Raw genomic sequence first — 112,945 nt, 5'->3', positions numbered from 1 at the left:
AACTACGCCGCCGCCAAGGCCGGCATCGCGGCGATGGCCCGCACCTGGTCCATGGAGCTGGGCCGCGCGAACATCACCGTCAACGCGATCGTGCCGGTCGCCGCGACCGCGATGACCGAGACGATCCCGGCCTTCGCCCCGTACATCGAGGCCATGAGGAACGGCGAGCCGCTGCCGGACTTCCTGCGCAAGGGCGAGGGCTTCGGCACCCCCGAGGACTGCGCCGCCCTGGTCCCGTTCCTGGCCTCCGAGGCCGCACGCGGCGTGACCGGCCAGTGCATCGGCATCGGCGGCGACAAGGTGGCACTCTGGTCGCATCCGCAGGAGATCAGGGCGGCCTACGCCGACGGCGGCTGGACCCCCGGCACCCTCGCGGACGCCTGGCCCACCTCGGTCGGTGCCGAACTCCAGTCGGTCGGCATCCCGGCACCGAAGTTCCCGGAGGCGTGATGGACCCCTCGATGAACGTCGACGACCTCGTCGCGATCGACGTCCACACGCACGCGGAGGTCTCCTCCAAGGGCCACTCCTCCCTGGACGACGACCTGCACGACGCCTCCTCCGCCTACTTCAAGGTCGAGGGCAAGCGGAAGCCGACCCTGGAGGAGACCGCCGCCTACTACCGTGAGCGGAAGATGGCCGCCGTGATCTTCACGGTGGACGCCGAGTCCGCCACCGGCACGGCGCCCGTCCCCAACGAGGAGGTCGCCGAGGCCGCCGCCGCCAACGGCGACGTCCTCATCCCCTTCGCCTCCATCGACCCCTTCCGCGGGAAGGCGGGAGTGAAGCAGGCCCGGCGCCTGGTCGAGGAGTACGGGGTGAAGGGCTTCAAGTTCCACCCCAGCATCCAGGGCTTCTTCCCCAACGACCGGTCGGTGGCGTACGACCTGTACGAGGTGATCGAGGAGACCGGCACGATCGCCCTGTTCCACACCGGCCAGACCGGCATCGGCGCCGGCGTGCCCGGCGGGGGCGGCATCAGGCTCAAGTACTCCAACCCGCTGCACGTGGACGACGTCGCCGCCGACTTCCCGCACCTGAAGATCATCCTGGCGCACCCTTCGTTCCCCTGGCAGGACGAGGCCCTGGCCGTCGCCACGCACAAGCCGGGCGTGCACATCGACCTGTCCGGCTGGTCGCCGAAGTACTTCCCGCCGCAGCTCGTGCAGTACGCGAACACGCTGCTGAAGGACAAGGTGCTCTTCGGCTCCGACTTCCCCGTCCTCACCCCCGACCGCTGGCTCGCCGACTTCGACAAGCTGACGATCAAGGAAGAGGTCCGGCCGAAGATCCTCAAGGAGAACGCCGCCCGTCTGCTCGGGCTGACGACACCGTAAGGGGCGTGACATGCGCAACGAGGGACTGGGGTCATGGCCCGCACGCCGGGCCCGCAAGACCCCGCACCGCACCGCCCTGATCCACAGCGACACCATCCACACCTACGCCGGCCTGTACGACCGCACCACCCGCCTCGCCCACGCCCTGCGCGAGAGGGGCGTGCGCCGCGGCGACCGCATCGCCTACCTCGGCCCGAACCACCCCTCCTACCTGGAGACCCTGTTCGCGGCCGGCACGCTCGGCGCGGTCTTCGTCCCCCTCAACACCCGCCTGGCCGGCCCCGAGATCGCCTACCAGCTCGCCGACTCCGGCGCCAAGGCCCTCGTCTACGGCCCCTCGCACGCCGGTCTCGTCGCGGGACTGCCGGGCAGCACGGACGTCCGTACGTACGTCGAAGTGGGCGCCGAGTACGAGGAGGCGCTGGCCACCGCCTCCCAGGAGCCCATCGACACGCCGGTCACCCCGGACGACACCTGCATCATCATGTACACCTCGGGCACGACCGGCCGCCCCAAGGGCGCGATGCTCACCCACGGCAACCTCACCTGGAACGCGATCAACGTCCTCATCGACCACGACCTGGTCGCCGACGAACGCGCCCTGGTCTCCGCCCCGCTGTTCCACACCGCCGGGCTGAACATGCTGACCCTCCCGGTCCTGCTCAAGGGCGGCACCTGCGTCCTGGTCGAGGCCTTCGCCCCGGACGCCACCTTCGACCTGATCGAACAGCACCGGATCACCTTCATGTTCGGCGTGCCCACCATGTTCGACCAGGTGGCCCGGCACCCGCGCTGGCCGGACGCCGACCTGTCGTCGCTGCGCATCCTGACCTGCGGCGGCTCCCCGGTCCCGACCCCGCTGATCGCGGCGTACCAGCGGCGCGGCCTGACCTTCCTCCAGGGCTACGGCATGACCGAGGCCGCCCCCGGCACGCTGTTCCTGGACGCCGAGCACGCCGTCGCCAAGGCGGGGTCGGCGGGCGTGCCGCACTTCTTCAGCGACGTACGCGTCGTACGGCCCGACCTCGCGCCGGTCGAGGTCGGCGAGGTCGGCGAGGTCGTGGTGCGTGGGCCGCACGTCATGCCCGGCTACTGGGGGCTGCCCGAGGAGACGGCCGCGTCCTTCGCGGACGGCTGGTTCCGCAGCGGGGACGCGGCCCAGATCGACGAGGACGGCTACGTCTACATCGTCGACCGCATCAAGGACATGATCATCTCCGGTGGCGAGAACATCTACCCCGCCGAGATCGAGGACCAGCTCCTCGCCCACCCGGACATCGTCGAGTGCGCGGTGATCGGGGTGCCGGACGACAAGTGGGGCGAGGTGCCCCGCGCGGTCGTCGTACCCCGCGAAGGCTCCGCACTCGACCCCGACGAGGTGCTCGCGTCGCTCGCCGGCCGCCTCGCCAAGTACAAGATCCCGAAGTCGGTCGTGGTGGCGGACGAACTGCCCCGCACCGCCTCCGGGAAGCTCCTCAAATCCCGTGTGCGCAAGCGCTACGGCACCGACTCCCAGTGAAGGACGGCTCCATGAGCATCACCGTCAACGGCCTCGACGAACTGAAGAAGCTCGCGGGCAGCGACCTCGGCACCAGCGAGTGGATCGAGGTCACGCAGGAGCGGATCGACACCTTCGCCGACGCGACCGGGGACCACCAGTGGATCCACGTGGACCCCGAGAAGGCCAAGGAGGGTCCCTTCGGCGCCCCCATCGCGCACGGCTATCTCACGCTCTCCCTGTTCATCCCGCTGTTCACCGAGTTGCTGGACGTCCAGGGCGTGACGACGAAGGTCAACTACGGCCTCAACAAGGTGCGTTTCCCCTCCCCGGTGAAGGTCGGCTCCCGCATCCGGCTCGTGGCGAAGCTCGCCGAGGTCGAGGAGGTGCCGGGCGGCGTGCAGATCACCGTCGACGGAGCCATCGAGATCGAGGGCGGCGCCAAGCCGGCCGCGGTGCTCCAGAGCCTGTCGCGGTTCTACGCCTGACGACACTGAGACGGCGTGCTACGCCTGAGGCCGCGCGGGCACCAGGTCGAGCAGGCGTTCCGAGGCGTCGCGCGCGAGCGGTGAGAGCCGGTCGTGCACCGTCCGGAACGTCTTCTCGGCCTGTTCCGCCGGCCAGTCGTCCGGCAGGTGCTTGACGGGCAGGCGCGGATCGCGCCGGACGATCCGCAGCCACTCGGTCGCCAGCCGCAGCCGCAGCACGAGAGCGTCGTCGGCCTCCGGGAGGTCGTCCTCCCAGGACTGCCAGCGCCGTACGAACGCCTCGTAGCGGCCGGCCAGGTCGGACAGCTCCCACGTCTCCTCGATCATCTGCCCGATGTCCATCCCGGCGTCGGCGTGCGCCCGGAAGACCTTCACATGGGCGGACAGGCCGAGCTCTGCGACCAGAGCCGACACGTCGACCTCGCCCGGCGCGATCCACAGGCCGTTGAACAGCGGGCCGAAGCCGCTCCAGGTCAGCTGGGAGCGCAGGTCGTGGCGCTGGCGCTGCCAGGACTCGGGCAGGGAGAAGCCGAGTAGGGTCCAGGTGCCGTCCCAGTGCCGGTTGACGGCACCGGTCTGCCAGATGCGCCGCTCGCCGTCGCGCAGCACGGCCTCCGAGCGCCCGGTCAGCCCGAAGTACATCCGGCGGCCCTCGCGCTGGCGGCGCAGCAGGTCGCGGTTGACCATGCGGGTCAGCGTCGAGCGAGTCGCCTGCTCGCCGATCCCGGCGCGGGCGAACACGTCGATGACGCTGCCCGAGTACACGCACACGTCGCGCCCGAGTACCTGGTCGCCCAGGAACGTCAGCATGAGGGACTGGGGCCGCAGCGACTCTTCACCGGTCACGCGGCCCACCGTACCTCCGCTCGATCAGTCGGTGACCTGCCGGTACGCGTGCACGGCCGTCGTCACCGCGCACACGCCCGGCGGGATCATCTGCGCCCTCAGGGTGCCGCTGTTCGTGTCGTAGTCGACGCCCTCCGTCTCGAAGGCGCCCGTGCACACGCTGCGCTGCGGCAGCGCGAAGAGACTCGTCACCGCGCCCGTGACCGGCTGTCCCTCCAGCTCGCGGGGCAGGTCGACCTGGAGTAGCGGCCGGATCTCCGGGAAGGAGGTGCCCGAGGCGTCGTTCGAGGCGCACAGCAGGCGGGTGCCGGTGACGAAGTCGCAGCCCTGGATGTCGCGCACGGGCTTGTCCAGGGTGATCTGCCCGGCCTCCTTCAGCTCACCGCCGGTGGGCGGCGTGGAGGGGTTCAGCAGGGGCGCCGGGAAGACCTGGAGCCGGTTCTGCGTGCCCCACTCGCCCGAGACCAGCCACTGACCGTCGGGCGAGACGGCGGCGAAGGAGTTGTTCAGCTTCTCGCCCGGGTTCAGCGGGTGGACGTACTGATAGCGCTTCCCGGCCGGGGTGGTGACCGCGAACATCTTGGACGTGGCCGTGTCCGATCCCTGGTAGGCGTCGAAGACATGGCCGCGCGCTATGTCCGGGTCGCCTATGTGGTTCCAGCCCTTGACCCGCAGGTCCAGCGGGATGGAGGCCAGCCCGCGGTACAGCAGGGAGCCGTCCGCGCGGCTGGCCAGGCCCTGCCCGCCGCCGAGGGTGTCGGTGTACGCCGTGCCGATCTCGGCCCACTGCGGGGCACCGGCGGCCGAGGCCGTGCCGGCACCCAGCGTGAAGGCACCTAATAACGCTGTAGCGGCGAGCAGTTGACGTCTCATCAGGTCAGGCACCTTCCACGTCGACGAATACCGGGTTCGCATAGAACCACGTATCCGCCCACGGGTCACCGTCCCCGGGCGCGTGCGGAACCGGCCCGTGCGGGTCGACCGACGCGCCGAGGTAGCCGGTGCCGTTCCGGTTGCCGTCGCTGCCGCGCAGCCGGACGTAGAAGGACTCCTCGCCCGCGGTCAGCGCGATGCGCAGCGTGTAGGTGCCCGTGCGGCCGGAAACGTCCTGCGAGCGGACGACGCGGGTGTCGGGGGCCTTCCAGGTGTCGCGGTCGGCGACCGGGCCGCGCACCGCGCCGCGGATGACGTCCACGTGCGCCAACTCCGGCAGGATGCCCTGGGGGTTGGGCCGCGAGGCGGTCGTCACGGTGACGTTCAGGGTGAGCTTCTCGCCCTTGCGGACCCGCAGCCGGCCGCCCAGGGTCACGCCCCTGCCCCGGTCGCCGTCCCGCTTCAGCCGGACGTCGAGCCCGTCGAGCAGATGCCCGTGGTCGAGCCAGACCCGGCCCGCGCGCAGGCCCGCCATGACCGCGCGGTAGCCGTAGCGGGTCACGCCCACGTGCGTACGGCTGAACTGGCCCGGCCAGAAGTCGCTGCCCGGCTGCGGGGCGTCCGTGTTCACCGGGTCGGGCAGCTTCCCGGTGCTGTCGAAGGTCTGGCCGGGCTGCCAGTCGCCGTTCTTCCAGGTGTCGAAGACGATCCGGTGGGCGTCGGAGTTGGTGGTGACCGAGAACAGCCGCCCCTCGGCGAGCATGGAGTCCCACAGGCCGCCGACGGTGGCGGTCGCCCAGTCGAAACCGCCGTACGTCAGGTAGGCGTCCGCCGGGTAGTCGGGCCAGGACTGCGCGGACGGCTTGTTCTCGTACTCGCCGCGGATCGACGTGGCGCCGCGCCAGCCGGGGATGGCCGCGCCCTGGGCACCCGGCGCGCCCTCCATGCCGATCATGATCCCGGGCGCCGCGTCCCGCCAGGCGCGCATCTCGTGCGGGGAGTCGATGCCCAGGCGCATGGGGTGGTTGGCGAGGACCAGCACGTCGTCGACATAGCCCGAACGGCGCTGCTCGCCCAGCCACTTGAGCGCCTTGACGGCGTGTGCCTCGTTGCGGGCGGTGTCCGCGTCGGCGGGGCCGCCCTTGTCGTAGCCGAGGAGTTTGCCGTCGTAGGCGCGCTCGAACCGGGTCAGCAGGTCGACCTCGTGCGGTCCGGGGGCGGTGAACACCGTACAGTGCTCGGCCGCCGGGATGTACCACTCCAGGCCCTGGAAGATCAGCTGACGCGGGTTCTTGGCCCGCGCCTGAAGGATCTCCCGGTGCTCCATGGCCGCCCCGAAGTCGGCGTGCCCGAAGTTGGAGTGCTCGGTGAACACCATCCAGTCCAGGCCGTACTTCGCGCCTGCGGCGGCCAGTTGGGAGAACGTGTACTTGGCGTCGTGGCTGTAGACGGAGTGGACGTGGTGGTCGCCGACGAGGTAGGCGAGGCGGGGGTCCTCGCCGCCCAGTTGTCTGTCGCCGCCGTCGGCGGCCAGGGCCGGGGTCGCCGCCGAGCCCAGGGCGAACGCGGCGCCGAACAGGCCCGCGCGGCGCAGGAGCCCGCGGCGGGAGACGCCCTGGGGGTCGAGGGCGGAGGGGGAGACGGACGGGTCGGCCCAGGCGGGCAGTTGCTGCTCGGTCATGAAGGTTCCCGGGGAGGTCAGTGGTTCATGAAGGAGGTGACGGGCAGCGCCCGCGCGACGATCCGGACGTCGCCGAGCCGGCCGTGGAAGATCTGGTCGATCGTGCCGCCGTACTCGTAGCCGCCGAGCAGCCACGGCAGGCCGACGGAGGTGATGCCGACGGAGGGAGCCTTGGGATTGCGGACGACCGGGCAGCCCTCGACGTACAGCGTGGTGTGCCGGCCGTCGTTGACGACCGCGAGGTGCCACCAGGTCTCCAGCGGGGTCTCCTGGCCCCAGTTGGTGGCGATGCCCTGCTGGTTGAGCGGCCGCATCGCCCACTGCGGTTCGCGGTCGTTGGACAGCGACAGCGTGGCCAGCGGCTCGTCGGGGTCGTCGGCGGTCTTGCCGGCGGCGCCGCCCGTGCCCGTGCGGCCGACCAGGCCCGACCAGGCGTGGTGGTCCGGGTCCCAGTCGGCGGGCAGCCGGTAGAACGCCTCGATGGTGTAGCCGTCCCGGAACGTGGCCGAGTTGAGCGGGGCCCCGTCGACCGTGCGCAGATAGGCGCCCTTCAGCGGTGACTTGAACCCCTGGAACTCCAGGCTGCCGTGGCCCGGCTGGTCGGGGTGGTGGTCCGCCGACCAGCCCAGCGCGCCGCCGCCCACCGTGACGAGCGAGAGGTCGTTGCCCCGCCCGGACAGGTCCCGGACCGTGCCGTCGGCGGGCTTGTCGAAACGCCAGTACGCCGCGGTGCCCGGGATCAGCATCTTCGAGGCGGGCCGCGCCGGACGGGCGGGCACGGGCGCGAAGCCGGAGAAGCGTTCCTCGAAGTCGATCTCGACGGAGAACCGGTCGGCGTCGCCGCTCAGCTCCATCTCCTGCCGCTCCAGCTCGTTGAGCCCCTTCCCGGCCCGGCCCAGGATCCACGGGGAGACCGTCTCCACGTCGATGACGTTCCGGTCCAGGTCGAACCGGTAGAGGCGGATCATCGCCGCGCCGCCGAAATAGCGGTTCTGGTAGTTCGTCAGATGCAGATGGACGTCGTGCCCGGCCGCGTTCTTGCGCGTCGCGCGGGCGGCGGGCCAGTAGTGCCCGTTGAGGGTGAGGAAGATCTGGTCGTGGTCCTCGACCAGCTGGTCCCACAGCTGCTGCCCGTAGTCCGACAACGAGTCGTCCTCGACGACCAGTTCGTGCGTCGTGAGGATCACGGGCGTCTTGGGGTGCCGCGCCATGACCTCCTTCGCCCACGCGTACCCCTGCGGCGACAGCCGCCAGTCCAGCGCGAGCACCATCCACTGCCGGGCGCCCGCGGTGAACAGGTGGAAGGTGTTGTAGCCGTCCGGGGAGGCACCGCCGAACGTCCGCTGCCCCTTGAACCGCTCCGGCCCGAAGGCGTCCAGATACGGCGTCGCACCGCGCTGGTCGGTCGTCGACGACTTCACGTCGTGGTTGCCGGCCAGGACGCTGTAGCCGACGCCCCGCCGGTCCAGCAGCCCGAACGCCTCGCCGATCGCCGCGAACTCCTCCTTCGCGCCGTTCTGCGTGAGGTCCCCGAGGTGGGACAGGAAGACGAGGTTCTCCTCCTTGCCGTGCTCCAGCAGATAGCGCAGCGACGCCTCGACCGGTGCCCTGTCGATGCTCGGCCCGTCGAAGAGGTACTGCGTGTCCGGCACCACGGCGAGCGTGAAGCGGCGGCTGCGCGGGTCGGGGCGCGGGCTCGCCGGAGCCGCCCGGGCGGTGACGGCCGGCAGCGCGGCCACGGCCGTGGCGGTCGCGCCGAGCAGGGCGGTGGCGCGCAGGAAACCGCGTCTTCCGGCGCCGGCCTGGGGGGCTTCGCCCAGGTCGTGATCACGCGAAGTGCACACAGGTGCTCCAGAGGTGACTCGAGAGGGGGAGAACTCAGAGAACGCGCAGCGTCCAGCTCCAGCGGTGGACGCCGACCGGGACGAGATAGGTGGCGAAGGTGTCGGGCCCGCAGGAGGCCGTGCCGAGACCGCGGTGCGCCGCGTCGATGTGCACCACGCACCCCGCCCGCGGCACCAGTTCGTCGTGATGCGCGGCCGAGGCGAGGTCGGCCGCGCGATGGCGGGTCACGCAGACCTGGCGGGGCCGGTCCAGCCGCACCGCGAGCCCGGTCGCGTCGGGCGCGGACAGCGTGAACCGCCGCACGCCGTGCCGCCCGCCGCTCTCCTGGGGCCGCAGGTACGGCGTGAACAGCTCGTCCACCGGCAGCGCGTGGTGGCCGACGGGCGCCCCCGCGCCCCGGTCCGGGTACGACTCCCAGGGGCCCTTCCCGAACCACTCCAGCAGGTTCAGCCCGGCGGCCGTCTCGAAGACCGAACCCAGCCGGGCCACGTCGTCCAGCGCCTCGGGCAGCTCGGCGCACTCCTCCACGAGCAGCCCGCCCTCGACCGCCGTGAACACCTGCTCGTGCCGGACCGTCCCACCCGGGCCGACGTGGTCGGTGACCACGGACACCCGCCCCGGGTCACGCCGTACGGCGACGACCTTGCGGGTGAGCGCGTCCAGACCCCAGTCACGCCAGCGCGCCGCCATGCCGCCCAGTTCGTCGTTGTCGGTGGGCGCCCGCCACAGCGACAGCGTGGGCCCGGCCGTGAGCAGCGGATGGACGAGCAGCCCGTCCTCGTCGACCTCGACTTGGCGGTTCCTGACCGGCGTGTGCCGCACCGGCTCCGCGGCCCGCAGCCGCACCTGCGGCAGGCAGACGACCGTGCCGCGCGGCGCCCACGGCTCGTCCCGGGCCGTCGTCACCCGCAGCGTCAGCCATGCCTCGCCGCCGTCCTCCGGCAGCTCGAACGGCAGCGGTACGGCGGCCGTCTGGCCCGGCCGCAGCTCGGGCAGCTCGGCGGGGGCGGTCCGGGTGCCGCCGTCGGCGAGGGACAGCTCCCACTCGCCGGACAGCCAGTCCAGGCCCCGGAAGTGCTGATGGTTGCCCAGGACGACGCCCTCGTGCCGGAAGCACTCGATGCGCAGCGGCGCGGCGATCTCCCGGTGCTCGGACATCACGGGCTTGGGGGTGCGGTCGGGGAAGACGACCCCGTCGGCGATGAAAGCGCCGTCGTGGTCGGTCTCCCCGAAGTCGCCGCCGTACGCCCAACGATGGCCGGGCGCGGCGACACCGTTGTCATAGAGCCCGGCGCCCCCGCGCCCGGCCGGTCTGCCGTCGTTCACACGCTGGAGGATGCCGTGGTCCCAGAACTCCCAGATGAACCCGCCCTGAAGACCCGGGGTGGCCTCGATGGCCTCCCAATGGTCGGCGAGCGTGCCGTTGCTGTTGCCCATGGCGTGCGAGTACTCGCACTGGATGAGCGGCTTGGTCTGCGTCCCGGACATGGCGTGCGCCAGACACTCCTGGAGCGGGGCGTACATCGGGCAGGCGATGTCGGAGACCAGGTCCGCGTCGGCCCAGCCGCGCTTGGCCGCGCCCTCGTACTGCACCGGCCGGGTCGGATCGTGCCGGCGTACCCAGCCCGCCGCCGCGTCGTGGTTCGCGCCGTAGTCGGACTCGTTGCCCAGCGACCAGATGATGACGGACGGATGGTTCTTGTCCCGCAGCACCATCCGCGCGACCCGGTCCACGAAGGCCCCCAGATAGCGCGGGTCGTCGGCGATCTCGTGCGCGTGGTCGTGGGACTCGATGTCGGCCTCGTCGACGATGTAGAAGCCGAGCTCGTCGGCCAGGTCGTACAGGGCCGGGTCGTTCGGGTAGTGCGCGGTGCGGATCGCGTTGAAGCCGAACCGCTTCAGCAGGACGAGGTCGGCGCGCATGTCGTCGTACGAGACGGTCCGGCCGGTCAGCGGATGGAAGTCGTGCCGGTTGACGCCCCGGATGAACACGCGCTCGCCGTTGACCAGCAGGTCCCTGCCGGTGATCTCGACGTCACGGAAGCCGATCCGGTGGTGCGAGCTGTCGGCGACCGTGCCGTCGGCGCGGTGCAGCCGGACGGTCAGGCCGTACAGCTCGGGCGTCTCGGCGGTCCAGGCGCGCACGTCCGGCACGGCGGCCCGCAGCCGGGCCTCGCCGAGGAAGGCGGAGACGCGCTCGTCCTCGACGCCCGCCCGGTCGAACTCCGCGTCCTGCGTGAGCAGCAACCCGTCCAGCTCCCCGCTGACGTACCAGCCGTCGGGCATGGCCCCGCCGGAGTCCCGCACGAGGCAGTCCACGCGCAGGTCACCGTCCCACCGTGCCCGCACGGTCACGTCCGCGAGATGCAGCGGGTCGGTGGCGAACAGCAGTACCGAGCGCGTGATGCCGCCGTGCCACCACTGGTCCTGGTCCTCGATGTGCGAAGCGTCGGACCACTTCACGACGGTCAGCCGTACGGTGGCCCGCTCGCCGGGGCGCACCACCGGCGTCAGGTCGAACTCGGCGGCGAGGTGGGAGTCCTTGGAGATCCCGACGGGCCGCCCGTCCACGTGCACCAGCAGCACGCTCTCCGCCGCCCCGACCTGGAGCACGATCCGCCGCCCGGCCCACTCGGCCGGCACGTCGACCGCACGCTCGTACACCCCCGTCGGGTTGGCGGCGGGCACGTCCGGCGGGAACTCGGCGAACGGCATACGGACGTTGAGGTACCGCGGCAGATCGTCCGTCCCCTGCATGGTCCAGACACCGGGGACGTACGACGACGACCAGTCCTCGCCCACCGGGGCGTCCGGCGCGGGCAGCAGCTGGAAACGCCAGTCGCCGTCCAGGGAGACGGCCCCGGGCCGCCGGTCGACGGCGTTCATGGGGAGCCGCCGCCAGGAGGTCATCTCGGGGGCTTGCCAGGGGCGCAGGGCGATCAGGGGATCGGGGAGTGCGTCGGTCATGGCCATTCCGAAGTCGGTGGGGTGGGCGGGGCAAGGGCACGGCCCGGCAGGCCCCAGGCGGGGTCGACGGGGATGCCGAGACGGTCCAGGACGGTGGGGGCGATGTCGACGAGGCGGGGCGTGTCGAGCCTGGTGCCTCCGGGCATGCCGGGCTCGGCGAGGATGACGAAGACCTCCCGTTCGGCATGCGTGTCGCCGCCGTGGCCGCCGGTGTCGAGGTGACCGTGGTCCGTGGTGACCAGCACGGTCCAGTGCTCGTGGGCGCGCCGCGCGTCGATCGCCTCCAGGAGCCGTCCGAGGTGGGCGTCCTGGGCGAGGAGGGCCCGGTCGTAGGCGGGGGAGAGGGGGCCCGTGGCGTGGCCGGCCTCGTCGGTGGCGCCGAAGTACACGAACACGGCGTCCGGGTCGTCCTCGGTGAGCCACCGTGCGGCGGTGTCGGCGACGAGGCGGTCGGTGGGTTCGTAGCCGTCGGACTCGCCGTCGTAGCGCACCCGTCGACCGATGGCGGGGCCGAGGACGCCGCGGTCGACCAGTTCCGGCCAGGACACCACGGCCGCGGTGCGCAGACCGGGCCGGGCGGTGGCGGCGCGGCTGAGGAAGTCGGGGTACCGGGTGTAGTCGGCACCGAGGAAGTCGTTGCCGGTCACTCCGTGCCGGTCGGGCCACACGCCGGTCAGCACGCTCGACCAGCCGGGGCCGGAGTCGGTGTAGGCCGGGCCGGCCGACGGCCCGTCCTCGGCCCGGCCGTAGGGCAGCAGGCTGGTGCCGTGGGCGCCGGTGGCCATCAGGCCGTGCAGCACGGGTGCGGTGGCGAGGGACCGGATCAGCCGGTCGTGGCGGAGCCCGTCCATGCCGACGACGAGCACCTTGGCGCGTGCGCTGCTGTCCGTCACTGGTTGCCTCCCTCGTCGCTCGTGTGTGCTGCACTGGCCCGATCGACCACGAGCTCGGGGCGGCTTGTTCGTTGTCGGCTGCCCGGACGCTGTGGCTTGTCGCGCAGTTCCCCGCGCCCCTTGGGGGCGCCCCTGAGGGGCGTGTCAGCTGCCCTGCACCGCTCCCTCGGTCGCGCCCGCGATGAAGCCGCGCGCGAAGATCGCGAAGACCACGACCAGCGGCAGGGCCGCCATGAGGACACCGGCCATGACCATGCTGTAGTCGGTGGTGTGGCCGACATGGAGCTGGGCGAGCTCCACCTGGAGCGTGACGTGGCTGGGGTCGGTGAGCACGATGAGCGGCCAGACGTAGTCGTTCCAGGCGTTGACGAAGGCGTAGATGGCGAGGAAGGACAGCGCGGGCTTGATCATCGGCAGTGCGATGTTCCAGTACTGGCGGAAGAACCCGGCGCCGTCGATGCGCGCGGCGTCGAGCAGTTCGTCGGGCACGCCGTTCTGGATGTACTGGTGCAGCCAGAAGATGCCGAAGGCGTTGGCGAGGGCGGGCAGGGCCAGCGCCTTGAGCATGCCGACCCAGCCGATCTCCGACATGAGGATGAACTGCGGCAGGACGGCCAGCTGGAGCGGCAGCATCATGAACACGAGCAGCGTGCCGAAGAGCACCTTGCGCCCGGGGAAGTCGAACTTGGCGAAGGCGAAGGCCGCCAGTGAGTCGATGAACAGCACCAGGGCGGTGGTGACGCTCGCGACGAGGATCGTGTTGAGCATCGACCCGAAGAAGTCGATGGTGTTGAGCACATGCCGGATGTTCTCCAGCAGGTGGGAGCCGAAGGTCAGCTTCGGCGGGCTCTTGTAGATGTCCTCGGTGGTGTTGGTCGCCATCACGATCGTCCACACGAACGGGAAGACCGAGATGAGGACGGCCAGAACGAGGAGGATGTGCGCGGTCAGGCCCTTGGGGCGGCGCAGCCGCCGCGTGCCCGTGGCCGGCCGTGTCGTGTCCGCTGTCGTCATGCCTTCCTCCCGCGCTGCACGAGACGCCAGTTGATGACGACGAGCACCATGATCAGGACGAAGAAGGCCCACACGATGGCCGCGCCGTAGCCGTAGTCGTTGTTGAGGAAGGCCGACTGGTAGAAGTACAGCAGCGTGGTCAGGCCCGCCTGGCCCGGGCCGCCGAGGTTCTGGTTGGCGGCGTTGCTGGCGAAGAGGACCTGGGGTTCGCTGAAGCTCTGCAGGCCGTTGATGGTCGAGATGATGACGGTGAACAGGATGATCGGCCGCATGATCGGAATGGTGATCTGGAAGAACGTGCGGACGGGGCCGGCACCGTCCATCTTCGCCGCCTCGTAGATCGAGGTCGGGATGGCCTGGAGACCGGCCAGATAGATGATCATGTTGTAGCCGGTCCACATCCAGGTCATCAGCAGCGCGATGACCAGCTTGATCAGCCACGGGTTGCTCAGCCACGGGACGGGCGAGATGCCGACCGTGCCCAGGATCGCGTTGACCAGGCCGAAGTTGTTGCTGAACACCGCGCCGAAGAAGATCGCCACGGCGACGATCGAGGTGACGTTCGGCACGTAGAGGGCGATGCGGTAGAAGCCCTTGAAGCGGCGCACCGAATGCAGCAGCGTCGCCAGGACCAGGGCGCCGAACAGCGTGGGAACGGTGGACAGCACCCAGATCACCAGGGTGTTGCGGATCGACAGCCAGAAGACCGGGTCGTTCCAGAGGAACTCGAACTGCTGGAGGCCCACGAACTGCTTGGTGCCGAGGCCGTCGTAGCGCTGGAAGGCCAGATACAGCGAGTAGAAGACGGGGAAGAAGGAGAAGGCGATGAAGATCAGGTAGAACGGCGAGATCGCCAGGTACTGCCGCCAGTGCGACAGCACCCCGCGCCGGCTCGGCCGGACGGCGCCCGCGGGCGGGGTGCGCCGGGGGCGGAACCGGGCCGGGCCCGGCCCGCCGCGGTGCTCGGGCACCGTGGCGGGACCGGTGACCGGAGGTGATGACACCTCAGTTCACCCCCTGTCGCCGGGCGATCTGCTTGGCCTGGCTGACGGCGTCCTTCCAGGCGGCGTCGGGCTTCTTGCCCTTGGCCTCGATGTTGGTCAGCTCGGTGAAGTAGGGGGCCATGACCGCGGCGTCGGCGGGTGCCTCGTAGCTGACCGGGATGGCCTTGGCGGCCGGGCCGAAGACCTCGATGATCTTCTGCCCGCCGAAGAAGGCATCGGCGCCCGTCATGGCGGGCATGGCGTAAGAGGCGGGCGAGGCGGGGAAGATGGCGGCGTCGGTGAAGCCGCGGGCGTTGTTGGCCGGGCTGAGGATCCAGCTGATGATCTTGAATGCCTCTTCGGGGTTACGGCACTGCTTGGGCAGCGCCAGGTAGGAGCCGCCCTGGTTGGCCGGTCCGCCGGGCGTGGCACAGACCCGCCACTTGCCCTTGGTGCCCGGGGCGGCCTGCTCGATGTCCAGGGCGTGCCAGGCCGCGCCGAGTTCGGTGCCGAGGTTCTTGCCGATGGCGGCGTTCCAGGTCTGGTCGTTGATCCTGGCGTCGATGCCGAGCGTGTAGGGGCGGATCGCCGTGGTCCACGCGGCGCGGATGTGGTCCTGGTCGCCGATGAAGTGGTTGTTCTCGTCGATGAACCGCTTGGTGCCCTGGCCGACCGCGATGTTGAACACCGAGCCCATGTTGTTGATCAGGTAGGTGCCGGGCACGGCCTTCTTCAGCTCGGAGCCGAGCGCGAAGTAGTCGTCCCAGGTCCCGGCCTCGGCGGCGACCTTGTCGGGGTCGGTGGGCAGCCCGGCCTTGCGGAACAGGTCCGCGCGGTAGAAGAGCGCCGTGGGGCCGATGTCGATCGGGAACCCGATCTGCTTGCCGTCCTCGGTACGGGCGAGCTTGGTCTTCCAGTCCAGGTACTGCGACGAGATCTTCTTGAAGCCGAGGTCGTTCAGGTCGAGGAAGCGGTCGGCGTTGGGCAGGAAGGACGCGATGTCCTCGCCCTTGATGCCGGTGATGTCGGGCACGGAGCTGCCCGCCGCGAGCGTGGTGGTGAGCTTCTGCTTGAAGTCGCCGCCGATGGAGGCGGCGGTCAGCTTGATCTGGCTGCCGAAGTGCGCCTTGGCCTCCGCGACCACCTTGTCGCTCAGTGCGCCACCCCAGTACCACATGGTGAGGCTCTTGCCGTTCTTGGTACCGCCCGATCCCGAGCTGCCGCCGCATGCGACGGTCAGGCCGGAGGCGGCCGCGGTGAGCGCGGCGGCCTGGAGGAAGCCTCTACGAGAAAGGTCCACGGGTCACTCCTGTTTTTCCTGTTCGTGGTGCCGAGGTGTGGGTGAAGGTCAGTGCTGCCGTGCGGGAGGGGTGACGGGGGCGTACGCGACCGGCGGCCCGGGGTTTTCCGGGAGCCGGTCCGCCAGGAAGCCGTAGGCCCGTTTCACGTCGGGGTCGGTCAGGGAGCGCCACCAGCGGTCCACGCCGTACCAGCCAGGGGCGGCCAGCGCCCCGCCGTGGTGCCGGACCGACAGCCCGGCGGCGAGCACCGCGAACCGCAGCCGCTCCGCGAGCGGCCAGCCGCCGAGCGAGGCGGTGACGAACGCGGCGCCGAAGACGTCCCCGGCACCGGTCGCGTCCAGCACCTCGACGTCGAGGGCGGGCACGTCGGCGTACTCGCCGGTCGTCTGGTCGACGGCCATCGCGCCGTCCCCGCCCCGGGTGACGACCGCGACCGGCACCAGCTCGGACAGCGTGCCGAGCGCGGCCACCGCGCTGTCCGTGCGGGTGTAGGCCATGGCCTCCGTCTCGTTCGGGAGGAACGCGTGGCAGAGCGCGAGCTGGTCCAGGAGGGCCGTCGACCACTCCTGGCTGGGGTCCCAGCCGACGTCCGCGTAGATCTGCGTGCCGCCCGCGGCGGCCTTGGCGAGCCAGTCGCGCGGCTGCGCCTCGATGTGCACCAGGGCGGTACGCGCCGCCGGCGGGTCGCCCACCAGCACGTCCTGCGAGTACGGGGGCTCCTGGCCGTGGGTGACCAGGGCACGGTCCGTGCCGTGGGCCAGGGCGACGGTGACCGGGGTGGGCCAGCCGTCGGCCGTACGGGAGAGGGAGAGGTCGACGTCCTCCTGGTCGCACAGGATGTCGCGGCAGCACTCGCCGTAGAGGTCGTCGCCGAACACGGTGGCCAGCGAGGTGCGCAGGCCGAAGCGGCTGGCCGCCACCGCCAGGTTGGCGATACCGCCCGGGCCGCAGCCCATGCCCGTCGTCCAGATCTCCTCGCCCGGAGTCGGGGGCTTGCCGAGCCCCGTGAGGACGAGGTCGTAGAAGAGCAGCCCGGTCAGCAGCACATCGGGCCGGTCGTCGTCCACGGAGGGGTCCTCTCGTTCGGAAGCGTTCGAGGAGCCCACCCCGCGAGCTCGTCAAAACTCTTCATTTCGGTGACCGGAATCGTGCGCCGATCGGAGAGATTGGTCAATACCCGAGCAGAAGTGAGCATAGAAATGATTGGAGATGACGAGTACTGTTCACGCCGTGCTGGCAGAACGACGACACCAACTCATCCTGCGGGCCCTGCGCTCCGGCGGGCCCGCCTCCGTGACCGACCTCTCGGAGCAACTCGGCGTGAGTCCCGCCACCATCAGGCGTGACCTGGTCAAACTGGAAGAAGACGGGCTGCTCACGCGTGTCCACGGCGGCGCCGTGGTCGAGGAGGGCGACCAGCCCTTCGCCGAGGTCGCCGAGGTGCGCGTGGCCGAGAAGGACGCCATAGCCGAGCGCGCGGCGGCGATGGTCAGGGACGGCCAGTCGGTGCTGCTGGACATCGGGACGACGGCCTACCGCCTGGCCCGGCAGCTGCACGGCCGCCGGCTCACCGTGATCACCAGCAACCTGGTGGTCTACGAGGAGCTCGCCGACGACGAGGGCATCGAGCTGGTCCTGCTCGGCGGCATGGTCCGCCGCGAGTACCGCTCCCTGGTCGGCTTCCTCACCGAGGACAACCTGCGCCAGCTGCACGCCGACTGGCTCTTCCTCGGCACCAGCGGCGTGCGGCCGGGCGGGCAGGTCATGGACACGACGGTCGTGGAGGTGCCCGTCAAGCGGGCGATGATCAAGGCCGGCGAGAAGGTCGTGCTGCTGGCCGACGCGGCGAAGTTCCCGGGGCACGGCATGGCGAAGGTCTGCGGTCCCGAGGAGCTGGACGTGGTGGTGACGAACGAGCCCGTCGACACGGTGACGCGGGCCTCCTTGCAGGAGGCAGGCGTCGAGGTCGTCGTGGCGGGAAAGGTGCAGGCGTGAAGCTGACGATTCTGGGCGGCGGAGGATTCCGCGTGCCGCTGGTGTACGGGGCGCTCCTCCAGGACCACGCCGAGGGCCGGGTGACGCACGTCGTCCTGCACGATCTGGATCCCGCGAGACTGTCCGCCGTGACGCGCGTCCTCGCCGAGCAGGCGGCCGGAGTCCCCGACGCGCCCGAGGTGAGCGCCACCACCGATCTGGACGAGGCCCTGCGCGGCGCCGACTTCGTGTTCTCCGCGATCCGCGTCGGCGGCCTGGAGGGCAGGGCGAACGACGAGCGCGTGGCCCTGGACCAGGGCGTCCTCGGCCAGGAGACGGTCGGCGCGGGCGGCATCGCCTACGGCCTGCGCACCGTCCCGGTCGCCGTCGACATCGCCCGGCGCGTCGCCCGCCTGGCGCCGGACGCCTGGGTCATCAACTTCACCAACCCGGCCGGCCTGGTCACCGAGGCCATGTCCCGCCACCTCGGCGACCGCGTCATCGGCATCTGCGACTCCCCGGTCGGCCTCGGCCGCCGCATCGCCCGGGTGCTCGGCGCGAACCCGAAGGAGGCCTGGATCGACTACGTGGGCCTCAACCACCTCGGCTGGGTGCGCGGCCTGCGCGTCGCCGGCCGCGACGAGCTCCCGCGCCTGCTCGCCGACCCGGACCTGCTCGGCTCCTTCGAGGAGGGCAAGCTCTTCGGCGTCGACTGGCTGCGGTCCCTGGGCGCGATCCCCAACGAATACCTGCACTACTACTACTTCAACCGGGAAGCCGTCCGCGCCTACCAGCAGGCCGAGAAGACCCGCGGCGCCTTCCTGCACGACCAGCAGGCCCGCTTCTACGCCGAGATGCGCAACCCGGACGCCCCCGCGTGGAAGGTCTGGGACCGCACCCGCGCCGAGCGCGAGGCCACCTACATGGCCGAGAACCGGGAGACCGCCGGCGCCGGCGAACGCGACGAGGACGACCTGTCCGGCGGCTACGAGAAGGTGGCCCTCGCCCTGATGCGGGCGATCGCCCGGGACGAGCGCACGACCCTGATCCTCAACGTCCGCAACCAGCGCACCCTGTCGGTCCTGGACGCGGACGCCGTCATCGAGGTCCCCTGCCTCGTCGACGCCAACGGCGCCCACCCCGTCACCGTCGACCCGCTGCCCGACCACGCCACCGGTCTGGTCTGCGCGGTCAAGGCGGTCGAGCGCGAAGTGCTGGCCGCGGCCGACTCCGGCTCCCGCGCGACGGCCGTGAAGGCCTTCGCGCTGCACCCGCTCGTCGACTCCGTCAATGTGGCCCGCAGGCTGGTCGAGGGCTACACCGAGGTCCACCCCGGGCTGGCGTACCTTAGGTGAACGCCGCTCGGTAAGCGCTTTCCCCCACCGCTTCCCGCCTGCTCGCTCTTCCCGCTTCCTGGAGACATCCCATGCATGACGAAAGCCGCCGGATCGAGGAGCGCGTGCAGCGCCTTCACGACCAGCGCATCAAGTCCGCGATCTACGCGGCCACCGTCCCCTTCGAGGTGGAGGCCTGGCAGGCTCCCGGGGAGCCGGTCCCGTTCGAGGAGGCCGCCGCCGCCTCATACGCGCCCTTCGCGATGGGCACCCCCTGGGGCCCGCCCTGGGGCACCACCTGGTTCCGCATGCGCGGACAGGTGCCCGAGGCGTGGGCGGGCAAGCGCGTCGAGGCCGTCATCGACCTCGGCTTCGTCGGCGACTGGCCCGGCAACCAGGCCGAGGCCCTCGTCCACCTCACGGACGGCACCCCGCTGAAGGCCGTCAACCCGCTCAACCAGTACGTGGCGATCGCCGACCCGGCGACGGGCGGCGAGACGGTCGAGTACCTGGTCGAGGCCGCCTCCAACCCGGACATCCTCGCCGACAACTTCTCGAAGACCACCCCGCTCGGCGACATCCTCACCGCCGGCGACAAGCCGCTCTACACCTTCCGCAGCGCCGACATCGCCATCCTCGACGAGGAGGTCTGGCACCTCGACCTCGACGTCCAGGTGCTGCGCGAGCTGATGCTGGAGCTCGGCGAGCACGACCCCCGCCGACACGAGATCGCGCACGCGCTCGACCGGGCGATGGACCTGCTCGACCTGGACGACGTCTCCGGCTCCGCGCCGGCCGTGCGCGAGGCGCTCAAGCCGGTGCTGTCCAAGCCCGCGCACGCCAGCGCGCACACGATCTCCGGCGTCGGCCACGCCCACATCGACTCGGCCTGGCTCTGGCCGATCCGCGAGACCAAGCGCAAGACGTCCCGCACGTTCTCCAACGTCACGTCCCTGGCCGACGAGTACGACGACTTCATCTTCGCCTGCTCCCAGGCCCAGCAGTACGAGTGGGTGCGCGACAACTACCCCAAGGTCTGGGCCCGCATCCAGGAGTCGGTCAAGAAGGGCCAGTGGGCGCCGGTCGGCGGCATGTGGGTCGAGTCCGACGGCAACCTGCCCGGCGGCGAGGCCGTCGCCCGCCAGTTCATCCACGGCAAGCGGTTCTTCATGGAGCACTTCGGCATCGAGACCAAGGGCGTGTGGCTGCCGGACTCCTTCGGATACAACGCGGCCTATCCGCAGATCGCCAAGCTCGCCGGCAACGAGTGGTTCCTCACCCAGAAGATCTCCTGGAACCAGACCAACAAGTTCCCCCACCACACCTTCTGGTGGGAGGGCATCGACGGCACCCGCATCTTCACGCACTTCCCGCCGGTCGACACCTACAACGCCCGCTTCAGCGGCGAGGAGATGTCCCGCGCGGTCCGCAACTACCAGGAGAAGGGCGGCGCCAGCCGCTCCCTGGCCCCCTTCGGCTGGGGCGACGGCGGCGGCGGCCCCACCCGCGAGATCATGGAGCGCGCCCGCCGGCTGGCGGACCTGGAGGGCTCCGCCAAGGTCGTCGTCGAACACCCCGACGAGTTCTTCGCCAAGGCCCGCGAGGAGTACCCGGACGCCCCCGTCTGGGTCGGCGAGCTCTACCTGGAGCTGCACCGCGCCACCTACACCTCCCAGGCCCGCACCAAGCAGGGCAACCGCCGCTCCGAGCACCTCCTGCGCGAGGCAGAACTGTGGGCGACGACGGCGGCCCTGCACGCGCCGGGCTACACGTACCCGCACGAGAAGCTGGACCGGCTCTGGAAGACGGTGCTGCTGCACCAGTTCCACGACATCCTGCCCGGCTCCTCCATCGCCTGGGTGCATCGGGAGGCCGAAGCCGAGTACGCCCGAGTGGCCCGTGAGCTCCAGGCGCTGACGGCCGATGCCCTCACGGCCCTCGGCGCCGGCGGGACCCGCGTCTTCAACACCAGCCCCTACGACCGGGCCGAGGTGGTCCGCACCGCCGACGGCGCACCGGTGTACGTGGAGGTGCCCGCGAGCGGCTCCGCGCCCCTCGCCGACGCCGAGCCCCCGCAGCCGGTGACGGTGAGCGGCCGGGTGCTCGACAACGGGCTGGTCCGCGTGGAGGTGGCCGAGGACGGCACCCTGTCGTCCGTCCGGGACCTGCGCGCGAACCGCGAGGTCCTGGCCGACCCGGGCAACCTGCTGCGCCTGCACACCGACCTGCCCAACTACTGGGACGCCTGGGACATCGACAAGCACTACAAGAACCGCTACACGGACCTCCTCGACGCCTCCTCCGTCACGGTCGTGGAGCAGGACCCGCTGGTCGGCGCGATCCGCGTCGAGCGGGACTTCGGCAAGGGCTCGAAGATCACCCAGACGATCACCGTCCACGCCGGCAGCCCCCGGATCGACATCGAGACGGACATCGACTGGCACGAGACCGAGAAGATCCTCAAGGCGGCCTTCCCAGTCGACATCCGGGCCCCGCACTCCTCCGCCGAGATCCAGTTCGGCCACATCCAGCGCCCCACCCACACCAACACCAGCTGGGAGGCGGCGTGCTTCGAGGTCTCCGGCCACCGCTGGGTGCACATCGGCGAACCCGGCTACGGCGTCGCGGTCATCAACGACTCGACGTACGGCCACGACGTCTCCCGCACGGTCCGTGAGGACGGCGGCACCACGACCACCGTCCGCCTCAGCCTGGTGCGCGCCCCGCGCATCCCGGACCCCGAGGCCGATCAGGGCCGCCACCGCTTCACCTACGCGCTGCTGCCCGGCGCGACCATCGAGGACGCCGTCGCCGAGGGCTACGCCCTCAACCTCCCGCTCCGGGTGGCCGACGCGGCCGGCGCCCCCGCACCGGTCGTCTCCACCGAGGGCGACGGCGTGACCGTGGAGGCGGTCAAGCTCGCCGACGACGCGTCGGGCGACGTCGTCGTACGGCTCTACGAGTCCCGCGGCGGCCGGGCCCGGGGCGTCCTGCGCATCGGCTTCCCGCTCGCGGGCGCGCAGATCACCGACCTGCTGGAGCGGCCACTGGAGGAGACGAGCGTGGACGACGACGGCGCCGTCCCCGTGGAACTGCGGCCCTTCCAGATCCTGACCCTGCGTCTGCGCAGGAGCTGACGCATGGCCATGCAACCCTGGTTCACCGATGCCAAGCTCGGGATCTTCATCCACTGGGGCATCTACGCCGTCGACGGCGTCCAGGAGTCCTGGTCGTTCTACGACGACATTGTCCCGTACGACCAGTACATGTCCCAGTTCGACCGCTTCACGGCCGCCCGTTACGACCCGCGCGACTGGGCGAGGCTCTTCGCGCGGGCGGGCGCCAAGTACGCCGTGCTGACCAGCCGCCATCACGACGGCGTCGCCCTGTGGGACACGGCGTACGGCGACCTGAACGTGGGCCGCGACCTGATCGGCGGCTACGCCGACGCCCTGCGCGAGCAGGGCCTCAAGGTCGGCCTGTACTACTCGCACTCGGACTGGAGCCACCCCGACTACGCCTCCACCCGCAAGCCGGGCCGGCCGCCGGAGCTGGAGGACAACCGCTACTCGGAGGTCGCCGCCGAGGACGAGGACCTTCAGGCCTGGGAGAGGTTCCTCGCCTACCGGGACGGCCAGATCCGCGAACTGACCTCCCGCTACAAGCCGGACCTGCTGTGGTTCGACGGCGAGTGGGACCGCAGCGAGGAGCAGTGGCGCATTCCCGAACTCGCCGCCCGCATCCGCTCCGAGGTACCGGACGTCGTCTTCAACGCCCGCATGCTCAGCGAGGGCGACTACGCGACGCCGGAACAGGGTGCCCCGGTCGTTCCGCCCGAGGGTCCCTGGGAGCTGTGCCTGACGATCAACGACTCCTGGGGCCACCAGCACCACGACCACAACCACAAGTCGGTCGACCAGCTCATCCGCTACTTCACCGAGACCATCGGCGGCGGAGGCAACCTGCTGCTCAGCGTCGGCCCGCGGGAGGACGGCACGATCCCGGCCGAACAGGCGCAGCGGCTGGAAGGGCTCGGCGACTGGATCGCCCGGCACGCGGAAGCGGTGTACGGCACCGAACGGGGACTCCCGCCGGGCCACCACTACGGCCCGAGCACCCTCTCCCAGGACCGCCGCACCCTCTATCTGACCCTCTTCGACGCCCCGCGCGCCGAGATCAACGTCCGCGGCCTGCTCAGCAAGGTCCGCAGGGTTTCGGTCCTGGGCACCGGCACGGAACTGACCCACAGCGTCACGGGCGGGCTCCACGAAACCCCGGGCGTCTTGTGGATCGAACCTCCCCCGGCGCGGGACCTCGACCCGCACGCCACCGTGCTCGCCGTCGAACTGGACGGCGAACTGGAGCTGTACCGGGGTGGGGGCCGCTTCTGACGCCGCGGAATTGACCCACGACCACGGCACCGGAATGCCCCCTGCCGTGGGTCGCCGGGCTCCGTAGGGTCATTGTCATGACGACGCGGAACGACACGACGCGGAACGAGACGACGACGCAGAACGAGACGGGTCACACCGAGGGGACGGGACACACCGACGAGACGGGACACACGGACGGGACGGGAGCAACCGGCGGCTTCCCGCCGGTTCTCACCCGTGCCGCCGAGGCCGAGACGACGCGCGACCCCAGCAGTGTGATGACCCTCCTCGCCGACTCCGGGGACACCGGCGGGCGGCTGACCAGCTACCGGTCGACGTTCGCCGAGGGCGCGGTCGGTGCGCCCGCCCACCTGCACACCAAGGCGTCCGAGATGTTCTACGTGATCGACGGCGCCCTCCAGGTGCTGGTGGGCGAGGAGATCACCGTGTTGGAGGTCGGCGACTTCCTCCTGGTGCCGCCGAACACCCCGCACGCCTTCGCCGCCGCGCCCGGTGCGACAGCCGATGTGCTGTTCGTCTTCACCCCGGGCGCGGGGCGCTTCGACTATCTCCGGCTACTGGGCCGGGTGATGCGCGGCGAGGCCGACCCGCAGGAGATCAAGGACTCCTCGGAACGCTTCGACAACCACTACGTCGACAGCCCGGTGTGGCGCGCGGCGCTCGCGGCCAGGCCGGGGAGCGGCGCCGCCTGACCCGCCGCCCCGACGGAGTCCACCGGTCCGGCGGCAATCGGCGCGGCTACCGCCGACAGCGGCTCCGTGACCTCCGGCCGCTGCTGCGGCAGCTGCACCGGCCGCAGCGGACGCGGCCCCGACACCACCGTGTAGTCCTGGCCCAGGAACGGCGGGACCACCTCGCCCGGGTCCTCGCCGAGCGCCAGCTGGACCGCGGCCCAGGGGGCGTTGACGCCGCACAGCGACAACTGGTGCAGGCCGCCGGCCGGGCGGGTGTTGACGTCCATCAGGACCGGCCGGTCGCCGAACATCCGGAACTGGATGTTGGACAGGTAGTGCAGCCCGAAGCCCTCCGCGATCCGCCGGGCCGGGTCCAGCCACTGCTCGTGCAGCGTGAAGCCCCGGCGGCGGCCGTTCTTGGTGCGGCCGATGGCCAGCCGGAGCCGGTTGTCCGGACCCGTCAGGCAGTCCACCGACACCTCGGGCTGCTCCAGGCGCGGCATCACCAGCCAGTCGACCGGCTCCTCCGCCCGCTCCAGTGCCTCCAGCACCAGGTCGAGCGGCACGTACGGGCTCGGGAAGCCGCTCAGGTGCACCATCGAGAAGGGCGAGCGCGTGATCACGCGGAAGCCCACACCGCCCGCCCCGGACGCCGGCTTGAAGCAGGCCTTGTGCCCGGCGTCCTCCAACTCCTCGACGGCCACGACGAGTTCGTCACTCGACCGGACCCGCCACCACGGCGGCACCGGCACACCGATCGCCTGGACCGCCTCGTAGGCGATCACCTTGTCGTGGAAGACCGCCACCGCCTCGGGCGGCGGTGCCAGCACCGCCGTACCGGCCGCCTCGAACTCGGCGCGGTGCGCCACGATCGCCGACTGGTGCAGCCGGGGCACGAACACGTCGATACCGCGCCGCCCGCACTGGTCCAGCGCGTACTCGACGTACCCGGCGGGGGAGAGGTTCTCGGGTTCCAGCTCGGCCGTGTCGGCGGCGGCCAGCACGGGGGAGTCCGGATCGCCGTGCGTGGCATGGATCTCGACGGCCCGGTCGCTGGGATTTCTCCGCAGCTGATCCATGAAGAACACGTTCTCCGCGTACGTGCGGTTGAGCCAGACGCGTACGCGAGAGACCATGCAGGCCGCCTTTCACGGTTCGCGGGCAGGGCTCAGCAGCCCGTGCCCGGGCAGGAGGAATGGAGGGACACCAAACCGCCCCTGCGAGAGGGAAGTTTTCAGCGGTGGTGTTGGGGCAGATCATACGGCCTCGGCGGGCCGTGTCGTGCAACGCGCGTGTTACGGATCGCGATTCCCGTCGGGCCGGCCGCCCTTGTCCCCGGGCGTGGTGATGTGATCTCGTGGTGCCGTTCGCGTCGGGTGCGCGGAGGGGGACGAGGGGTGACGTCGACGGCCGGTGGCGCCGGACAACTGCTGGCCATCAGCGATCTGCACATCGGCTATCCGGAGAACCGCGCCCTGGTCGAGCGGATGCGGCCCGGGTCGGACGACGACTGGCTGCTCGTGGCCGGGGACGTGGCCGAGACCGTGGCCGACGTGCGCTGGACTCTCGAGACGCTCGCCGGCCGCTTCCGCAAGGTCGTGTGGGTGCCCGGGAACCACGAGCTGTGGACCCATCCGAGCGACCCCGTCACCCTGCGCGGTGTCGCCCGTTACGACCATCTGGTCGAGCTGTGCCGGAACCTCGGCGTGACGACACCGGAGGATCCCTACCCCGTCTGGGACGGCCCCGACGGCCCCGTCGCCGTCGCGCCGCTCTTCCTTCTGTACGACTACTCGTTCCTGCCGGCCGGCTGTGCGACGAAGGAGCAGGGCCTGGAGTACGCCCGGGGCACGGGCATCGTGTGCACCGACGAGCACCTGCTGCACCCCGACCCGTACCCGAGCCGGGAGGCCTGGTGCCGGACCCGGGTCGCCGAGACCGAACGCCGGCTCGCCGCACTGCCCGGCGACCTGCCCGTGATCCCCGTCAACCACTATCCGCTGCACCGCCACCCGATGGACGTGCTGTGGCACCCCGAGTTCGCCATGTGGTGCGGCACCGGCCTGACCGCCGACTGGCACCGCAGGTTCCACGTCCACACGATGGTCTACGGCCATCTGCACATCCCCCGCACCACCTGGCACGAGGGCGTGCGCTTCGAGGAGGTGTCGGTGGGCTATCCCCGGGAGTGGCGCAAGCGAACCGGGGAGCCGGGGCGGCTGCGGCGCATCCTGCCGGCGGAGGGCGAGGAGCGGTGATCGGGGAACTGCTGCCACAGACCGTCGTCACCGTGGAGGCGTACGGCGACGAGGGCGCGGACGCCCCGCTGTTCCCCGAGGAGGCGGCGCTCGTGACGCGGGCGGTCGCCAAGCGGCGCCGGGAGTTCGCCGCCGTCCGCTCCTGTGCCCGCCGGGCCATGGAGAAGCTCGGCGTGCCGCCGCAGCCGGTCCTGCCCGGGGAACGCGGCGCCCCGCGCTGGCCCGCCGGCCTGGCCGGCAGCATGACCCACTGCGACGGCTACTGCGCCGCCGCCCTGGTCCGTGCGGCCGACCTCGCCTCCCTCGGCATCGACGCCGAGACCCACGGGCCGCTGCCCGAGGGCGTCCTGCCCGCCGTGGCCCTGCCAGCCGAGGCCGAGCGCCTGCGGCACCTGGCGGCGCAGCGCCCCGACGTCCACTGGGACCGGCTGCTGTTCAGCGCGAAGGAGGCCGTCTACAAGGCGTGGTTCCCCCTCACCGGCAAGTGGCTGGACTTCACGGAGGCCGACATCGACCTCTCCGCCGCCCCCGGCGACCGACCACGCGGCACCTTCCGCGCCACGCTCCTCGTCCCCGGCCCACGCCTCGGCGACCGCCGCCTCGGCCATTTCGACGGCCAGTGGACCACTGACCGGGGCCTGGTCGCGACGGCGGTCGCGGTACCGCACGACTGAGACAGCCGTGCGGGTGAGGGCCTGCGGACGTCGACTCAGGGCGCCGCTACCGCCGTCGGCTCAGGGCCCCGGCTCCGGACACCAGCTCTGGAGCAGCCGGAAGAACGCCTCCTCGTTGCCCGTGAGGCCCGCTCGGTCGAGGGCCTCTTCCGCCTCGGCGAGGACGCCGGGCGGGACGACGGAGGGCCGGTGGGAGCCGCACGGGCCCGGCTCCAGGTCGGAGGCGGCCCGGACGGTGTGCAGCAGGCGCAGATAGGCCTGGACGGCGGTGCGTTCGTGGTCGGTCAGTACGGCGGTGGGCATCGGTCGGCTCTCCCCGTGTCGGAGTCATCGGTCACGCCCGCACACAAGGGGCGCACCTCCAGCTTGCCGCCCACCACTGACAATCCGGCCCCACAGTCCGATGGTTCGCCCGCTCGGCGGAGGCGGAACCCCCGGCTCAGCCCTGCGACCCCGGATACCCCAGCGACGCCTCGATCCGCCCCGCCAGATGATCCCGCTGCACCGGCCCCCGCGACGACGAACCCGCCAGCCACGCCCTGCACTTGCTGGCCAGCAGCAGGCCGAAGCTCTCGGCCTCCTTCTCGTCGTCGAGGTCGAAGCGGGTGCGCGCGGCGACCTTCAGCACCGTCTCCTGGAGGTCGGCGCCGTCGTGGAGCAGCCGGGCCGCGACGGCGGCGCCCTCGACATGGTGGGAGCAGTGCCCCGCCTTCATGTGCCACAGCTCGTGCCCCAGGATCACCAACTGGTGGTCGGGAGCCGTGCGTTCCTCGATCACGACGAGGTCCTGCTCGGCCATGTCGAGCCACAGCCCGCTCGCGGTCCCGGGCGGGAAGGCGGCCGTACGGAAGTGGACGGGGCGGCCCCGGCGTCTGCTCATGGCGTCGCACAGCGCGGCGTAGAGCTCCTCGGGCCGCGCCGGCGCGGGGAGAGTCAGCTCCGCGACCAGTTCGCCGCACAGGCGGCGCATTTCCTTACCGATGCCCACAGTTCTCCCCACGGTCACGACTCGGGCCGCTTGACGCTCTCCAGGAGCATGTCCAGCCACTCCGCCACCTTGTCGCGGTGCTGGTCGGTGGGCAGTTGCGCGGCCCGCCACGCGATGCCGCGCACGCCGTGGTCCTGCAGCAGCCGCTCCAGCGGGTCGTCGGCCGCCGCGGCCGCCTGCCGCTCCCGGTCGGCGAGCTTCTGGAGCAGGTCCTGCTCGGTGTGCTGGAGGGCGCTCACCAGCGCCTCGGGGTCCTCGGCCGTGAGGAACCCGGCATGCACCCGGAAGAACCGCTGGAGCGCGTCGCAGTGCTCCATGGTCGGCCGCCGGTCGCCGTTGATCAGGGCACCGGCCTGCTGCCGGGACATGCCCGCGCCGTCGGCGATCTCCTGCTGGGTGTACCTGCGGCCGTTGGGCTTGAGCCGGGTCCGGCGCAGCAGGTCCAGGCGCTGGAGGAACCGGGCCTGCACATCGGGCTCACCCGCCGGCCGGCCGCCGAGCAGGGCCTTGACCACGGGCTCCGGGACGCCGGAGGCGACGGACAGCCGGCCGATGTCGAAGACCTCGGCGTGCGGCACGCCGAGCCGGTCGGCGAGCGCGGTGACACGGGAGACGACGGCCGCCAGCACGGCCGTCGGCGTGGCGCCCGGACCTTCGACGAAGCCACCCGTCACCGACAGATCTCCTACGTCTCTCACAGGCTTCTCACAAGTGGATGCCGTGACCTACCCCGGCGTGAACTTCCCGGAGCGTAGCCGGTGGTTCGAACTCACATCCAGGTCTCGCCACAACTGTGGCCAATTTCAGCCGTCAACCAGCATGAAATGCCACGATAGTTGACACGCCTCAGCTCCGGGCACCAGGATCGGGGCGCCGCGTCAGGGCCGCACAGGCAAGAGGGGTGACCTCCCGATGGCATATCAGGCAGGAGGGCAGCGGCCGGCACCGCGGCCCGTCCCCGAGACTTCCGACGTCCAGGCCTACCTGGAGGATTACGCCGGGCTTGTGGAGGCCGTCTCCTTCCCCTCGCTCGTCGTCGACCACTGCTGGGACGTGCTGCTGGCCAACAGCGCCTTCCGGTCACTTTTCGGCGGCGTCGGCCCGCACCCGACGGCCATGCCGGGCGACAACTTCCTCAGGTTCGTGCTGTTCCACCCCGACGCTCCCACCGTGCTCGGCGAGCACGAGGCGAGCTGGTGCCTGCCGATGCTCGCGCACTTCGCACGGACCGTGGAGAGCCACGGCCCCGACCACGGCTTGCAGGCCATCCGCCGCGACATCGCCCAGGACCCGATCATGGAGGCCGCCTACCGGCACGGCCTGCCGCACTGGATCCGCTCGGTCGGCGAGAGCGCCGTCGAGCAGGACGGCGCCGTACGGCCGCTGCTGCACCCGGACCCCCGCTGGGGCGCCACCGACTGCCGCATCGTCGTCGAGACGTCAAGGACGCTCGAGGAACTGGGCTGCACCCGGCTCACGTTCGTGCTGCGCGAGGCCCGCCGCACCCCGTCCCGGGAGCGCCGGACGCGCCGTACGTCCTCCTCCCATCTGAGGGTCGTCCCGGCGGCAGCGGCCGACTGAGCCCCGCCGGGCCCGTCACCACAGCACCCCGTCACCGCATCGCCGCGTCGTCGGCGTTCGCCCCATTCCCAGGCAGTGTGGTGTGTGACATAGTACTGCCGTGAGCGAGTCGCTGATCTGCGATGTCGTGGTGGTCGGAGCCGGAGTGGTGGGCGCCGCCTGCGCCCTGTACGCGGCCCGCGCGGGCCTGGACACCGTCGTGCTGGACCGCGGCCCGGTGGCCGGGGGTACGACCGGCGCGGGGGAGGGCAACCTCCTCGTCTCCGACAAGGAACCCGGACCCGAGCTCGACCTGGCCCTGCTGTCCGCCCGGCTGTGGGCCGAACTGGCCGAGGAGGGGCTGGGAAAGGCGGTCGAGTACGAGGCCAAGGGCGGGGTCGTCGTCGCCGGCACCGGCGAGGCCCTGGCCGGGCTGGAGAGACTCGCCGCCGGACAGCGCGAGGCCGGGGTCGAGGCGGTCCCGGTGCCGCCCGACAGGCTCCCCGACCTGGAGCCGTACCTGGCCCCCGGCCTCGCGGGCGGCGTGCACTACCCACAGGACGCCCAGGTGATGCCCGCCCTGGCGGCGGCGCACCTCCTGCGCGCCTCGAACGCCCGGCTGCTCACCGGCCGGGAGATGACCGGGGTGCTGCGCGGCCCCGACGGTGCGATACGCGGCGTGCGGACCGACCGGGGCGACATCCACGCCCCGGCGGTCGTCAACGCGGCCGGTACCTGGGGCGGCGAGGTGGCGGTCCGCGCCGGGGTGTCGCTGCCGGTGCTGCCCCGGCGCGGTTTCGTCCTTGTCACCGAGCCGCTGCCGCCCCGCGTCCGGCACAAGGTGTACGCCGCCGACTACGTGGCCGACGTCGCCAGCGACTCGGCGGCCCTCCAGACCTCCCCGGTGGTCGAGGGCACGCCCGCCGGGCCGGTCCTCATCGGCGCCAGCCGCGAACGGGTCGGCTTCGACCGGTCGTTGTCGCTCCCGGCACTGCGGGCGCTGGCGGCGGGTGCGACGCGGCTCTTCCCGTTCCTCGCCGGAGTCCGGGCCATGCGGACGTACGCGGGCTTCCGGCCCTATCTGCCGGACCACCTGCCCGCGATCGGCCCCGACCCCCGGGCGCCCGGACTCCTGCACGCCTGCGGGCACGAGGGCGCGGGCATCGGTCTCGCCACCGGCACCGGGCAGCTGATCGCCCAGGCCCTGACGGGGCGGACGCCCGACCTGGATCCCGGCCCGTTCCGGCCCGACCGCTTTCCCGAGGAGGCCGAGTGAATCCCCTGGAGCTGGCGGGGGCCCGGCCCGGCCCCGCCTTCACGGTCACCTTCGACGGGAGTCCGGTCGAGGCGCTGCCCGGCCAGACGGTCGCCGCCGTGCTGTGGGCGGCGGGCGTCACCTCCTGGCGCAATACCCGGGGTGAGGGCCGTCCGCGCGGGGTGTTCTGCGGGATCGGCGTCTGCTTCGACTGCCTGGTGACCGTCAACGGCCGCCCCAACCAACGCGCTTGCCTGCTCCGGGTGCGGCCGGGAGACGTGATCGGCACGCAGGAGGGGACGGGCCATGCGGAGAGGGGCCACGCGGGGGCGGTCCATGAGAGGCCGGTCTGCGGCGGCGCGGGCGACGAGGGCGGCCGCCCTGGCCGGCCGGGCGATGACCGGGGCGGCCCCGACGAGTCGGGTGGCCTCCGGCCCGGCCATGCGAGCGCGGGCGACGAGGGTGACGGCCATGCACACTGAACTCGCCGTGATCGGCGCCGGACCGGCCGGGCTGGCCGCGTCCCTCGCGGCGGCCACGCGCGGCATCCGGGTCGCCCTCATCGACGCGGCGACGGAAACCGGCGGGCAGTTCTACCGGCAGCCCGCCGCCGGGCTCGCAGCCGGGCGGCCCGAGGCGCTGCACCACCAATGGCGCACCTGGGAGCGGCTGCGGGACGGCCTCGCCGCCAGTTCCGTACGCGTACGGACGGACCATCATGTGTGGTGCGTGGAACGGACGTCCGGCGGCTTTACCGTGCACGCCCTGCTCGGCCCGGAGCAGGAGGAGCCGGCCGAGGTGCACGCCCGGGCCGTGCTCCTGGCCACCGGCGGATACGAGCACGTACTGCCCTTCCCCGGCTGGACCCTCCCGGGCGTCGTCACCGCCGGGGGCGCCCAGGCCATGCTCAAGGGCGGGCTCGTGGTGCCGGGACGGCGGGCCGTCGTGGCCGGGACCGGGCCGCTGCTGCTGCCCGTGGCGACCGGGCTCGCGGCGGCCGGCGTCGACGTCGCCGCGCTCGTCGAGTCCACCGGCCCCGGGCGGCTGGCCCGTCACGGCCGGGCCCTGGCCGGCAAGCTCCCCGAGGGCGCCGGCTACGCCGCCCGGCTGCTGCGCCACCGCGTGCCGGTCCTGGCCCGCCACACCGTCGTCCGCGCCCACGGCGAGGACCGGCTGACCGGGGTCACGGTCGCCGCCCTCGACACCGCCGGTCGCGTCCGGCCCGGCACCGAGCGGCGGTTGCCCTGCGACACCCTGGCCGTCGGCCACGGCATGCTTCCGCACACCGATCTGGCGGAGGGCCTCGGCTGCGGCCTGGACGGGCTCGCCGTGGCGGTCGACGCCGAGCAGCGCACGGACGTACCCGGCGTGTGGGCGGCCGGGGAGTCCACCGGTATCGGCGGCGCGCTCCTCGCCCTCGCCGAGGGGCACATCGCCGGGTGCTCCACCGCCGCCCACCTGCGCGGCACCGCCCCGGACCCGGCCCCTGCCGCCCTCAAGGCCCGTACGACACTCAGGAGTTCGGCGGCCGCCGTCGACGCCGCCTACGCGCCGCCCGCGCACTGGCCCGAGCAGGTCACCGACGACACCGTGGTCTGCCGCTGCGAGGAGGTCACCGCCGGTGCCGTGCGCGAGGCCCTGGATCTCGGCGCGGGCGACGAGCGCACCGTGAAGCTCATGACCCGGGCCGGAATGGGCTGGTGCCAGGGCCGGATGTGCGCCGTCGCGGTCGCGGGTCTCGCCGGCTGCCCGCCCTCCCCGTCCAGAAGGCCGTTCGCCCGTCCCGTACCGCTCGGCGTCCTCGCACGGCAACACACCCAGGAGGAACTGTCATGACCGACCACCGCCCCTGGCGCGGCGTCCTCGTCGCCACCGCGCTCCCGCTGGACGGCGACCTCTCCGTGAACTACGACAAGTACGCCGAGCACTGCTCCTGGCTGGTCGAGAACGGCTGCGACGGCGTCGTGCCGAACGGCTCCCTCGGCGAGTACCAGGTGCTCACCCCCGAGGAGCGCGCCCGGGTCGTCGAGACGGCCGTCGCCGCGATCGGCGGGCAGCGCGTCGTGCCCGGCGTCGCCGCCTACGGGTCGGCCGAGTCCCGGCGCTGGGCCGAGCAGGCGGGCGAGGCGGGCTGCCGGGCGGTGATGCTGCTGCCGCCGAACGCCTACCGCGCCGACGAGCGTTCCGTCCTCGCCCACTACGCCGAGGTCGCGAAGGCGGGCCTTCCGGTCGTCGCGTACAACAACCCCATCGACACCAAGGTCGACCTCGTGCCGGAGCTGCTCGCCCGGCTGCACGGCGAGGGACACATCCGGGCCGTGAAGGAGTTCTCCGGAGACGTCCGCCGGGCCTACCGCATCGCCGAACTCGCCCCCGAACTCGACCTGCTGATCGGCGCGGACGACGTCCTGCTGGAGCTGGCCGTCGCGGGCGCGAAGGGCTGGGTCGCCGGGTATCCGAACGCGCTGCCCCAGGCGTCCGTCGAGCTGTACCACGCGGCCGTCGACGGCGACCTCGACACCGCGCGGTCCCTCTACCGTCAGCTGCATTCGCTGCTGCGGTGGGACTCGCGCGTGGAGTTCGTCCAGGCCATCAAACTCTCCATGGACCTGGTCGGCCGCCACGGCGGGCCCTGCCGGCCGCCGCGCATGCCGCTGCTGCCCGAGCAGGAGGCCGCCGTCCGGGCCGCCACCGAGAAGGCCGTCGCGGCCGGACTGGCGTAAGGGAAGGCGGGATCATGCGCAGCAGACTCGTCCTGCACGCCGTCGACTCGCACACCGAGGGCATGCCGACCCGCGTGATCACCGGCGGCATCGGCACCATCCCCGGCGCCACCATGAACGAACGGCGGCTGTACTTCCGCGAACACCGCGATGACATCAAGCAGTTGCTGATGAACGAGCCGCGCGGCCACTCCGCCATGAGCGGCGCGATCCTCCAGCCGCCGACCCGGCCGGACTGCGACTGGGGCGTCGTCTACATCGAGGTCTCCGGCTATCTGCCGATGTGCGGGCACGGCACGATCGGTGTGGCGACCGTGCTCGTCGAGACCGGCATGGTCGAGGTCACCGAGCCGGTCACCACCATCCGGCTCGACACCCCGGCGGGCCCGGTCGTCGCCGAGGTGGCGGTGGCGGACGGGGCCGCCACGTCGGTCACCCTCCGGAACGTGCCCTCCTTCGCCGCCGGTCTCGACCGCAAGGCGACCCTCGCCGACGGGCGGACGGTGACGTACGACCTCGCCTTCGGCGGCAACTTCTACGCCATCCTGCCGCTGGAGCAGTTCGGCCTGCCCTTCGACCGGTCCCGCAAGGACGACATCCTCCGGGCCGGGCTGTCCCTCATGGCCGCCGTCAACGCCGAGGACCCGCCCGTCCACCCGGACGACCCGTCCATCCACGGCCTCCACCACGTCTACCTGGCCGCCCCCGGCTCGACCGCCCGCCACTCCCGGCACGCCATGGCCATCCACCCCGGCTGGTTCGACCGCTCGCCCTGCGGCACGGGCACCAGCGCCCGCATGGCACAACTGCACGCGCGCGGCGAACTCCCGCTGCACACCGAGTTCGTCAACGAGTCCTTCATCGGCACCCGGTTCACCGGCAGACTGCTCGGCACCACCGAGGTCGCCGGCCACCCGGCCGTGCTGCCCAGCTTCACCGGACGCGCCTGGATCACCGGCACTGCCCAGTACCTGCTGGACCCCGAGGATCCGTTCCCGGCGGGGTTCGTCCTGTGAGCCGCACACCCGCGCTGCCCGTGCTGGGCAGCAGGAAACCCAGCCACCGCGAGCGGGTCGCGGACGCCCTGCGGGCCGCCCTGATCGCCGGAGAACTGCTCCCCGGCGAGGTCTACTCGGCCCCCGGCCTCGCCGCCCGCTTCGGCGTCTCCGCCACCCCCGTGCGCGAGGCCATGCTCGACCTCGCCAAGGAAGGCCTCGTCGACACCGTGCCCAACAAGGGCTTCCGGGTCACGGCCGTCTCCGACAAGCAGCTCGACGAGTACACCCACATCCGCGCGCTGATCGAGATCCCCACCACGGCGAGTCTCGCGGCCTCGGCCGACCCGGTGGCGCTGGAGGCCCTCCGGCCGGTCGCCCAGGAGATCGTCACCTCCGCCGCGGCCGGCGACCTCATCGCCTACGTCGAGGCCGACCTGCGCTTCCACCTCGGCCTGCTGGCCCTCGCCGGCAACGACCACCTCGTCGACGTCGTACGGGACCTCAGACGCCGCTCCCGCCTCTACGGCCTGACCGCGCTCGCCGAGCAGGGCCGGCTGGAGGCGTCGGCGGAGGAACACCTGGAGATCCTCGACGCGCTGCTAGCCCGGAACGAGGAGGCCGTCCGGGCGGTGATGACCCGTCACCTGAGCCACGTCAGGGGCCTGTGGGCAAGCGCCCTTCAGGGGCGCGGGGCTGTGACACCACGCGGCTCCGCCGCGTGGGCGCGACCAGCCCCCACGGCGTCGCGACCAGGAGCCGGGGAGGGCTGACGTCGGTCGCCGCCCCGGTGCGGGACCGGGACGGCGAGGTGGTCGCGGCCGACCTGCGGATCACAAGTCCAGCACCAGCCGCCGCCCCCGGCACCGGGACACGCAGATCATCATCGTCTCCCCGCTCTCCTGCTCCTCCTGGGTGAGCACGGAGTCCCGGTGTTCCGGGGTGCCGTCGAGGACGTCGGTCTCACAGGTGCCGCAGGTGCCCTCGGTGCAGGAGAAGAGCACCTCGACCCCGGCGTCGCGCACGGCGTCCAGCACGGACACGTCCGGCGCCACGGTGAGGGTCCTGCCGCTCCGCGCCAGCTCCACCTCGAACCCGGTGTCGCCGTCCGTCTCCTGCTCCTTGGGCCGGAACCGCTCGACGCGCAGCACCGCGGACGGGCAGCGCTCCTCGACCGCGTCCAGCAGCGGGCCGGGGCCGCAGCAGTAGACGAGCGTGCCCTCGGGTACGTCGTCGAGCACCGAGGGCAGGTCCAGCAGCCCCGTCTCGTCCTCGGGCGCGATCGTCACCCGGTCGCCGTACCGGGCCAGTTCCTCGCCGAACGCCAACGACCGGCGGGTGCGCCCGCCGTACAGCAGCGTCCACTCGGCGCCCGCCGCCTCGGCCGCGGCCAGCATCGGCAGGATCGGGGTGATGCCGATGCCGCCCGCGACGAAGCGGTAGCGGGGGGCGGGCTCCAGGCGGAAGTTGTTCCGGGGACCGCGCACGCGGACCTTGTCGCCCTGCCCCACCTGCTCGTGCACATGGGCCGAGCCGCCCCGGCCGTCCGGCTCGCGCAGCACCGCGATCCGCCAGGCCGACCGGTCGGCCGGATCGCCGCACAGCGAGTACTGCCGTTCCAGCCCGGGGCCGAGCACGACGTCGATGTGGGCGCCCGGCTCCCATGCCGGCAGCGGCTCGCCGAGCGGGTGGCGCAGGGTGAGGGCGAGCACGCCGTCGGCGGCCGACTCCCGCCGCTCGACGACGAGTTCAGCTTCGTACACGCTCATGAACCGTTCCCTCGTAGCTCGTCGACGTCATGCCCCTGGGGGTGGGCGAGCATCCACTCCCACATCTCCACCGGGTCCTGCGCGGTGTGCTCCCGGCCGCAGTGGCAGGTGCCGTGCAGGACGTCGGTGCCGGGCAGCCAGTCGATACGGTAGATCTCTCCGGTCGGGCTCGTCACTGGACCTTCTCCACGGGCTTCTCGCCCTCCTCGACCAGCCGGGCGAGGATGCGGCGGGCGGCCAGACCGCCGGTGTCGATGTTGATGCTCAGCTCCTGGTAGCCGGTGCGCTCGGTGCCGAGGGTCTTCTGCAGCAGGTTGAGGGCGGTGACGTCCTGCATCACGACCGTGTGGTTGTTGCCGCGCAGGAACTCGGTCACCTCGGCGTCGTCGGTCGCCCAGTCGCGGGAGACGGCCCAGAAGTCGTACACCTTGCCGTCGCCGGACGGGGTGATCGCGTACGTGATCTCGGTGTGGAAGCCGTTCGGGTCGCTGCCGTCCGCCTCGGGCAGCACACCGACCGGGGCGATGCGGCTGTGCAGCAGATACAGGCAGGGCGCGTGGTACTCGATGTCCTGCCAGCGGGTGATCCGGCCCTCGATACCGGTGGACTTGGCGTAGAAGGGCGGGCACGCGGCGTCGTCCATGTGCCGGCTGACCCGGACGATGCTGGCGCCCTCGTCGACCTCCGTCGTGATCGGCGTCTCGGCGACCTCGGGGGTGCCGATGTACCCGCCGTGCAGATACGTCTCATGGGACAGGTCCAGGAGGTTGTCGACGAGGAGCCCGTAGTCGCAGTCGATGGGCTCCATGCCGCGCACGGTGACCCAGCCGGGGGAGTCGAGGTGCCTGGCGCGCGGGATGCCCTGCGGATCGGCGAGCGCCGGGTCACCGATCCACACCCAGATCAGCGAGTCCTGCTCGACGACCGGGTAGGAGGCGACCCGGGCCGTGCGCGGCACCCGCTTCTGTCCCGGCACGTACACGCACGTACCGGTCGTGTCGTACGTGAACCCGTGGTACCCGCACACGATCCGGTCGCCGTCGAGGCGCGTCGGGGCCTCGGACAGCGGGTACCGGCGGTGCACACACCGGTCGTGCAGCACCACCGGAGTGCCCTCCTCCTCGGTCCGGTAGAGCACGAGCGTCTCACCGAGGATCGTCCGTCCGAGCAACTCCCGCCCGACCTCGTGACTGTAGGCGGCGACGTACCACTGGTTCCTGGCGAAGGCGGTCATGTGGGGCATGGCGTTCCCGTCCCTGTCGGCGGGGCGCCGTCGCCCCGCGTGCCGTGGTTGGAATCAGGGTCGTGACGGCTGCGGTCGCTGCGCAAGACGGCTTCCGTCAGACGGAAGGGCTTCCGCGAAAGGGCTGGTCAGGGTGTTGCTGTCCCTCAGGCCGGGGTGAACGTGAAGGTGAACTCGGCCGGGGCTGCGTGGAGGTGGTGCTGCGGCAGGACGTCCGGCCCGCAGGACTGGCTGCCGATGCCGTGCTGGGCGTGGTCGAGGTTGACCCACACCGTGTCCCCGGGCCGCAGGTCCGGGAGGTGCCCGGCGCGAGCGCGAACACGTACAAGCAGGTGGATCCCCTCTGGGAGCCGTATCTGATCCGGGTGAACGGCCGGGGACACCCCCGCGGGGCGCGCGTATTCTCCTGTCCTACGAGTGCGAGGAGGCGAGCGCCACCACGGGGGCCGGCCGGACTGCAGTGCGCGACACGTCGTCCGGCGGGCGTGCCCGGCGGGCTGCTCGTAGGTTGGAGTTGCAGCGGTCGCGCCTGTAAAGATCGGCAGGTCACGCGTGACGTCAGCGGAGATGGATTTCGAGGAGCTGTTCGACGCCGCACCGAATCCGTACCTGGTGCTGGACGCCGACCTGGTGGTCTGCCATGCCAACCGGGCCTACCTCCGGGTCACCGGCAGGAACCGCGAAGAGCTGGTCGGGCGGTACATCCTGGAGGCGTTTCCGGACACTCCCGGCGCGCCGGAGGCGGCGCGTGACTTCGGCGCCTCGCTCCAGCGCGTCCTGGACTCCCACGCGCCCGACGTGGTGGCGCCGCGGCGGTTCGACATTCCCGTCGACGGGAAGCCGGGCCAGGTGGAGGAGCGATGGTGGTGCGGGATGTCCAGCCCCGTCCTGGGGACGGACGGCGACGTGAAATGGATCATCGCCCGGGCCGACGACGTCACGGAGTTGATGCGTTCCCCCTTCATCCGGGAGCTCACCCCGCCGCTGAGCAACCAGGTGACGGGGATCGCGGCCCAGGTGTACGCCCGTTCCCATGATCTGGAACAGCTGAACGAGCGGCTGCGCCAGGCACACGCCCGTGAACGTGAGATCGCCGTCACCCTCCAGGAGGTGATGCTCCGCTCGCCCGACCTGGACAGGCACCCGGACATCGCCGTGCGCTACCTGCCGGCCAGCGGATCACTCAATGTGTGCGGTGACTGGTACGACGTGGTCGATCTGCCGCCCGACCGGTACTCGGTCGCCATCGGGGACGTCGTCGGCCACGGCCTGGAGGCCGCCGCTGTCATGGGCATGCTGCGCAGCGCCCTGAGCGCCGCCATCCGGGCCGTGCCCAGCCCCGCACAGGCCTTGGAGGTGCTGGGCCTGTACGCCAGGGCGGTCGACGGCGCGCTGGCCACCACCGTGGCCAAGGTGCTCATCGACCCGCGCAGCCGGCTGATCATCTACAGCAACGCCGGCCACCCACCGCCGATCCTGCTCAGCCCGGGCGGCGGCTGCCGACTGCTGGACCAGGCCACCGACCCGCCCCTGGGCGCCCGTCCGGAACACGTCCCCCGGCCCCAGGCCGGTCTGCCCTACCTCCGCGGGGACACCCTCGTGCTCTACACCGACGGCCTCATCGAACGCCGCGACGAGGACATCGACATCGGCCTGGCCCGGCTGATCGACGCCCTGGGCCGGTCCGGCACGCTCCCGGTGGAGGAACTCGCCGACGGACTGCTGACCGAGATGGGCGTCCCCGGCGGTGGTCAGGACGACGACATCGCCCTGGTCGTCGTCCGCCTGTGAGCGGATTTCCAGGGAAGCTCTTTGGCGTGGACGCATGATTCAGGGGTCAGGACGCTGACGGCACGCCGGGCGGAACATCCTGTGGAACGCGACGTTCCTCGTCCTGCTCGGGGCCGCCGGCCTCGCCGTCCACGGCAGGTTCTTCCCCACAAGTCGCTGAGCATGTGCTTCACGCCCAAGGTCGACCCCGGGGACACGAGCGGGGTCGATGTCGTGTGCCCCACGGCGGAGCATCCCGGTGAGGCGGTGGGCACCCCCGCCAGCAGGCGGGCCCAGCCGAGGGACATCCTCACCGTCGAGATCGCCGGGCTCGCCGGCGCGTGCACCTGGTGACCCGGCCGGTCGACGACCGCGCGCAGATGACGCCGGCGGAGGTGGGCAGGACGGCCGACGCCGTGACCGACCCCGAGAGGGCCCCGTCCGGGAGAGCAACGTGCTGGGAGAGGCGACCGGGGCGTCCGGACCGCCGACCGCCTTCGAGAACGACGCGGGACCGCACGAAGGGCCACCGGAGAGGGCGCGCGAGGGAGCGCAGCGGGACGACGAGGCGGAGAGGGCGCGACCGCGAGCCGGGCCCTGACCGGCCGCAGCCCCGGCGTGCCCGCTCACCGCCGGAGAGGTGCGTGAGCCGTCTCGGGCAGCCGCAGGTACACCAGCGACGACAGCAGGCAGAGCACCGCGACGTACCAGGGGAACAGTCCGGCGTGGCCCACCTCCTTGAACAGCGTGCCCACGTACGGAGCCGTGCCGCCGAAGAGGGCCACCGTCAGCGAGTAGGGGAAGCCGATACCGGCCGCGCGGACCCGGGGCGGGAAGATCTCCGCGTTCACGGCGGCGCTGATCGAGGTGAACCCCGTCAGCAGCACCATTCCGGCGCACTGCACGAGCAGCAGTACCGCGAACGAGTCGCGCAGGGCGTGCAGCAGGGGCACGGTGAGCAGGGCGAAGCCCAGGCCGAAGAAGAGGAGCAGCGGGCGGCGGCCGAAGCGGTCCGACAGGAGGCCGCCGAGCGGTTGCAGCAGGGCGAAGAAGGCCAGTGAGATCGTGCCCGCGAGCAGCGCGTCCGACTTCTCGAGACCCGCGTTGAGTTCGGCGTACGTCGGAAGGTACGACGTCCACGTGTAGTAGGCGATGGTGCCGCCCGCCGTGATGCCGCCGATGAGGAGGGACTCGCGCGGGTGCCGGCGCAGCGCCTCGAACAGACCGGGGCGCGGCGCCTGCTGCTGCTCGGCGCTGCGGGTCTCCTGCGCGCCCTGCCGGATCCAGAAGCCGACCAGGCTCAGCACGGCCCCGAGCACGAACGGCACGCGCCAGCCCCAGCCGTTCATCTGCCCGTCGTTCAGCGTGTCCACGAGCAGCGTGGCGATGCCGGAGGCGACGAGCTGTCCCACGGTCGTCGACACGTACTGGAAGCTGGAGAACAGCCCGCGCCTGCCGGGGCCCGCCGACTCGACCAGGAAGGTCGTCGAGGCCGCGAACTCGCCGCCCACGGACAGGCCTTGCAGCAGCCGTGCCAGGACGAGGATCACCGGCGCCAGTACGCCCATCGCCGCGTATGTCGGGGTCAGCCCGACCAGCAGGCTGCTGCCGCCCATCAGCAGGATGGTGACCGTCAGCGCGGCCCGCCGCCCGTGCCGGTCCGCGACCGCGCCCATCAGCAGCCCGCCGACCGGCCGCATGAAGAAGCCCACCGCGAACACCGCGAACGTGGACAGCAGCGGCACCAGCGAGTTGTCCGCGCTCTTGGGGAAGACCTGGGCGGCGATGTACGTGGCCAGAAACGTGTAAGCGTACCAGTCGTACCACTCCACGGCGTTGCCCACGGAGGCGGCGAGGAGCTGGCGAACGGGCCGTTTCGTCGGCGGGGAGGCCGTCTGCGTCTCTGTCACGTCCATGACCCTCCCCTGACGGTGCCCCGGCACACCTCACGTACCGGCGACTTTCACACCACTGTCACCGGCCCCTTCCTTGACGTTTGGTGTCCCTGAAACACTCCTTCCGCGCAGATTCCGTCACGTTCCGGCCATCCCGTACCTCTGGATGAGAGGTCTGTCCTTCATGTCCGAAGTCAACCGGCGCCGCTTTCTTCAACTCGCGGGTGCCACCACGGCCTTCAGCGCCCTCGCCGCCAGCATCCAGCGCGCCGCCGCGCTCCCGGCCAACCACCGCACCGGGTCGATCGAGGATGTCGAGCACATCGTCGTCCTGATGCAGGAGAACCGTTCCTTCGACCACTACTTCGGCACCCTGAGAGGCGTCCGTGGCTTCGGCGACCCGCGCCCGGTCACCCTCGACAACGGCAAACCGGTCTGGCACCAGGAGAAGGACGGCAAGGAGATCCTGCCGTTCCACCCGGACGCCGACGACCTCGGCATGCAGTTCCTGGAAGGCCTGCCGCACTCCTGGCCCGACGGCCACCAGGCCTACAACGGCGGCAAGTACGACCGGTGGGTGCCCGCCAAGGGCACCACGACCATGGCGTACCTGACCCGCGAGGACATCCCCTTCCACTACGCCCTCGCCGACGCCTTCACCGTCTGCGACGCCTACCACTGCTCGTTCATCGGCTCCACCGACCCGAACCGCTACTACATGTGGTCCGGGTACACGGGCAACGACGGCACCGGCGGCGGCCCGGTCCTCGGCAACGACGAACTCGGCTACGGCTGGACGACCTACCCCGAACGCCTGGAGCAGGCCGGTATCTCCTGGAAGGTCTACCAGGACATCGGCGACGGCCTCGACGCGAAGGGCTCCTGGGGCTGGATCCAGGACGCCTACCGCGGCAACTACGGCGACAACTCGCTGCTGTACTTCAACAAGTACCGCGACGCGAAGCCCGGTGATCCCTGGTACGACAAGGCCCGCACGGGCACCAACGCCAAGGCCGGCGAAGGCTACTTCGACCAGCTGAAGGCCGACGTCAAGGCCGGCAAGCTGCCGCAGATCTCCTGGATCGCCGCCCCCGAGGCCTTCTCCGAGCACTCCAACTGGCCGTCGAACTACGGCGCCTGGTACATCGCCCAGGTCCTGGACGCCCTCACCGCCAACCCGGAGGTCTGGTCGAAGACCGCCCTGTTCATCACCTACGACGAGAACGACGGCTTCTTCGACCACGTCGTACCGCCCCTGCCGCCGAAGGACGCCTCCCGCGGCAAGTCCACCGTCGACGTCTCCCTCGACCTCTTCCCGGGCGACGGCAAGAACACGGCAGGCCCCTACGGCCTCGGACCCCGGGTGCCGATGCTGGTCGTCTCGCCCTGGAGCAAGGGCGGATACGTCTGCTCCGAGACGTTCGACCACACCTCCATCCTGCGGTTCATGGAACGCCGCTTCGGCGTGCGCGAGACCAACATCTCGCCCTGGCGGCGGGCGATCTGCGGTGATCTCACCTCCGCGTTCGACTTCTCCCGCAAGGACACGCGGCCCGCACCGCTGCCCGGCACCGACGCGTACGAGCCACAGGACCGCGAACGCCACCCCGACTACAAGCCCACCCCGCCCGCCGACCCTCGCATGCCCCGGCAGGAGCGCGGCCTGCGCCGCGCCCGGCCGCTGAAGTACGCCCCGCACGTGGACGCCTCGGTCGACGCGGCGGCCGGGAAGCTCACCCTCGCCTTCGCCTCCGGGCCGAAGGCCGGCGCCGCCTTCCACGTCACCTCCGGCAACCGCACCGACGGCCCCTGGATGTACACCACCGAGGCCGGCAAGACGCTCTCCGACACCTGGAACTCGGCTTACCCGACGGGCACGTACGACCTCACCGTGCACGGCCCGAACGGCTTCGTGCGGGTCTTCAAGGGGGCGAACAGGACGGCGGGCTGCGAGGTCACCGCACGCCACACCGGTGACGACATCCAGCTGACCTTCACCAACAAGGGCTCCAGCACGGCACGGCTGAAGCTCTCCGACGCGTACGGCGGTCGGCCCTCGACGGTCACCGTCCGCCCGGGCGCGAGGGTGCGGCGGACCGTGGACCTCGCCGCCGGCCGCCGCTGGTACGACCTGACCGTCACCGCCGAGGGCGACAAGGCGTTCCTGCGGCGGTTCGCGGGACACGTCGAGAACGGGCAGCCGGGCGTGAGCGACCCGGCGTTCATCACCGCGTAGCCGCACTGAGGTGCCCCGGATCGTGCGGCCGGGGCACCAACGCCGGTTCGGCCGTGGCAGAACCGGGTTCCAGGGCCAGGACGGCGGCCACCGGATGGTCGTCGTCCGCCGGGACGGCCGCGGGGGTCGTCCGGCTGAGCAGCACCACGCCCCAGGACGCCAGGCCGGCCCCGGCGAGCGCGAGCAGCATGCCCGCCGGGCCGCCCTGGAGGCGTTCGCCCAGCAGCGCCAGGCCGATCACCGCGGCGGCCAGCGGGTTGGCCAGGGTCACCATCGCGAGCGGACCGCCGAGACCGCCCCGGTAGGCCGTCTGCGACAGCAGCAGCCCGCCGGCCGCGAACGCCGCCACGAGCAGCGCCACCCCGACCACCTGGACACTCAGCAGCGGACCGGACCGGTCCGTCGCGGCCACCGTCATGGTCTGCGTGAGGGCCGAGGCGACCCCGGAGGCCATGCCGGACGCACTCGCGTGCCGCAACCCGGGGCGGGCGCCCGGTCGGGACAGCACCCCGATGAGGGCCGCGGTCGCGCCCGCCACCGTCAGCGCCTCGGGCACGCTCAGCACGTCGTCGGGGGTCGGCCCGGACGCCGTGACCAGAATTGCGGCCAGGCCGAGCAGCGTCAGCGCGGTGCCCCGCCACTCGACGGCACTCACCCGCCGCCCCGCGAGCCGCGCCCCCATCGGCACCGCCGCGACCAGGGTGAGGGCGCCGAGCGGCTGGACCACGGTCAGCGGACCGTACTTCAGCGCCACGACGTGCAGCAGCGCGGCGGCCGCGTTCAGACCGACCGACCACCACCAGGCGCCACTGGAGAGCATCCGCAGCGTGCCCGAGCCGGGCGAGCGGGAGGCGAGCCGCTCCTGGGCGACCGCTGCGGCCGCGTAGGCGACGGCGGAGACGAGGGACAGGACCACGGCGACGAGGACGGCGCTCATCGGCCCGCTCCCGTCAGCACTTGCTCCTCGGTCCGGGCCTGAGCCGGTACGAGCCTTTCCTGCGCGCGGCCCGCCGTCGTCACTGTGCGGTGCGGCAGGTGAAGTGCCGCGACGGCGACACCCAGCAGCGCCGTGGCCGCGATCGCGTCGAGCCAGTAGTGGTTCGCCGTGCCGACGATCACCAGCAGCGTCAGCAGGGGATGCAGCAGCCACAGCCAGCGCCAGTGCGAGCGGGTCGCCACGATCAGGCCGACCGCCACCATCAGCGCCCAGCCGAAGTGCAGCGACGGCATCGCCGCGAACTGGTTCGACAGGGAGTCCGTTGCGGGAGTGCCGTACACCGACGGGCCGTACACCCGCGCCGTGTCCACCAGGCCGGTCGCGGCCAGCATGCGCGGCGGGGTGAGCGGGAACAGCAGGTGCACGACCAGGGCGGCGGCGGTGACGGCGGCCAGCACCCGGCGGGCCCACACGTAGTGGGCCGGGCGGCGCAGGTACAGCCAGACCAGGAAGGCGGCGGTGGCCGGGAAGTGGACGGTCGCGTAGTAGGTGTTCGCGACGTGCACCAGGCCGTCGCCGTGCAGCAGCAGGGACTGCACCGCCCCCTCGCCGGGCAGGTGGACCGCTCGTTCGAGGTCCCACACGCGGTGCGCGTTGTGGAAGGCCTCGCCGGTGTGGCCCGTGGCCAGCTGCCGGCCGAGCTTGTAGACGAGGAAGAGCCCTGCGACGAGCAGGAGCTCCCGGACGAGCGGCGGTCGCGCTATCGCGTCGGACCCCGCCGGCGCAGGCTCGGTGCGGGCATTCATTCCCCCGGCCCCTTCGGTGACGGTGGTGCTGTTATCGGTACGAGTGCGTACCGATACGCCAGTGTACCGATACGGCCGCGTACCGGTACACTGGCGTATCGATAGACGAACGACACACCGCCGGCCGGGAATTTTCCGGCCGCCCGAGGACGCCAGGAGCACAGCCCATGACGTCGCAGGCTGCGGACCGACCTGAGCCGGTCGGTTCCTCGCGCCGCTCCAAGATCACCCCGGAGCGTGAGCAGGAGTTCTACGACGCCGTACTGGAGCAGCTCCGCGAGTGCGGCTACGACTCCGTCACCATGGAGGGCATCGCGGCCAGCACCCGGTGCAGCAAGTCCACGCTCTACCGGCAGTGGAAGACCAAGCCCCAGCTCGTGGCGGCGGCGCTGCGCTCCCACCGGCGGACGCGCTGCATCGACACCGGCTCGCTCGCGGACGACCTGCGCGAGGCCGCCCGGGCGGCGGGCGAACTGTCGGGCCGGGACACCAAGCTCCTCCAGGCGCTCGCCCATGCCGCGCCCCAGGACCCCGAGTTGAAGCGCGCACTGCGCGAGGCGCTGGTCGAACCGGAGATCGCCGCGCTGAAGGAGATCATCCGGCGCGGGGTCGAACGGGGCGAGGTGCCCGCCGATCACCCGGCGCTGGAGTACGTCCCGGCGCAGATGTTCGGCGTCCTGCGCATCCGGCCCGTGCTGGAGGGCGAGGACGCGGACCCGGACTATCTGGTCCGGTTCGTGGAGGCGGCCGTGCTGCCGGCCCTCGGCCTCACGTGAGACCCGGGCCGCCGTCCCCGGGATGACCGGACGGCGACCCGACCGCGCCGACCCGTGGGGACGGGGGCGGCGCGCACCCCCCGGCCGGGCGGGGTGCCCCTGTGAGCGGCGGGGGCGCCCCACCCGGCCGACGGTGTCCCGGCCCGGCCGGTTCGGTGCCGGTCAGACGGTCTGTCCGTCGCCGCCGCCCGTCGACACCTTGATGCCCTTGGTGATCTCGTCCAGGACGGTCTCCTTCTGGTCGGCGTCGATGCCGAAGCGCACCACGACCATCTGCTTGGCGTTCGCGGGGGAGGGGAACGCGAGCGACTCCACGATGCCGTCGGCGCCCTTGCTCGTGACGGCCTTCCAGCGGACCAGGTAGCCCTTCTGCCCGGCCACGGTCACGGCCTTGGAGTCCATCACGTCGTGGGAGGTGATCCCGCCGTAGGACTTGCCGCCGTAGGACTCCTCGGCGTTCGCCGCGATGTCCGCCTTGGCGATCTCCTCGGCGGTGCGGCCCTTGGTGCCGAGGGCCAGGGCCGGGGCCGAGTAGGCTCCGCCCTTCGTGCAGGTCGAAGAGGTGTCGCCGGGGCACTTGTAGGAGTCGTCGGACGTCACCTGCGCGCCGACCGTGACCTCCTGGCCGTACCAGCCCTCGGGGATCGGCAGGCTGATCCCGCTGACCGCGTCGGTCACCGACCCGCTCCTGATCTTCGGCGGCTCGGACTGCTCGGGTGACGGACTCTGCCCACCGGAGCCGCCGTCCCCGCCGGAACCTCCGGATCCGCCGGAACCTCCGGAGCCGCCGGATCCACCGTCGCCGCCGGAACCTCCGGATCCGCCCGGTCCGCCGAACGGCCCGCCCTGGCCCCCGGGTGTGCCCGGGCCGCCCGGTCCCTGCGAGGTGGCGGAACCGCCGCCCGAGCTGCCGTTGTCGGTCAGCGCGTACACGCCGACGCCGATGCTGGCGAGCACGACGACGGCTGCCGCCACGGCTATCCCGATCCGCAGCCCCCGCCCCCGGCCGGCGGCCGGAGGTGCGGCGGGGTAGGCGGGATACCCGGGGGCAGCCGGATACCCGGCCCCGGGCGGATACCCGGCCCCGGGCGGATACCCGGCCCCGGGCGGATACCCAGGACCGCCCGGATATGCGGGGGCTCCCGGTTGTCCGGCACTTCCCGGGTACGCGGAGGCTCCTGGCGCCTCGGCGCCGGCCGGATTCCCGGGGGTTCCGGGCTGGCCGGCACTTCCCGGGTGCGCGGAGGCTCCCGGGGTTCCCGCGCCGGTCGGCTCTCCGGCACCGGCCGGACTCCCGGGGGTTCCTGGTGCCCGGGCATCGGCGGGCTGCCCGGCTTCTTGCTGTCCGACGCCGGGCTGCTGCCCGGCGTCGGGCGGATTCCCGGCACCGCCTGGATTCCCCGCGGCTCCCGGTGCCCCTGCGTCGGTCGGCTGCCCCGTTTCCGGCTCCCCGGCGGTACCCCGCTGCCCCGCGGGCGACGTATCACCTGAAGGCGCCGGATCTCCCGACGGAGCCTCGCCAGGGGCCGGATCCCGCGGAGGGGGACCCCAGGTCGCGGTCGGCTGTGCCGGGCGGATGCGGTCCGTCCAGGCCCTGCCGTCCCACCAGCGCTCGGTGGCGGGCCCGTCACTTTTCTGTCCGGGGTCGGGGTACCACCCGGGAGGAGTCTCCTGCGTCATGCCCCCACCGTATGAGGCGTGGGTGAAAGTGGGATGAGAGGAGCCGCACGGATCGCGTCAGTCCAGCAGCAGGCGCGTCGGCCTCCGGCCGGCCGGCGGGGGAAGCCGCAGCCCGTTCCGGCCCGGCGTCAGCGAACCGAGCACGCTCGGATGCCGCGCCCCCGTGCTCGCGGCTCGGCGCCGGGCAGGCCGTGCAAGGTCAGGAACCCCAGGACCGCGAAGGCGTAGGCCTCCTTCGCCCCGGAGGGCAGCCCCAGTTCGTCCGAGGCGCGCACCACCACCCCCGGCAGCAGTTCCCCGAGCGTGTAACCGGCCGCGGCGCAGCCCATGATCCGCCCGGCGCCCAGCACGACCGCCCTGACGACCTCGCGCGCGGGAGGGGGCTCCTCGGACCGCTCCGCCACGAACGCCGGCGTCTCGTCCAGCCGCAGCCGCAGCCACAACGCCCCCAGCCCGAGCGGCAGCGTCAGCAGGAACGGCAGCCGCCACCCCCACGACCCCAGCTGCTCCTTCGTCAGCACCGTGGCGAGCACCGCCGCCGCGCCCGCGCCGGCCAGCAGCCCGAGCGCCACCGTGAACGACTGCCACGACCCGTACGGCCCCCGCCGGCCGGGCGGCGCGAACTCCGTCATCACCGACACGGCCCCGCCGAACTCCCCACCGGCCGACAGCCCTTGGAGCACCCGCAGGAAGGTGAGCAGCCAGGGCGCCAGGGCACCCGCCTGCGCGTACGTCGGCAGCGCGCCGATCAGCGTCGTCGCGACCGTCATCAGCGTGATCACCAGGACCAGCACCGGACGACGGCCGATCCGGTCACCCAGTCGGCCGAAAAGTGCCGCGCCGCGATGATCGTCGCGAAGTAGCCGTAGACGCCGAACTCGTACCACTCGATGAGATTGCCCACCGATCCGGCGGCCGGCGCCCGCCGGCCCCGCCGTGTCTCCCCGATGTGGTGAATGGACGTCACCTCCCCTGCAATTGCACGTCGTTGACGCGAAGACGGCTGGTGACGGCCCGGATGCGGCGTCCGACCGCACCCGGTGTCACCCGTCACGGCAACAGGTGCCCCGAGCATCCTCCACTCAGGCAATCGGAGGGCTACGCTCGACGTCTGTACGTCGTTCGGGCGACTTGGGGAGGTAGCGGGATGACGGAGGTACGGCCCACGGCCGCCGCCTCGGCTTCCCTGTGGGAGCGCGACGAGGAAGTCGCCGCCGTCGCGCGGGCGGTCGACCGCCTGTGCGCGGACCGCTCCTCGTCCGGCGGGCTGCTGGTCTTCCGCGGCGAGGCCGGACTCGGCAAGACCGCGCTGCTGGCCGAAGCCCGCCGCATCGCCGAGGCACGCGGCTGCCAGGTCTGGTCGGCCCGCGGCGGCGAGACCCTCAGGGCGGTCCCCTTCAACGTCGTACGGCAGTTACTGCAACCCGCGCTGATGTCGATGCTGCCGGAGGAGGCCCGCGAGTACCTCGGCGACTGGTACGACATCGCCGGGCCCGCCCTCGGCATCGCGGACCCCGGCGACCGGCAGGCCGACCCGCAGGGCGTGTGCGACGGCCTCGTCGCCGCCGTGCGCCGGCTCTCCCGCCGGGACTGGCCGCTGGTGCTGCTCATCGACGACGCCCACTGGGCCGACCAGGAGACCCTGCACTGGCTCGCCGCGCTGGCCGAACGCCGCGACGAGATGTCCGTCCTGGTCGTGGTCGCCCGCCGCCCGGGCGAGGTCTCCGGCACGAGCGCCCGGCTCCTCGACACCGTCGCCGCCGCCGCGGACGGCCCCGTCACGACCCTGAGCGCCCTCACTCCGGACGCCACGGCCGGACTCACCCACGCCACCCTGGGCGAGCACGCCGACGCCGCGTTCTGCCGCGAGGTCTGGGCCGTCACCGCCGGCAACCCCTACGACACCGTCGAACTCCTCACCAAGGTGCGGGACAGCGAGCTGGAACCGGTCGAGGCCCGGGCCGGGGAGCTGCGCGAGCTGAACCGCTCGGCCCGCGGCGGCGGCGTCGTCGCCCGCCTGGAGGAACTCGGCATCGACGCCACCAGGTTCGCCTGGGCCGCCGCCGTCCTCGGCGCCGGCATCTCCGTCGACCTGGTCGCCAAGCTCGCCACCCTGAAACCCGACGAGGCCCGCCGCTGCGCCGAACTGCTGCGCACCGCCCGCATCCTCACCGCTCCCGACCCCGCGACCGGCCGCACCGCCGAAGGCGACCTGGAGTTCGTCCACCCGCTGATCGCCACCGCCGTCTACAACTCGATCCCGGACGCCCTGCGCACCGCCATGCACGGCATCGCCGCCCGCATCGTCACCGACGAGGGACACGGCGCCGCTGCCGCCGCCCGCCACCTCCTCGAAGTCCACCCGGACGACGACGAGGAACTCGTCGGCCAACTGCGCGAGGCCGCCCGCGAGCACCTCGCCGTCGGCGCACCCGACGCCGCCCGCCGCTGCCTGGAGCGCGCCCTGGAAGAACCGCCCCGGCCCGACGTCCAGGCGCACGTCCTCTGCGAACTGGGCTTCGCCACCCTCCTGACGGCGCCCGGCAGGACGATCGGCCACCTGCGGACGGCGCTCGGCATGCCCGGCCTCGACGGCGACGACCGGGTGGACGCCGTCGTCCGTCTCTCGCAGGCGCTGGTTCACCACGACGAGATCGAGGAGGCCGTCCGCACGGTCGAGGCGGAGGCGGCCCGGCTCGAACCCGGGCCCGCCCGGATACGGCTGGAGGCCGTGCGCCTCATGTGGGAGGGGATCCACGCCGGCGAGGTCGCCTCACCGGGCCGCTCCGAGCGCCTGGCCGAGCTCGCGCGGACCTGCACCGGCCGCGACAACTCCGAACGCGCGCTGCTCATCCTGCGCGGCTTCGACGCCTTGATGCAGGGCGAGAACGCCGAGGAGGTCGTGGAGCTGTGCGACCGTACCCTCGTCAATGGCCGCCTCGCTCCCGGGCTCGGGTGGACGGGCACCGAGTGGGGCATCGAACTGCTGCTCATGCTGGCCAACGCGTATGCGTACACCGACCGCCTCGACCGCGCCGAAAACCTCTTCAACGACGCCGTGCGCGCCTACGAGATCGCCGGCTGGACCGGCGGGCACCTCGCCCTCGCACACGCCTATGTCGGCGTCGCACACCGCAGGCGCGGCCGCCTCGGGGACGCGGAACAGTCCCTGCGCGAGGCGCTGCCTCTCGCCGAGCGCGTCGGCCGCGGACTGCCCCTGTACTGGACCGTCATCTGCAATCTCGTCGAAACGCTGCTCGCCCGCGGTCAGGTCGACGAGGCCTGGGACGTCGCCGAACGGTATGGCTTCGCCCCGCCCTACCCGTCGACCATAGTGCTTCCGGATCCGCGGGCGGTGCGCGGTCGGCTGCTGCTCGCCGTCGGCCGTACCAAGGACGGCACCAACGAACTGGAGGCCGCCGAAAAGGCGGCGGCCGTGCGCGGCCACCACAACCCGGTACTCGTCCCCTGGGCGGCGGACCTCGCCCGTGCCCTCGCCGCCGAGGATCCGGCCCGCGCAGCCCGGCTCGCCGTAGATGTCCGCCGGCAGGCCGAGCGCTTCGGCACGGACACCGCCATCGGCGAGGCCCTGCGCTGCGCCGCCGCCCTGGAGACCGGCCAGCGCGCGGTACGCCTCGCCGCCCAGGCCGTCGCCTACCTGGAGTCCTCGCCCTGCCAGTACGAACACGCGGCGGCCCGCATCGAGTACGGCGTCCTCGCCCGCTCGGTGAGCGACCTCAACCGCGGCCTGGACCTGGCTGTTTCCTGCGGTGCGCACGGGCTGGCGGCGAGGGCGCGTGCGGAGCTGGAGTCAGGGACCGGGTTGCGGTGAGCGCAGAACCCCGGTGACCCGGGCCGGCACCAGCCGACCGGTCGCCGCGGTCGGTCGGACACACGCGCCCTGGTCGGCGAGCCCGATGCCGTCAGGCTCGCACCAACTGGTCCGTCATCGCCGCCAGCCGCGCCCGCGCTTGCGGGTCGTACGCCGCCTCATGGGCCCGCGCCGGGCTCGTCCGGTCGTAGTACCGGCCGCTGCCCAGGTCGCGGGTGGCCAGGGCCAGCACACCGGCCGCCCCGTCGGCGACCGTGTTCCACGGCGTGATGTCCGCCTCGCGGACCATCGCCGTGTCCATGTAGGTCGCCGGGTGCAGCACGTTCACCGAGACGCCGGTGCCGTCCAGTTCCTCGGCGAGCGCGAACGTGTGGGCGGCGAGCGCGAACTTGCTGCGGCAGTACGCCGACACGCCGTCGTAGCCGCGGGTGAACTCGGGGTCCTCGAAGTCGAGGGGTTCCTGACCGGCCGAACCGACGTTGACGATCCGCGCCGGCGCGTTCGCCCGCAGCACCGGCAGCAGGGCCCGGGTCAGTACGACGGGCGCCAGATAGTTCACCGCCAGCCGCAACTCGTGCCCGTCGGCGCTCAGCTGACGGCCCGCACCGGGCGCCCCGAACCCCACGCCCGCGTTGTTGACCAGCACGTCGAGCTCGGGATGGGCGTCGGCGACGTGCCCGGCCAGCTCACGCACCTGCGCCAGCGAGGCCAGGTCGGCGACGAACGCCTCGGCGTCCCCCTCGTCGCGCAGCTCCCCGGCCAGCCGCTCGGTGCGGACCGCGTCCCGGCCGTGGACGAGGACGACATGCCCGGAGCGGACGAGTTCGAAGGCGACGTACCGGCCGAGCCCCGAGGTGGCGCCGGTGATCAGGATGGTGGACATGCCCCCACCGTAGGCACGCCGGGCGGACCGGAGCGAGCTGCCGTCGAGCCTACGACCAGCAGGATCACCCTGGCGTGCCGTCCTCCTCCGCCAGCACCCGCTGGGCCGTCGCGAACGCCGAGTTCGCCGCCGGCACCCCGCAGTACACCGCCGTCTGGAGCAGCACCGCGCCGATCTCCTCCGGCGTGAGCCCGTTGCGGCGGGCCGCCCGGACGTGCATGGCCAGTTCGTCGTAGTGCCCGTGCGCGACCAGCGCGGTAAGGGTGATCATGCTGCGCTCGCGGCGTGACAGCGTCGGGTCGGTCCAGATCTCGCCCCAGGCGTAGCGCGAGATGAAGTCCTGAAAGCGTGCCGTGAACGGGGTCTGCCGGGCCTGCGCGCGGTCGACGTGCGCGTCGCCGAGCACCTCGCGCCGTACCTCCATACCGCGGCCGGCGGTCCCGCCGAAGTGTGCCCGCAGCGCGGTCAGCACCGCCTCCGGGCACTGCGCGGGCGCCAGGTGCGAGGCGCCGGGGATCTCCACGAGCGCCGCGCCCGGCACCGCGTCCGCGATCTCCCTCAGATGCGCGGGCGGTGTCGCCGGATCGTCCCGCCCGGCCACCAGCAGGGTCGGCACGGCGATCTCGGGCAGCCGGTCGCGCAGATCGAACGCGGCGAGCGCGTCACAGCAGGCGGCGTACGCCTCCGGGTCGGCGCGACGGTGGTCCTCCACCAGCCCCGGCACGGTGAAACCGGAGGTGAACCAGCGCGCGTCCGCACTCTCCGCCAGCCCGGCCAGCCCCTCCCGCCGCACCAGCGCGGCCCGCTCCTCCCAGGGCTTCGCCCCGTTGAAGTGCGCGGAGGAACAGATCACGGCGAGGGACGACAGCCGCTCCGGACGGTGTACGGCCAGGTGCAGCCCCACGGCCCCGCCCAGCGACACACCCGCGTACGCGAACCGTTCGATGCCGAGCGAGTCGGCGAGCGCCAGCACCAGGTCGGCGAGGTCCCCGACCGTCGCACCCGCCTCGATGAGACCGGCCGCCGAGCCGCCGTGTCCCGGCAGGTCCCAGCGGACGACCCGGTGGGTGATCGACAGCTCGGGCGCCACCTTGTCCCACAGGGCATTCGACGTGCCGAGGGAGGGTCCGAGCAGCAACGGGGGTGCGGAAGGGGGCCCTTCGGCACGGTGGGCGAGGAGTGTCAACGTCGCTCCAGAGCACGGTCGGTGAGGGCTCCGGCGGAGCCGGTGTAGTGGGTGGGATCGAGGTCGACGTCCGCCAGCTCCGGCGCCTGGGCCAGTGGGCGTCCCTCGGCGGCGAGCCGGGTGAGGAGTTCCTTGGCGCGGGCCCGGCCCAGCACGGGGGCCAGCTCGGCGGACAGCCGCTCGGAGACGATCAACCCGCAGGTGAGATCCAGGTGTTCGCGCATGGCCTCGGGCCTGACCCGCAGTCCCTCCGCCAGCTCGGCGGCGTCCCGGGCGGCCCCGCCGGTAAGCCGCAGCAGGTCCCGCAGCGGCTCCCACTCCGCGTGCCAGGCCCCGGCCGGCCGCTCGTCCTCCGCCGCCAGCGACCCGTACAGCGTGGCCGCGAGCTGCGGTGCCCGCCGTGCGGCAGAGGCGATGAGGGTGGACCGTACGGGATTGGACTTGTGCGGCATGGCCGACGAGCCGCCGCCGCTGCCCTCCGCGACCTCGGCGATCTCGGTGCGCGAGAGGGTCAGCACGTCCACGGCGAGCTTGCCGAGCGCGCCCGCCGTGAAGGCGAGGCAGCCGGCCAGATCGGCCACGGGTGTCCGCAGGGTGTGCCAGGGCAGATCCGGTGCGCACAGGCCGAGTTCACGGGCGTAGGTCACCGGCAGCGCGGCCGGATCGCTCGCGCCGTACGCCCCGAAGGCCGCCAACGTGCCCGCAGCGCCGCCGAGTTGGGCGGGCAGCGAGTCCCTCACGGCCTTCGCCCGGTCACGCGCGTCCAGGACGAGCGCCCGCCATCCGGCCGCCTTCAGCCCGAACGTCGTCGGTACGGCGTGCTGGGTGAGCGTCCGCCCCGGCATCGCCGTGTCACGGTGCCGGGCGGCCAGCCGCGCCAGCGCCCGTTCCGTGCGGCCGAGATCGGCGAGGACCAGGTCCAGCGTGCGCACGGCTACCAGCATCGTCGCGGTGTCCATGATGTCCTGGCTGGTCGCGCCCCGGTGGACATAGGGGCCGTACTCCTCGCCGACGGCCTTCGTCAGCTCAGCGACCAGGGGAATGACGGGGTTGCCGCCCGCGCGGGCCCGCTCGGCGAGGGCCCGGACGTCGAAGGCACCGGCACCGGCCGCCTCGGTCACCGCCGTCGCCGCCTCGGCGGGGACCAGCCCGAGCACCGCCTGGGCCCGGGGCAGCGCGGCCTCCGCGTCGAGCAGCGCCCGCAGATAGGCGTGGTCGCTCGTGGCGGACGCCGCCGCCGAGTCGGCCCACCCCGGGGCGAGCAGGCCGGTATCACCTTGAGCAGCTGTCACTGGAACTCCAGGAAGACCGTCTCGCCTTCGCCCTGAAGGCGGATGTCGAAACGGTACGTGCCGGCCGCCTCCGCCACGGCGATCAGCGTGTCGCGGCGCTGGTCCTCCAGCCCGGACAGCAGCGGATCGGCGGCGAGCACCGCATCGTCGCCCGGCAGGTAGATGCGGGTGTACAGGTGCACAAGCAGCCCCCGGGCGAAGACGCAGACACTGAGGTACGGAGCGCTCCGCCCGCGCGCACCGGGCCGCAGCGTACGCGCGTACCAGTGACCGTTCGCGTCGCTCTGGATACGCCCCCAGCCCGTGAACTCCACGCCGTTGCGCCCCAGGAAGCCGCCCGACGCCGGGTCGCGGCGCATCGACCCGTCCGCCGTCGGCACGTTGCCGTCCGGGTCCGCGCCCCACAGCTCGATCAGGGCGTCCGGCAGCGGATCGCCCGCCCCGTCGGTGACGTACCCGTGCAGGGTGACCGTGTCCGGATGCCCGAGGGGCGCGATGTCCTCGCCGCCGCGGAACGGCAGGGCGTGGCCGTAGAACGGGCCGACGGTGTGCGACGGGGTGGGCAGCACACTCTCCGGCCTGCTGGTGTCGATCTTCGTCATGGCAGGTCAGCGCCCTTCTTCGATCCAGGTGGCGTTCGGGCCGTCCAGCACGATGTCCCAGTGGTAGCCCATCGAGAACTCCGGCACCGACAGACTGTGGTCGTACGTCGCGACCAGCCGCTGCCGGGCCGCGTCGTCGGTCACGGACTGGATGATCGGGTCGTAGGGGAACAGCGGGTCGCTCGGGAAGTACATCTGCGTCACGAGCCGCTGGGTGAAGGCCGTGCCGAAGAGCGAGAAGTGGATGTGCGCCGGCCGCCAGGCGTTGAGGTGCTGGCGCCACGGGTACGGGCCCGGCTGGACGGTGGTGAAGTGGTAGCGGCCCTCGTCGTCGGTGAGGGTGCGGCCCACGCCGGTGAAGTTCGGGTCCAGCGGGGCGTCGTGCTGCTCGCGCTGATGGGCGTAACGGCCCGCCGAGTTGGCCTGCCAGATCTCCACGAGCTGACCGCGCACCGGGCGGCCGTCACGGTCCAGCAGCCGCCCCGAGACGGTGATGCGCTCACCGATCGGCTCGCCCTCGTGCTGCCGGGTGAGATCGTTGTCGATCTCGGTGATGTCCCGCTCCCCGAAGGCCGGGGAGGCCAGCTCCACCAGCTCCGGGTCCTTGCTGACGTCGATCGTGACCGGCGGTTCCTTGGGATGCCGGAGCACCGAGGAGCGGTACGGCGCGTAGTCACGCCGCGGCTGATGCTCGACGGGCCCACCGTCGGCGAGCCGCTTCTCGTACGCGGCACGCTCGGCCGCGATCTCCTGGTCGATGTCGTGCTGAGTGAGAGTCATGGGGGTCCCCTGAAAGGTTCTTGTGGATCGCGTCCCGAAGGGGCGCGGGGCTGTTGTCAATATGCGGCTCCGCCGCGCGGGCTCGACCAGCCACATCCGGCCCGCAGCCGAACGTCTACCGTTCGAGAACGAGCGCAAGTCCCTGTCCCACCCCGATACAAAGCGTGGCCACACCGGCACCCCCGCCAAGCCGGGCCAGCTGATGGGCAACCGTGCCGGCAAGCCGAGCCCCGGACGCACCGAGCGGATGCCCCAGCGCGATCGCCCCACCCCGCGGATTGAGAATCGCCGGATCGAACTCGGGCCACTCGGCCACACACCCCAGCACCTGCGCCGCGAACGCCTCGTTCAGCTCCAGCACGGACAGGTCGCCAAACCTCTTACCGGCCTTGGCCAACGCCCGGTTGACGGCCTCGACGGGAGCAAGCCCGAAGTAATGCGGGTCGATCGCGGCGACACCGGTGGCGGACACCCGGGCCAGCGGCTCCCGCCCCGTCGCCCTCAACCCCTCCTCATCCACCAGCAACAGGGCCGCCGCACCGTCGTTGAGCGGCGACGCGTTGCCCGCCGTCACCGTCCCGCCCTCCGCCCGGAACGACGGCTTCAGCCTGGCCATCGCCGCCAGGGACGCATCCGGACGGACACACTCGTCGGCGGCGAAGACCACCGGGTCACCCTTGCGCTGCGGAATGTCCACCGGCGCCACCTCGGCGTCGAAGAACCCGGCCCGCTGAGCCTGCGCGGCCTTCTCGTGACTGCGCAGCGCGAACTCGTCCTGCTGCTCACGTCCGATCTTGTGCTTGTCGGCGATGAGTTCGGCCGACTCGCCCAGCGGAATCGTCCACTGCGGCTCCATCCGCGGATTGACCATGCGCCAGCCGAGGGTCGTGGAGTACAGCTCGGTGTGCCCGGCAGGGAAGGGCTTGTCGCTCTTGGGCAGGACGTACGGCGCCCGCGTCATCGACTCGACCCCGCCGGCCAGCGCGATCGAGGCATCGCCGACGGCGATCGCACGGGCCGCCTGGATCACGGCCTCCAGGCCGGACGCGCACAGCCGGTTGACGGTCACGCCCGGCACGGAGGTGGGCAGGCCCGCGAGCAGGGCGGCCATCCGGCCGACGTTGCGGTTCTCCTCACCGGCGCCGTTGGCGTTGCCGAAGTACACGTCCTCGATGCGCGCCGGATCCAACTCCGGCGTACGGGCGAGGAGTTCGCGAATGGCGTGCGCGGCCAGGTCGTCGGGACGCACGCCGGCCAGTGCGCCGTTGTAGCGGCCGATCGGCGTGCGGACCGCGTCGACGATGTAGACGTCCTTCACTTCACGCCCTCCGGCACGGTCAGTTCGGCGTCGGTCCTGGCGGCGATCTCGGTGGCGGTCACGCCGGGCGCGGTCTCGACGAGGACGAGTCCGTCGTCGGTGACGTCCAGGACGCCGAGGTCGGTGATGATCCGGTTCACGCACCCCTTGCCGGTCAGCGGCAGGGCGCACTCGGTGAGGATCTTCGGGGAGCCGTCCTTGGCGGTGTGCGTCATGACGACGACGACCGTGCGGGCGCCGTGCACCAGGTCCATCGCCCCGCCGATCCCGGTGATCAGCTTGCCGGGGATCGCCCAGTTGGCCAGGTCGCCCCGCTCGGACACCTGCATGGCGCCGAGCACGGCCACGTCGATGTGCCCGCCCCGGATCATCGAGAACGACAGCGCCGAGTCGAAGAACGAAGCGCCCGGCAGGACCGTCACCGTCTCCTTCCCCGCGTTGATCAGATCCGGGTCGACGGCGTCCTCGGTGGGGTACGGACCCGTGCCCAGGATGCCGTTCTCCGATTCGAGGACGACCTCGACGCCCTCGGGCAGGTAGTTGGGGATGAGGGTGGGCAGGCCGATGCCGAGATTGACGTACTGCCCGTCCCTCAGCTCCCGTGCCGCCCGCGCGGCCATCTCCTCGCGACTCCAGGCCATCAGGACCTCACCGTCCGCTGCTCGATCTTCTTGTCCGCCGCCTGCTCGGGGGTGAGCGCGAGCACCCGCTGCACGAAGATGCCGGGCAGATGCACCGCGTCCGGGTCGATCGCGCCGGGCTCCACCAGCTCCTCCACCTCGGCGACCGTGACCCGCCCGGCCATCGCGGCCAGCGGGTTGAAGTTCCGGGCGGACTTGCCGAAGACCAGATTGCCGTGCCGGTCGCCCTTCGCGGCCCGGACCAGGGCGAAGTCGGTCCGGATGCCCCGCTCCAGCACATACTCCGTGCCGTCGAACTCCCGGACCTCCTTCGCCGGGGAGGCGATCGCGACCCCGCCCTGCCCGTCGTAGCGCCACGGCAGCCCGCCCTCGGCGACCTGTGTGCCCACCCCGGCCGGGGTGTAGAAGGCGGGGATCCCGGCGCCGCCGGCCCGCAGCCGCTCGGCCAGCGTGCCCTGCGGGATCAGCTCGACCTCCAGCTCACCGGCCAGGTACTGCCGTGCGAACTCCTTGTTGGCGCCGATGTAGGAGCCCGTCACCCGGGCGATCCGGCCGGCCGCCAGCAGGACCGCCAGGCCCGACTCCATCGCCCCGCAGTTGTTGGAGACCACCGACAGCCCGGTCACCCCGCGCTCGTACAGCGCCCCGATCAGCACGTTCGGCACACCGCTCAGCCCGAACCCGCCCACCGCGAGCGACGCGCCGTCCGGGACGTCGGCCACCGCCTCCAGCGCTGTGGCGACCACCTTGTCCATCCGAGAAGCCCCATCTCTTCCGAGCGACCCGACTGCTATTTAGTCAGGGCACTGAGTATTTCCGTGAAGCTGCTCTCACGCTGCCATCGGGACGGAAGGGCGTCAAGACCTCGGTGAATCCGCCCGTGATCCCTTGTACGGGCGGCAGACAGGCCGGGAGTAGCCAGGTATTGTTCAGTGCACCGACGAATGCTCGGCCTGATGATCGCGAGCGAGGGGTGCACATGGCGGCGGCGGACCTCACCACCCACCCCGGGCACCTGGCCCGGCGGCTCCAGCAGGCGCACTACCTGCTGTGGAACACGATGGTCTCCGAGGAGATCACCTCGCCCCAGTACGCGGTCCTCAACACGCTCGTCGACGAGCCCGGGCTGGACCAGCGCACGGTGGGGGAGCGGGTGGGCCTGGACCGGTCGACCGTCGCCGAGGTGATCAGCAGGCTCAGCCGACGCGGCCTCCTCGACAAGGTCCGTGACCCGGAGGACGGCCGCCGTTCCCTGCTGCGTCTCACGGCCGAGGGTGAGCGCATCCACCGCAAGCTGACCGTGCGCACCGCCCGGATGAACCAGGTGTTCCTCGCCCCGCTGTCCGCCGAGGAGCGGACGGTGTTCTTCGACCTCATCCGGCGCGTCGCGGACGCGGCCGAGGGGCTGCGCAACCCGGGGGAGTCCCTGGTGGCGCCCGGCTGACGGGCGTGACCGGCCGGCGCGTCGCGGGCGCCGGCGCGGCCCGCGGGTCAGGACGCCTTGGCGTACACCACCCACAGCTGGCCCTTCGCGAAGTTCACCGGTGTGCCGTCGCCGGTGGTGAACGCCGTGCCGTCCGCGGCGTCCTCGCGCTTCCAGTTCACGTCGTAGGCCCGCCCGTCGCGCAGCACCCTGGCCTTTCCGGAGCCCACCGTCTCGGTGTACGGCGTGTTGTTGCCGAGGAAGTCGCGGAAGGCGGACTCGCGGACCTTCACGTACTGCACGACGACCGTCGCGGCCGCCAGCCGTTTCCCGTCGGCCGTCGTGGCCGGCGCGCCGTCCATGCCGACCAGCCAGCGGTCCCGGGAGTCCGACCAGGTGAAGGTGAAGCGGGCCGCCGGGTAGCGCACCGTCTGCGAGGTCGCCGCCGTGCCGCCGGCCGGGGCGGAGCCATAGCGGAAACCGGTGGTCAGGGCGGCCGGTCCCGGGACCTCGGGCACGAGCCGCTCGGGCCGCAGATAGAGGTTGTGCGGGGCGGGCTTGCCCGAGCCGCGGAAGTAGGCGCCGGGGGCGCTGCCCGGCGTCTCCGCCCGCAGCGGCGCCCTGTCGATCAGCGGCAGCAGCTTCTTCTGCGCGCCGGAGAAGGCGAGGACGGGCCGGTCGAACTGGCGCAGCAGCTCCAGATCCGACTCGCGTGCGCTGCGCACGGGGCCGATCGTCTTCGGCAACTGCGTCGCGTACACCGCCATCAGCCGGCTCAGTCCGCCCTCGACCTGTTCCGCGTACACCACGTCCGCCGCGTCGAGGCCGGTGTGCGGGCGGGCCGCGGCGGCGTTGTCGAGCTTGACGGCGAGCACGGAGGAGCCGGTCGCCGACGGGGAGGTGCCCTGCTCCGACTGTCTGGAGGTGCCCCTTCCGTCGTCGCCGGGACCGCTCCCGCCGGTGGTGCAGCCCGCCGCCAGGGCGGCCGTCACCGTGGCGGCCAGCAGCGCCGCTGTCGTCGCGGCGCGCGGTCCGCGCGCCCCTCGTTCCCTGCCCACCGTCGCCACCGGCCCCATGTCATCGATTTGTCTTGATTGTGCGCTTATGTGTCCACCGATGGCCATACCTGATCAATTCTGGCGGAGGGTCTTCGCTTCGTCCGTCGATCGGCTCAAGGTTCAGCGCGGATGCGCCCGGGTACCCGGGCGTCGCCGACTGACCGACCGGCCGACCGACGCGCACGCTGACGGAGGGAGCGCGAGGCGATGAGGGCTGTGACCTGGCAGGGCAAGCGGGATGTCCGGGTGGAGAACGTGCCCGATCCCGAGATCCAGGAACCGACGGACGCGGTCATCCGTGTGACGTCCACCGGGCTGTGCGGTTCCGACCTGCACCTGTACGAAGTGCTCACGCCGTTCATGACACCCGGGGACATCCTCGGTCACGAACCCATCGGCATCGTCGAGGAGGTCGGCGCCGGCGTCCCGGACCTCCAGGCCGGGGACCGGGTCGTGGTGCCGTTCCAGATCGCCTGCGGCAACTGCTGGATGTGCCTGACCGGCCTGCCCACCCAGTGCGAGACCACCCAGGTTCACGGCGAGGGCATGGGCGCCGCTCTGTTCGGCTACACCCGCCTGTACGGCTCCGTACCGGGCGCCCAGGCGGAGTATCTGCGCGTCCCGCAGGCGCAGTACGGCCCGATCAAGGTGCCGGAAGGCCCGCCCGACGACCGTTTCGTCTACCTCTCCGACGTGCTTCCCACCGCCTGGCAGGCCGTCGCCTACGCCGAGGTGCCGCAGGGCGGCAGCATCGCCGTGCTCGGCCTCGGCCCCATCGGCGACATGGCCTGCCGGGTCGCCCAGGTCAAGGGTGCGGGGCGGGTGTTCGGCGTGGACCTGGTCCCGGAGCGGCTGAGCCGGGCGCGCTCGCGAGGTGTGGAGACGTACGACCTCAGGTCCTTCGACAGCGAGAAGGAACTCGTCGAGGCGATCCGCGACGAGACCGACGGCCGCGGCCCCGACGCCGTGATCGACGCGGTCGGCACCGAGGCCCACGGCAGCGCGGCCGCCAAGCTCGCCCAGCAGGCCACGGCGATGATGCCCCGCAAGCTGAGCGGCCCGCTCGCCGAACGCTTCAGCATCGACCGCCTCGCCGCCCTCTACACCGCCATCGACCTGGTCCGCCGCGGCGGCACCATCTCGCTGTCCGGCGTGTACGGCGGCATGGCCGACCCGATGCCGATGCTCACCCTGTTCGACAAGCAGATCCAGATGCGGATGGGCCAGGCCAACGTCCGCCGCTGGAGCGACGACATCATCCCGTACCTGACCGACGAGGACCCGCTCGGCGTCGAGGACTTCGCCACCCACCGGGTGCCGCTGTCTCAGGCCCCGCACGCGTACGAGATGTTCCAGCGCAAGCAGGACGGTGCGGTCAAGGTGCTGATGCAGCCCTGACGGGTGACGGGTCCTGATGCTGCCCTGCCGGGTCCGCGTGCGTTCTACGCGCCCAGGATCTCCGCCAGGTCGTAACGGACCGGCTCCTGAAGCTGCGCGTAGGTGCAGCTCTCCGGGGTCCGGTCCGGACGCCAGCGGCGGAACCGGGCGGTGTGCCGGAAACGCTGGGCGTTCTCCATGTGGTCGTACGCCACCTCCGCCACCCGCTCCGGCCGCAGCGGCACCCACGACAGGTCCTTGCGGCCCGACCAACGGCTCGGCGCCCCGGGCAGCCTGGCCTTCTCGTGCGCGGCCTCCTCGGACCAGGCCGCCCACGGATGCCCCTGGACATCGTCCATGCGCAGCGGCTCCAGCTCCTCCACCAGCTCGGCGCGCCGCTTCATCGGGAACGCGGCGGACACGCCCACGTGCTGGAGGGTGCCCTGGTCGTCGTACAGGCCGAGCAGCAGCGAGCCCACCACGGGGCCGCTCTTGTGCAGGCGGTAACCGGCGACGACCACGTCCGCCGTCCGCTCGTGCTTGATCTTGAACATGGCGCGCTCGTCCGGCCGGTAGCGCACGGTCAGCGGCTTGGCGATGACCCCGTCCAGACCCGCCCCCTCGTACTGCTCGAACCAGCCGCGCGCCACCTCGATGTCGGTGGTCGCCGGAGCCAGATGCACCGGCGCGCTCACCCCCGACAGCTCCCGGTCCAGCAGCTCCCGCCGCTCGGTCAGCGGGGCGTCCATCAGCGACTCGTTCCCCAGCGCCAGCAGATCGAAGGCGACGAACGAGGCCGGTGTCCGCTCGGCCAGCATGCGCACCCGCGAGTCCGCCGGGTGGATCCGCTCCGTCAGCGCGTCGAAGTCCAGATGCCCCTCCCGCGCGATCACGATCTCCCCGTCCACCACCGAGCGCTCCGGCAACCGCTCCCGCACGGCCGTCACCAGCTCGGGGAAATATCTGGTCAGAGGCTTGCCCGTACGGCTGCCGAGCTCGACCTCGTCCCCGTCGCGGAAGACGATCGCCCGGAACCCGTCCCACTTCGCCTCGTACTGCATGCCCGCTGGGATCGTCGCCACCGACTTGGCGAGCATCGGCAGGACAGGGGGCATCACCGGCAGATCCATGGTCCGATTCTGCGCCCACATGCACAGGAACGCCCGATGTGCGAGCTATGCGGGGTGCGCCTACCGTGGCTCGCATGGGTGACGCGGTGGAGCTGGAGGCGGGCGGCCGGACCGTACGGCTGTCCAGCCCGGACAAAGTGTTCTTTCCGGAGCGGGGCTTCACCAAGCTGGACCTCGCCCGCTACTACCTGGCCGTCGGCCCCGGCATCCTGCGCGCCCTGCGCGACCGGCCCACCACCCTGGAGCGCTACCCCGAGGGCGTGACCGGCGAGAACTTCTTCCAGAAGCGGGCGCCGAAGAACATGCCCGACTGGATCCCGACCGCGCACATCACCTTCCCCAGCGGCCGCAGCGCCGACGAGATGTGTCCCACCGAGGTCGGTGCCGTGGTGTGGGCCGCCCAGTTCGGCACCCTCACCTTCCACCCCTGGCCGGTCCGCCGCGACGACGTCGACCGCCCGGACGAGCTCCGCATCGACCTCGACCCGCAGCCCGGCACGGACTACGAGGACGCCGTCCGCGCCGCCCACGAACTGCGGGCCGTCCTCGACGAGTTCGGCGGGTTGCGCGGCTTCCCCAAGACCTCCGGCGGCCGGGGCCTGCACGTCTTCGTGCCCATCGAACCCCGTTGGACCTTCACCCAGGTCCGGCGCGCCGCCATCGCCGTCGGCCGGGAGATGGAGCGGCGGATGCCGGAGCAGGTCACCATCAAGTGGTGGAAGGAGGAGCGGGGCAAGCGCATCTTCATCGACTACAACCAGACGGCACGCGACCGCACCATCGCCTCCGCCTACTCGGTACGCCCCCGCCCGCACGCCCCCGTCTCCGCGCCCCTGCGCTGGGACGAGGTGGGGGTCGCGCACCCCCAGGACTTCGACCTCGCGACCATGCCGGCGCGCTTCGCCGAACTCGGCGACGTGCACGCGGACATGGACGACCACCGCTACTCCCTGGAGGCCCTGCTCGACCTCGCCCGCCGCGACGAACACGACCACGGACTGGGAGACCTGCCGTACCCGCCCGAGTATCCGAAGATGCCGGGGGAGCCGAGGCGGGTACAGCCGAGCAGGGCCAGGAAGACGCCCGGCGGGCCTACAACTCCTTGATCCGGATGTCCCGGTACGACACCACGTCCGTCGTGCCGTGCACCTGGAGCCCGATGTAGCCGGAGGCGAACCGCCGCCCGTCCGTGCCCGGGTCGTCCGAGCGGGGCGGGGTGAACTCCTGGCCCCCGGTGTTGTCGAACTCGTTGATCAGCACGCCGTTGCGGAACACCGAGTAGTGCTGGCCCTCCACGCGGATCTCGTAGTCGTTCCAGGTGCCCTTCTGCGTCACGCCGGCACCGGCCAGGCCCACGCGGTCGAAGCCGTAGACCGACCCCGTCTTGTACATGTCGCCGTCGGGCCGGTCGAGCACCTGCACCTCGTGCCCGTACTTGATGGCGACCCACTCCGGCCGGGACTCCTCCGGGTGGTCGTGGACCCACGGGAAGCGCACGAAGACACCCGAGTTGGCGTTGCCCGTGCCGGGAGCGTCGTCACGCCACTGGAGCCGCAGCGAGAAGTCGCCGTACTTGCGCTGCGGGAACCACAGCATGCCCATGCCCGGTGTGGTCGTGCTGGAGGTGATCGTCCCGTCCGGGTTCAGCCCGAACGAACCGCCGCCCACCTGCTGCCACTTGGCGAACGACTCGGCACTGCCGTCGAAGAGCGCCCGGTAGCCCTCGGTCTGCCCCGGCCTGCCGATGCCGGACTGGCGGGCGGCCTTCCGGATCGCGTTGTACTCGCGCTGGTCGATCACGCCCTCCTTCAGCAGCGAGTCGAGTACCGACGTCACGTGCTTGAGGAACAGCGCGTGGGACGTCCACTCCTTCTCGTCCTCGATCAGCTCGCCGATCCGGCAGCGGTTGTCGGTGACCCGGTTGCGCACGCCGGAGTCGACCTCGCCGACGATCACCGTCAGCCGCTCGTCGTACTCCGGGCAGTCCGGCGCCGGGACCTGCCCGGAGACGACCGTGAAGGTCACCGTACGCGCCGCCGAGGTGTTGCCGGCCTTGTCGGTCGCCCGGTACGCCACGGTGTGCGCGCCCGCCCGGTCGACCACCACCGGCGCCGTGTACGCCATGTACGGGCCGCCGTCCAGCGAGTACTCGACCTTCTCGACCCCGGAGCCGTGCTCGTCGGTCGCCGTGACGGTCACCCGGGCGCTGTTGACGTACGCCCCGTCGGAGTTCTTCGTGCCCTCCACGGTCACGCCCGTCACCGGCGGAGTGGTGTCCTGCGGCGGCGCCGCGACGACCGTGAACCGCACGCTCTTCTCGGCCGCCACGTTGCCCGCCTTGTCCGTGGCGCGGTAGCGGACCGTGTGGGCGCCCACCTGGTGCACCATCACGGGCGCGGTGTACGGCTGCCAGGCACCGGAGCCGACCGCGTACTCGATCGAGTTCACCCCGGAACCGGTGTCGGACGCGGAGACGGTGACCGTCGCCATGTCGATGTACGCCCCGTCCGGGCTGCGCTCGCCGCTCACCGTCGCCGAGGTCTCCGGCGCGGTCGTGTCGTCCGACTGCGGCGCCACCACCGTGAACGCGGTGCTCTTCTCGGCGGAGACGTTCCCCGCCTTGTCGAAGGCGCGGTAGCGGATCTTGTGGGCGCCGACCTGGTCGACGACGACCGGCGCGGTGTACGGCTGCCAGGCGCCCGCGTCGCCGATCGCGTACTCGATCCTCTCGACGCCGGAGCCGCCCTCGTCGGTGGCGTGGATCGCCACGCTCGCCGAACCGACGTACTCGCCCTGCGCGTTCTGTGTCCCGCTCACGTGCGCCGACGCCTCGGGCGCGGTGGTGTCCTCGCCGGTGCCCTCGGTCACCACCAGGATGCCCTGCATCTGGCCGTGGCCGGGGATGGTGCAGTGGTAGAAGTACCGGCCGGGCGTGAGCGTGACCTGGGCGGTGTGCTTGCCGCCCTGGGCGTCGTTCGGGTTGGCCAGGATGTTGAGCTGCACATCGTTGTTGAACTCGGGATCGCTGGTCACGAACGTCAGCGTGTGCGGCATGCCCGTGGTGTTGCCGGTGGCCGCACTGTTCTCGAAAACGATCGTCGCGCTGCCGGCGAGCGCCGTCTTCGGCGCCGAGAGGTACTTGTCGATGTCGTTGCCGGCCGTCCAGGTGAGGACCTGTTCGGCGGCCGGCGCCTGGGTCTGCCCGATGGCGGGCATCGCCTGCACGCCGAGCATCACGAGCAGGGCGGCCAGCAGGGCGGCCCAGATTCTTCGCTGCCGGATCACTCGGTCCCCCTCGCCAGCCGACCGGCGGCCGGGGTCGGCCCGCCGCCCTTGTAGGTGACCCGCCACAGGGCCGACTTGGAGTCCGAGGTGAAGAAGCCGCGCCCGTAGTCGAGCACGTACAGCGCACCGTCCGGACCGAACTTCCAGTCCATGAGGTTCTTGATGCCGTCGTTGCCGATCGGCACGATCTTCTTCAGCGACTCCGAGTGCACCGGCAGACCGCCGTCGCCTTGCGTCTTCGGGTCCATGAGCACCGCGTTGCGCGGCTGGTCGGCGTCGTAGAAGTCACCGACGAACCACTTGCCGTCCCAGTAGGCGGGCCACTTGGTCGTGCTCGTGTTGTCACTGTCGTACCGGTAGACCGGCCCGTTCATCGCGGCCTGCCCGCCGCCCTTCAGCCAGGGCAGCCGGTACGTCGCCTCCTCCGGCTTGTACGACGGGACACCGCCGGCGTCCCGCGGGTAGTCCGGCGCGCCGCCCTGCGGCGAGTACCAGATGTTGTTGCCGGTGACCGGCGGCAGGTTGACCAGGCCGTCGTTGTTCGGCGACTCGTTCTTCGGGTGGTCGCAGTCGTACCAGCCCAGCGGCTTGGACGGATCCGGCAGGTTGCGGTCCCGGTAGGGCTGCTTGTTGCCCATGCAGTACGGCCAGCCCCGGTTGCTCGCCTTGGTGATGGCGGCGAAGGTGTCGTACTTGGCCGGACCCCAGGTCGTCGAGGGCGCGCTCGCGTCCGGGCCGACCCAGCCCGCGTAGAGCACGTCGGTCGACTTGTCGATGAAGATACGGGCGGGGTTCCTGACGCCCATCACATAGATCTCGCCGCGGGTCTTGCCGCCGCCCTCGTCGGTCTCCTTCCCGGTGAAGAGGTTGCCCTCGGGGAGCGTGTACGTCCCGTCCGGCTCCGGGTGGATGCGCAGGATCTTGCCGTTGAGGTTGTTGGTGTTGCCGGCCGTGCGGCGCGCGTCCGCGAAGGAGACGCCCTTGTAGTTCGGCTGCGGGTTGTTGCCCGAGTAACCGCCGCTGAACCCGCTGGAGTTGTTGTCACCGGTGGCGATGTACAGGTTGCCCTTGGAGTCCCAGGCCATCCCGCCGCCCGAGTGGCAGCAACTGTGGATCTGCACCGGCCACTTCAGCAGCACCTTCTCGCTGCCCACGTCCAGCTTGTTCGTCGCCTGGTCGAGGGTGAAGCGGGAGACCCGCCGCTCGGCCATCCGCGTGTCCCGGTTGATCTGGCTGTGGGGCGTGTAGTGGAGGTACACCCAGCCGTTCTGCTCGAACCTCGGGTCCAGCTCGATGCCGAGCAGGCCCTCCTCGACCTTGACCAGTTCGTCGCCGCCGCCCTTGTTGCCGAAGACGGTGAGCGCTCCGGCGAGCGTGACCTGCTTGGTCTTCGGGTCGTAGACGTGGATCTCGCCCTTGCCCTTGCCGATGTCGGGGTTGTTCCAGTCGGTGACCACGGGCTGCGAGGAGTCGGCGCCGCCCCGTCCGATGTAGAACACCCGGCCGTCGGGCGCGGTGGCCAGCCCGTGCGGCTCGCCGATCTGGTCGTTGCGCCCCGGCTGGTTGGGCTTGGTCAGCCGCTCCGCCGCGTAGTTGGCGTTGATGGTCGCCTTGCAGTCGGCCTGCTCCAGGCGCGTCGTCCACATCAGCGCGCCGCGCAGATGGGCACGGAAGTCGGCCTCGTCGTACGACGACACCGTGCCGCCCATGCCTGTGTAGAAGGAGCGTCCGCCGTCGTAGTCACGGCACCAACTCACCGGATGATCCCAGCCGTTGGCACCGGCCCCCGGCTGGTAGGTCGACTCCCGGACCCTGGCGACCGTGTGGACGTCGCCCGACGGGTTCTTCACCCAGTTCAGCCACTTGTCGGGGCGCTTCCACTGCACCGGCAGGTCCTTGGTGGCCGGATGCCGGCGGTCGCCGACCTCCACGGTCGCCCGCTGGGCGGACGCCGGGTTGGACGCGGCCGGCCGGGCGCCCACCAGTCCGGTGAACCAGTCCGAGTACGGCTCGGCGCGCGCCGCGTCATGGATGCCGACGAACCCGCCGCCGGCCTCCATGTAGGCCTCCAGGCCCGCCTCCTGCTCGGCGTCGAGGACATCGCCCCCGCCGGTCAGGAACACGATCGCGTTGAAGCGGCCGAGCTTTTTCTCATTGGTGAACACCGAGGCGTCGCCGGTGGCTTGCGCGGTGAAGCGGCGGTTCGCCGGTCCCGACAGCCCGATGTCCTCGATGGCCTCGATCCCGGCGTTCACGACCGGCGATTCCTCCCCGGCCGCCGCGGAACCGTGGAAGATCAGCACCCGTACATTCGCGCCGCCCGGCGGCGACTTGATCGACATCGTTGTCAGCGGGGGTTCTGGATACGGGCCCGCGTGGGCGGGTCCCGCCAGCAGTCCGGCGGTCACGACCCCGGCGGCCGCGGAGGCCGCCCAGACACGTCTTCCCTTGCTCAACCCTCGTAAGTGCATGGGCACCTCCACGGTCACAGCAACACCGCCAAGGAAGCTAAACCCCTTTGCATGGCTCGCCAATACCTATGACCGTGATGGCCCCAACTTTGTCTTGAGTGTGGATAAACGGGGGCGCGGCCGGTACCGTCTCACAGGTTCATCACAGGTACGTCTCCGTAAAGGCCTTACCAGGGTGGGGAGTTCCGCATGGACAGACGCAGCTTCAACCGGCGGGTCCTGCTGGGAAGCGCGGCCGTCGCGACATCGTTGTCCGCGGCGCCGGAGGCCGTCAGCGCGGACGGACCGGTCAAGACGGCACCGGCCGGGGGCGCGGTGAGACGCATCAAGCTCTACGCCGAGAAGCTCGCCGACGGACAGATGGGCTACGGCCTGGAGAAGGGCAAGGCGACCGTCCCCGGCCCGCTGATCGAGCTCAACGAGGGCGACACGCTGCACATCGAGTTCGAGAACACCATGGACGTGGCGGTGAGCCTGCACGTCCACGGCCTGGACTACGAGATCACCAGCGACGGCACGAAACTGAACCGCAGTCATGTCGAGCCCGGCGGCACCCGCACCTACACCTGGCGCACCCACGCCCCCGGCCGCCGCAAGGACGGCACCTGGCGGGCGGGCAGCGCGGGTTACTGGCACTACCACGACCACGTCGTCGGCACGGACCACGGCACGCGGGGGCTCCAGAAGGGCCTGTTCGGCCCGGTCATCGTCCGCCGCAAGGGCGACGTCCTGCCGGACCGCACGCACACGGTCGTCTTCAACGACATGCTCATCAACAACAGGCCGCCGCACTCCGGGCCCGACTTCGAGGCCACGGTGGGTGATCGCGTCGAGTTCATCGTGATCACGCACGGCGAGTTCTACCACACGTTCCACATGCACGGTCACCGCTGGGCGGACAACCGCACCGGCATGCTGACCGGCCCCGAAGACCCCAGCCCGGTCATCGACAACAAGATCACGGGCCCGGCCGACTCGTTCGGCTTCCAGGTCATCGCGGGGGAGGGGATCGGCGCCGGCGCCTGGATGTACCACTGCCATGTGCAGAGCCACTCCGACATGGGGATGGTGGGCCTGTTCCTGGTGAAGAAGCCGGACGGCACGATTCCCGGCTACGACCCGCACGACCACGGGGTTGATCACTCCGGGCACGATCAGCGGGAGGAGCACGCGCACTGACGGTCGCGTGGGCGCGAGAGCGCTCTCACCCCCTGCGCGTCCGGGGCTATCCTGATCCGCACCCGCAGGTGAGGAGCCCCGAAGTGACCGACACAGCGCCGCGTCCCACCCTGGAGGCCGTGGCAGCCCGGGCCGGTGTCTCGCGGGCCACCGTCTCGCGCGTGGTCAACGGCGGGGACGGGGTCAGGGACATCCTCGTCGAGCGGGTCCGCAAGGCGGTGGACGAGCTCGGGTACGTGCCCAACCAGGCGGCCCGCAGCCTGGTGACCCGGCGGCACGACGCGATCGCGGTCGTCGTCGCCGAACCGGAGACCCGCGTCTTCGCCGACCCCTTCTTCGCGCTCCAGCTGCGCGGCATCAGCAAGGAACTCACCGCCCACGACAACCAGCTCGTCCTGCTGCTCACGGAGGGCCGGGACGACCACGCCCGGGTCGGTCGGTACCTCGCCGGCGGGCATGTCGACGGGGCCCTCGTCTTCTCCCTGCACCTCGACGACCCGCTGCCGGAGTTGATCCAGAGGGCCGGAGTCCCCACCGTCTTCGGCGGGCGGCCCGGCTGGAGCGGAGACCGGCGCGGCGTGGTGTACGTCGACAGCGACAACCGCGGCGGCGCCCGTGACGCCGTCCGCCACCTGGCCGGTCTCGGCCGCACCCGGATCGCGCACATCACCGGCGCCCTCGATCAGACCTCCGCCGTGGACCGGCTCGACGGCTACCGGGACGTCATGGTGGACGCCGACCCGCGGCTGATCGCCGAGGCCGACTTCACCCCGGCCGGGGGCGAGCGGGCGATGCGCGAACTCCTCGGCCGCTGCCCGGACCTGGACGCGGTGTTCGCCGCCAACGACCTCACCGCCTCGGGGGCGCTGCGCGTCCTGCGCGAGGCCGGGCGGCGCGTCCCCGACGACGTCGCAGTGATCGGTTTCGACGACATGCTGCCCGTCGCGGAACAGACCGATCCGCCCCTCACGACGGTCCGTCAGGACATCGAGGAGATGGGTCGCCTGATGGCCCGCCTGCTGCTGCGGGGGCTCGACCGCGGCACTCCGCAGGAGGGCGTTGACGACACACCCTCCAGCGTCGTCCTGCCGACGACCCTGGTGCGGCGGGCGTCCGCGTAGCCCCGCGCCTGTGCCTCAGGCCGGCTGCGGCTCGCTGCGGATCACCGCGAAACGAGCCCCGTACGGGTCCGTGAGCTTGGCGAGGCGCCCGACGTCCGGCAGGTCCGTGGCGGGCATCCGGACCGTGCCGCCCAGTTCCCGGGCCCGGGCGACGGTGGTGTCCGGGTCGGTGACCTCGAAGTACGGCAGCCAGTGGGGCTCCTCCTCGGCCGCCTCGGCCAGGGGGACGAGGCCGCCGAACATGGCGTCCTCGCTCTCCCCGGCCGGGGTGAGGGTGGTGTAGGTGCCGCCGGGGAAGTCGACGCCGAGCGTCTCCAGGCCGAGCACGGAGTGGTAGAAGGCGGCAGCGGCCGGGACGTCCGGCGTGTACAGCTCCAGCCAGCACAGCGAGCCGGGCTCCCGTACGACATCCAGGCCCTTGTTGCGGCCCGGCTGCCACAGGCCGAAGGGCACCCCCGCCTGGTCGGCGAGGATCGCCATGCGGCCCAGGTCCTGCACGTCCATGGGCTGCATCCGCACCGAGCCGTGCGCCTGCCCGGCCGCCTGCGCCGTGGCGTCCGCGTCCGGGGCCTGGAAGTACACCGTCCAGGAGGGCGGGCCCTGCTCCGGGGTGGTCTGCATGCCACCGGCCGCGGTCCTGCCGTCGAGCTGGAAGAGGCCGTACCCGCCGACCTCGGGACCGCCCGGCTGGAACCGCCAGCCGAACAGGCCGCCGTAGAAGGCGGCGGCGCCTGCGATGTCGGGGGTGCCGAGATCGATCCAGTTCGGGGCGCCGGTCACATAACGGGTGGTGAGCATCGCGGTCTCCTCGCACAGGTTCCGTCGTCCGCTCTGCCGAGTCTCGCACCGGCCACTGACAAGCGCCGCCGGAGCGCCCCCGGGGCGTGACGCCGGGTTTCCGCGCGCCGCCGTGCGTCGGCGGGTCCGGGGGGCGACCATCGAGGTGGCCGGAGGCCCGTCCACGCGGTGTTGATCCCGCGTTGATCGAACGTTTTTCGCTCTCCGGAACGCTTCTGGGCATGCACACCGACACCATGATCTCGCCCGAACTCGCCTGGCAGCAGGAGGCGTTGTGCGCACAGACCGGGGCGGACTTCTTCTTCCCCGAGCCCGGCAGTTCGGTTCGGGAGGCCAAGCGGATCTGCGGCCTGTGCCCGATCCGTGACGCCTGCCTCGAATACGCGATGGACCACGACGAACGCTTTGGCGTCTGGGGCGGTCTGTCGGAGAAGGAGCGGCTGGAGCTGCGGCGTACGTCGCGGTAACCGGGTGCGCGCGTCCCGGCGGGGGAGGGGCGGGCGTAACGCCGAGGCCCCGGCCGCTCGTGGCGGCCGGGGTCTCGCAGTCGTGGAGCCGGACGGGCCGGGCCGGCCGTCAGGCGCCGGCGGCGCCCGCCCGGGCCGCCATGCGGGCCTTGCGCGCGGCCAGCTTCTCGTCGAACTTCGTCGCCTCGCTGTCCAGGCCGCCCATGTACAGGCCCAGTTCCTCCTGCGCCTTGCGGCCCTCGGCGCCCAGGCCGTCGATCTCCATGACCTTCAGGAAGCGCAGCACGGGCTGGAGCACGTCGTCGTGGTGGATGCGCAGGTTGTAGACCTCGCCGATCGCCATCTGCGCGGCGGCGCGCTCGAAGCCGGGGATGCCGTGGCCGGGCATCCGGAAGTTCACGACCACGTCCCGCACGGCCTGCATGGTCAGGTCGGGGGCGAGCTCGAACGCCGACTTCAGGAGGTTGCGGTAGAAGACCATGTGCAGGTTCTCGTCGGTCGCGATGCGCGCCAGCATGCGGTCGCAGACCGGGTCGCCGGACTGGTGGCCGGTGTTGCGGTGCGAGATGCGGGTGGCCAGCTCCTGGAAGGCGACGTAGGCGATCGAGTGCAGCATCGAGTGCCGGTTGTCCGACTCGAAGCCCTCGCTCATGTGCGACATGCGGAACTGCTCCAGCTTGTCCGGGTCCACCGCGCGCGAGGCGAGCAGGTAGTCCCGCATCACGATGCCGTGCCGGCCCTCCTCGGCCGTCCAGCGGTGCACCCAGGTGCCCCAGGCGCCGTCACGGCCGAAGAGCGAGGCGATCTCGTGGTGGTAGCTGGGCAGGTTGTCCTCGGTCAGCAGGTTCACGACGAGCGCGATGCGGCCGATCTCGGTGACCTTCGACTGCTCCTTGTCCCAGGCCTCGCCGTCCTCGAAGAGGCCGGGGAAATTGCGCGCCTCGCTCCAGGGCACGTACTCGTGCGGCATCCAGTCCTTGGCGACCTGCAGATGCCGGTTGAGTTCCTTCTCGACCACTTCCTCCAGGGCGTACAGCAGCTGAGCGTCGGTCCAGGCGCCGGCGGGGCTGCCGAGGTGGGGAGTGGTGATCGTCATGGACTCTCCAGGGGGACATGCGTACGAGCGGTGAGCAGTAACCTACGACATCGTAGGCTACGTTCCCGTAGGTTACGTTGCCGTAGGTTAAGAGCGCTGTAAAGGCCGCTGATCAGCGGTGTCGCTCGTCCGCGCGTCCACCGCCCCCGGAACCGCAGGTCCAGAGGCTGGACCGGGGGCGTGCCGCCCCCTCAGGCGTACAGCCCCCTCAGCCGCACCGAGAGGCACGTCACACATCCCTCGAGCTTCTCGAACTCGCTGATGTCCACGACGACCGGTTCGTACCCCAGGTCCGCGAACAGCTCCGCGGTCTTCGGCGCGCTGGCCGCCATCAGCAGTTTGGCACCGCCGAGCAGCACGACGTGCGCACCGGCCTCCTCCGGCACCGGCAGGAAGCGCCCGAACAGCGACGGCGTGTCCATCTTCGGGATGTGCCCGATGACCGTCCCGTCCGGCAGCGCGGTGACGGCCGACTTCAGATGCAGCACCTTGGTCACCGGTACGGCGACGACCCGCGCGCCCAGCGGTTCGAACGCGGCCCGCAGTTGCTGGACGCCGGCGGCGTTGGTACGCCCGCCCCGGCCCACGTACACGGTGTCGCCGATCTTCAGTACGTCGCCGCCCTCCAGCGTGCCCGGCTCCCAGATCCAGTTCACCGAGCAGCCCAGACCGGCCACGGCCTCCTCGACCCCGGACGTCTCGTCACGCCGGGACTCGGCGCCCGGGCGGGCGATCAGCGCCACGTTCTTGTACATCACGACCGTGTCCTCGACGAACACCGAGTCCGGGCAGTCGTCGGCCGGGTCCACCTCGATGGTCTCCCAGCCGTGCGTGCGCAGGGCCGCCACGTACGCCTCCCACTGCTCGACCGCGAGGTCGGCGTCGACCCTCTCCCGCTCGATGTGGGTCACCAGCCCTTCGGCAAGACGCGGGCTGGGGCGGCGGACGAGGGCCTTCTTGCTGGGCACGAGCGTGACTCCGTATGGGGTGGGACATGTCTGGACGGCACCGACGGAACGCATCGGGCGTCGGCCGACCATCATGCAGGGCGATCCCGGAAGACGACACCCCCGGGGGAGGCCCGGCCCCCGGACCTGGCGCCGATGCCCGGGCAGGGTGACCTTGATCGGGTCGAGCATGCAGTAACCGTCGGTCAGCCCCGGGAAGCCGTGCCCGTCCGCTCCGAGTTCGAGGTGCCAGCAGGACGGTTCCGTGCGCAGCAGATCCGCCGGGGCCTCGTCGAAGGGCAGACGCGTCCCGCCGCCCCGCCCGGTTCACCATCGGGGGCGAGCACCGCGGCGGCGAGGCCGGCCTCGATCCCGAGCACCGCCTCGGCGTCGGCGGCGCTCACCACCCACCGGAGCTGTAAGCCGCGCCCCCGGATCGCCTCGGCGATCCTCGCCCGCTGCCCCGCTGCCCCGCTGCCGAGCCCCCGTCCGGCCACACGCGTGATCGGCCGGGGGAGCGCCGAACCACCCCATCGGTCCACGGCCACGGGCCGCACCTTGACGGGTCAACGGCCGCGCGCCCGGCATCCCGTCGGAGTACCTGATCAACCGTCTTGCAGATGATTCACCTGGTCGCGGCCCATGCCGATCTTCCGATACGTCGTTAGGCGCAGTGATCCCGGCCGAACCGGCAGGGACCGATCCAGCGGAAGGAAACCGACAGAGATGTACGGCACGCGACGTATCGCGGTGGTGGCCTCGATCGTGGGGATGCTGATGGCCGTTCCCGCCGGCATGGCCACGGCCCATGCCGGGGACGGCGACGCGGGGGCGGGCGGTGTGCTGTCCAACGTCTCCGGCAGGAACTCCTCCGGCCACGCCAACCTCTGCGGCACGGGCAAGGTGGCGCTGTTCAAGGAGCGCACCTGTGTCACCGAGGACGACGGCAAGGGCGGCGGTGACCAGGCGGGCCCGAACGGCGGTGTCCTGTCCAACCTGCTCTTCGCCCGGAACGCCTCGGGCCACAGCAACAACTGCGGCAACGAGACGGTGGCGGTGTTCAGCAAGACCACCTGCGTGACCGAGGACCGCTCCGGTCACTGACCGGCCGCACCGATCGCAGTGAGGAGAGGGGCCTCGATGTCGTCACCTTCTTTGTGCGTGGGCGTGGTGGCGCCCCTGACGGGTCGACTGGCCCCTCTCGGGTCACCATTGTCGTATGTGCTGCGCAGGCTCGCGCCCCGGCTCGCGCACCTCCGCAGCGGCGGCCGCCGCTACGACGTGACCGTCGCCGTGCGCGACAGCCGCTCGGATCCCGACGCGGCCCGGCAGGCCGTACGGGAGCTGGCCGGCGCAGACGGGGCGAACGTCGTGCTCACCATGGCCGGGACCCGGGTGCTGCCCGCCGTCACCGACGCCTGTGAAGAGGCCGGGGTGCCCTGTGTGTCGACCACCTTCCCCTGGCAGGCGTACGTCGACGCGCGCGGTGCGCGGCCGGGGCACCGCTTCCGGTGGACGTACCACTTCGCGTGGGGACTGGACGACATCGCCGCCGTCTTCGCCGACCTGTGGGAACGCGTCGACGACCCAGGCGCAGTCGGCTGCCTGTGGAACGACGACGTGCAAGGACGGCTGCTGCGCCACGACCGGTACGGCTTCGCCCCGGTGACGTCCCCGCGCGGACACACCCTGGTCGACCTCGGCGCCTACCGGGAACCGGCCCACGGCTTCCCCGAGCAGGTCGAACGGCTGCGCGAGCACGGTGCCGGCCTCGTCACCAGCGCCGCCACCGCCACCGACCTGGCGCTCTTCCACCGTCAGGCCCGGGAGGCGGGGCTGCGTCCGCGGCTGATCACCTGCTCGCGCTGGCTGACCTACCCGCACACCCACACCACCCCCGCCCCCGACGTCCACGGCGAACTCGCCGACGCGCGCGTGGCCACCCTCGTCTACTGGAGCCCCGGCCACCCCTACCGCTCCGGCCTGGACGGCACCACTTGTGCCGAACTCGCCCATGCCTACCGGCAGGACACCGGCGCCGACTGGCTCCAGCCCCTCGGCCTCGCCCACGCCCTGGTGGAGACCGCCCACCACGCCCTCACCGCCGCGGCCGACCCCACCGACCGGGCGTCCGTCGCGCGGGCCCTCGCCGGGACGACCCTGGACACCATCGCCGGCACTCTCGACTGGACTCGCGGACCGACGCCCAACATCGCCCTGCTGCCGCTGGTCGGCGGGCAGTGGCAGCACGGCCGAGGCGGCCCGCACCTCGCCGTCGTCAGCAACACGGCGCTCCCGGACGTCCCGCTCACCGGGGAACTCACACCGGCACCCTGACGGCCGATGACGCCACAGCCCGCCGCAGGTGTTCCCCGGTGAACGTGCCCGGCGCGTCCAGGAGCTGTCGCGGTGTCCCCTCGAAGACGATCCCGCCGCCGTCCCGGCCGCCGTCCGGACCGAGGTCGATCACCCAGTCGGCCCGGGCGACCACGTCCAGGTTGTGCTCCACGACGATGACCGTGTTGCCCGTGTCGACCAGCCGGTCCAGCAGGGCGACGAGCCCCTCCACGTCCGCCATGTGCAGCCCGGTCGTCGGCTCGTCGAGCACGTAGACCGCGCCCGTCCGGTGCAGCCGCGTGGCCAGCTTGATGCGCTGCCGCTCGCCGCCGGAGAGCGTGGACAGGGGCTGGCCGAGCGTCAGATACGTCAGTCCGACGTCCCGCAGGGCGCGCAGCCGGCGCCGTACGCCCGTGTCGTCGAAGAAGGCGAGCGCCTGCTCGGCCGTCATCTGCAGGACGTCGGCGATGGAACTGCCCTTCACCGTCAGCCGCAGCACCTCCTCCCTGAAGCGCCGCCCCTCGCAGTCGTGGCAGGTCGTCGTCACCGGGTCCATGAAGGCGAGGTCGGTGTAGATGATGCCCCGGCCCTCGCAGGTGCCGCAGGCGCCGCCGGAGTTGAAGCTGAAGAGGCCCGCTTCGGCCCCCGTCTCGCGGGCGAAGATCTTCCGTACCGTGTCCATGATCCCCAGGTAGGTCGCCGGAGTGGACCGGCCCGAGATCCCGATCGACGACTGGTCGACGACCACGGCGTCGGGGTGGGCGGCGGTGAACTCCCCGACCAGGGTGCTCTTCCCCGACCCCGCCACCCCGGTCACGGCCGTGAGCACACCGGCCGGGAACCGCACGGTCACGTCGCGCAGGTTGTGCCGGTCGGCGCCCTTGACCCACAGCTCGCCGTCGGCCTGCCGCACCTGTTCCTTGACCGCCGTACGGCGGCGCAGACAGCGCCCGGTGAGCGTGTCGGAGGCGGCCAGTGAGGCCGGTGTGCCCTCGAAGACCACGCGGCCGCCCTCGGCGCCGGCGCCCGGCCCCATGTCGACGACGTGGTCGGCCAGCGCGATGACGTCCGGGTCGTGCTCGACGACCAGCACGGTGTTGCCCTTGTCGCGCAGCCGCAGCAGCAGATCTCCGAGACGGCCCACGTCACGCGGGTGCAGGCCGACACTCGGCTCGTCGAAGATGTACGTCAGCCCGGTCAGGCTGGATCCGAGGTGCCGCACCGTCTTCAGCCGCTGCCCCTCACCGCCGCTGAGCGTCGACGTCTCCCGGTCGAGGCTGAGATAGCCGAGGCCGATCGCCTCGACGCGCTCCAGCGCGGCCACGGCCGCCCCCGCGATCGGCCCGGCCACCGGGTCGTCGATCTCCTTCAGCACGGCGATCAGGTCCGTGATCTGCATCCGTGCGCAGTCGGCGATGTTCCGGTCGCCGATCCGGGTGGCGAGCGCCGCCGCGTTGAGCCGGGCTCCGTGACAGACCGGGCAGGTGCCCTCCACCAGGAACTCCCGGACCAGGTCCCGGGTCTTCGGGCTCATGGCCGACAGGTCCCGCTTCAGGTACAGCCGCTCGAAACGGTCGGCCAGCCCCTCGTACCCGGTGGTCCAGGTGCCGCCGCTGCCGTTGACGGTGACCTTGCTGCCTGGCCGTCCGCGCATCAGGAACGCGCGCTCGGCGGCGGTGAATTGCCCCACCGGCTTGCCCGGGTCCAGGTCGGGGCTGTTGGTGTAGGCCTGGCCCTGCCAGGTGCCCGCGGCGAACGGCGGGAAGCGGACCGCCCCGTCCGCGAGGGAGCGCTCGGGATCCAGGATGCGGTCCCAGTCGGGCCGTACCGTGCGGCCGAGGCCGTCGCACTCGGGGCACATGCCCGACGGGTCGTTGAACGAGTACGCGGTCGCCGGCCCGGCGCTCGGCGTGCCGTGCCGGGAGAACAGCACCCGGATCACCGAGTAGATGTCCGTCATGGTGCCGACGGTCGACCGGGAGTGGCCGCCGACCGGCCGCTGGTCGACGACGATCGCGGGGGAGAGGTCCTCCAGTCCGTCCGCGTGCGGCCGCTCGTACTTGGGCAGCCGGTTGCGGACGAACCACGGGTACGTCTCGTTCAGCTGGCGCTGCGACTCCACCGCGATCGTGTCGAAGACGACGGACGACTTCCCCGACCCCGAAACGCCGGTGAACACGGTCAGCCGGCCTTTCGGGATGCGGAGGGTGACGTCCTTGAGGTTGTTCTCGCGTGCTCCGGTCAGGGTGATGACGTCGTGCGTGGTGACATCGCGGGTCGTCACCTCGTTCGTGAAGTCGGTCATGCCCTCGACGCTAGGCGGGAAACCCGACAGCTTCTGGCGTGATTTCCTTCAGTTCCCCGTCCTCCATCAGCAGCCAGCGCGTGATGCCGATCGACTCCAGGAACGGCAGGTCGTGACTGGCCACGATCAGCGCCCCCTCGTAGGACTCCAGGGCCGTGGTCAGCTGCCGCACGCTCGCCATGTCGAGGTTGTTGGTCGGCTCGTCCAGCATGAGCAGCTGCGGCGCCGGCTCGGCCAGCATCAGCGCGGCCAGCGCCGCCCGGAAGCGTTCGCCGCCGGACAGCGTCGCCGCCTTCTGGTCGGCGCGGGCACCTCGGAACAGGAAGCGGGCCAGCCGCGCCCGGACCCGGTTGTTGGTGGCGCCCGGCGCGAACCGGGCCACGTTCTCGGCGACGGTCAGCTCCCCGTCGAGGACGTCCAGCCGCTGCGGCAGGAACCGCAGCGGGACATGTGCCGTCACCTCGCCCGACTCCGGAGCGAGCTCCCCGCTGATCGTGCGCAGCAGCGTCGTCTTGCCCGCGCCGTTGCGTCCGACCAGCGCGACCCGCTCGGGTCCGCGCAGGTCGAAACCGCCGTCCACCCGGGCGCCGTACCGGAGCCGGAGATCCATGAGGGTCAGGACGTCACGGCCCGGCGGCACGGCCGTGTACGGCAGGTCGACACGGATCTCGTCGTCGTCCCGTACGGCGTCCACCGCCTCGTCCAGCCGCTCCCTGGCCTCGGCGAGCTTCTCCTCGTGCATGATCCGGTGCTTGCCCGCGGAGACCTGAGCCGCGCGGCTCTTCAGCTTCATGACGGCCCGGGGTTCACGCTTGGTGTCGTACATCTTCTGGGCGTACCGTTTGCGACGCGCCAGCTTGACCTGTGCGTCCGTCAGTTCGCGCTTCTGCTTGCGGAAGTCGGACTCGGCGACGCGCACCATGCGCTCCGCCGCCTCCTGCTCGATGGCCAGGGCCTCCTCGTAGGCGGAGTAGTTGCCGCCGTACCAGGTGATCTCCCCGGAGCGCAGGTCGGCGATCTGGTCGACGAGGTCCAGCAGTTCCCGGTCGTGGCTGACGACGACCATCACGCCCGGCCAGGACTCGACGGCCGCGTACAGCCGCCTGCGGGCGTACAGGTCGAGATTGTTGGTCGGCTCGTCCAGCAGCAGGACGTCGGGCCGGCGCAGCAGCAGCGCGGCCAGCCGCAGCAGCACCGACTCGCCGCCCGACACCTCGCCGATGGTGCGGTCCAACTCGACGTTTCCGAGGCCGAGTTCGCCGAGGGTCGCCAGAGCGCGCTCCTCCACGTCCCAGTCGTCGCCGACCGTCTCGAAGTGCGCCTCGGACACATCGCCCGCCTCGATGGCGTGCAGGGCGGCCCGCTTGCCGGCGATGCCGAGCGCCTCGTCGACGCGCAGGGTGGTGTCGAGCGTGACGTTCTGCGGGAGGTACCCGACCTCGCCGGCCACGCGGACGGTGCCGTCGGCCGGGGCGAGTTCGCCGGCGATCAGCTTCAACAGGGTGGACTTCCCCGACCCGTTGACGCCGACCAGGCCGGTCCGGCCCGGGCCGAAGGCCACGTCGAGGCCCTCGAAGACGGGGGTGCCGTCGGGCCAGGTGAAGGCGAGGGAGGTGACGGTGATGGAAGTAGGCATGCGGGCCTCTTTCGCGGTTGCTTGATGCGGTCAGGGGCAAACGCGTATCGAGACACCTGCGACCAGGGAGGAGGGCTCCAGGGGCATGAGAAATGCCCTGCACCGGAGGACGGCTCGAACGCCGAGGTCGCACGCAGCGCACACACCAGAGGCGGGTGACGCGGTGTCTCAGGACCTCAGACGAGCAACGTCCTTCTCCAATCGGCGGCAACAGGACGCTCAACAACGTACGAGGGGGCGTCGGGCCTGTCAACGAATTAACGTGAGACCCGATCTTCCCTCCCCGAGGAGGCCCCGTGCCCGACGGCCCGCTCTCGCTGCCGGCCCGGCTCTGCCTGCTGGCCTGGGACCCCGCGCCGCCGACGGGCACCGGCACCGCCCACTTGTCAGGGCCCGTGCGGGCCGGTGCCCTCGTCGAGCTGGCCCGGCACGGCCTGCTCGTCGACGAGGGCGGCATCGCCACGCCGGTAGACCTGGACTCCGGCACGGGTGACGCGGTCCTCGACGGGCTGCTGGAACTCGTCCGCGAGTCGTGCCCGCACCCCTGGCGGACCTGGGTGACGCTGCGCTCGCGGGTGACCCTCGACGCGGTGCGGGAGCAACTGGTGGCCGAGGGGTTTCTGCGCGCGGAGAAAAAGCGGGTCCCGGGGTGTTCCCGTCCGTGGAGTACGAGCTGGACCGCGCCGCCGCCGTGGAGGTGCTGCGGGAGGAGACGCGTCAGGTCCTGCGGGGGCCGCGGCCGGTCGCCCACATCTCCGAGCGGGAGGCCGCGGTCGCGACGCTGGCCGCCGCGGCGGAACTTCTCCCCGAAGAGGACGTCGACGCCCACGTGCAGCGTGTGCGGGGACTGGAGGAGCGTGCCGTGGCGTCGGTACCGGGGCTCGGGGAGATCGTGCGCGAGATCGGCACGGCCCTGGCCACCGCGACGGCGACCGCTCCGCCCTGACCCACGTCCACGTCGGATTCCCGCCGGCCACGGCCCGGGCCGCCGCTGGTCGGGTTGCCCGCATGACGAACCGGACCGACCGGGCCCTGGCCTTCCGCGCCCTGCACATCCCCGGAACCCCGCCGGTCCTGCCCAACGCCTGGGACGCGGTGAGCGCCCTCCTCGTCGAGGACGCGGGCGCCACCGCGGTGGCGACGACCAGCGCCGGGCTCGTCCGGGCCCTCGGCGCGCCGGACGGCGAGCGGGTGGACCGTGCCACGGCCCTCGCCGCCGTCACTCGGATCGCCGAGGCCGTGACCGTCCCGGTGACGGCGGACATCGAGAGCGGTTACGCCGAGGACACCGAGGGCCTCGCCGGCACCGTCCGCGCGGTCCTCGCCGCGGGAGCGGTGGGGTGAACATCGAGGACGCGCCGCACGGCCCGGAGCGGGCGGACCACTGAGGAGCGTGGGAGAGCAGGCCGAGCGGATCGCCGCGGTCCGTGAGGCGGCCGACGCCGCGGGCGTGCCGCTGTTCGCCAACGCCCGGACCGACACGTTCCTCAGCGGAGCCGGGGGAGTGGACCTCACCCTGGAGCGGGCCGCCGCCTTCCGCGCCGACGGAATCTTCGTCCCCGGGGCCGTCGACCCGGGGACCGTCAAGGAACTGGTGAACGGCGTCGACGGGCCGCTGAACGTCATGGCCGGACCCGGCGCAGCGACGGTCGCCGAACCGGCCGCCCTGGGCGTCGCCCGGGTCAGCGTGGGCTCCGGTATCGCCCAGGCCGCCACGCCCTGGTCCGCCGGGCCGCGTGGGAGCTGCTGGACACCGGGACGTACCGGTCACTGGCCGCCGGTCTCGACCACGCCGAGGTCAACGCCCTGCTGGATCGGGCACGTCAGCCCGGCATGCCTCGGCTCAGCACGCGTCCCGCATCAGCTCCGCCAGGTCGTGGTCCAGATCCAGCTGGAGGTGCTCCAGACCGACCGGCACCAGCTCGCTCGTGGCCTCCAGGAACCGGCGCACCTCGCCGGAACGGACGTGCACGACGGCCGTGCCCTCGGGGGCGTGGAACTCCAGCACCGTGCGGTCGTACCCGTACGGCCGCACCCGCACGTCGCCGTGGCCCTCGGCGTTCTTCAGGCCCGCGGCGAGCAGCTCGCGGGAGAAGGTCCAGCAGACCTCGACGCCCTCCAGCGTGGCCGGGGCGGGGAAGGTCATACGGACGGCGAACGGATCACGCCGGTCGTAGTGGAGCGTCGCGGGAATGCTCGGCATACGTGGCGCGGCGGCGACGAGGCGGGCCTCCACGGGCTGCTCGATGACGATGGACAACGCCTTGCTCCCTTGTGACGGCTGGACGGGACACTTCCGGGCGGATGAGGCCGGGCACTGGAAGAGACGACGGAATCAGCCAATCCGTGCACACGAAGTGCGAGTGACCTCTGTCACCGCGTTCATGCACCGGAGTGACGTGGCTCTCGCCCTGTGCCGCGCAGGCACTTGTGGCGTCACCGCACCGCCCCGGGAGCCGGGCGAGGCCATCTGGACGGCGCCCTGGGGGTGGGCTAGCTTCGCCGGCCATGAGGCGCTTGGGGATCACGCGACGGACGGGCCGGACACGGAGCAGGGCGACCGGAGTGGCGGCGCTGGTCGCGCTCGCCACCCTGACAGCCGTACCGGCGCAGGCGCACGAGCCGCAGCGCCGGGTGCCGCACTGGGAACTCAAGGACACCGGCACCCCGGAGATACGGTTCCGCGGTCTGGCCGCCGTCAGCCGGAACACCGCCTGGCTCGCGGGGACCGGCGGCACCGTCCTGCGCACCACCGACGGCGGCACCACCTGGCGGAACGTCTCGCCTCCGGGCGCGGCGGAGTTGCAGTTCCGGGACGTCGAGGCGTTCGACGCGCGCCGGGCCGTGGTCCTGGCCATCGGCGAGGGCGAGGCGTCCCGCGTGTACCGCACCGACGACGGCGGTGCTACCTGGACGGAGTCCTTCCGCAACACCGACCCGAAGGCCTTCTACGACTGCCTCACCTTCCTCGACCACCGCCACGGCCTCGCGATGAGCGACCCGGTGGACGGGAAGTTCCGCATCCTGTCGACCCGCGACGGCGGCCGCACCTGGACGGTGCTGCCGGACGAGGGCATGCCGCCCGCCCAGGAGGGCGAGGCCGGATTCGCCGCGAGCGGCCAGTGCCTGGTCAGCTCCGGGCCGAAGGACGTCTGGCTCGCCACCGGCGGGGCCGCGCACGCGCGCGTGCTGCACTCCGCCGACCGTGGACGGACCTGGACGGCCACCGCCGCGCACCTCCCTGCGGGTGACCCGGCCCGCGGCGTCTTCGCGCTGGCCTTCCGCGACCGTACCCACGGCCTCGCCGTCGGCGGCGACTTCACCCCCGGCCGGCCCTCACCGGACGCCGCCGCCCGCACCGGCGACGGCGGCCGCACCTGGCGCCCCGCCGCCACGCCCCCGCCCGCCTACCGCTCCGGTGTCGCCTGGCTCCCGCACAGCCGCACCGCCGCCCTCGCCGTCGGCCCCACCGGCACCGACCTCACCACGGACGGCGGCCGCACCTGGCGCACGGTCGACACCGGCTCCTACGACACCGTCGACTGCACGCCCGACCAACGGTGCTGGGCGGCCGGCGAAAAGGGGCGGGTTGCCCGCCTGGAGCATTGAGCGCGCGGTATGCCCTGATTGTTGGCAGTGTGGGTACTCGTTCACTGAAGGTGAAAGGAAGTGAGCGGTCATGCCACGCGGTTCGAGCTCCAAGCGGGAGCGCCAGTACGAGCACATCAAGAAGAGCGCGCAGGACCGGGGCGAGAGCACCGGCCGCGCCAAGGAGATCGCCTCGCGGACGGTCAACAAGGAACGCGCCCGCTCCGGCGAGTCGAAGACGGCCAGCCGCACCTCGACGAAGGACATGTCGTCCGGCAAGCGCGGCGGTCAGCGGTCGGGCCAGGGCTCGCAGGGCCCCACCTACGACCAGCTGTACCAGGAGGCCAAGCGCCGCGGCGTCGAGGGCCGCTCCAACATGAACAAGAGCCAGCTCCAGCGCGCGCTGGGCAAGTAAGCGGCACGCCCCCGAGGCCGACGGAACTCCAGGGTTCCGTCGGCCTCGCGCTGCCTACAGGCTCGGCAGCCGAAAGGACCAGCCCATAGGCTCAGGGGCATCATGACGACCGTACGCATCCCACAGGACTGGCCCGCCACCGAGGAACAGGCCCGCGCCGTCCAGGACGAACTGCGCGAGCGTGTGATCCTCGACGAACCGGGGCCGCCGCCCGGAACGGGCCATGTGACGGGGGTCGATGTCGCCTACGACGACGAGCGCGATGTCGTCGTGGCGGCCGCGGTCGTCCTGGACGCGTCGAGTCTCGACGTCGTCGCCGAGGCCACGGCGGTGGGCCGGGTCTCCTTCCCCTACGTGCCCGGACTGCTCGCCTTCCGCGAGATCCCCACGGTTCTCGCCGCCCTCGACGCCCTGCCGTGCCCGCCCGGTCTGGTCGTCTGCGACGGCTACGGTCTCGCCCACCCCCGCCGCTTCGGCCTGGCCAGCCACCTCGGCGTCCTGACCGGACTGCCCACGATCGGCGTCGCCAAGAACCCGTTCACCTTCGCCTACGACGACCCGGACACCCCGCGCGGCAGTACGTCCGCGCTGCTCGCCGGTTCCGAGGAGGTCGGCCGCGCCCTGCGCACACGTGACGGCGTCAAGCCGGTCTTCGTCTCCGTCGGCCACCGCGTGACCCTGGCGAACGCCTGCGCCCACACCCTCGCGCTGAGCCCCGAGTACCGCCTTCCGGAGACCACGCGCAGGGCGGACGCGCTCTGCCGGACGGCGTTGCGGGAGACCTATTCCGCCTGACCGGCCACGCTCCAGTGGCCCACCTCGCGGTACTCCGAGTCGTAGATGACCGACCCGTCCCCGGGCCGGAGCGCGTAGTGGCGCATGTTGCCGCCCCAGTACCTGAGGATCCGGCCCAGCTCGCCCGCCGGGTCCTTCGCCAACGCCGCGTCGTCCATGCTGACTTCGAGAAGGAACTTCATGCCTTCAATGGTTTCATTGAACTCCTTGTTGGCACTTTTCGAGCTGTCGCCAGGAGCGGACGGCGGAAAGTCTCAAACCGGGGGAGAGGTCGGGGGTGGGGCCGGGGGGACAGGCCTGCCCACGGCGGGGCGGCAGATCTGAGTACCGGCTCTGAGTACCCGTACGGATGCCCGGCCCGCACCCTCGTCGGCAGGCTGGGGCGCATGACAACGCACCGTGCCCCCAAGCCTGTTGCCGGCCCGACCCAGACCGTCGAGCGGGCCGTCACCATAGGGCTGATCCTCGCCGTGCTGGCGGGGCTCGGCTGGATCGCCGGGATGATCTACACCATCGTCGAGTGGCCGCTGTAGGGCCCTCAGCACCTTCAGCAGGACCTTCAGCAGGCCCTTCAGCGGGTCGACGCGACGCGGAAGCGGATGCCCGCCGCGCGCAGCCGGCCGATCAGCGCGTCGCCCATCGCCACCGCCGTGGTGACCTGCCCGGCGGTATTCGGAAGGTCGTCGAAGGCCAGGCACAACGCCGACTCGGCGAGCATCTTCGCCGTCTCGTCGTAGCCGGGATCGCCGCCCGAGACCTCCGTGTACACCCGTCGGCCGCCGCCCTCGCCCACGAAGCGCAGGGAGAACCAGCTCTTCGCCCGCCTCTCGGGGCTCGGCCCGTCCCCGGGCCTGAGCCGGCCCGACAACCAGCGCCGCGCCGGCGGCACCTGGGCCGCCGCCACCAGCGCGCCGACGGCCGCGACACCGCCCACCGCGACGGGCAGATGCCGGACGGCCGCGTACTGCCGGTAGCGGAAGTCGGGACCGTACCGGTCGAGGGCCGAGGCCGACCGCCGCACGATCTGCGGGTCGATCGTCGGCATCGGCAGCGCCCACGCGCCGACCTCCTTGGCGAACCGCGGCCCGCCCAGCGGCGCCGATGCCCGCCGGCCCACCAGCCGCGGCTCGTGCCGCCGCCGGTCCCGGGCGGCCGCCGCCATCTCCCGCTGCCGCGCGAACTGGTTGAGTGCGGAGGCGAAGGTGCCGCCCGAGAACGCCGCGTCGGCGGTCACGAAGCCCTCCACGGTCAGCGGCACGTCCTCCGGGAGCTGCTGCACGGTGAAATACACGCCCAGATCGTGCGGGATCGAGTCGAAGCCGGCGGCGTGCACCAGCCGTGCCCCGGTCTCCCGCGCGCGTGCGTCGTGCTTGACGTACATCAGGTCCACGAACTCGGGCTCGCCGCAGAGGTCGAGGTAGTCGGTCCCGGTGTCCGCGCAGGCGGCGACGAGCTCCTCGCCGTACGTCACGTACGGGCCGACCGTCGTGGCCACCACGCGCGCGTGCTCGGCGAGGGCGCGCACCGAGGCCGGATCGGAGACGTCCGCCCGCAGCACCCCGACCTCCGCGCCGCCGGGCAGCCGCTCCCGCAGCCGCTCCAGTTTCTCCTCGCTGCGGCCCGCGATCGCCCACCGCAGCCCCTCGGGTGCGTGGGCCGCGAGGTACTGCGCGGTGAGCGCTCCGGCGAAACTCGTGGCTCCGAAGAGCACGATGTCGTACGGACGGTCCGTCCTTTTCAGCCTGCTCATGACACCCCTCGGTCGTGCAGCCCGTGCCGCTGTCGGTGGCCGAGGCTAGCGTGAGGTGTGCGGAGCGCGACGACGAGCCCGGAGGACGACGATGGCCGTGCCCAGGAATGCCCTGAAGAAGTGGGAGAAAGTGCGCGCGTTCGCACTGGGGCTGCCGGGCGCTGTCGAGGAGTTCCCCTGGGGCGAGTCCGTCGCGAAGGTCAACAAGAAGGTGTTCGTCTTCCTCGGCGTCGAGGACGGCAGCTACCCCCTGGGTGTGACGGTGAAGCTCAAGGACGAGACGGCCCACGCGCACGCGCTGGCGTGCCCCGGAGCCGAGCCCGCCGGATACGGCCTGGGCAAGGCGGGCTGGGTGAGCATCCCCCTGGAGGGGCAGGGCGCCCCGGCAGCGGAGGTGCTCTGCGACTGGGTGGAGGAGAGCTACCGGGTGATCGCCCCCAAGCGGCTGATAGCGGAGCTGGACGGGAGCTGACGCGTCGGGCAGATTGCTAAGCGCTTGCTCGTTCGGCTCTTGTGCCGAGTGGAACGTGTTCTTAGCATCACTGGTGTTACATCACTTGTGTCACAGCACTGGGGGCTGGATGGCCACGGCAAGGACGCCAGAACAGGGCCCGCTCACCGGCGTGCGCGTCGTCGAGCTGGCCGGCATCGGGCCCGGCCCGTTCGCCGCCATGCTCCTGGCCGACCTCGGCGCCGACGTCGTGCGCGTGGACCGCCCCGGCGGCCCCGGGCTCGCGATCGACCCGGCGTACGACGTCACCAACCGCAACAAGCGCTCGGTGCTCGTCGACCTGAAGGCCCCGGACGGCCCGGACCAGGTGCTCGAGCTCGCCGCTCGGGCCGACATCCTGGTCGAGGGCTACCGCCCCGGTGTCGCCGAGCGCCTCGGCGTCGGCCCCGAGGCGTGCCACGCCCGCAACCCGGCCCTCGTCTACGGCCGGATGACCGGCTGGGGCCAGGACGGCCCGCTCGCCGACCGCGCCGGGCACGACATCGCGTACATCGCCCCCACCGGCACGCTCGGCATGATCGGCCGCCCGGACGAGCCGCCGCCGGTCCCGGCCAACCTGCTCGGCGACTACGCGGGCGGCTCCCTGTACCTCGTCGTCGGCGTCCTCGCCGCCCTGCACCACGCGCGCCTGGCCGGCACCGGCCAGGTCGTCGACGCCGCCATCGTCGACGGCGTCTCCCACCTCGGCACGATGATCCACGGCATGCTCGCCGCCGGCGGCTGGCAGGACCGCCGCGGCGCCAACCTCCTGGACGGCGGCTGCCCGTACTACGGGACGTACGAGACGGCCGACGGCCGGTACATGGCCGTCGGCGCCCTGGAGCCGCAGTTCTACGAGGAGTTCCTCGCCCTGCTCGGCATCGAGGACCAGGCCACCGCCCGCAAGGACGTCACCCGGTGGGGCGAACTGCGCGAACAGGTCGCCGCCCGCTTCAAGAGCCGCACCCGGGACGAGTGGACGGCCGTCTTCCACGGCACCGACGCGTGCGTGGCGCCCGTGCTGTCGCTGCGCGAGGCCCCGCACCACCCGCACCTGGCCGCCCGCGGCACCTTCACCGACCACGGCGGCATCACCCAGCCCGCCCCGGCCCCCCGCTTCACCGCGACCCCGACCTCCGTCCGCACCGGCCCGGCCCGGCCGGGCGCCGACACGGCGGACGTCGCCCGGGACTGGGACGTCCCCGGGCTTCTGCCGTCGTCCCGCACCCCTCAGTGAAAGGCCTCCTCGTGAGCACCGAAGCGTATGTGTACGACGCGATCCGCACCCCGCGCGGGCGCGGCAAGGCAGGCGGCGCCCTGCACGGCACCAAGCCCATCGACCTGGTCGTCGGACTCATCCACGAGATCCGCGCCCGCTTCCCGGACCTGGACCCGGCCGCCGTCGACGACATCGTGCTCGGCGTCGTCGGGCCGGTCGGCGACCAGGGCTCCGACATCGCCCGGATCGCCGCCATCGCCGCGGGGCTGCCCGACACGGTGGCCGGTGTACAGGAGAACCGCTTCTGTGCCTCGGGTCTGGAGGCCGTCAACCTGGCCGCCGCCAAGGTCCGTTCCGGCTGGGAGGACCTCGTCCTCGCGGGCGGCGTCGAGTCGATGTCCCGGGTGCCGATGGCCTCCGACGGCGGCGCCTGGTTCAACGACCCGATGACCAACCTCCAGGTCAACTTCGTGCCGCAGGGCATCGGCGCCGACCTGATCGCCACCATCGAGGGCTTCTCGCGGCGCGACGTCGACGAGTACGCGGCCCTCTCCCAGGAGCGGGCGGCAACCGCCTGGAAGGAGGGCCGCTTCGACAGGTCCGTCGTCCCGGTGAAGGACCGCAGCGGCCTCGTCGTCCTCGACCACGACGAGCACATGCGCCCCGGCACCACCGCCGACTCCCTCGCCAAGCTGAAGCCGTCCTTCGCGGACATCGGCGAACTCGGCGGCTTCGACGCGGTGGCGCTCCAGCAGTACCACTGGGTGGAGAAGATCGACCACGTCCACCACGCGGGCAACTCCTCGGGCATCGTCGACGGCGCCTCGCTCGTCGCGATCGGCTCCAGGGAGGTCGGCGAGCGCTTCGGGCTCACGCCCCGCGCCCGGATCGTCTCCGCCGCCGTGTCCGGCTCCGAGCCCACCATCATGCTCACCGGCCCCGCCCCCGCCACCCGCAAGGCCCTGGCCAAGGCCGGACTCACCATCGACGACATCGACCTCGTCGAGATCAACGAGGCGTTCGCGGCGGTCGTGCTGCGCTTCGTCAAGGACATGGGCCTGTCCCTGGACAAGGTCAACGTCAACGGCGGCGCGATCGCGCTCGGCCACCCGCTCGGCGCGACCGGCGCGATGATCCTCGGCACGCTCGTCGACGAACTCGAGCGCCAGGACAAGCGCTACGGCCTCGCCACGCTGTGCGTCGGCGGCGGCATGGGCGTCGCGACCATCGTCGAGCGCATCTGACCCCCTCCCCACGGATCACACGGAGCACCTCCACATGAGCACTGAATCCACCACCATCCGCTGGGAACAGGACCGCACCGGCCTCGTCACCCTGGTCATCGACGACCCGAACCAGTCCGCGAACACCATGAACCAGGCGTTCCGCGACTCGCTCGCCGCCGTCACCGACCGCCTGGAGGCCGAGAAGGACACCATCCGGGGCGTCATCATCACCTCCGCGAAGAAGACCTTCTTCGCCGGCGGCGACCTGCGCGACCTGATCCGGGTCACACCGGAGACGGCCCAAGAACTGTTCGACGGCGGCATGGCCATCAAGCGGAACCTGCGCCGCATCGAGACCCTCGGCAAGCCCGTCGTCGCCGCCCTGAACGGCGCGGCCCTCGGCGGCGGTTACGAGATCGCCCTGGCCTGCCACCACCGCATCGCCCTCGACGCGCCCGGCTCGAAGATCGGCTGCCCCGAGGTCACGCTCGGACTGCTGCCCGGGGGCGGCGGCGTCGTCCGCACCGTCCGCCTGCTCGGCATCGCCGACGCCCTGCTGAAGGTCCTCCTCCAGGGCACCCAGTACAACCCGCGCCGCGCCCTGGAGAACGGCCTCGTCGACGACGTGGCCGCCACCCACGAGGAACTCCTCGAAAAGGCACGCGCCTTCATCGACGCCAACCCCGAATCGCAGCAGCCCTGGGACAAGCCGGGATACAAGATCCCGGGCGGCACCCCGGCCAACCCCAAGTTCGCGGCGAACCTGCCCGCCTTCCCGGCCACCCTGCGCAAGCAGACGAACGGCGCCCCCTACCCGGCCCCGCGGGGCATCCTCGCCGCGGCCGTCGAGGGCGCCCAGGTCGACTTCGAGACCGCCCAGGTCATCGAGGCCCGCTACTTCGTGGAACTCGCGGCCGGGCAGACGTCGAAGAACATGATCCAGGCCTTCTTCTTCGACCTCCAGGCGGTCAACTCCGGCGCCAACCGCCCCAAGGGCATCGAGCCCCGCCAGGTCAGCAAGGTCGCCGTCCTCGGCGCCGGGATGATGGGCGCCGGCATCGCCTACTCCTGCGCCCGCGCCGGCATCGACGTCGTCCTGAAGGACGTCTCCCTGGAGGCGGCCCTCAAGGGCAAGGGCTACTCCGAGAAGCTGTGCGCCAAGGCCGTCGCCAAGGGCCGTACGACCCAGGAGAAGGCAGACGCGCTGCTCGCCCGCATCACCCCCACGGCCGAGGTGCGGGACCTGGCCGGCTGCGACGCCGTCATCGAGGCCGTCTTCGAGGACACGTCGCTCAAGCACAAGGTGTTCCAGGAGATCCAGCACGTCGTGGCGCCCGACGCGCTGCTGTGCTCCAACACCTCCACGCTGCCCATCACCGCGCTCGCCGAAGGCGTGGAGCGCCAGGCCGACTTCATCGGACTGCACTTCTTCTCGCCGGTCGACAAGATGCCGCTCGTCGAGATCATCAAGGGCGAGCGCACCGGGCAGGAGGCCTTGGCCCGCGCCTTCGACCTGGTCCGGCAGATCAACAAGACCCCGATCGTCGTCAACGACTCGCGCGGCTTCTTCACCTCCCGCGTCATCGGGCACTTCATCAACGAGGGCGTCGCCATGGTCGGTGAGGGCATCGAACCCGCGTCGGTCGAGCAGGCGGCGGCCCAGGCGGGCTACCCGGCGAAGGTGCTGTCCCTGATGGACGAGCTGACGCTGACCCTGCCCCGCAAGATCCGGGCCGAGACCAAGCGGGCCGTGGAGGAGGCGGGCGGCACCTGGACACCTCACCCCGCCGAGGCCGTCATCGACCGCATGGTCGACGAGTTCGGCCGCACGGGCCGCAGCGGCGGCGCCGGCTTCTACGACTACGGGGACGACGGCAGGCGCACCGCACTCTGGCCGGGACTGCGCGAGCACTTCACCAAGCCCGGATACCGGATCCCGTTCGAGGACATGCAGGAGCGCATGCTGTTCTCCGAGGCACTGGACACCGTCCGGCTGCTGGAGGAAGGGGTGCTGACCTCCGTCGCCGACGCCAACATCGGCTCCATCTTCGGCATCGGCTTCCCGGGCTGGACCGGCGGCGTGCTCCAGTACATCAACGGCTACGAGGGCGGGCTGCCCGGATTCGTGGCACGCGCGCGTGAACTCGCCGAGCGGTACGGCGATCGCTTCACCCCGCCCGCGCTGCTGGTGGAGAAGGCGGAGAAGGGGGAGCGGTTCAGCGACTCAGCGTGACTCTTCCGACGGCTCGGTGAGCCACTCGCCCAGCTCTTCCTTCAGCGACCGCTGAAAGGCGGTGAGGAGCGCCTGCACCACCAAGGGGTGCATGTGCGCCGACAGGGACCGCACGTCCCGCGCGTCACGCTCGGCCACCTCACCGCGGAAGAGCAGGGAGAGTTCACGGGCCGCGGCGCGCGCGTGCTCGACGAGAACCGTGCGCGCCGCGAAGATCCCCTCCGGGGAGACAGGCACGTCCAGCAGCCCGACGCCCAGCCGGAGCAGACCGAGATCGGCCTCGTACCCGCCGTCCGCCGGCCGGAGCACGCCCATCGCGACCAGCCGCTCGACGTCCTCGTCGCCGAGCGGGCGTCCGGCCCGACGCTGAAGCTCCTCCCGCGTGACCGTCTCGACGGTGTCCGGCGCCCAGGAGGCCACCACCGCCCGGTGAACGGCGAGGTCGCGCGCGCTCAGGTCCGGCGGCAACCGCTGCAGATACCGCTCGATGCCCGACAGCGTCATGCCCTGGTGCTGCAACTCCTCGATCAGCGCCAGCCGGGCCAGATGCTCCCGCCCGTAGTGCCCCACGCGCCGGGGACCGAGCACCGGCGGCGGCAGCAGCCCCTTCGTGCCGTAGAAACGGACCGTGCGCACCGTGACACCGGCCCGGGCCGCCAGTTCGTCGATCGTGAGGGTCGGTTCCTCGGTGTCGGTCGTCATGCGCAGCAGTATCGCTGTCTCACCAGTGCTGTGAAACCTCCGGTGGTCGGCGGGACGGTGCGTTCAGTGCCCTGTGAGGAGTAACGCTCTGTGACGCACGCCACCGCGTGAGCCGCGATCCCTGGGGGAAGGTGCCCGTGGTCTGCGTCTTGATCGAGGCGCAGACCATACGTACGTACGGACACCTGAGCGAGACCCGCTCGGGCGCACCAGAGAGTGGTACCCCCGTGAGCAAGGACGCCGTGAACACGGCTGCGGCCACGCCGCGTACCGATGCGGCCCAGGTGCCGGCGGACGCGGGCGACGCCGGCTACAGCAAGGACCTCAAGGCCCGCCACGTCAACATGATCGCCATCGGCGGCGCCATCGGCACCGGCCTCTTCCTCGGCGCCGGCGGTCGCCTCCACGACGCGGGCCCGGCGCTGGCCATCGCCTATCTGGTCTGCGGCATCTTCGCCTTCTTCGTGGTCAGGGCCCTCGGCGAGCTCGTCCTGTACCGCCCCTCCTCGGGCTCCTTCGTGTCGTACGCGCGCGAGTTCCTCGGCGAGAAGGGCGCCTACGTCGCCGGCTGGATGTACTTCCTGAACTGGTCGACCACCGGCATCGCCGACATCACCGCGATCGCCCTCTACACCCACTACTGGAGCCTGTTCACCGACATCCCGCAGTGGGTGCTCGCGCTGATCGCCCTCGCGGTGGTGCTCGCGGTGAACCTGATCTCGGTGAAGATCTTCGGCGAGATGGAGTTCTGGTTCGCGATCATCAAGGTCGCGACGCTCGTCGGCTTCATGCTCATCGGCATCTTCCTGCTCGCCACCCAGCACGAGGTGGGCGGCCAGACTCCCGGCCTGAGTGTCATCACCGACAACGGCGGCGTCTTCCCGCACGGCATGATGCCCGTCGTCCTCGTCATGCAGGGCGTGATCTTCGCGTACGCCGCGCTGGAGCTGGTCGGTGTCGCAGCGGGCGAGACCGCCGAGCCGGAGAAGGTCGTCCCGCGCGCGGTGAACTCGATCATGTGGCGGGTCGGTCTCTTCTACGTCGGCTCGGTCGTCCTGCTGGCCCTCCTGCTGCCCGGCTCGGTCTACTCGGCCGACCAGAGCCCCTTCGTCACGGTCCTGTCGAAGATCGGCGTCCCGGCGGCGGGCGACGTGATGAACCTGGTGGTCCTGACGGCGGCGATGTCCTCGCTGAACTCGGGCCTCTACTCCACCGGCCGCATTCTGCGCTCGATGGCGATGGCCGGCTCCGCGCCGAAGTTCACCGCCCGCATGAACCGCAGCCAGGTCCCGTACGGCGGCATCCTGCTGACCTGCGCGGTCTGCGTCCTCGGCGTCGGCCTGAACTTCCTCGTGCCGGCCCAGGCCTTCGAGATCGTGCTGAACGTCGCCTCGCTCGGCATCATCAGCACCTGGGTGATCATCATGATCTGCCACCTGGTCTTCGTCCGCCGCGCCAGGGCGGGCTTGGTCGAGCGGCCCTCCTTCCGGCTCCCCGGCAGCCCGGTCACGGAGATCACCACGATCGCCTTCCTGCTGGCCTGCCTCGGCATGATGTGGAACGACCCCGAGGTCGGCCGCAAGACACTCCTGCTGATCCCGGTGATCGCGGCCATGCTGGTCGCGGGCTGGTTCGGCATCCGCCGCCGGGTGTCGCAGACGGCCGACCAGGAGCTGTCGCAGTTCACGAAGTAGCGGGCCGGAGCCACTGTCAGTGGCAGGGCCTACGGTGGCGTCATGTCGGGGATCACGTATGTCCGGGGTGACGCCACCGTTCCGTCGGTGAAGGGCGTCAAGGTCATCGCCCATGTCTGCAACGACACCGGGGGCTGGGGCAAGGGATTCGTCCTGGCGATATCGCGGCGCTGGCCCGAGCCGGAGGCGGCGTACCGGGCCTGGCACCGAGGCCGCGCGGGGAACGACTTCGGGCTGGGCGCCGTGCAGTTCGTGCAGGTCGAGCGGCACGTGTGGGTGGCCAATATGATCGGCCAGCGCGGCACCAAGACCGGCAGCAAGGGCGTCCCCGTCCGCTACGAGGCGATCGACACGGCACTGGAGGCCCTGGCCGCGAAGGCCGGTGAACTGGGCGCGACCGTCCACATGCCCCGCATCGGCTGCGGCCTCGCCGGCGGCAAGTGGTCCCGGGTCGAGCCGCTGATCGAGGAGCGGCTGGTACGGCGGGGGATACCGGTGACGGTGTACGACCACGGCGACTGACCGACCCCGACCCCGGCCTCGGCTCAGTCCGGGCCGTCCCTGCCGAACGCCCGCATCAGACAGTTGCTGAGGCGCCGCGCGATCGCCCCGTCGGGATCCAGACGGGGATTGAAGATCGCCACGTCGAGGCCGGCGGCACCGCCGCCGGACAGAGCCGTGCGCAGGACGGTCTCCAGCTCCTGCCAGGTCAGCCCGTCCGGGAGCCGGTAGTCGACGGCGGGCATGACCGTGTCGTCCAGGACATCGACATCGAGGTGGATCCAGAACCCGGCGCCCGCGCCGTCACCGGTCAGCAGCCCGACCGCGCGCCGGCCCGCCTCGCCCGCACCCAGGGCGCGCACGGTGTCCAGCTCCAGTGCGTGCAGCGCGGACGGCAGCGGCTGCATCCCGTACGCCGCCGACTCCTCCGCGTCCCGGAAGCCCAGGGCGACGACGTCCTCGTCCCGCACCAGCGGGCCCCGGCCCTCCAGGTCGGCCAGCACGCGCGGGCCGCGCCCGGTGGCCAGGGCGAGTTCCATGGAGGCCACCTCACCGGCCGGTTCCGCCGACGGCTGGTAGAAGTCGGTGTGCCCGTCGAGGAACAGCAGACCGTGCCGACCCCGGCGGCGCAGCGCGAGCAGATTGCCGAGCAGCACGCTGCAATCGCCGCCGAGCCCGACGGGGAAGCGGCCGTCGTCGAGGACAGCGCCGACGGTGTCGGCGAGCGCGGTGGAGTACGCGGCGATGCCGCCGGGGTTCAGGACACCGGTGTCCTGGTCGCGCTGCGGGTTGTACGGGGGTGGCTGGACACGGCCGGCGCGCACCGCGCCCAGCCCTTCGGCGAGCCCGGCGCCGAGGAGTGCGTCCGGCAGTTCCTCGACGCCGGTCGGCCGTAGGCCCAGCACGGACGGCGCCTCGATGATCGCCAGATTCCGCACGGCCGGCTCCTTCGTCAGCAGCCTCCACCGTAGACCGAGAGACGGCGTTCAGCAGGCCGGGCGCCTGTACGACTGGGCGGGGGTGCGCAACTCGGCGCCACGAGGTGCCGCTGCGCCCACCCGTGCGGCCCTGGGGGCACCTCCCAGGCCCTTAAGGCACTGGGGGAGGCACGACTGCCCGCAGCTATGCCGAGTGCACCCCGTTCGTCGCCGCGATCTTCTTCCACGACCTCGGCTGCGGCACGGCCTCCGCCCCCTTCGCCACCGCCGCGGCCCGGGCCGCCGGCGCCCCCGGCTTCGACGGCTGGTACAGCCACGTGTCGAACAGGGCGGACAGCGGCTTGCCCGACACCTCCTCGGCGTACAGCTGGAAGTCGGCGACCGACGCGTTGCCGTGGGCGTACTTGCGCGGCCAGCCCTTGAGGATCGCGAAGAACGACTCGTCACCGATCTCGTTGCGCAGCGCCTGGACGGCCAGCGCGCCCCGGTCGTACACCGCGATGTCGAACTGGTTCTCCGGACCCGGGTCCCCGGGCTTCACCGTCCAGAACGGGTCGTCGGCGGGATGGGAGGCGTACACGTAGTCGGCGAGTTCCTGCGCCGTGCCCTCGCCCTCGTGTTCGGACCACAGCCACTGCGCGTAGCGCGCGAAGCCCTCGTTGATCCAGATGTCCTTCCAGCGCTTGAGTGACACGTCGTCGCCGTACCACTGGTGCGCCAGCTCGTGGACGACGACGGAGACGTTCGACCCGTTCGCGAACTGCCGGGGGCTGTAGTACGGCCGGGTCTGGGTCTCCAGCGCGTACCCGGTGGTGGTGTTCGGCACGTATCCGCCGAGCGCGTTGTAGGGGTACGGCCCGAAGTAGCCCGTCAGCCAGTCGGCGATCTCCCCGGTCCGTTCGATGCTCGCCCGCGCCGCGCCGGCGTGGCCCCCCAGGTCCTTGCTGTAGGCGTTGAGGACCGGGATGCCGCTCTCGGTCGTGCCGGTCGTGATGTCGAACTTCCCGACAGCGAGCGTGGCGAGGTAGGTGGCCTGCGGCTTGTCGGAACGCCAGTTCCAGCGGGTCCAGCCGAGACGCGAACTCGTCGACTGGAGCGTGCCGTTGGAGATGGCCTGCGTGCCGTCCGGGACCAGCACGGACACGTCGTAGGTGGCCTTGTCGAGGGGGTGGTCGTTGCTCGGGAACCACCAGGCCGCCGCCTCGGGCTCGTTCGCCGCGACGCCCCCGTCCGGGGTGCGGTGCCAGCTCGTGAAGCCGTACGCCTTCTTCGACGAGGGCACGCCGCGGTAGCGCACGACGACCGTGACGGGCGTGCCCTTGGCCAGCGGGGTCTTCGGCGTGATCTCCAGCTCGTGCTCGCCCGACGTCCGGAACGCGGCCTTCGCGCCGTTGACGCGCACCTCGCCGACGTCCAGCAGGAAGTCCAGGTTGAAGCTGGACAGGTCCTGCGTGGTGCGGGCCACGAGGGTCGCCGTGCCCTCGAGCTCGTCCGTGGCCGGCTGGTACTTCAGCCTCAGGTCGTAGTGGGAGACGTCGTATCCGCCGTTGCCGTAGGCCGGGTAGTAGGGGTCACCGATTCCCGGCGCGCCGGGGGAGTGGGGCGCGGCCGATGCCGGGATCGCCAGCAGGAGAACGGCCGCGGCGAGGGCTCCCGGCGCGATGATTCTGCGGTGCACGCGAAACTCCAAGTCGTAGGGTCCCGAGGTCTGTCCGGAGCCTATGGGCTCCCTGTGTCTCTGATCATGTCCATGGCCTCTCCGGTCACACGATCGCCATTCGGCCGACATGAGACACCGGCCCCTCGGGTCGGTCCCGGACACGCCGGTCCGTCAGCTGCCCTCTTCTGAACAGGAGTTCACCGATGTAGCGTCCGGCGCATGCCGAAACGCACGCGCTTCACGACCTGGAGACCGCTCGCGACGGCGGCCACGGCCGCCCTGATGGCCACCCTGCTCACCCCGGCCGCGGCAGAGGCCGCCCCGCGCGAGAGCCGGCCCGTCCACTCGTACGAGAACGCCATCCGCGAGGCCGTCTGGGTGGACACCGGACTCGACGGCGACCGCGACGGCAAGGCCGACCGGGTCGCCGTCGACATCGTCCGCCCCCGCGAACCCGCCCGGCAGGGCCGCAAGGTCCCCGTCATCATGGACGCCAGCCCGTACTACTCCTGTTGCGGGCGCGGCAACGAGAGCCAGAAGAAGACGTACGACGCGAACGGCGACGTCAAGCAGATGCCGCTGTATTACGACAACTACTTCGTGCCCCGCGGCTACGCCTTCGTCGGCGTCGACTTGGCCGGAACCAATCGCTCCGACGGGTGCGTCGACGTCGGCGGCCGCTCCGACATCCAGTCCGCGAAGGCCGTCGTCGACTGGCTGGGCGGCCGCGCCAAGGCCTACACGACCCGCACCGGCACCACCCGCGCCAAGGCCGCCTGGACCAACGGCAGGACGGGCATGATCGGCAAGAGCTGGGACGGCACCATCGCCAACGGCGTCGCCGCGACCGGCGTCGAGGGCCTGAAGACCATCGTCCCGATCAGCGCCATCTCCTCCTGGTACGACTACTACTTCCAGCAGGGCGCCCCGCTCTACGACTCCGGCCCCGAATGGCTGTCCGACTACGTCAACAGCCCCGACGCCCGCGCCAAGTGCGCCGCCGTGCAGCAGAAGCTCGTCGACGGGGCCCCGCGCACCGGTGACTGGACCCCGCTGTGGACCGAGCGCGACTACGTCCGGGCAGCGCGGAAGGTCAAGGCCAGCGTCTTCCTCGTGCACGGCATGCAGGACCTCAACGTGCGGATGAAGCATGTCGGGCAGTGGTGGAACGCCCTTGCGAAGAACGGCGTGGAGCGCAAGATCTGGCTCTCCCAGACGGGCCACGTCGACCCCTTCGACTTCCGCCGCGCGAGCTGGGTCGAGACCCTCCACCGCTGGTTCGACCACGAACTCATGGGCTACGACAACGGCATCGACCGCGAGCCCATGGCCGACATCGAACGCGCGCCCGACCAGTGGACCACCTCGAAGACCTGGCCGCCGAGCGGCACCCGCGCCGCCACCCTGCGCCCCGGCCGGGGCACCCAGGCGGGCGTCGGCACCCTTGGCCTGCACCGCGGCCAGGGCACCCGGACCTTCACGGACGACCCGGCCCTGAGCGAGACCGACTGGGCCGCGCAGATCGACAAGCCGACACCGGAGAAGGCCGGTTTCGTCACCCGGCCGCTCAGCCGCGACCTGCGCCTGTCCGGCTCCTCCGAGGTCACCGTCACCGCGACGCCCTCCACCCCGACGGCCCATCTCTCCGCCGTCCTCGTGGACATCGGCCCCGCCACCATCCGCGACTACGCCGACGGGGGCGAGGGCATCACCACCCTCACCGACCGCACCTGCTGGGGCGCGAGCACCGCCGGCGACAGCTCCTGCTTCAAGGAGACGAAGGCCAGGACCGCCGACGTCGGCTACACGATCGTCAGCCGCGGCTGGGCCGACCTCGGCAACCACGCCTCCGACCTGAGGGGCGCCCCGCTCACTCCGGGCAAGCGGTACGACATCACCCTCGACCTGGCGGCCACCGACCACGTCGTGCCCAAGGGCCACCGCCTGGCGCTGATCGTCGCGGGCACCGACAAGGGCCTCATCGACCCGCCCGCGGACAAGCCCGAGCTGACCGTCGACCTGTCCCGCACCTCGGCGCGCGTCCCGTTCGTCGGCGGAGCCACCGCCTTCGCCCGCGCCACCACGGGCCCCGCGACCGCCACCACCGACGCCACGCTCCTGGACGGCGTACGGGAACCGCGCACCGCTCACCGCGTCCCGGAGGGAAGCCAGTGATCCGCCCCACGACCCGAGCCGGAGCCCTGACCCTGACCGCCGCGGCCGTCGCCGCGTCCCTGGCCGCCGTCCCCGCCCAGGCCGCCGGCGACTCCCCGCCCCGCACCGGCTTCGAGCAGACGAGCGGCGCCCGCTGGACCACCCAGCCCGAGGAGCAGGACTTCCTCAAGGCCGTCGACCGGTCGAGCAGCCGGGTCTCCCTGACCCGCTTCGGCACGACGAAACAGGGCCGCCCGCTCCAACTGGTCCGCATCGGCACCCACCCGACGCCCAACAAGGTGCTGCTCGTGTGCAGCCAGCACGGCGACGAGCCCTCCGGCCGCGAGGCCTGTCTGACCACCGTCCGCGACCTCGCGTACGCCCGGGACAGCCGCACCCGGCGCTTCCTGGACCGCACCACGGTCCTCGTCGTGCCCACCGCCAACCCCGACGGCCGGGCCGCCGACACCCGGGGCAACAGCGACGGCGTGGACATCAACCGCGACCACCTGGCGCTGCGGACCGCCGAAGGCCGTGCGCTGGCGAAGCTCCTCCGCGACCAGCGTCCCGACCTCGTCTACGACCTGCACGAGTACGGCGCCACACCCCCGTACTACGACAAGGACCTCTTCGACCTGTGGCCGCGCAACCTCAACACCCACCAGGCGGTCCACGACGAGGCGAAGACCCTCTCCGAGAAGTACGTCCGCCCCGCGGCGCAGCGGGCCGGCCACTCGACCGGCACCTACGGCATCTGGACCGACCCCGAGACCGGCGAGCCGCTCAAACAGGTCGCCGGAGATGGACAGGAGCGGATTTTGCGCAATATGTCCGGCATCAAGCACGGCATCGGACTGCTCATCGAGAGCCGCGTGGACCCGCTCACCGAGCCCGAGAAGGCGGACGAGGCGCTGAACAACCGACGCCGTGTCACCTCCCAACTGGACGCCCTGGGGGGCCTGTTCCAATACGCCGGCCAGCGCCGCGGTGCGGTGGAGGCGGCGACGGGCAGGGCCCGGCTCGCGGGCTACGCCGCCACCGGCCCCGTCTACGTCGGCGGCGCCGACAACGACGCGCCCGAACCGGCCGAGGTGATCCAGAACCCGCCCTGCGGCTACCGGCTCACGGCCGAGCAGTACGCCGAGGTGGGAGACGAACTCGCACTGCACGGCGTGCGCGTACGCCGGGACGCGGAGGGTGTGCTCGTACCCCTGCGTCAGCCTCTGCGGGCGCTCGTGCCGCTGCTGCTCGACGAGCGCGGAACGTACCACCTGACGGCGGGGAATCCGGAAACGCAATGTTGAGGGGGGTGAGATTGCGCCACACGTGGTAGGGGCGTTACGGAGGACTTACGTTCCTCCTACGTCCCATGAAAGGTGCCGCCTGTGACGCACGACCGACCAAGTGAGAGCGACCACGAAGTGGGGCCCGCCCTTCCGGGTTCGGAAGCGGGCCTCCCCGGTCAGGAACGTCCGAAAACCGACCGAATTGTCTTCGGGGTCACGGCCGTGCTCACCCTCGCCTTCGTGGTCTGGGGAGCGGCGGCCACCGACTCGCTCGAAGACGTCTCCACCAGCATGCTCAGCGGGCTGATGCACAACGGCGGCTGGGCGTTCATGCTCGCGGCCTCCGGCTTCGTCGTGTTCGCCCTGTGGCTCGCGATCAGCCGCTACGGCCGTATCCACCTCGGTGCGGAGGGCGAGGAACCCGAGTTCCGCACGGTGTCCTGGGTCGCGATGATGTTCAGCGCCGGCATGGGCATCGGCCTGATGTTCTACGGCGTGAGCGAGCCGTTGTCGCACTACGGCACGCCCCCGCCGGGCACCAACCCGGCCGACTCCGGTGACCGCATGGAGACGGCCATGGCCACCACCCTGTTCCACTGGACGCTCCACCCGTGGGCGATCTACGCGGTGGTCGGCCTCGCCATCGCCTACAGCACCTTCCGCCGGCGGCGCCGCCAGACCATCAGCGCCGTCTTCACCCCGCTCATCGGCAGGAAGAACGCCAACGGCGGCATCGGCCGGGCCATCGACATCCTCGCGATCATCGCGACCGTCTTCGGCTCCGCCGCCTCGCTGGGCCTCGGCGCGCTCCAGATCGGCTCCGGTGTGCAGGAGCTGAAGTGGATGGACAAGGTGAGCACCGGGCTGCTCGTCACGATCATCGCGGTGCTGACCCTGGCCTTCGTCGCGTCCGCGATCTCGGGTGTGGAGAAGGGCATCCAGTGGCTGTCCAACACCAACATGGTGCTGGCGCTGGTGCTCGCCCTGTTCGTGTTCGTGGCCGGCCCGACCATCATCGTCCTCGACCTGCTGCCCACCTCCGTCTTCGCCTACCTCGGCGACCTGCCCCAGCTGGCCGGCCGGACCGAGGCGAGCGGCGGCAAGGGCGTCGCCGACTGGCTGGGCAGCTGGACGGTCTTCTACTGGGCGTGGTGGATCTCCTGGACGCCCTTCGTCGGCATGTTCATCGCCCGCATCAGCCGGGGCCGCACGATCCGCCAGTTCGTCGGCGGTGTCATCCTCGTGCCCAGCACGGTCAGCCTGATCTGGTTCGCGATCTTCGGTGGCTCGGCGATGAAGATGCAGGAGCAGGGGCAGCTCGGCAAGGAGGCCACCCCGGAGGGGCAGCTCTTCGGCGTGCTCCAGCAGTTCCCCATCGCGACCGTCACGAGCCTGCTCGTGATGGTCCTCGTCGGCATCTTCTTCGTCTCGGGCGCCGACGCGGCCTCGATCGTCATGGGCACCCTGTCGCAGAAGGGCGCGCTCGAACCGGGCCGATTCGTGGTGGTGTTCTGGGGCGTGGTCACCGGTGCGGTGGCCGCGATCATGCTCCTGGTCGGCAGCGGCCAGGGCGACGCGTTGACCGGTCTGCAGAACCTCACGATCCTCGCGGCGGCGCCGTTCGTCATCGTGATGATCTTCATGTGTGTCGCCCTGATGCGCGACCTTCGCCGCGACCCGGTGATCGTGCGTGAGCAGATGGGATCCGAGGCCGTCGAAATGGCCGTCATGGAAGGCCACAAGAAGTACGACGGCGAGTTCGAGTTCCGTGTCGGCCCGGGCCGCGGCCCGGACGTGGAGGGAGACCCGATCGGCAAGCACTGACCCGACCGCCCCAACCGCTGGACCTCGACGCCCTCGGCCGCCAACGGCCGGGGGCGTCAAGGTCAAGCAGCCCAGTCTCGGCAGCTCACGGCAGACGGTCTAGCCGACCAGCCGGGCCGCCTCCTCCGCGCACCCCCAGGCCACCGTCACGCCCGCACCGCCGTGGCCGTAGTTGTGGATCAGCGGACGGCCGTCCGGCAGGGTGTCGCGCTCCAGGCGGACGGCGGGGCGGGTCGGGCGCAGCCCCACCCGGTGTTCCAGTACCCGCGCCCCGGCGATCTCCGGCCGCAGCGCCGCGCAGCGGCGGATGATCGCCTCTGCCGTCGCCGGGTCGGGCTCCAGCGACCACGCGTCCTCCTCCGCCGTACCGCCGAGGACGAGCCCGCCCGGCTGCGGGAACATGTACGCGTACTCGCCGGCCGCGTCGGTGGAGACCAGCCAGGTGTCGATCCCCGGGTTCTCCACGACGACCAACTGCCCGCGCACCGGCCGCACGGACGGATCCGGCACCAGCTCCCGCGCGGCGAGCCCTGTGCAGTTGACCACGACCGGCGCGTCGGCCTCCGCTAGCCCGTACACCGTACGGGCCTCGACCACACCGCCCGCCGCCGCCAACCGCTCCCGCAGCCACGGCAGATGAACCGGCATGTCGACGAGCGGCAACCGCGCCCGCAGCCCCGACCCCGCGTACTCCTCGGGCGTCGTCGCCCGCAGCTCCGGCACCCGCCCCGCCAGCCACCCGTCGACCTCGTCGAGACGCGTCTCGCCCAGGACCCCTTCGACCAGGCGTACGCCGCTCGCCTGGGACACCGTGGCCAGCTCCTCGTACACCTCCAGCGACCGCAGCGCCCACTCCCGCGCCAGTGCGAGCGGCTCGATCCGGTACGGCCACCACAGCGCCCCCGCGACCGCCGACGTCGTCGCCTCGACACGGTCCCGCGTCCACACCCGCACCCGCCGCCCCCGCTCGGCGAGAACCACCGCGGTCGTCAGCCCGACCACCCCGCCACCGACCACCACGATCTCGCCACCGCGCTCATCCACCATGCCCGGACCGTAGCGGAATGTGTCATGCCGTGCTCACATCACCCTCGGTGTGGGGATACTCACCGTATGTGCGCCGAATACACGACCTTCGGCCTGGCACCCGCGATGCGGGCCGGCGGAGTCCTCACCGACGGCGGTTACCAGGTCCACCGGGACTTCATGGACTTCATCGTCGACGGACGCCCGCTGCTGTTCCGGCTCTCCGACCTCGACGCGGTCTCCCCGCTCGCCTCCGACGTACCACCCGCGATCTTCACCGCGCAGGTCCGCAGCCTGCTCCTGGAAAGCCCGGCACCGCTGCCCGGCGGCCGCTACGTCGTCTACGGCTGTCCCGAATGCGAGGACCTGGCCTGCGGCGCCGTCACCGCCGTCATCCAGGGGGACGGCGAGGACGTCATCTGGCGGGACTTCGCCTGGCAGACCGGAGAACACGCCGACCTGCAGCTCAACGGCTACCACGGCATCGGCCCGTTCCGCTTCCGCGGCGCCGAGTACCGCGCGGCGCTGAGCGCCCTGCTGAACGGCTCCGCCGCGGACACCCGCCGCCGCGTCCTGCTGATCGGCGCCCGCGTCGCCGCCCTGGCCAGGCTCGCCGCGGCGCTGCGCACCATCGGCGTCGGCGCCGACATCGCCCACGACGCCGACAACGTGCCCGCCGACGAACTGCGCGGCTACGGCGCCGTCGCCTTCGCGCCGGGAACCGGCGAGCAGGAGCGCGCCGCCGTCCGCCGGGCCTTCACACACGCCGGCGTCCCGGTCGCCTGCGTCGACGGCCTGGCTCCGATCGTCCCGCTCCTCGTCGCCCAGATCGAACACGCCCTTGACCGCAGTCCGTTGGAGCGGCGCCGCCTCACCGGCCTGACCGCCGCCGACGGCGAGGCCGACGTCGAGGTCACCTCCGCCTGCCGGGTCACCCTCACCGCGTACCGTCTCGACCGGCTGTCCCGCACCCACACCCACGAGATCTTCGACGGCGTCCTGGAACCGGGCCGGCACCGCATCGCACTCGACGCCAAGGCGGTCAGGGGCCGGTCCTTCCTCGTGGCGCGCACGTCCGGAGGTGTCCTGGTGACGGCCGTCGCCCACGGAGGGGCCCATTAGGATCGGCACTCTGATGACTGCCACCCTCGTCGCCAAGAACCTCGCCGCCGGCCACGGCGACCGCTCCCTGTTCGCCGGACTCGACCTCGTCGTCGCGCCCGGCGACGTGATCGGCCTGGTCGGAGCCAACGGCGCCGGCAAGTCCACCCTGCTCAGGATGCTCGCCGGACTCACCGCCCCCGAGCAGGGCGATCTGCGCCTGTCCCCGCCGACCGCCAACGTCGGCCACCTGCCCCAGGAGCCGGAGCGCCGCCCCGGCGAGACCGTACGGGCGTTCCTGGCTCGCCGTACCGGCGTCGCCGAGGCCCAGCGGACCATGGAGGAGGCGACCCAGGCCCTGGTCGACGGGGCGCCCGGCGCCGACGACGCCTACGCCACGAGCCTGGAGCGCTGGCTCGGACTCGGGGGCGCCGACCTCGACGAACGCGCCGAGGAGGTCGCCGACTCGCTGGGCCTCGCGGTCGATCTGGACCAGCTGATGACGTCGCTGTCCGGTGGCCAGGCCGCCCGCGCCGGCCTCGCCTCCCTGCTCCTGTCCCGCTACGACGTCTTCCTCCTCGACGAGCCCACCAACGACCTCGACCTGGACGGCCTGGAGCGCCTCGAACGCTTCGTGAGCGGGCTGCGCGCCGGGACGGTGGTCGTCAGCCACGACCGCGAGTTCCTCACCCGCACGGTCACCAAGGTCCTCGAACTCGACCTCGCCCAGCGGCAGATCAACCTCTATGGCGGTGGCTACGAGGCCTATCTGGAAGAGCGGGAGGTCGCGCGCCGGCACGCCCGCGACGAGTTCGAGGAGTACGCCGACAAGAGGGCGGCCCTCCAGGACCGCGCGCAGACGCAGCGCTCCTGGATGGACAAGGGCGTGAAGAACGCACGCCGCAAGGCGGGCAACGACAACGACAAGATCGGCCGCAAGTTCCGCAGCGAGGCCAGCGAGAAGCAGGCCGCGAAGGCCCGGCAGACCCAGCGCATGATCGAGCGGCTGGACGTCGTCGAGGAGCCCCGCAAGGAGTGGGAGCTGCGCATGGAGATCGCGTCGGCCCCGCGTTCGGGCGCCGTCGTCGCGACCCTGCGGGACGCCGAGGTGCGCCGCGGCGACTTCGTCCTCGGCCCGGTGTCCCTCCAGATCGACTGGGCGGACCGGGTGGCGGTGACGGGCGCGAACGGCGCCGGCAAGTCCACCCTGCTCGCCGCCCTGCTCGGCCGCGTCCCGCTCGACGCCGGGCACGCGGCTCTCGGCTCGGGCGTCCTGCTCGGCGAGGTCGACCAGGCCCGCAAGCTGTTCCACGGCCAGGAGCCCTTGATGGACGCCTTCCGCGCGGCCGTCCCGGACACCGAACCGGCCGAGGTCCGCACCCTCCTGGCCAAGTTCGGCCTCAAGTCGCATCACGTCCTGCGCCCCGCGGCGACCCTCTCCCCGGGCGAGCGCACGAGAGCCGCCCTGGCGCTGCTCCAGGGCCGCGGCGTCAACCTCCTGGTCCTCGACGAGCCGACCAACCACCTCGACCTGCCCGCCATCGAGCAGCTGGAGTCCGCGCTCGATTCCTACGAGGGCACCCTCCTTCTGGTCACCCACGATCGCCGCATGCTCGACGCGGTACACGTCACGCGCCGCCTGGAGGTGGCGGACGGAAAGGTGACCGAGCGCTGATGAACCGTCAGAGCGCGAATCGCCCCCTTTAGGGGCGCGGGGAACTGCGCGACCAGCCACAACGGACCCGCAGCCCCCCACAACCAACCGGCGAAGCGGTCAGCGGCGACCATTCTTCGGATCGACCAGCCCAGCGCGGCGCAACGCGTCGGCCATCGCCCCGTTGGCAGGCGGAGGCGCCTGACGCGAACCGCCACCGCCACCGCCACCACGGCGCCCCGCGGCGCCGCCCTGCCGCTGCTGCGGCGGACGCCCACCCCGCTGCCGGCGCTCCCCGGAGCCGCCCTGCCCCTGCGGGGCCGCCTCGTCGTCCAGGCGCAGCGTCAGCGAGATCCGCTTGCGCGGGATGTCGACGTCGAGGACCTTCACCTTGACGATGTCCCCGGGCTTCACCACGTCCCGCGGGTCCTTGACGAACGTCTTGGACATCGCGGACACGTGTACCAGACCGTCCTGGTGGACCCCGACGTCCACGAACGCGCCGAACGCGGCGACGTTCGTCACGACGCCCTCCAGGATCATCCCGGACGACAGGTCGGAGATCTTCTCCACGCCCTCCTTGAAGGCGGCCGTCTTGAAGGCCGGACGCGGGTCGCGGCCGGGCTTCTCCAGCTCCTTGAGGATGTCGGTGACCGTCGGCAGACCGAACGTCTCGTCCACGAAGTCCTGCGGCTTCAGCGAGCGCAGCACCGCCGTGTTGCCGATGAGCCCCGCGACCTCCTGCCCGGCGGTCTTCACCATGCGGCGGACCACCGGGTACGCCTCCGGGTGCACACTGGACGCGTCCAGCGGGTCGTCACCGCCGCGGATCCGCAGGAAGCCCGCGCACTGCTCGTAGGCCTTCGGGCCCAGCCGCGCCACCTTCTTGAGCTCACCGCGGGACTTGAACGGGCCGTTGGCGTCCCGGTGCGCCACGATGTTCTCGGCGAGCCCGGAGGTGATGCCGGAGACCCGGGCGAGCAGCGGGGCCGACGCCGTGTTGACGTCCACTCCCACGCCGTTCACACAGTCCTCCACCACCGCGTCCAGCGAACGCGACAGCTTCACCTCGGACAGGTCGTGCTGGTACTGGCCGACACCGATCGACTTCGGGTCGATCTTCACCAGCTCGGCCAGCGGGTCCTGGAGCCGCCGCGCGATCGACACGGCGCCGCGCAGCGACACGTCCATGTCGGGCAGCTCCTGCGAGGCGAAGGCGGACGCCGAGTACACGGACGCGCCGGCCTCGGACACCATCACTTTCGTGAGGTTCAACTCCGGGTGCTTGGCGATCAGTTCCCCGGCGAGCTTGTCGGTCTCGCGGGACGCCGTGCCGTTGCCGATGGCGATCAGCTCGACCGCGTGCTCCTTCGCGAGCCGGGCCAGCTTGGCGATGGCCTCGTCCCACCGGTTGGCCGGGACGTGCGGGTGGATGACGTCCGTGGCGACGACCTTGCCGGTCGCGTCGACGACGGCGACCTTCACACCCGTACGGAAACCGGGGTCGAGCCCGAGCGTCGCGCGCGTGCCCGCGGGGGCGGCGAGCAGCAGGTCGCGCAGGTTGGCCGCGAAGACCCGCACCGCCTCGTCCTCGGCGGCCGTGCGCAGCCGCAGCCGCAGATCGATGCCGAGGTGGACGAGGATGCGGGTGCGCCAGGCCCAACGCACCGTGTCCAGCAGCCACTTGTCGCCGGGGCGGCCCCGGTCGGCGATCCCGAACCGGTGCGCGACCATCCCCTCGTACGACGACGGGCCGTCGGTCGGCTCCTCCGGCTCCAGGACCAGGTCGAGTACCTCCTCCTTCTCGCCGCGCAGCATCGCCAGGATGCGGTGCGAGGGCAGTTCGGTGAACGGCTCGGCGAAATCGAAGTAGTCGGCGAACTTCGCGCCCGCCTCCTCCTTGCCCTCCCGCACCTTGGCTGCCAGCCGTCCGCGCACCCACATGCGCTCGCGCAGCTCGCCGATCAGGTCGGCGTCTTCCGAGAACCGCTCGGTGAGGATCGCCCGGGCACCGTCGAGGGCCGCCTGCGGGTCGGCCACGCCCTTGTCGGCGTCGACGAACGCGGCGGCCGCGGCGAGGGGCTCGACGGTCGGATCGCCGAGCAGCCCCTCCGCCAGCGGCTCGAGACCGGCCTCACGGGCGATCTGCGCCTTGGTGCGTCGCTTGGGCTTGTACGGGAGGTAGATGTCCTCCAGACGCGCCTTGGTCTCCGCGCCCCGGATCCGCGCCTCCAGCTCCTCGTTGAGCTTGCCCTGCTCGCGCACCGAGTCCAGGATCGCCGTCCGACGCTCCTCCAGCTCCCGCAGGTAGCGCAGCCGCTCCTCGACGGTGCGCAGTTGCGCATCGTCGAGCATCTCGGTCGCTTCCTTGCGGTAGCGGGCGATGAAGGGCACCGTAGAACCGCTGTCGAGCAGCTCCACGGCAGCCCTGACCTGCCGCTCCCGTACGCCGAGCTCCTCGGCGATCCTGCCTTCGATGGACCCTGCTGCGAGGGTCCCGGGTGTCGTCACGATCCCGTACCGCCTTCTCCACTGAGGTTGCGCGGCAATTGTGGCAGGTGACACCGACACTCGGGGTCAGGGCGGCACCGGGCAGGTCGGAACGGTTCCTGTCAGAACCCGCGGTCACACCCCGCGGCCCGGGCGCCGCCGCTCAGACCCTGCGGCTGCGGGTGGAGGACGAAGCGCCGCCGAAAAGGCGGGCCAGCGCCCGGAAGGGCAGCGTCACGACGGTGGCGATGGCGCCGCCGATCTGGCGCAGCACGTCTGCAATGGCACGGAACACGTGATTCCCCTTTCTCCTCTCCCGACCGCAGCGGCCGGGAGGGACCGGGTACCTCACCAAGACCTCACCATGCGTCACGGCCGAACACGTGTACCGGGGGTCGTGGACAGTGCCCGGTCAGCGCTTGCCGAGCAGATTCGCCGGATACGCCCCGGCCTCGAGCGCGGCCTGCGCGAACGCCGCCCCCAGCTCGGTCAGCCGGGCCACCCCCTCCGCGCCCAGGTGCTCGTACGGGGCCCGGTCCAGGCGGTCGGTCTCCTGCTCGATCTCCTCGCGCAGGGCGGCACCGCGCTCGGTGAGCTCGCCGGTGGCGTCCAGCAGCCCGCGTTCACACAGCCGGCCCGTCGCCGCGTCCCAGTCGTCCTGGCTCCAGCCGCGGGTGCTGAAGACCCACTTCGGTGTCATGCCCTTGCCCGTCGCCGTGTGGGTCACCATGGCCTCCAGCCCGTCCAGCCCGGCGGACATCAGCACGGCCAGATGCCCGTCGCCCCGGTGCTCGCGCAGCAGGGTCGCCGCGTGCCAGTACGCGAGGTGCGGCTCCTCGGGGACGGGCAGGTCGGCGTGGGCGGCGTACAGGGGCCGCGCCCCGCGCGTACAGGCCTCGGCGGCGCGCAGCGCGAGCCGCGCGGCCTCGGTCATCTCGGCCGAGGCCACGGCCTCTTCGCCCAGCAGACGCCGCAGCGTCGCGTCGACCGCACGCAGGCGTGCCGCCAGCACCCGGCCGGGCGTCGCGGTCTCCCACACCGCCGGCACATGCCGGGCCACGAGCTCGTACTTGTAGTTGTAGAAGGCCGCGGCCACCGCCCCGGCCCCGACCGGCCCGAGGGCGGCGGCCCGCACGGCGAAGTTCACGGCCCGGGGGTCGGTGACCCCGACAGCACCCAGTTCCCGGCCGACATCGGGCGAGAAATAGTGCGTGGAGTGCAGGGAGTTGAGCACGTTGTGGCAGCGTCGGCCGGCGCGCGGCTCAAGGGCGGCAGTCGTCATGCCCGGCAGGTTACCAACCGCTTGGTATGTCTTCCATGGCTGCGTCCCTCATGGCAGGAAAGGTGGGGAACTCGTCATTGCGGCCACCATGTGGCCCCCGAAGAATCGACGGCATGGCCCCGCGCACCGTTCTCGCCGTCCTCTTCGAGGGCGTGCAGAGCCTCGACGTCACCGGGCCCGTGGAAGTCTTCGCGGGCGCGGACCTGCTCTCACCCGGCGCGTACCGGATCCGCACGGCGTCCCTCGACGGCGCGCCCGTACGGACCACCAGCGGCCTGACCCTCGTGCCCGACGTGTCGCTGGCCACCGCGCCCGACGCGGACATCCTCCTCGTCCCCGGCGGAACGGGCTCCCTGTGCCCCGACCCGCGCCTGGTCGGCTGGGTGCGCGAACACGGGCCGCGCGCCGCCCGGCTGGTCTCCGTGTGCACCGGCGCCGCCGTGCTCGCCGCGGCCGGCCTGCTGGACGGCCGCCGGGCCACGACCCACTGGGCGTACTGCGACCGGCTCGCCCGTGACCACCCGGCCGTCGAGATCGACCCCGACCCCGTCTACGTCCGCGACGGACACATCGCCACCTCGGCCGGTGTCACCGCCGGCATCGACCTCGCCCTCGCCCTGGTGGAGGAGGATCTGGGCCGGGACGCCGCCCTCACCGTCGCCCGCCACCTGGTCGTGTTCCTGCGCCGGCCCGGGAACCAGGCCCAGTTCAGCGCCCAGCTCGCCGCCCAGACCGCACACCGCGAGCCCCTGCGGGAGGTCCAGCGCTTCATCACCGAACACCCCGGCGCCGACCTCTCCGTCGAAGCCCTCGCCACCCGCGCCCGCCTGTCACCCCGCCACTTCGCCCGCGCCTTCCGGTCCGAGACCGGTATGACGCCGGGCCGGTACGTGGACCGGATCCGCCTCGAACACGCCCGCCGCCTGCTGGAGGACACCACCGACGGCATCGAGGAGGTCTCCCGCACCAGCGGCTACGGCACCCCGGAGGCCATGCGCCGGGCCTTCGTCAAGGCCCTGGGCACGCCCCCGGCCGAGTACCGCCGCCGCTTCCGCACCGCGACGACGCCCTGACCACACCACCCGACCGGAAGGGTCCCATGCAGATCGCCATCGTCCTCTACGACCGCTTCACCGCCCTCGACGCCGTGGGCCCCTACGAGACCCTCGGCCGGCTCCCGGACGCGGAGACCGTCTTCGTCGCCGAGGAGAGCGGCCCCGTACGGAACGAGTCCGGCAACCTCGCCCTCGTCGCCGACCGGACCCTGGCCGAGGTACCGAACCCCGACATCATCGTGGTCCCCGGCAGCCCGGGCCCCCTCCCGCTGGCGGCGGACGGCCCCCTGCTCACCTGGCTGCGCTCCGCCGACGCCGGCAGCACCTGGACGACGTCCGTGTGCACCGGCTCCCTGCTGCTCGCCGCCGCCGGACTCCTCCGGGGCCGCCGCGCGACCTCCCACTGGCTGGCCCTGGAGGAGCTGAAGCGCCACGGCGCCGAGTCGACGGGAGAGCGGGTCGTCACGGACGGCAAGTACGTCACCGCGGCCGGCGTCTCAGCCGGCATGGACATGGGACTGACCCTGCTGGGCCGGATCGCGGGCGACACCCACGCGCAGATCGTCCAGCTCGCCACCGAGTACGACCCCCAGCCGCCCTACGACGCCGGATCACCCGAGAAGGCCCCCGCGCACCTCGTCGAACTGGTCCGCGAGCACTCCGGCATCATCCTCACCTAGGAACGCTCCAGCCGAACCGTGGCTGCCTGCGCTCCAGGAACGCGGCGACGCCCTCCGCGGTGTCGCCGCTCTCGCGTGCCCGCGCCGCCCAGTGCGCGTCGCGGTCCGTGCGCCCGTTAGCGAACTCCTTGGCCGCGGCCTGCGTCAGCTGCGAACGGGACGCCAGGGTCCGGGTGAACTCCGCGACCCGCTTGCCCAGTTCCCCCTCGGGCAGCACCTCGTCGGCCAGGCCGGTGCGCAGCGCACGCTCCGCGTCGATCAGTTCCCCCGAGAACAGCAGGTACTTGGCGGTGGCCGGACCCACCAGGGACACCAGCCGCCTGGTCGAGGACGCCGGGTAGACGATGCCGA

96 protein-coding genes and 7 pseudogenes (2 of these 103 only partly in view) are annotated in these 112,945 nt (G+C 71.8%); 51 read left to right on the top strand and 52 right to left on the bottom strand.

The window, feature by feature from the left end; genetic code table 11:
- The 4 genes in view from ACIBL4_RS03340 to ACIBL4_RS03325 are tightly spaced (at most 11 nt apart) and all read left to right on the top strand, a layout consistent with a single transcriptional unit that may run on beyond the window.
- A protein-coding gene (locus ACIBL4_RS03340; protein WP_399405997.1) for an SDR family NAD(P)-dependent oxidoreductase crosses the window boundary here: on the top strand, window positions 1-450 show its final stretch. Its footprint begins 468 nt before the window's first position; 450 of the gene's 918 nt are visible here — the last part of the coding sequence; its start codon lies off the left edge, out of view; it ends in the stop codon at window positions 448-450.
- A gap of 11 nt (window positions 451-461) precedes the next feature.
- On the top strand, window positions 462-1,337 hold the full coding sequence (locus ACIBL4_RS03335) for an amidohydrolase family protein (protein ID WP_399405995.1): 876 nt from the start codon (window positions 462-464) through the stop codon (window positions 1,335-1,337).
- A gap of 10 nt (window positions 1,338-1,347) precedes the next feature.
- A complete protein-coding gene (gene menE, locus ACIBL4_RS03330) occupies window positions 1,348-2,856 on the top strand; it encodes an o-succinylbenzoate--CoA ligase (protein ID WP_399405993.1) in 1,509 nt (502 codons plus the stop codon).
- An 11-nt stretch (window positions 2,857-2,867) separates the two neighbouring features.
- On the top strand, window positions 2,868-3,323 hold the full coding sequence (locus ACIBL4_RS03325) for a MaoC family dehydratase (RefSeq protein ID WP_184990973.1): 456 nt from the start codon (window positions 2,868-2,870) through the stop codon (window positions 3,321-3,323).
- Between the two features lie 18 nt (window positions 3,324-3,341).
- Here the strand turns inward: ACIBL4_RS03325 and ACIBL4_RS03320 are convergent, their stop codons facing one another.
- From ACIBL4_RS03320 to ACIBL4_RS03275, 10 genes are all read right to left on the bottom strand, one after another.
- Window positions 3,342-4,169 (bottom strand): PaaX family transcriptional regulator C-terminal domain-containing protein, encoded by an 828-nt coding sequence (locus ACIBL4_RS03320; RefSeq protein WP_399405991.1) that lies wholly within the window; start codon window positions 4,167-4,169, stop codon window positions 3,342-3,344.
- A gap of 24 nt (window positions 4,170-4,193) precedes the next feature.
- A complete protein-coding gene (locus tag ACIBL4_RS03315; RefSeq protein WP_399405989.1) occupies window positions 4,194-5,042 on the bottom strand; it encodes a hypothetical protein in 849 nt (282 codons plus the stop codon).
- A 4-nt stretch (window positions 5,043-5,046) separates the two neighbouring features.
- Complete coding sequence (locus ACIBL4_RS03310; RefSeq protein ID WP_399405987.1) at window positions 5,047-6,723, bottom strand: PHP domain-containing protein; 1,677 nt, start codon at window positions 6,721-6,723, stop codon at window positions 5,047-5,049.
- A 17-nt stretch (window positions 6,724-6,740) separates the two neighbouring features.
- Complete coding sequence (locus ACIBL4_RS03305) at window positions 6,741-8,567, bottom strand: LamG-like jellyroll fold domain-containing protein (protein WP_399405985.1); 1,827 nt, start codon at window positions 8,565-8,567, stop codon at window positions 6,741-6,743.
- Between the two features lie 34 nt (window positions 8,568-8,601).
- Window positions 8,602-11,535, bottom strand: coding sequence for a glycoside hydrolase family 2 TIM barrel-domain containing protein (locus tag ACIBL4_RS03300; RefSeq protein WP_399405983.1), 2,934 nt, complete (start codon window positions 11,533-11,535; stop codon window positions 8,602-8,604).
- On the bottom strand, window positions 11,532-12,386 hold the full coding sequence (locus ACIBL4_RS03295; protein ID WP_399406554.1) for an alkaline phosphatase family protein: 855 nt from the start codon (window positions 12,384-12,386) through the stop codon (window positions 11,532-11,534). The genes ACIBL4_RS03300 and ACIBL4_RS03295 overlap by 4 nt, the downstream gene beginning before the upstream one ends.
- A gap of 186 nt (window positions 12,387-12,572) precedes the next feature.
- Window positions 12,573-13,442: a carbohydrate ABC transporter permease gene (locus tag ACIBL4_RS03290; RefSeq protein ID WP_399405981.1), complete on the bottom strand. Its 870-nt coding sequence runs from the start codon at window positions 13,440-13,442 to the stop codon at window positions 12,573-12,575.
- Window positions 13,439-14,323, bottom strand: a complete 885-nt coding sequence (locus ACIBL4_RS03285; protein WP_399406552.1) for a carbohydrate ABC transporter permease — start codon at window positions 14,321-14,323, stop codon at window positions 13,439-13,441. The genes ACIBL4_RS03290 and ACIBL4_RS03285 overlap by 4 nt, the downstream gene beginning before the upstream one ends.
- 124 nt (window positions 14,324-14,447) lie before the next feature.
- Window positions 14,448-15,725 (bottom strand): extracellular solute-binding protein, encoded by a 1,278-nt coding sequence (locus tag ACIBL4_RS03280; RefSeq protein ID WP_399405979.1) that lies wholly within the window; start codon window positions 15,723-15,725, stop codon window positions 14,448-14,450.
- Between the two features lie 48 nt (window positions 15,726-15,773).
- Complete coding sequence (locus ACIBL4_RS03275; protein ID WP_399405977.1) at window positions 15,774-16,793, bottom strand: carbohydrate kinase family protein; 1,020 nt, start codon at window positions 16,791-16,793, stop codon at window positions 15,774-15,776.
- Between the two features lie 163 nt (window positions 16,794-16,956).
- Here ACIBL4_RS03275 and ACIBL4_RS03270 point away from each other — a divergent pair, with 163 nt between their 5' ends.
- From ACIBL4_RS03270 to ACIBL4_RS03250, 5 genes are all read left to right on the top strand, one after another.
- Entirely contained in the window at window positions 16,957-17,721 is a 765-nt protein-coding gene (locus tag ACIBL4_RS03270; RefSeq protein WP_399406550.1) for a DeoR/GlpR family DNA-binding transcription regulator, read from the top strand.
- Complete coding sequence (locus ACIBL4_RS03265; protein WP_399405975.1) at window positions 17,718-19,055, top strand: 6-phospho-beta-glucosidase; 1,338 nt, start codon at window positions 17,718-17,720, stop codon at window positions 19,053-19,055. Before ACIBL4_RS03270 ends, ACIBL4_RS03265 begins: the two co-directional genes overlap by 4 nt.
- A gap of 71 nt (window positions 19,056-19,126) precedes the next feature.
- Window positions 19,127-22,171 (top strand): alpha-mannosidase, encoded by a 3,045-nt coding sequence (locus ACIBL4_RS03260; protein WP_399405973.1) that lies wholly within the window; start codon window positions 19,127-19,129, stop codon window positions 22,169-22,171.
- A gap of 3 nt (window positions 22,172-22,174) precedes the next feature.
- Window positions 22,175-23,425: an alpha-L-fucosidase gene (locus ACIBL4_RS03255; protein ID WP_399405971.1), complete on the top strand. Its 1,251-nt coding sequence runs from the start codon at window positions 22,175-22,177 to the stop codon at window positions 23,423-23,425.
- Between the two features lie 77 nt (window positions 23,426-23,502).
- Entirely contained in the window at window positions 23,503-24,120 is a 618-nt protein-coding gene (locus ACIBL4_RS03250; RefSeq protein ID WP_399405969.1) for a cupin domain-containing protein, read from the top strand.
- Here ACIBL4_RS03250 and ACIBL4_RS03245 read toward each other — a convergent pair.
- Window positions 24,057-25,238: an ATP-grasp domain-containing protein gene (locus ACIBL4_RS03245; protein ID WP_399405967.1), complete on the bottom strand. Its 1,182-nt coding sequence runs from the start codon at window positions 25,236-25,238 to the stop codon at window positions 24,057-24,059. The two genes, ACIBL4_RS03250 and ACIBL4_RS03245, sit on opposite strands and share 64 nt — an antisense overlap.
- 261 nt (window positions 25,239-25,499) lie before the next feature.
- Here ACIBL4_RS03245 and ACIBL4_RS03240 point away from each other — a divergent pair, with 261 nt between their 5' ends.
- Window positions 25,500-26,360 carry a metallophosphoesterase family protein gene (locus tag ACIBL4_RS03240; RefSeq protein ID WP_399405965.1) on the top strand — a complete coding sequence of 287 codons (861 nt, stop codon included), beginning with the start codon at window positions 25,500-25,502 and terminating at the stop codon, window positions 26,358-26,360.
- Window positions 26,357-27,034: a 4'-phosphopantetheinyl transferase gene (locus ACIBL4_RS03235; RefSeq protein ID WP_399405963.1), complete on the top strand. Its 678-nt coding sequence runs from the start codon at window positions 26,357-26,359 to the stop codon at window positions 27,032-27,034. Before ACIBL4_RS03240 ends, ACIBL4_RS03235 begins: the two co-directional genes overlap by 4 nt.
- 60 nt (window positions 27,035-27,094) lie before the next feature.
- On the opposite strand, the gene ACIBL4_RS03230 is transcribed toward ACIBL4_RS03235, so the two are convergent.
- The 3 genes from ACIBL4_RS03230 to ACIBL4_RS03220 form a co-directional block, all read right to left on the bottom strand.
- A complete protein-coding gene (locus ACIBL4_RS03230; protein ID WP_399405961.1) occupies window positions 27,095-27,337 on the bottom strand; it encodes a hypothetical protein in 243 nt (80 codons plus the stop codon).
- A gap of 136 nt (window positions 27,338-27,473) precedes the next feature.
- Entirely contained in the window at window positions 27,474-28,004 is a 531-nt protein-coding gene (locus tag ACIBL4_RS03225; protein ID WP_306970486.1) for a toxin-antitoxin system, toxin component, read from the bottom strand.
- Between the two features lie 32 nt (window positions 28,005-28,036).
- Window positions 28,037-28,696 carry a helix-turn-helix domain-containing protein gene (locus ACIBL4_RS03220; RefSeq protein WP_399405959.1) on the bottom strand — a complete coding sequence of 220 codons (660 nt, stop codon included), beginning with the start codon at window positions 28,694-28,696 and terminating at the stop codon, window positions 28,037-28,039.
- A 238-nt stretch (window positions 28,697-28,934) separates the two neighbouring features.
- Between ACIBL4_RS03220 and ACIBL4_RS03215 the strand changes: the two genes are divergently transcribed.
- The 7 genes and pseudogenes from ACIBL4_RS03215 (at window position 28,935) to ACIBL4_RS03185 (ending at window position 35,328) form a co-directional block, all read left to right on the top strand.
- The gene (locus tag ACIBL4_RS03215; RefSeq protein WP_399405957.1) at window positions 28,935-29,603 is read left to right on the top strand and encodes a hypothetical protein; all 669 of its coding nucleotides are present in this window, start codon (window positions 28,935-28,937) and stop codon (window positions 29,601-29,603) included.
- A gap of 100 nt (window positions 29,604-29,703) precedes the next feature.
- Window positions 29,704-30,858 carry an NAD(P)/FAD-dependent oxidoreductase gene (locus tag ACIBL4_RS03210; protein WP_399405955.1) on the top strand — a complete coding sequence of 385 codons (1,155 nt, stop codon included), beginning with the start codon at window positions 29,704-29,706 and terminating at the stop codon, window positions 30,856-30,858.
- Window positions 30,855-31,145 (top strand): annotated as a pseudogene (locus ACIBL4_RS03205) ((2Fe-2S)-binding protein); the annotation flags it as partial. The gene ACIBL4_RS03210 and the pseudogene ACIBL4_RS03205, both read left to right, overlap by 4 nt.
- A 163-nt stretch (window positions 31,146-31,308) precedes the next feature.
- Window positions 31,309-32,673, top strand: coding sequence for an FAD-dependent oxidoreductase (locus tag ACIBL4_RS03200; RefSeq protein ID WP_399405954.1), 1,365 nt, complete (start codon window positions 31,309-31,311; stop codon window positions 32,671-32,673).
- Window positions 32,670-33,560 (top strand): dihydrodipicolinate synthase family protein, encoded by an 891-nt coding sequence (locus ACIBL4_RS03195; RefSeq protein WP_399405952.1) that lies wholly within the window; start codon window positions 32,670-32,672, stop codon window positions 33,558-33,560. Before ACIBL4_RS03200 ends, ACIBL4_RS03195 begins: the two co-directional genes overlap by 4 nt.
- Window positions 33,561-33,574: 14 nt before the next feature.
- Complete coding sequence (locus tag ACIBL4_RS03190; protein WP_399405950.1) at window positions 33,575-34,576, top strand: proline racemase family protein; 1,002 nt, start codon at window positions 33,575-33,577, stop codon at window positions 34,574-34,576.
- Window positions 34,573-35,328 (top strand): GntR family transcriptional regulator, encoded by a 756-nt coding sequence (locus tag ACIBL4_RS03185; RefSeq protein WP_399405948.1) that lies wholly within the window; start codon window positions 34,573-34,575, stop codon window positions 35,326-35,328. Before ACIBL4_RS03190 ends, ACIBL4_RS03185 begins: the two co-directional genes overlap by 4 nt.
- Window positions 35,329-35,388: 60 nt before the next feature.
- On the opposite strand, the gene ACIBL4_RS03180 is transcribed toward ACIBL4_RS03185, so the two are convergent.
- The 4 genes and pseudogenes from ACIBL4_RS03180 to ACIBL4_RS03165 all read right to left on the bottom strand — a co-directional run.
- On the bottom strand, window positions 35,389-36,324 hold the full coding sequence (locus ACIBL4_RS03180) for a PDR/VanB family oxidoreductase (RefSeq protein ID WP_399405946.1): 936 nt from the start codon (window positions 36,322-36,324) through the stop codon (window positions 35,389-35,391).
- Window positions 36,321-36,500 carry a hypothetical protein gene (locus tag ACIBL4_RS03175; RefSeq protein ID WP_399405944.1) on the bottom strand — a complete coding sequence of 60 codons (180 nt, stop codon included), beginning with the start codon at window positions 36,498-36,500 and terminating at the stop codon, window positions 36,321-36,323. The genes ACIBL4_RS03180 and ACIBL4_RS03175 overlap by 4 nt, the downstream gene beginning before the upstream one ends.
- On the bottom strand, window positions 36,497-37,567 hold the full coding sequence (locus ACIBL4_RS03170) for a Rieske 2Fe-2S domain-containing protein (RefSeq protein WP_399405942.1): 1,071 nt from the start codon (window positions 37,565-37,567) through the stop codon (window positions 36,497-36,499). Before ACIBL4_RS03170 ends, ACIBL4_RS03175 begins: the two co-directional genes overlap by 4 nt.
- A 146-nt stretch (window positions 37,568-37,713) precedes the next feature.
- Window positions 37,714-37,875, bottom strand: a pseudogene (locus tag ACIBL4_RS03165) (hypothetical protein); the annotation flags it as partial.
- Window positions 37,876-38,119: 244 nt separating this feature from the next.
- Between ACIBL4_RS03165 and ACIBL4_RS03160 the strand changes: the two are divergent.
- Together ACIBL4_RS03160 and ACIBL4_RS03155 are read left to right on the top strand one after the other, a co-directional pair.
- The gene (locus ACIBL4_RS03160) at window positions 38,120-39,358 is read left to right on the top strand and encodes a PP2C family protein-serine/threonine phosphatase (RefSeq protein ID WP_399405940.1); all 1,239 of its coding nucleotides are present in this window, start codon (window positions 38,120-38,122) and stop codon (window positions 39,356-39,358) included.
- Window positions 39,359-39,520: 162 nt separating this feature from the next.
- Window positions 39,521-39,691: a hypothetical protein gene (locus ACIBL4_RS03155; RefSeq protein WP_399405938.1), complete on the top strand. Its 171-nt coding sequence runs from the start codon at window positions 39,521-39,523 to the stop codon at window positions 39,689-39,691.
- A gap of 272 nt (window positions 39,692-39,963) precedes the next feature.
- Here ACIBL4_RS03155 and ACIBL4_RS03150 read toward each other — a convergent pair whose 3' ends face one another.
- A complete protein-coding gene (locus ACIBL4_RS03150; protein WP_399405936.1) occupies window positions 39,964-41,253 on the bottom strand; it encodes an MFS transporter in 1,290 nt (429 codons plus the stop codon).
- A 163-nt stretch (window positions 41,254-41,416) separates the two neighbouring features.
- On the opposite strand from ACIBL4_RS03150, the gene ACIBL4_RS03145 reads away from it, so the two are divergent.
- Window positions 41,417-43,468, top strand: a complete 2,052-nt coding sequence (locus ACIBL4_RS03145) for a phosphocholine-specific phospholipase C (protein ID WP_399405934.1) — start codon at window positions 41,417-41,419, stop codon at window positions 43,466-43,468.
- On the opposite strand, the gene ACIBL4_RS03140 is transcribed toward ACIBL4_RS03145, so the two are convergent.
- Window positions 43,458-44,405: a hypothetical protein gene (locus tag ACIBL4_RS03140; RefSeq protein WP_399405932.1), complete on the bottom strand. Its 948-nt coding sequence runs from the start codon at window positions 44,403-44,405 to the stop codon at window positions 43,458-43,460. The genes ACIBL4_RS03145 and ACIBL4_RS03140 overlap by 11 nt on opposite strands.
- Window positions 44,402-45,211: a phosphatase PAP2 family protein gene (locus ACIBL4_RS03135; protein ID WP_399405930.1), complete on the bottom strand. Its 810-nt coding sequence runs from the start codon at window positions 45,209-45,211 to the stop codon at window positions 44,402-44,404. The genes ACIBL4_RS03140 and ACIBL4_RS03135 overlap by 4 nt, the downstream gene beginning before the upstream one ends.
- A gap of 167 nt (window positions 45,212-45,378) precedes the next feature.
- Here ACIBL4_RS03135 and ACIBL4_RS03130 point away from each other — a divergent pair, with 167 nt between their 5' ends.
- Window positions 45,379-45,987: a TetR/AcrR family transcriptional regulator gene (locus ACIBL4_RS03130; protein ID WP_399405928.1), complete on the top strand. Its 609-nt coding sequence runs from the start codon at window positions 45,379-45,381 to the stop codon at window positions 45,985-45,987.
- Between the two features lie 162 nt (window positions 45,988-46,149).
- Here ACIBL4_RS03130 and ACIBL4_RS03125 read toward each other — a convergent pair.
- The 3 pseudogenes from ACIBL4_RS03125 to ACIBL4_RS03115 all read right to left on the bottom strand — a co-directional run.
- Window positions 46,150-47,061 (bottom strand): annotated as a pseudogene (locus ACIBL4_RS03125) (hypothetical protein); the annotation flags it as partial.
- Window positions 47,062-47,553: 492 nt separating this feature from the next.
- A pseudogene (locus tag ACIBL4_RS03120) lies at window positions 47,554-47,667 on the bottom strand (DUF2510 domain-containing protein); the annotation flags it as partial.
- A 57-nt stretch (window positions 47,668-47,724) separates the two neighbouring features.
- A pseudogene (locus ACIBL4_RS03115) lies at window positions 47,725-48,634 on the bottom strand (anhydro-N-acetylmuramic acid kinase).
- Between the two features lie 180 nt (window positions 48,635-48,814).
- Here ACIBL4_RS03115 and ACIBL4_RS03110 point away from each other — a divergent pair.
- Window positions 48,815-51,499 carry an ATP-binding protein gene (locus tag ACIBL4_RS03110; protein WP_399405926.1) on the top strand — a complete coding sequence of 895 codons (2,685 nt, stop codon included), beginning with the start codon at window positions 48,815-48,817 and terminating at the stop codon, window positions 51,497-51,499.
- A 91-nt stretch (window positions 51,500-51,590) separates the two neighbouring features.
- Here ACIBL4_RS03110 and ACIBL4_RS03105 read toward each other — a convergent pair whose 3' ends face one another.
- From ACIBL4_RS03105 to ACIBL4_RS03070, 8 genes are all read right to left on the bottom strand, one after another.
- Window positions 51,591-52,382 (bottom strand): SDR family NAD(P)-dependent oxidoreductase, encoded by a 792-nt coding sequence (locus tag ACIBL4_RS03105; RefSeq protein WP_399405924.1) that lies wholly within the window; start codon window positions 52,380-52,382, stop codon window positions 51,591-51,593.
- 64 nt (window positions 52,383-52,446) lie between these two features.
- A complete protein-coding gene (pcaD, locus tag ACIBL4_RS03100; protein WP_399405922.1) occupies window positions 52,447-53,568 on the bottom strand; it encodes a 3-oxoadipate enol-lactonase in 1,122 nt (373 codons plus the stop codon).
- Window positions 53,565-54,860: a 3-carboxy-cis,cis-muconate cycloisomerase gene (gene pcaB / locus ACIBL4_RS03095; protein WP_399405920.1), complete on the bottom strand. Its 1,296-nt coding sequence runs from the start codon at window positions 54,858-54,860 to the stop codon at window positions 53,565-53,567. Before pcaB ends, pcaD begins: the two co-directional genes overlap by 4 nt.
- Window positions 54,857-55,462, bottom strand: coding sequence for a protocatechuate 3,4-dioxygenase subunit alpha (gene pcaG / locus ACIBL4_RS03090; protein ID WP_399405918.1), 606 nt, complete (start codon window positions 55,460-55,462; stop codon window positions 54,857-54,859). The genes pcaB and pcaG overlap by 4 nt, the downstream gene beginning before the upstream one ends.
- Before the next feature lie 6 nt (window positions 55,463-55,468).
- Window positions 55,469-56,242 carry a protocatechuate 3,4-dioxygenase subunit beta gene (gene pcaH / locus ACIBL4_RS03085; RefSeq protein ID WP_399405916.1) on the bottom strand — a complete coding sequence of 258 codons (774 nt, stop codon included), beginning with the start codon at window positions 56,240-56,242 and terminating at the stop codon, window positions 55,469-55,471.
- Between the two features lie 115 nt (window positions 56,243-56,357).
- Window positions 56,358-57,560, bottom strand: coding sequence for a thiolase family protein (locus ACIBL4_RS03080; protein ID WP_399405914.1), 1,203 nt, complete (start codon window positions 57,558-57,560; stop codon window positions 56,358-56,360).
- Window positions 57,557-58,201, bottom strand: a complete 645-nt coding sequence (locus tag ACIBL4_RS03075; RefSeq protein ID WP_399405912.1) for a CoA transferase subunit B — start codon at window positions 58,199-58,201, stop codon at window positions 57,557-57,559. The genes ACIBL4_RS03080 and ACIBL4_RS03075 overlap by 4 nt, the downstream gene beginning before the upstream one ends.
- Window positions 58,201-58,956: a CoA transferase subunit A gene (locus tag ACIBL4_RS03070; RefSeq protein ID WP_399405910.1), complete on the bottom strand. Its 756-nt coding sequence runs from the start codon at window positions 58,954-58,956 to the stop codon at window positions 58,201-58,203. Before ACIBL4_RS03070 ends, ACIBL4_RS03075 begins: the two co-directional genes overlap by 1 nt.
- A 224-nt stretch (window positions 58,957-59,180) precedes the next feature.
- On the opposite strand from ACIBL4_RS03070, the gene ACIBL4_RS03065 reads away from it, so the two are divergent.
- Entirely contained in the window at window positions 59,181-59,645 is a 465-nt protein-coding gene (locus ACIBL4_RS03065) for a MarR family winged helix-turn-helix transcriptional regulator (RefSeq protein ID WP_399405908.1), read from the top strand.
- Between the two features lie 47 nt (window positions 59,646-59,692).
- Here ACIBL4_RS03065 and ACIBL4_RS03060 read toward each other — a convergent pair whose 3' ends face one another.
- On the bottom strand, window positions 59,693-60,700 hold the full coding sequence (locus ACIBL4_RS03060; RefSeq protein WP_399405906.1) for a DUF3048 domain-containing protein: 1,008 nt from the start codon (window positions 60,698-60,700) through the stop codon (window positions 59,693-59,695).
- A gap of 189 nt (window positions 60,701-60,889) precedes the next feature.
- On the opposite strand from ACIBL4_RS03060, the gene ACIBL4_RS03055 reads away from it, so the two are divergent.
- Window positions 60,890-62,080, top strand: a complete 1,191-nt coding sequence (locus ACIBL4_RS03055; RefSeq protein WP_399405904.1) for a zinc-dependent alcohol dehydrogenase — start codon at window positions 60,890-60,892, stop codon at window positions 62,078-62,080.
- A gap of 44 nt (window positions 62,081-62,124) precedes the next feature.
- Here the strand turns inward: ACIBL4_RS03055 and ACIBL4_RS03050 are convergent, their stop codons facing one another.
- Window positions 62,125-63,189 (bottom strand): ATP-dependent DNA ligase, encoded by a 1,065-nt coding sequence (locus ACIBL4_RS03050; RefSeq protein WP_399405901.1) that lies wholly within the window; start codon window positions 63,187-63,189, stop codon window positions 62,125-62,127.
- A 74-nt stretch (window positions 63,190-63,263) separates the two neighbouring features.
- Here ACIBL4_RS03050 and ligD point away from each other — a divergent pair, with 74 nt between their 5' ends.
- Window positions 63,264-64,295: a non-homologous end-joining DNA ligase gene (gene ligD / locus ACIBL4_RS03045; protein ID WP_399405899.1), complete on the top strand. Its 1,032-nt coding sequence runs from the start codon at window positions 63,264-63,266 to the stop codon at window positions 64,293-64,295.
- Here ligD and ACIBL4_RS03040 read toward each other — a convergent pair.
- Window positions 64,282-66,423, bottom strand: a complete 2,142-nt coding sequence (locus tag ACIBL4_RS03040; RefSeq protein WP_399406548.1) for an OmpL47-type beta-barrel domain-containing protein — start codon at window positions 66,421-66,423, stop codon at window positions 64,282-64,284. The two genes, ligD and ACIBL4_RS03040, sit on opposite strands and share 14 nt — an antisense overlap.
- A gap of 47 nt (window positions 66,424-66,470) precedes the next feature.
- Entirely contained in the window at window positions 66,471-68,945 is a 2,475-nt protein-coding gene (locus ACIBL4_RS03035; protein ID WP_399405897.1) for a ThuA domain-containing protein, read from the bottom strand.
- Between the two features lie 189 nt (window positions 68,946-69,134).
- On the opposite strand from ACIBL4_RS03035, the gene ACIBL4_RS03030 reads away from it, so the two are divergent.
- Window positions 69,135-70,124 carry a multicopper oxidase domain-containing protein gene (locus ACIBL4_RS03030; RefSeq protein WP_399405895.1) on the top strand — a complete coding sequence of 330 codons (990 nt, stop codon included), beginning with the start codon at window positions 69,135-69,137 and terminating at the stop codon, window positions 70,122-70,124.
- Window positions 70,125-70,207: 83 nt separating this feature from the next.
- Window positions 70,208-71,245 carry a LacI family DNA-binding transcriptional regulator gene (locus tag ACIBL4_RS03025; protein ID WP_399405893.1) on the top strand — a complete coding sequence of 346 codons (1,038 nt, stop codon included), beginning with the start codon at window positions 70,208-70,210 and terminating at the stop codon, window positions 71,243-71,245.
- A gap of 15 nt (window positions 71,246-71,260) precedes the next feature.
- Here the strand turns inward: ACIBL4_RS03025 and ACIBL4_RS03020 are convergent, their stop codons facing one another.
- Window positions 71,261-72,043: a VOC family protein gene (locus ACIBL4_RS03020; protein ID WP_399405891.1), complete on the bottom strand. Its 783-nt coding sequence runs from the start codon at window positions 72,041-72,043 to the stop codon at window positions 71,261-71,263.
- Between the two features lie 221 nt (window positions 72,044-72,264).
- Here ACIBL4_RS03020 and ACIBL4_RS03015 point away from each other — a divergent pair, with 221 nt between their 5' ends.
- Window positions 72,265-72,510 (top strand): WhiB family transcriptional regulator, encoded by a 246-nt coding sequence (locus ACIBL4_RS03015; RefSeq protein WP_399405889.1) that lies wholly within the window; start codon window positions 72,265-72,267, stop codon window positions 72,508-72,510.
- Between the two features lie 109 nt (window positions 72,511-72,619).
- On the opposite strand, the gene ACIBL4_RS03010 is transcribed toward ACIBL4_RS03015, so the two are convergent.
- Together ACIBL4_RS03010 and ddaH are read right to left on the bottom strand one after the other, a co-directional pair.
- Window positions 72,620-73,606, bottom strand: coding sequence for an acyl-ACP desaturase (locus tag ACIBL4_RS03010; RefSeq protein ID WP_399405887.1), 987 nt, complete (start codon window positions 73,604-73,606; stop codon window positions 72,620-72,622).
- 191 nt (window positions 73,607-73,797) lie between these two features.
- Window positions 73,798-74,574 carry a dimethylargininase gene (ddaH, locus tag ACIBL4_RS03005; RefSeq protein WP_399405885.1) on the bottom strand — a complete coding sequence of 259 codons (777 nt, stop codon included), beginning with the start codon at window positions 74,572-74,574 and terminating at the stop codon, window positions 73,798-73,800.
- 705 nt (window positions 74,575-75,279) lie between these two features.
- On the opposite strand from ddaH, the gene ACIBL4_RS03000 reads away from it, so the two are divergent.
- Together ACIBL4_RS03000 and ACIBL4_RS02995 are read left to right on the top strand one after the other, a co-directional pair.
- The gene (locus ACIBL4_RS03000; RefSeq protein ID WP_399405883.1) at window positions 75,280-75,657 is read left to right on the top strand and encodes a hypothetical protein; all 378 of its coding nucleotides are present in this window, start codon (window positions 75,280-75,282) and stop codon (window positions 75,655-75,657) included.
- A gap of 36 nt (window positions 75,658-75,693) precedes the next feature.
- Window positions 75,694-76,890: an ABC transporter substrate-binding protein gene (locus ACIBL4_RS02995; protein ID WP_399405881.1), complete on the top strand. Its 1,197-nt coding sequence runs from the start codon at window positions 75,694-75,696 to the stop codon at window positions 76,888-76,890.
- Here ACIBL4_RS02995 and ACIBL4_RS02990 read toward each other — a convergent pair.
- Together ACIBL4_RS02990 and ACIBL4_RS02985 are read right to left on the bottom strand one after the other, a co-directional pair.
- Window positions 76,874-79,195, bottom strand: coding sequence for an ATP-binding cassette domain-containing protein (locus ACIBL4_RS02990; protein WP_399405879.1), 2,322 nt, complete (start codon window positions 79,193-79,195; stop codon window positions 76,874-76,876). The genes ACIBL4_RS02995 and ACIBL4_RS02990 overlap by 17 nt on opposite strands.
- Window positions 79,196-79,205: 10 nt before the next feature.
- Window positions 79,206-80,831, bottom strand: coding sequence for an ABC-F family ATP-binding cassette domain-containing protein (locus ACIBL4_RS02985; protein ID WP_399405877.1), 1,626 nt, complete (start codon window positions 80,829-80,831; stop codon window positions 79,206-79,208).
- A gap of 296 nt (window positions 80,832-81,127) precedes the next feature.
- On the opposite strand from ACIBL4_RS02985, the pseudogene ACIBL4_RS02980 reads away from it, so the two are divergent.
- The 3 genes and pseudogenes from ACIBL4_RS02980 to ACIBL4_RS02970 form a co-directional block, all read left to right on the top strand.
- Window positions 81,128-81,430, top strand: a pseudogene (locus ACIBL4_RS02980) (GPP34 family phosphoprotein); the annotation flags it as partial.
- 62 nt (window positions 81,431-81,492) lie between these two features.
- Complete coding sequence (locus tag ACIBL4_RS02975; RefSeq protein ID WP_399405875.1) at window positions 81,493-81,777, top strand: hypothetical protein; 285 nt, start codon at window positions 81,493-81,495, stop codon at window positions 81,775-81,777.
- Between the two features lie 62 nt (window positions 81,778-81,839).
- Window positions 81,840-82,655 (top strand): annotated as a pseudogene (locus ACIBL4_RS02970) (isocitrate lyase/phosphoenolpyruvate mutase family protein); the annotation flags it as partial.
- A gap of 19 nt (window positions 82,656-82,674) precedes the next feature.
- Here the strand turns inward: ACIBL4_RS02970 and ACIBL4_RS02965 are convergent.
- On the bottom strand, window positions 82,675-83,091 hold the full coding sequence (locus ACIBL4_RS02965) for an SsgA family sporulation/cell division regulator (RefSeq protein WP_020271762.1): 417 nt from the start codon (window positions 83,089-83,091) through the stop codon (window positions 82,675-82,677).
- 248 nt (window positions 83,092-83,339) lie between these two features.
- On the opposite strand from ACIBL4_RS02965, the gene ACIBL4_RS02960 reads away from it, so the two are divergent.
- From ACIBL4_RS02960 to ACIBL4_RS02950, 3 genes are all read left to right on the top strand, one after another.
- On the top strand, window positions 83,340-84,440 hold the full coding sequence (locus ACIBL4_RS02960; RefSeq protein WP_399405872.1) for a WD40/YVTN/BNR-like repeat-containing protein: 1,101 nt from the start codon (window positions 83,340-83,342) through the stop codon (window positions 84,438-84,440).
- 70 nt (window positions 84,441-84,510) lie between these two features.
- On the top strand, window positions 84,511-84,834 hold the full coding sequence (locus tag ACIBL4_RS02955) for a hypothetical protein (RefSeq protein WP_010042867.1): 324 nt from the start codon (window positions 84,511-84,513) through the stop codon (window positions 84,832-84,834).
- A 102-nt stretch (window positions 84,835-84,936) separates the two neighbouring features.
- Window positions 84,937-85,629, top strand: coding sequence for an endonuclease V (locus tag ACIBL4_RS02950; protein WP_399405870.1), 693 nt, complete (start codon window positions 84,937-84,939; stop codon window positions 85,627-85,629).
- Here the strand turns inward: ACIBL4_RS02950 and ACIBL4_RS02945 are convergent.
- On the bottom strand, window positions 85,617-85,811 hold the full coding sequence (locus ACIBL4_RS02945; RefSeq protein ID WP_399405868.1) for a hypothetical protein: 195 nt from the start codon (window positions 85,809-85,811) through the stop codon (window positions 85,617-85,619). The two genes, ACIBL4_RS02950 and ACIBL4_RS02945, sit on opposite strands and share 13 nt — an antisense overlap.
- Before the next feature lie 204 nt (window positions 85,812-86,015).
- Between ACIBL4_RS02945 and mmpA the strand changes: the two genes are divergently transcribed.
- Window positions 86,016-86,162, top strand: a complete 147-nt coding sequence (mmpA, locus tag ACIBL4_RS02940; RefSeq protein WP_193507220.1) for a morphogenic membrane protein MmpA — start codon at window positions 86,016-86,018, stop codon at window positions 86,160-86,162.
- A gap of 38 nt (window positions 86,163-86,200) precedes the next feature.
- Here the strand turns inward: mmpA and ACIBL4_RS02935 are convergent, their stop codons facing one another.
- Window positions 86,201-87,379, bottom strand: a complete 1,179-nt coding sequence (locus tag ACIBL4_RS02935) for a saccharopine dehydrogenase family protein (RefSeq protein ID WP_399405866.1) — start codon at window positions 87,377-87,379, stop codon at window positions 86,201-86,203.
- 91 nt (window positions 87,380-87,470) lie between these two features.
- On the opposite strand from ACIBL4_RS02935, the gene ACIBL4_RS02930 reads away from it, so the two are divergent.
- From ACIBL4_RS02930 to ACIBL4_RS02915, 4 genes are all read left to right on the top strand, one after another.
- Window positions 87,471-87,851, top strand: coding sequence for an MmcQ/YjbR family DNA-binding protein (locus ACIBL4_RS02930; RefSeq protein ID WP_399405864.1), 381 nt, complete (start codon window positions 87,471-87,473; stop codon window positions 87,849-87,851).
- A gap of 109 nt (window positions 87,852-87,960) precedes the next feature.
- A complete protein-coding gene (locus tag ACIBL4_RS02925; RefSeq protein WP_399405862.1) occupies window positions 87,961-89,106 on the top strand; it encodes a CaiB/BaiF CoA transferase family protein in 1,146 nt (381 codons plus the stop codon).
- Between the two features lie 11 nt (window positions 89,107-89,117).
- Window positions 89,118-90,332 carry an acetyl-CoA C-acetyltransferase gene (locus ACIBL4_RS02920; protein ID WP_399405860.1) on the top strand — a complete coding sequence of 405 codons (1,215 nt, stop codon included), beginning with the start codon at window positions 89,118-89,120 and terminating at the stop codon, window positions 90,330-90,332.
- A 34-nt stretch (window positions 90,333-90,366) separates the two neighbouring features.
- A complete protein-coding gene (locus tag ACIBL4_RS02915; protein ID WP_399405858.1) occupies window positions 90,367-92,547 on the top strand; it encodes a 3-hydroxyacyl-CoA dehydrogenase NAD-binding domain-containing protein in 2,181 nt (726 codons plus the stop codon).
- On the opposite strand, the gene ACIBL4_RS02910 is transcribed toward ACIBL4_RS02915, so the two are convergent.
- Complete coding sequence (locus ACIBL4_RS02910) at window positions 92,539-93,249, bottom strand: MerR family transcriptional regulator (RefSeq protein ID WP_399405856.1); 711 nt, start codon at window positions 93,247-93,249, stop codon at window positions 92,539-92,541. The genes ACIBL4_RS02915 and ACIBL4_RS02910 overlap by 9 nt on opposite strands.
- Window positions 93,250-93,476: 227 nt before the next feature.
- Between ACIBL4_RS02910 and ACIBL4_RS02905 the strand changes: the two genes are divergently transcribed.
- On the top strand, window positions 93,477-94,943 hold the full coding sequence (locus tag ACIBL4_RS02905) for an amino acid permease (protein ID WP_399405854.1): 1,467 nt from the start codon (window positions 93,477-93,479) through the stop codon (window positions 94,941-94,943).
- Window positions 94,944-94,985: 42 nt separating this feature from the next.
- The gene (locus tag ACIBL4_RS02900; protein ID WP_399405851.1) at window positions 94,986-95,465 is read left to right on the top strand and encodes a macro domain-containing protein; all 480 of its coding nucleotides are present in this window, start codon (window positions 94,986-94,988) and stop codon (window positions 95,463-95,465) included.
- A 23-nt stretch (window positions 95,466-95,488) separates the two neighbouring features.
- Here ACIBL4_RS02900 and ACIBL4_RS02895 read toward each other — a convergent pair whose 3' ends face one another.
- A complete protein-coding gene (locus ACIBL4_RS02895; protein WP_399405849.1) occupies window positions 95,489-96,382 on the bottom strand; it encodes an arginase family protein in 894 nt (297 codons plus the stop codon).
- A 184-nt stretch (window positions 96,383-96,566) separates the two neighbouring features.
- Complete coding sequence (locus tag ACIBL4_RS02890; protein ID WP_399405847.1) at window positions 96,567-98,060, bottom strand: M1 family metallopeptidase; 1,494 nt, start codon at window positions 98,058-98,060, stop codon at window positions 96,567-96,569.
- Between the two features lie 201 nt (window positions 98,061-98,261).
- On the opposite strand from ACIBL4_RS02890, the gene ACIBL4_RS02885 reads away from it, so the two are divergent.
- The 3 genes from ACIBL4_RS02885 (at window position 98,262) to ACIBL4_RS02875 (ending at window position 103,306) form a co-directional block, all read left to right on the top strand.
- Window positions 98,262-100,217: a Xaa-Pro dipeptidyl-peptidase gene (locus ACIBL4_RS02885; RefSeq protein WP_399405845.1), complete on the top strand. Its 1,956-nt coding sequence runs from the start codon at window positions 98,262-98,264 to the stop codon at window positions 100,215-100,217.
- Window positions 100,214-101,500 (top strand): M14 family metallocarboxypeptidase, encoded by a 1,287-nt coding sequence (locus ACIBL4_RS02880; protein ID WP_399405843.1) that lies wholly within the window; start codon window positions 100,214-100,216, stop codon window positions 101,498-101,500. The genes ACIBL4_RS02885 and ACIBL4_RS02880 overlap by 4 nt, the downstream gene beginning before the upstream one ends.
- 81 nt (window positions 101,501-101,581) lie before the next feature.
- Window positions 101,582-103,306 (top strand): BCCT family transporter, encoded by a 1,725-nt coding sequence (locus ACIBL4_RS02875; protein WP_399405841.1) that lies wholly within the window; start codon window positions 101,582-101,584, stop codon window positions 103,304-103,306.
- 99 nt (window positions 103,307-103,405) lie between these two features.
- On the opposite strand, the gene ACIBL4_RS02870 is transcribed toward ACIBL4_RS02875, so the two are convergent.
- A complete protein-coding gene (locus ACIBL4_RS02870; RefSeq protein ID WP_399405839.1) occupies window positions 103,406-104,353 on the bottom strand; it encodes an NAD(P)/FAD-dependent oxidoreductase in 948 nt (315 codons plus the stop codon).
- A gap of 66 nt (window positions 104,354-104,419) precedes the next feature.
- Between ACIBL4_RS02870 and ACIBL4_RS02865 the strand changes: the two genes are divergently transcribed.
- Together ACIBL4_RS02865 and ACIBL4_RS02860 are read left to right on the top strand one after the other, a co-directional pair.
- The gene (locus ACIBL4_RS02865) at window positions 104,420-105,454 is read left to right on the top strand and encodes an oxidoreductase (protein WP_399405837.1); all 1,035 of its coding nucleotides are present in this window, start codon (window positions 104,420-104,422) and stop codon (window positions 105,452-105,454) included.
- Between the two features lie 13 nt (window positions 105,455-105,467).
- Entirely contained in the window at window positions 105,468-107,108 is a 1,641-nt protein-coding gene (locus tag ACIBL4_RS02860; protein WP_399405835.1) for an ABC-F family ATP-binding cassette domain-containing protein, read from the top strand.
- A 99-nt stretch (window positions 107,109-107,207) separates the two neighbouring features.
- On the opposite strand, the gene ACIBL4_RS02855 is transcribed toward ACIBL4_RS02860, so the two are convergent.
- From ACIBL4_RS02855 to ACIBL4_RS02845, 3 genes are all read right to left on the bottom strand, one after another.
- A complete protein-coding gene (locus ACIBL4_RS02855) occupies window positions 107,208-109,598 on the bottom strand; it encodes a Tex family protein (RefSeq protein ID WP_399405833.1) in 2,391 nt (796 codons plus the stop codon).
- A gap of 142 nt (window positions 109,599-109,740) precedes the next feature.
- Complete coding sequence (locus tag ACIBL4_RS02850; RefSeq protein WP_010042827.1) at window positions 109,741-109,872, bottom strand: LPFR motif small protein; 132 nt, start codon at window positions 109,870-109,872, stop codon at window positions 109,741-109,743.
- 117 nt (window positions 109,873-109,989) lie between these two features.
- Entirely contained in the window at window positions 109,990-110,859 is an 870-nt protein-coding gene (locus ACIBL4_RS02845) for a hypothetical protein (RefSeq protein WP_399405831.1), read from the bottom strand.
- A 113-nt stretch (window positions 110,860-110,972) separates the two neighbouring features.
- Here ACIBL4_RS02845 and ACIBL4_RS02840 point away from each other — a divergent pair, with 113 nt between their 5' ends.
- Together ACIBL4_RS02840 and ACIBL4_RS02835 are read left to right on the top strand one after the other, a co-directional pair.
- Complete coding sequence (locus ACIBL4_RS02840; protein ID WP_399405829.1) at window positions 110,973-111,932, top strand: GlxA family transcriptional regulator; 960 nt, start codon at window positions 110,973-110,975, stop codon at window positions 111,930-111,932.
- 26 nt (window positions 111,933-111,958) lie between these two features.
- Entirely contained in the window at window positions 111,959-112,594 is a 636-nt protein-coding gene (locus ACIBL4_RS02835; RefSeq protein ID WP_399405827.1) for a DJ-1/PfpI family protein, read from the top strand.
- Here ACIBL4_RS02835 and ACIBL4_RS02830 read toward each other — a convergent pair.
- A protein-coding gene (locus tag ACIBL4_RS02830; protein ID WP_399405825.1) for an enoyl-CoA hydratase/isomerase family protein crosses the window boundary here: on the bottom strand, window positions 112,587-112,945 show its 3' end. The gene runs 391 nt beyond the window's last position; the window shows 359 of its 750 coding nt (coding positions 392-750); its start codon lies off the right edge, out of view; it ends in the stop codon at window positions 112,587-112,589. The genes ACIBL4_RS02835 and ACIBL4_RS02830 overlap by 8 nt on opposite strands.

This window comes from Streptomyces sp. NPDC050416, assembly GCF_044458845.1.
Taxonomy (GTDB): Bacteria; Actinomycetota; Actinomycetes; order Streptomycetales; family Streptomycetaceae; genus Streptomyces.
The sequence above is the reverse complement of the archived record's forward strand: the minus strand, read 5'-3'. Positions and strand labels throughout refer to the sequence as shown.

Excerpts from the sequence above, each read along its gene's own strand:
- ACIBL4_RS03335 (WP_399405995.1), top strand. The coding sequence starts at position 462 with ATGAACGTCGACGACCTCGTCGCGATCGACGTCCACACGCACGCGGAG.
- menE (WP_399405993.1), top strand. The coding sequence starts at position 1,348 with ATGCGCAACGAGGGACTGGGGTCATGGCCCGCACGCCGGGCCCGCAAG.
- ACIBL4_RS03325 (WP_184990973.1), top strand. The coding sequence starts at position 2,868 with ATGAGCATCACCGTCAACGGCCTCGACGAACTGAAGAAGCTCGCGGGC.
- ACIBL4_RS03315 (WP_399405989.1), bottom strand. The coding sequence starts at position 5,042 with ATGAGACGTCAACTGCTCGCCGCTACAGCGTTATTAGGTGCCTTCACG.
- ACIBL4_RS03310 (WP_399405987.1), bottom strand. The coding sequence starts at position 6,723 with ATGACCGAGCAGCAACTGCCCGCCTGGGCCGACCCGTCCGTCTCCCCC.
- ACIBL4_RS03300 (WP_399405983.1), bottom strand. The coding sequence starts at position 11,535 with ATGACCGACGCACTCCCCGATCCCCTGATCGCCCTGCGCCCCTGGCAA.
- ACIBL4_RS03295 (WP_399406554.1), bottom strand. The coding sequence starts at position 12,386 with ATGGACGGGCTCCGCCACGACCGGCTGATCCGGTCCCTCGCCACCGCA.
- ACIBL4_RS03290 (WP_399405981.1), bottom strand. The coding sequence starts at position 13,442 with ATGACGACAGCGGACACGACACGGCCGGCCACGGGCACGCGGCGGCTG.
- ACIBL4_RS03260 (WP_399405973.1), top strand. The coding sequence starts at position 19,127 with ATGCATGACGAAAGCCGCCGGATCGAGGAGCGCGTGCAGCGCCTTCAC.
- ACIBL4_RS03255 (WP_399405971.1), top strand. The coding sequence starts at position 22,175 with ATGGCCATGCAACCCTGGTTCACCGATGCCAAGCTCGGGATCTTCATC.
- ACIBL4_RS03250 (WP_399405969.1), top strand. The coding sequence starts at position 23,503 with ATGACGACGCGGAACGACACGACGCGGAACGAGACGACGACGCAGAAC.
- ACIBL4_RS03245 (WP_399405967.1), bottom strand. The coding sequence starts at position 25,238 with ATGGTCTCTCGCGTACGCGTCTGGCTCAACCGCACGTACGCGGAGAAC.
- ACIBL4_RS03230 (WP_399405961.1), bottom strand. The coding sequence starts at position 27,337 with ATGCCCACCGCCGTACTGACCGACCACGAACGCACCGCCGTCCAGGCC.
- ACIBL4_RS03225 (WP_306970486.1), bottom strand. The coding sequence starts at position 28,004 with ATGCGCCGCCTGTGCGGCGAACTGGTCGCGGAGCTGACTCTCCCCGCG.
- ACIBL4_RS03215 (WP_399405957.1), top strand. The coding sequence starts at position 28,935 with ATGGCATATCAGGCAGGAGGGCAGCGGCCGGCACCGCGGCCCGTCCCC.
- ACIBL4_RS03200 (WP_399405954.1), top strand. The coding sequence starts at position 31,309 with ATGCACACTGAACTCGCCGTGATCGGCGCCGGACCGGCCGGGCTGGCC.
- ACIBL4_RS03195 (WP_399405952.1), top strand. The coding sequence starts at position 32,670 with ATGACCGACCACCGCCCCTGGCGCGGCGTCCTCGTCGCCACCGCGCTC.
- ACIBL4_RS03190 (WP_399405950.1), top strand. The coding sequence starts at position 33,575 with ATGCGCAGCAGACTCGTCCTGCACGCCGTCGACTCGCACACCGAGGGC.
- ACIBL4_RS03180 (WP_399405946.1), bottom strand. The coding sequence starts at position 36,324 with ATGAGCGTGTACGAAGCTGAACTCGTCGTCGAGCGGCGGGAGTCGGCC.
- ACIBL4_RS03170 (WP_399405942.1), bottom strand. The coding sequence starts at position 37,567 with ATGCCCCACATGACCGCCTTCGCCAGGAACCAGTGGTACGTCGCCGCC.
- ACIBL4_RS03155 (WP_399405938.1), top strand. The coding sequence starts at position 39,521 with ATGTGCTTCACGCCCAAGGTCGACCCCGGGGACACGAGCGGGGTCGAT.
- ACIBL4_RS03150 (WP_399405936.1), bottom strand. The coding sequence starts at position 41,253 with ATGGACGTGACAGAGACGCAGACGGCCTCCCCGCCGACGAAACGGCCC.
- ACIBL4_RS03145 (WP_399405934.1), top strand. The coding sequence starts at position 41,417 with ATGTCCGAAGTCAACCGGCGCCGCTTTCTTCAACTCGCGGGTGCCACC.
- ACIBL4_RS03140 (WP_399405932.1), bottom strand. The coding sequence starts at position 44,405 with ATGAGCGCCGTCCTCGTCGCCGTGGTCCTGTCCCTCGTCTCCGCCGTC.
- ACIBL4_RS03135 (WP_399405930.1), bottom strand. The coding sequence starts at position 45,211 with ATGAATGCCCGCACCGAGCCTGCGCCGGCGGGGTCCGACGCGATAGCG.
- ACIBL4_RS03130 (WP_399405928.1), top strand. The coding sequence starts at position 45,379 with ATGACGTCGCAGGCTGCGGACCGACCTGAGCCGGTCGGTTCCTCGCGC.
- ACIBL4_RS03110 (WP_399405926.1), top strand. The coding sequence starts at position 48,815 with ATGACGGAGGTACGGCCCACGGCCGCCGCCTCGGCTTCCCTGTGGGAG.
- ACIBL4_RS03105 (WP_399405924.1), bottom strand. The coding sequence starts at position 52,382 with ATGTCCACCATCCTGATCACCGGCGCCACCTCGGGGCTCGGCCGGTAC.
- pcaG (WP_399405918.1), bottom strand. The coding sequence starts at position 55,462 with ATGACGAAGATCGACACCAGCAGGCCGGAGAGTGTGCTGCCCACCCCG.
- pcaH (WP_399405916.1), bottom strand. The coding sequence starts at position 56,242 with ATGACTCTCACTCAGCACGACATCGACCAGGAGATCGCGGCCGAGCGT.
- ACIBL4_RS03075 (WP_399405912.1), bottom strand. The coding sequence starts at position 58,201 with ATGGCCTGGAGTCGCGAGGAGATGGCCGCGCGGGCGGCACGGGAGCTG.
- ACIBL4_RS03070 (WP_399405910.1), bottom strand. The coding sequence starts at position 58,956 with ATGGACAAGGTGGTCGCCACAGCGCTGGAGGCGGTGGCCGACGTCCCG.
- ACIBL4_RS03065 (WP_399405908.1), top strand. The coding sequence starts at position 59,181 with ATGGCGGCGGCGGACCTCACCACCCACCCCGGGCACCTGGCCCGGCGG.
- ACIBL4_RS03060 (WP_399405906.1), bottom strand. The coding sequence starts at position 60,700 with ATGGGGCCGGTGGCGACGGTGGGCAGGGAACGAGGGGCGCGCGGACCG.
- ACIBL4_RS03055 (WP_399405904.1), top strand. The coding sequence starts at position 60,890 with ATGAGGGCTGTGACCTGGCAGGGCAAGCGGGATGTCCGGGTGGAGAAC.
- ACIBL4_RS03050 (WP_399405901.1), bottom strand. The coding sequence starts at position 63,189 with ATGGATCTGCCGGTGATGCCCCCTGTCCTGCCGATGCTCGCCAAGTCG.
- ligD (WP_399405899.1), top strand. The coding sequence starts at position 63,264 with ATGGGTGACGCGGTGGAGCTGGAGGCGGGCGGCCGGACCGTACGGCTG.
- ACIBL4_RS03040 (WP_399406548.1), bottom strand. The coding sequence starts at position 66,423 with ATGCTCGGCGTGCAGGCGATGCCCGCCATCGGGCAGACCCAGGCGCCG.
- ACIBL4_RS03035 (WP_399405897.1), bottom strand. The coding sequence starts at position 68,945 with ATGCACTTACGAGGGTTGAGCAAGGGAAGACGTGTCTGGGCGGCCTCC.
- ACIBL4_RS03030 (WP_399405895.1), top strand. The coding sequence starts at position 69,135 with ATGGACAGACGCAGCTTCAACCGGCGGGTCCTGCTGGGAAGCGCGGCC.
- ACIBL4_RS03020 (WP_399405891.1), bottom strand. The coding sequence starts at position 72,043 with ATGCTCACCACCCGTTATGTGACCGGCGCCCCGAACTGGATCGATCTC.
- ACIBL4_RS03015 (WP_399405889.1), top strand. The coding sequence starts at position 72,265 with ATGCACACCGACACCATGATCTCGCCCGAACTCGCCTGGCAGCAGGAG.
- ACIBL4_RS03010 (WP_399405887.1), bottom strand. The coding sequence starts at position 73,606 with ATGACGATCACCACTCCCCACCTCGGCAGCCCCGCCGGCGCCTGGACC.
- ACIBL4_RS03000 (WP_399405883.1), top strand. The coding sequence starts at position 75,280 with ATGTACGGCACGCGACGTATCGCGGTGGTGGCCTCGATCGTGGGGATG.
- ACIBL4_RS02995 (WP_399405881.1), top strand. The coding sequence starts at position 75,694 with ATGTCGTCACCTTCTTTGTGCGTGGGCGTGGTGGCGCCCCTGACGGGT.
- ACIBL4_RS02990 (WP_399405879.1), bottom strand. The coding sequence starts at position 79,195 with ATGACCGACTTCACGAACGAGGTGACGACCCGCGATGTCACCACGCAC.
- ACIBL4_RS02985 (WP_399405877.1), bottom strand. The coding sequence starts at position 80,831 with ATGCCTACTTCCATCACCGTCACCTCCCTCGCCTTCACCTGGCCCGAC.
- ACIBL4_RS02960 (WP_399405872.1), top strand. The coding sequence starts at position 83,340 with ATGAGGCGCTTGGGGATCACGCGACGGACGGGCCGGACACGGAGCAGG.
- ACIBL4_RS02955 (WP_010042867.1), top strand. The coding sequence starts at position 84,511 with ATGCCACGCGGTTCGAGCTCCAAGCGGGAGCGCCAGTACGAGCACATC.
- ACIBL4_RS02950 (WP_399405870.1), top strand. The coding sequence starts at position 84,937 with ATGACGACCGTACGCATCCCACAGGACTGGCCCGCCACCGAGGAACAG.
- ACIBL4_RS02945 (WP_399405868.1), bottom strand. The coding sequence starts at position 85,811 with ATGAAGTTCCTTCTCGAAGTCAGCATGGACGACGCGGCGTTGGCGAAG.
- mmpA (WP_193507220.1), top strand. The coding sequence starts at position 86,016 with ATGACAACGCACCGTGCCCCCAAGCCTGTTGCCGGCCCGACCCAGACC.
- ACIBL4_RS02935 (WP_399405866.1), bottom strand. The coding sequence starts at position 87,379 with ATGAGCAGGCTGAAAAGGACGGACCGTCCGTACGACATCGTGCTCTTC.
- ACIBL4_RS02930 (WP_399405864.1), top strand. The coding sequence starts at position 87,471 with ATGGCCGTGCCCAGGAATGCCCTGAAGAAGTGGGAGAAAGTGCGCGCG.
- ACIBL4_RS02925 (WP_399405862.1), top strand. The coding sequence starts at position 87,961 with ATGGCCACGGCAAGGACGCCAGAACAGGGCCCGCTCACCGGCGTGCGC.
- ACIBL4_RS02915 (WP_399405858.1), top strand. The coding sequence starts at position 90,367 with ATGAGCACTGAATCCACCACCATCCGCTGGGAACAGGACCGCACCGGC.
- ACIBL4_RS02910 (WP_399405856.1), bottom strand. The coding sequence starts at position 93,249 with ATGACGACCGACACCGAGGAACCGACCCTCACGATCGACGAACTGGCG.
- ACIBL4_RS02900 (WP_399405851.1), top strand. The coding sequence starts at position 94,986 with ATGTCGGGGATCACGTATGTCCGGGGTGACGCCACCGTTCCGTCGGTG.
- ACIBL4_RS02885 (WP_399405845.1), top strand. The coding sequence starts at position 98,262 with ATGCCGAAACGCACGCGCTTCACGACCTGGAGACCGCTCGCGACGGCG.
- ACIBL4_RS02870 (WP_399405839.1), bottom strand. The coding sequence starts at position 104,353 with ATGGTGGATGAGCGCGGTGGCGAGATCGTGGTGGTCGGTGGCGGGGTG.
- ACIBL4_RS02865 (WP_399405837.1), top strand. The coding sequence starts at position 104,420 with ATGTGCGCCGAATACACGACCTTCGGCCTGGCACCCGCGATGCGGGCC.
- ACIBL4_RS02860 (WP_399405835.1), top strand. The coding sequence starts at position 105,468 with ATGACTGCCACCCTCGTCGCCAAGAACCTCGCCGCCGGCCACGGCGAC.
- ACIBL4_RS02845 (WP_399405831.1), bottom strand. The coding sequence starts at position 110,859 with ATGACGACTGCCGCCCTTGAGCCGCGCGCCGGCCGACGCTGCCACAAC.
- ACIBL4_RS02840 (WP_399405829.1), top strand. The coding sequence starts at position 110,973 with ATGGCCCCGCGCACCGTTCTCGCCGTCCTCTTCGAGGGCGTGCAGAGC.
- ACIBL4_RS02835 (WP_399405827.1), top strand. The coding sequence starts at position 111,959 with ATGCAGATCGCCATCGTCCTCTACGACCGCTTCACCGCCCTCGACGCC.